At 65.8% G+C, this 103,466-nt stretch carries 107 protein-coding genes (1 of these 107 only partly in view); 58 read left to right on the top strand and 49 right to left on the bottom strand.

From position 1 onward, the window contains the following. Nucleotides 1–276: 276 nt before the first annotated feature. Entirely contained in the window at nucleotides 277–2,313 is a 2,037-nt protein-coding gene (locus ACSQ3P_RS27565) for a M23 family metallopeptidase (protein WP_436168633.1), read from the top strand. A gap of 111 nt (nucleotides 2,314–2,424) precedes the next feature. Continuing rightward, nucleotides 2,425–3,342 carry an AEC family transporter gene (locus tag ACSQ3P_RS27560; RefSeq protein WP_436168632.1) on the top strand — a complete coding sequence of 306 codons (918 nt, stop codon included), beginning with the start codon at nucleotides 2,425–2,427 and terminating at the stop codon, nucleotides 3,340–3,342. Between the two features lie 49 nt (nucleotides 3,343–3,391). Here ACSQ3P_RS27560 and gluQRS read toward each other — a convergent pair whose 3' ends face one another. Next, nucleotides 3,392–4,273 carry a tRNA glutamyl-Q(34) synthetase GluQRS gene (gene gluQRS / locus ACSQ3P_RS27555; RefSeq protein WP_436168631.1) on the bottom strand — a complete coding sequence of 294 codons (882 nt, stop codon included), beginning with the start codon at nucleotides 4,271–4,273 and terminating at the stop codon, nucleotides 3,392–3,394. A 205-nt stretch (nucleotides 4,274–4,478) separates the two neighbouring features. Here gluQRS and ACSQ3P_RS27550 point away from each other — a divergent pair, with 205 nt between their 5' ends. After that, nucleotides 4,479–5,120, top strand: a complete 642-nt coding sequence (locus ACSQ3P_RS27550; protein WP_436168630.1) for a DNA-3-methyladenine glycosylase family protein — start codon at nucleotides 4,479–4,481, stop codon at nucleotides 5,118–5,120. A 65-nt stretch (nucleotides 5,121–5,185) separates the two neighbouring features. On the opposite strand, the gene ACSQ3P_RS27545 is transcribed toward ACSQ3P_RS27550, so the two are convergent. Continuing rightward, on the bottom strand, nucleotides 5,186–5,965 hold the full coding sequence (locus tag ACSQ3P_RS27545) for an HpcH/HpaI aldolase family protein (protein WP_069689007.1): 780 nt from the start codon (nucleotides 5,963–5,965) through the stop codon (nucleotides 5,186–5,188). 319 nt (nucleotides 5,966–6,284) lie between these two features. Next, complete coding sequence (locus ACSQ3P_RS27540) at nucleotides 6,285–6,608, bottom strand: DUF1476 domain-containing protein (protein ID WP_103721301.1); 324 nt, start codon at nucleotides 6,606–6,608, stop codon at nucleotides 6,285–6,287. 358 nt (nucleotides 6,609–6,966) lie between these two features. On the opposite strand from ACSQ3P_RS27540, the gene purC reads away from it, so the two are divergent. The 5 genes from purC to purQ all read left to right on the top strand — a co-directional run bounded on the left by purC (nucleotide 6,967) and on the right by purQ (nucleotide 9,967). Next, on the top strand, nucleotides 6,967–7,761 hold the full coding sequence (purC, locus tag ACSQ3P_RS27535; protein WP_069689009.1) for a phosphoribosylaminoimidazolesuccinocarboxamide synthase: 795 nt from the start codon (nucleotides 6,967–6,969) through the stop codon (nucleotides 7,759–7,761). A 17-nt stretch (nucleotides 7,762–7,778) separates the two neighbouring features. Next, nucleotides 7,779–8,399 (top strand): hypothetical protein, encoded by a 621-nt coding sequence (locus ACSQ3P_RS27530; protein ID WP_436168629.1) that lies wholly within the window; start codon nucleotides 7,779–7,781, stop codon nucleotides 8,397–8,399. 81 nt (nucleotides 8,400–8,480) lie between these two features. Further along, a complete protein-coding gene (gene purS / locus ACSQ3P_RS27525; protein ID WP_436168628.1) occupies nucleotides 8,481–8,723 on the top strand; it encodes a phosphoribosylformylglycinamidine synthase subunit PurS in 243 nt (80 codons plus the stop codon). Between the two features lie 18 nt (nucleotides 8,724–8,741). Next, nucleotides 8,742–9,275: a GNAT family N-acetyltransferase gene (locus tag ACSQ3P_RS27520; RefSeq protein WP_436168627.1), complete on the top strand. Its 534-nt coding sequence runs from the start codon at nucleotides 8,742–8,744 to the stop codon at nucleotides 9,273–9,275. Further along, nucleotides 9,272–9,967 (top strand): phosphoribosylformylglycinamidine synthase subunit PurQ, encoded by a 696-nt coding sequence (gene purQ / locus ACSQ3P_RS27515; protein ID WP_436168626.1) that lies wholly within the window; start codon nucleotides 9,272–9,274, stop codon nucleotides 9,965–9,967. Before ACSQ3P_RS27520 ends, purQ begins: the two co-directional genes overlap by 4 nt. Before the next feature lie 117 nt (nucleotides 9,968–10,084). Here the strand turns inward: purQ and ACSQ3P_RS27510 are convergent, their stop codons facing one another. From ACSQ3P_RS27510 to ACSQ3P_RS27495, 4 genes are all read right to left on the bottom strand, one after another. Then, entirely contained in the window at nucleotides 10,085–10,678 is a 594-nt protein-coding gene (locus tag ACSQ3P_RS27510) for a DsbE family thiol:disulfide interchange protein (RefSeq protein ID WP_436168625.1), read from the bottom strand. Next, a complete protein-coding gene (ccmD, locus tag ACSQ3P_RS27505; RefSeq protein ID WP_436168624.1) occupies nucleotides 10,675–10,848 on the bottom strand; it encodes a heme exporter protein CcmD in 174 nt (57 codons plus the stop codon). The genes ACSQ3P_RS27510 and ccmD overlap by 4 nt, the downstream gene beginning before the upstream one ends. 13 nt (nucleotides 10,849–10,861) lie before the next feature. Beyond that, nucleotides 10,862–11,623 carry a heme ABC transporter permease gene (locus tag ACSQ3P_RS27500; RefSeq protein WP_436168623.1) on the bottom strand — a complete coding sequence of 254 codons (762 nt, stop codon included), beginning with the start codon at nucleotides 11,621–11,623 and terminating at the stop codon, nucleotides 10,862–10,864. Nucleotides 11,624–11,741: 118 nt separating this feature from the next. Beyond that, nucleotides 11,742–11,984: a hypothetical protein gene (locus ACSQ3P_RS27495; protein ID WP_436168622.1), complete on the bottom strand. Its 243-nt coding sequence runs from the start codon at nucleotides 11,982–11,984 to the stop codon at nucleotides 11,742–11,744. A 298-nt stretch (nucleotides 11,985–12,282) separates the two neighbouring features. On the opposite strand from ACSQ3P_RS27495, the gene ACSQ3P_RS27490 reads away from it, so the two are divergent. Continuing rightward, complete coding sequence (locus tag ACSQ3P_RS27490) at nucleotides 12,283–12,531, top strand: hypothetical protein (protein WP_436168621.1); 249 nt, start codon at nucleotides 12,283–12,285, stop codon at nucleotides 12,529–12,531. On the opposite strand, the gene ccmB is transcribed toward ACSQ3P_RS27490, so the two are convergent. Together ccmB and ccmA are read right to left on the bottom strand one after the other, a co-directional pair. Continuing rightward, nucleotides 12,528–13,196: a heme exporter protein CcmB gene (ccmB, locus tag ACSQ3P_RS27485; protein ID WP_436168620.1), complete on the bottom strand. Its 669-nt coding sequence runs from the start codon at nucleotides 13,194–13,196 to the stop codon at nucleotides 12,528–12,530. The genes ACSQ3P_RS27490 and ccmB overlap by 4 nt on opposite strands. Beyond that, nucleotides 13,193–13,789: a heme ABC exporter ATP-binding protein CcmA gene (ccmA, locus tag ACSQ3P_RS27480; protein ID WP_436168644.1), complete on the bottom strand. Its 597-nt coding sequence runs from the start codon at nucleotides 13,787–13,789 to the stop codon at nucleotides 13,193–13,195. Before ccmA ends, ccmB begins: the two co-directional genes overlap by 4 nt. Nucleotides 13,790–14,042: 253 nt before the next feature. On the opposite strand from ccmA, the gene acnA reads away from it, so the two are divergent. The 11 genes from acnA to ACSQ3P_RS27425 all read left to right on the top strand — a co-directional run bounded on the left by acnA (nucleotide 14,043) and on the right by ACSQ3P_RS27425 (nucleotide 24,806). Continuing rightward, the gene (gene acnA / locus ACSQ3P_RS27475) at nucleotides 14,043–16,754 is read left to right on the top strand and encodes an aconitate hydratase AcnA (protein WP_436168619.1); all 2,712 of its coding nucleotides are present in this window, start codon (nucleotides 14,043–14,045) and stop codon (nucleotides 16,752–16,754) included. A 248-nt stretch (nucleotides 16,755–17,002) separates the two neighbouring features. Further along, nucleotides 17,003–17,284, top strand: coding sequence for an acyl carrier protein (locus ACSQ3P_RS27470; protein WP_092178340.1), 282 nt, complete (start codon nucleotides 17,003–17,005; stop codon nucleotides 17,282–17,284). Nucleotides 17,285–17,464: 180 nt separating this feature from the next. After that, complete coding sequence (locus ACSQ3P_RS27465; RefSeq protein WP_436168618.1) at nucleotides 17,465–17,935, top strand: 3-hydroxyacyl-ACP dehydratase FabZ family protein; 471 nt, start codon at nucleotides 17,465–17,467, stop codon at nucleotides 17,933–17,935. Next, nucleotides 17,932–19,062 (top strand): beta-ketoacyl-ACP synthase, encoded by a 1,131-nt coding sequence (locus ACSQ3P_RS27460; RefSeq protein ID WP_436168617.1) that lies wholly within the window; start codon nucleotides 17,932–17,934, stop codon nucleotides 19,060–19,062. The genes ACSQ3P_RS27465 and ACSQ3P_RS27460 overlap by 4 nt, the downstream gene beginning before the upstream one ends. A gap of 10 nt (nucleotides 19,063–19,072) precedes the next feature. Next, entirely contained in the window at nucleotides 19,073–20,401 is a 1,329-nt protein-coding gene (locus ACSQ3P_RS27455) for a beta-ketoacyl-ACP synthase (RefSeq protein ID WP_436168616.1), read from the top strand. Beyond that, nucleotides 20,398–21,144, top strand: a complete 747-nt coding sequence (locus tag ACSQ3P_RS27450) for an SDR family oxidoreductase (protein ID WP_436168615.1) — start codon at nucleotides 20,398–20,400, stop codon at nucleotides 21,142–21,144. The genes ACSQ3P_RS27455 and ACSQ3P_RS27450 overlap by 4 nt, the downstream gene beginning before the upstream one ends. Nucleotides 21,145–21,243: 99 nt before the next feature. Beyond that, nucleotides 21,244–22,266: a zinc-binding dehydrogenase gene (locus tag ACSQ3P_RS27445; protein WP_436168614.1), complete on the top strand. Its 1,023-nt coding sequence runs from the start codon at nucleotides 21,244–21,246 to the stop codon at nucleotides 22,264–22,266. A gap of 152 nt (nucleotides 22,267–22,418) precedes the next feature. Further along, entirely contained in the window at nucleotides 22,419–23,351 is a 933-nt protein-coding gene (locus ACSQ3P_RS27440) for a lipid A biosynthesis lauroyl acyltransferase (protein ID WP_436168643.1), read from the top strand. A gap of 67 nt (nucleotides 23,352–23,418) precedes the next feature. Further along, complete coding sequence (locus tag ACSQ3P_RS27435) at nucleotides 23,419–24,177, top strand: DUF1223 domain-containing protein (RefSeq protein WP_436168613.1); 759 nt, start codon at nucleotides 23,419–23,421, stop codon at nucleotides 24,175–24,177. A gap of 227 nt (nucleotides 24,178–24,404) precedes the next feature. Further along, nucleotides 24,405–24,623: a YbaN family protein gene (locus tag ACSQ3P_RS27430; RefSeq protein WP_436168612.1), complete on the top strand. Its 219-nt coding sequence runs from the start codon at nucleotides 24,405–24,407 to the stop codon at nucleotides 24,621–24,623. Between the two features lie 51 nt (nucleotides 24,624–24,674). Continuing rightward, nucleotides 24,675–24,806, top strand: coding sequence for a hypothetical protein (locus tag ACSQ3P_RS27425; protein WP_436168611.1), 132 nt, complete (start codon nucleotides 24,675–24,677; stop codon nucleotides 24,804–24,806). Between the two features lie 68 nt (nucleotides 24,807–24,874). Here the strand turns inward: ACSQ3P_RS27425 and ACSQ3P_RS27420 are convergent, their stop codons facing one another. The 3 genes from ACSQ3P_RS27420 to ACSQ3P_RS27410 are packed head-to-tail and all read right to left on the bottom strand — an operon-like array spanning nucleotide 24,875 to nucleotide 26,926. After that, nucleotides 24,875–25,480 (bottom strand): TPM domain-containing protein, encoded by a 606-nt coding sequence (locus ACSQ3P_RS27420; RefSeq protein ID WP_436168610.1) that lies wholly within the window; start codon nucleotides 25,478–25,480, stop codon nucleotides 24,875–24,877. After that, nucleotides 25,480–26,292, bottom strand: a complete 813-nt coding sequence (locus ACSQ3P_RS27415) for a TPM domain-containing protein (protein WP_436168609.1) — start codon at nucleotides 26,290–26,292, stop codon at nucleotides 25,480–25,482. Before ACSQ3P_RS27415 ends, ACSQ3P_RS27420 begins: the two co-directional genes overlap by 1 nt. A gap of 25 nt (nucleotides 26,293–26,317) precedes the next feature. Beyond that, nucleotides 26,318–26,926, bottom strand: a complete 609-nt coding sequence (locus ACSQ3P_RS27410) for a LemA family protein (protein ID WP_069689032.1) — start codon at nucleotides 26,924–26,926, stop codon at nucleotides 26,318–26,320. Nucleotides 26,927–27,087: 161 nt separating this feature from the next. On the opposite strand from ACSQ3P_RS27410, the gene ggt reads away from it, so the two are divergent. The 3 genes from ggt (at nucleotide 27,088) to ACSQ3P_RS27395 (ending at nucleotide 30,008) form a co-directional block, all read left to right on the top strand. Then, the gene (gene ggt, locus ACSQ3P_RS27405; protein ID WP_436168608.1) at nucleotides 27,088–28,842 is read left to right on the top strand and encodes a gamma-glutamyltransferase; all 1,755 of its coding nucleotides are present in this window, start codon (nucleotides 27,088–27,090) and stop codon (nucleotides 28,840–28,842) included. Between the two features lie 73 nt (nucleotides 28,843–28,915). Next, entirely contained in the window at nucleotides 28,916–29,209 is a 294-nt protein-coding gene (locus tag ACSQ3P_RS27400; RefSeq protein ID WP_436168607.1) for a ribbon-helix-helix domain-containing protein, read from the top strand. Between the two features lie 106 nt (nucleotides 29,210–29,315). Continuing rightward, nucleotides 29,316–30,008, top strand: a complete 693-nt coding sequence (locus tag ACSQ3P_RS27395; protein ID WP_436168606.1) for an acid phosphatase — start codon at nucleotides 29,316–29,318, stop codon at nucleotides 30,006–30,008. A 9-nt stretch (nucleotides 30,009–30,017) separates the two neighbouring features. On the opposite strand, the gene ACSQ3P_RS27390 is transcribed toward ACSQ3P_RS27395, so the two are convergent. The 3 genes from ACSQ3P_RS27390 to ACSQ3P_RS27380 form a co-directional block, all read right to left on the bottom strand. Then, on the bottom strand, nucleotides 30,018–30,512 hold the full coding sequence (locus ACSQ3P_RS27390; RefSeq protein ID WP_436168605.1) for a hypothetical protein: 495 nt from the start codon (nucleotides 30,510–30,512) through the stop codon (nucleotides 30,018–30,020). A gap of 5 nt (nucleotides 30,513–30,517) precedes the next feature. After that, nucleotides 30,518–31,750, bottom strand: a complete 1,233-nt coding sequence (gene rlmN / locus ACSQ3P_RS27385; RefSeq protein ID WP_436168604.1) for a 23S rRNA (adenine(2503)-C(2))-methyltransferase RlmN — start codon at nucleotides 31,748–31,750, stop codon at nucleotides 30,518–30,520. Nucleotides 31,751–32,002: 252 nt separating this feature from the next. Then, complete coding sequence (locus ACSQ3P_RS27380; RefSeq protein WP_069689037.1) at nucleotides 32,003–32,602, bottom strand: hypothetical protein; 600 nt, start codon at nucleotides 32,600–32,602, stop codon at nucleotides 32,003–32,005. 199 nt (nucleotides 32,603–32,801) lie between these two features. On the opposite strand from ACSQ3P_RS27380, the gene ACSQ3P_RS27375 reads away from it, so the two are divergent. Continuing rightward, complete coding sequence (locus ACSQ3P_RS27375; protein WP_436168603.1) at nucleotides 32,802–33,776, top strand: NADPH:quinone oxidoreductase family protein; 975 nt, start codon at nucleotides 32,802–32,804, stop codon at nucleotides 33,774–33,776. 59 nt (nucleotides 33,777–33,835) lie between these two features. On the opposite strand, the gene ACSQ3P_RS27370 is transcribed toward ACSQ3P_RS27375, so the two are convergent. After that, the gene (locus tag ACSQ3P_RS27370; RefSeq protein WP_436168602.1) at nucleotides 33,836–34,210 is read right to left on the bottom strand and encodes a YkvA family protein; all 375 of its coding nucleotides are present in this window, start codon (nucleotides 34,208–34,210) and stop codon (nucleotides 33,836–33,838) included. Between the two features lie 180 nt (nucleotides 34,211–34,390). Between ACSQ3P_RS27370 and ACSQ3P_RS27365 the strand changes: the two genes are divergently transcribed. Continuing rightward, nucleotides 34,391–35,176 (top strand): SDR family NAD(P)-dependent oxidoreductase, encoded by a 786-nt coding sequence (locus ACSQ3P_RS27365; RefSeq protein WP_436168601.1) that lies wholly within the window; start codon nucleotides 34,391–34,393, stop codon nucleotides 35,174–35,176. 9 nt (nucleotides 35,177–35,185) lie between these two features. Then, the gene (locus ACSQ3P_RS27360; protein WP_436168600.1) at nucleotides 35,186–35,659 is read left to right on the top strand and encodes an NUDIX domain-containing protein; all 474 of its coding nucleotides are present in this window, start codon (nucleotides 35,186–35,188) and stop codon (nucleotides 35,657–35,659) included. 27 nt (nucleotides 35,660–35,686) lie between these two features. On the opposite strand, the gene ACSQ3P_RS27355 is transcribed toward ACSQ3P_RS27360, so the two are convergent. From ACSQ3P_RS27355 to ftsY, 5 genes are all read right to left on the bottom strand, one after another. Next, the gene (locus ACSQ3P_RS27355) at nucleotides 35,687–36,415 is read right to left on the bottom strand and encodes an RES family NAD+ phosphorylase (RefSeq protein WP_436168642.1); all 729 of its coding nucleotides are present in this window, start codon (nucleotides 36,413–36,415) and stop codon (nucleotides 35,687–35,689) included. Beyond that, entirely contained in the window at nucleotides 36,409–36,822 is a 414-nt protein-coding gene (locus ACSQ3P_RS27350) for an MbcA/ParS/Xre antitoxin family protein (RefSeq protein ID WP_069689042.1), read from the bottom strand. Before ACSQ3P_RS27350 ends, ACSQ3P_RS27355 begins: the two co-directional genes overlap by 7 nt. A 161-nt stretch (nucleotides 36,823–36,983) precedes the next feature. Further along, on the bottom strand, nucleotides 36,984–38,105 hold the full coding sequence (locus tag ACSQ3P_RS27345) for an alpha/beta hydrolase (RefSeq protein WP_436168599.1): 1,122 nt from the start codon (nucleotides 38,103–38,105) through the stop codon (nucleotides 36,984–36,986). Nucleotides 38,106–38,312: 207 nt separating this feature from the next. Beyond that, on the bottom strand, nucleotides 38,313–38,936 hold the full coding sequence (locus ACSQ3P_RS27340) for a septation protein A (RefSeq protein ID WP_436168598.1): 624 nt from the start codon (nucleotides 38,934–38,936) through the stop codon (nucleotides 38,313–38,315). Beyond that, a complete protein-coding gene (ftsY, locus tag ACSQ3P_RS27335; RefSeq protein ID WP_436168597.1) occupies nucleotides 38,933–40,132 on the bottom strand; it encodes a signal recognition particle-docking protein FtsY in 1,200 nt (399 codons plus the stop codon). The genes ACSQ3P_RS27340 and ftsY overlap by 4 nt, the downstream gene beginning before the upstream one ends. 69 nt (nucleotides 40,133–40,201) lie before the next feature. On the opposite strand from ftsY, the gene ACSQ3P_RS27330 reads away from it, so the two are divergent. From ACSQ3P_RS27330 to ACSQ3P_RS27320, 3 genes are all read left to right on the top strand, one after another. Further along, nucleotides 40,202–40,957: an RluA family pseudouridine synthase gene (locus tag ACSQ3P_RS27330; protein ID WP_436168596.1), complete on the top strand. Its 756-nt coding sequence runs from the start codon at nucleotides 40,202–40,204 to the stop codon at nucleotides 40,955–40,957. Between the two features lie 89 nt (nucleotides 40,958–41,046). Further along, complete coding sequence (locus ACSQ3P_RS27325; protein WP_436168595.1) at nucleotides 41,047–41,712, top strand: DUF6875 domain-containing protein; 666 nt, start codon at nucleotides 41,047–41,049, stop codon at nucleotides 41,710–41,712. Next, nucleotides 41,712–42,926, top strand: coding sequence for a GNAT family N-acetyltransferase (locus ACSQ3P_RS27320; RefSeq protein ID WP_436168594.1), 1,215 nt, complete (start codon nucleotides 41,712–41,714; stop codon nucleotides 42,924–42,926). Before ACSQ3P_RS27325 ends, ACSQ3P_RS27320 begins: the two co-directional genes overlap by 1 nt. A gap of 117 nt (nucleotides 42,927–43,043) precedes the next feature. Here ACSQ3P_RS27320 and ACSQ3P_RS27315 read toward each other — a convergent pair whose 3' ends face one another. The 4 genes from ACSQ3P_RS27315 to ACSQ3P_RS27300 form a co-directional block, all read right to left on the bottom strand. Then, entirely contained in the window at nucleotides 43,044–43,334 is a 291-nt protein-coding gene (locus ACSQ3P_RS27315) for a 4a-hydroxytetrahydrobiopterin dehydratase (protein ID WP_436168593.1), read from the bottom strand. 2 nt (nucleotides 43,335–43,336) lie between these two features. Beyond that, the gene (thpR, locus tag ACSQ3P_RS27310) at nucleotides 43,337–43,915 is read right to left on the bottom strand and encodes an RNA 2',3'-cyclic phosphodiesterase (RefSeq protein ID WP_436168592.1); all 579 of its coding nucleotides are present in this window, start codon (nucleotides 43,913–43,915) and stop codon (nucleotides 43,337–43,339) included. Between the two features lie 225 nt (nucleotides 43,916–44,140). Then, nucleotides 44,141–45,196 carry an aldo/keto reductase gene (locus ACSQ3P_RS27305; protein WP_436168591.1) on the bottom strand — a complete coding sequence of 352 codons (1,056 nt, stop codon included), beginning with the start codon at nucleotides 45,194–45,196 and terminating at the stop codon, nucleotides 44,141–44,143. A gap of 117 nt (nucleotides 45,197–45,313) precedes the next feature. After that, a complete protein-coding gene (locus ACSQ3P_RS27300) occupies nucleotides 45,314–45,919 on the bottom strand; it encodes an arylesterase (protein WP_436168590.1) in 606 nt (201 codons plus the stop codon). A 153-nt stretch (nucleotides 45,920–46,072) separates the two neighbouring features. Between ACSQ3P_RS27300 and ACSQ3P_RS27295 the strand changes: the two genes are divergently transcribed. From ACSQ3P_RS27295 to ACSQ3P_RS27280, 4 genes are all read left to right on the top strand, one after another. Further along, nucleotides 46,073–46,774: an ABC transporter ATP-binding protein gene (locus ACSQ3P_RS27295; RefSeq protein ID WP_436168589.1), complete on the top strand. Its 702-nt coding sequence runs from the start codon at nucleotides 46,073–46,075 to the stop codon at nucleotides 46,772–46,774. A 2-nt stretch (nucleotides 46,775–46,776) separates the two neighbouring features. Further along, entirely contained in the window at nucleotides 46,777–49,362 is a 2,586-nt protein-coding gene (locus ACSQ3P_RS27290) for an ABC transporter permease (RefSeq protein ID WP_436168588.1), read from the top strand. 217 nt (nucleotides 49,363–49,579) lie between these two features. Further along, on the top strand, nucleotides 49,580–50,356 hold the full coding sequence (locus ACSQ3P_RS27285; RefSeq protein WP_436168587.1) for a Bax inhibitor-1/YccA family protein: 777 nt from the start codon (nucleotides 49,580–49,582) through the stop codon (nucleotides 50,354–50,356). Nucleotides 50,357–50,444: 88 nt separating this feature from the next. Next, a complete protein-coding gene (locus ACSQ3P_RS27280; RefSeq protein WP_436168586.1) occupies nucleotides 50,445–50,981 on the top strand; it encodes an N-acetyltransferase family protein in 537 nt (178 codons plus the stop codon). A 3-nt stretch (nucleotides 50,982–50,984) separates the two neighbouring features. Here the strand turns inward: ACSQ3P_RS27280 and ACSQ3P_RS27275 are convergent, their stop codons facing one another. Together ACSQ3P_RS27275 and ACSQ3P_RS27270 are read right to left on the bottom strand one after the other, a co-directional pair. Next, nucleotides 50,985–51,353 (bottom strand): DUF2794 domain-containing protein, encoded by a 369-nt coding sequence (locus tag ACSQ3P_RS27275; RefSeq protein WP_436168585.1) that lies wholly within the window; start codon nucleotides 51,351–51,353, stop codon nucleotides 50,985–50,987. 512 nt (nucleotides 51,354–51,865) lie between these two features. Beyond that, nucleotides 51,866–52,414, bottom strand: a complete 549-nt coding sequence (locus ACSQ3P_RS27270; RefSeq protein ID WP_436168641.1) for a peroxidase-related enzyme — start codon at nucleotides 52,412–52,414, stop codon at nucleotides 51,866–51,868. A 219-nt stretch (nucleotides 52,415–52,633) separates the two neighbouring features. Here ACSQ3P_RS27270 and ACSQ3P_RS27265 point away from each other — a divergent pair, with 219 nt between their 5' ends. Then, nucleotides 52,634–57,481, top strand: a complete 4,848-nt coding sequence (locus ACSQ3P_RS27265; protein WP_436168584.1) for an NAD-glutamate dehydrogenase — start codon at nucleotides 52,634–52,636, stop codon at nucleotides 57,479–57,481. 12 nt (nucleotides 57,482–57,493) lie between these two features. Further along, entirely contained in the window at nucleotides 57,494–57,697 is a 204-nt protein-coding gene (locus ACSQ3P_RS27260; RefSeq protein WP_310160099.1) for a Trm112 family protein, read from the top strand. Nucleotides 57,698–57,862: 165 nt separating this feature from the next. Here ACSQ3P_RS27260 and ACSQ3P_RS27255 read toward each other — a convergent pair whose 3' ends face one another. Together ACSQ3P_RS27255 and ACSQ3P_RS27250 are read right to left on the bottom strand one after the other, a co-directional pair. Beyond that, entirely contained in the window at nucleotides 57,863–58,411 is a 549-nt protein-coding gene (locus ACSQ3P_RS27255; protein ID WP_436168583.1) for a peroxiredoxin, read from the bottom strand. Between the two features lie 92 nt (nucleotides 58,412–58,503). Next, nucleotides 58,504–59,754, bottom strand: a complete 1,251-nt coding sequence (locus ACSQ3P_RS27250; protein ID WP_436168582.1) for a ubiquinone biosynthesis hydroxylase — start codon at nucleotides 59,752–59,754, stop codon at nucleotides 58,504–58,506. Nucleotides 59,755–59,872: 118 nt separating this feature from the next. Here ACSQ3P_RS27250 and tesB point away from each other — a divergent pair, with 118 nt between their 5' ends. The 6 genes from tesB to xth all read left to right on the top strand — a co-directional run bounded on the left by tesB (nucleotide 59,873) and on the right by xth (nucleotide 67,725). Then, nucleotides 59,873–60,739 carry an acyl-CoA thioesterase II gene (tesB, locus tag ACSQ3P_RS27245; RefSeq protein ID WP_436168581.1) on the top strand — a complete coding sequence of 289 codons (867 nt, stop codon included), beginning with the start codon at nucleotides 59,873–59,875 and terminating at the stop codon, nucleotides 60,737–60,739. Nucleotides 60,740–60,978: 239 nt separating this feature from the next. Next, nucleotides 60,979–61,317, top strand: coding sequence for a P-II family nitrogen regulator (locus ACSQ3P_RS27240; RefSeq protein ID WP_069689062.1), 339 nt, complete (start codon nucleotides 60,979–60,981; stop codon nucleotides 61,315–61,317). A gap of 28 nt (nucleotides 61,318–61,345) precedes the next feature. Beyond that, complete coding sequence (locus ACSQ3P_RS27235) at nucleotides 61,346–62,824, top strand: ammonium transporter (RefSeq protein ID WP_436168580.1); 1,479 nt, start codon at nucleotides 61,346–61,348, stop codon at nucleotides 62,822–62,824. A 192-nt stretch (nucleotides 62,825–63,016) separates the two neighbouring features. Further along, nucleotides 63,017–65,581 carry a DNA translocase FtsK gene (locus tag ACSQ3P_RS27230; RefSeq protein WP_436168579.1) on the top strand — a complete coding sequence of 855 codons (2,565 nt, stop codon included), beginning with the start codon at nucleotides 63,017–63,019 and terminating at the stop codon, nucleotides 65,579–65,581. A 247-nt stretch (nucleotides 65,582–65,828) separates the two neighbouring features. Beyond that, nucleotides 65,829–66,653 carry a LolA family protein gene (locus tag ACSQ3P_RS27225; protein ID WP_436168578.1) on the top strand — a complete coding sequence of 275 codons (825 nt, stop codon included), beginning with the start codon at nucleotides 65,829–65,831 and terminating at the stop codon, nucleotides 66,651–66,653. 256 nt (nucleotides 66,654–66,909) lie between these two features. Then, nucleotides 66,910–67,725 carry an exodeoxyribonuclease III gene (xth, locus tag ACSQ3P_RS27220; RefSeq protein WP_436168577.1) on the top strand — a complete coding sequence of 272 codons (816 nt, stop codon included), beginning with the start codon at nucleotides 66,910–66,912 and terminating at the stop codon, nucleotides 67,723–67,725. Between the two features lie 193 nt (nucleotides 67,726–67,918). Here xth and ACSQ3P_RS27215 read toward each other — a convergent pair whose 3' ends face one another. Together ACSQ3P_RS27215 and ACSQ3P_RS27210 are read right to left on the bottom strand one after the other, a co-directional pair. Then, entirely contained in the window at nucleotides 67,919–68,383 is a 465-nt protein-coding gene (locus tag ACSQ3P_RS27215) for a cyclic nucleotide-binding domain-containing protein (RefSeq protein ID WP_436168576.1), read from the bottom strand. A gap of 6 nt (nucleotides 68,384–68,389) precedes the next feature. Next, a complete protein-coding gene (locus tag ACSQ3P_RS27210) occupies nucleotides 68,390–69,076 on the bottom strand; it encodes a response regulator transcription factor (protein WP_069689069.1) in 687 nt (228 codons plus the stop codon). Between the two features lie 81 nt (nucleotides 69,077–69,157). On the opposite strand from ACSQ3P_RS27210, the gene ACSQ3P_RS27205 reads away from it, so the two are divergent. Next, nucleotides 69,158–69,727 (top strand): L,D-transpeptidase family protein, encoded by a 570-nt coding sequence (locus tag ACSQ3P_RS27205; RefSeq protein ID WP_436168575.1) that lies wholly within the window; start codon nucleotides 69,158–69,160, stop codon nucleotides 69,725–69,727. A gap of 81 nt (nucleotides 69,728–69,808) precedes the next feature. Here the strand turns inward: ACSQ3P_RS27205 and ACSQ3P_RS27200 are convergent, their stop codons facing one another. After that, nucleotides 69,809–70,474, bottom strand: a complete 666-nt coding sequence (locus tag ACSQ3P_RS27200) for a YggS family pyridoxal phosphate-dependent enzyme (RefSeq protein ID WP_436168574.1) — start codon at nucleotides 70,472–70,474, stop codon at nucleotides 69,809–69,811. Between the two features lie 95 nt (nucleotides 70,475–70,569). Here ACSQ3P_RS27200 and leuS point away from each other — a divergent pair, with 95 nt between their 5' ends. The 3 genes from leuS to holA are packed head-to-tail and all read left to right on the top strand — an operon-like array spanning nucleotide 70,570 to nucleotide 74,792. Continuing rightward, complete coding sequence (leuS, locus tag ACSQ3P_RS27195; protein ID WP_436168573.1) at nucleotides 70,570–73,194, top strand: leucine--tRNA ligase; 2,625 nt, start codon at nucleotides 70,570–70,572, stop codon at nucleotides 73,192–73,194. Beyond that, nucleotides 73,181–73,744 (top strand): LPS assembly lipoprotein LptE, encoded by a 564-nt coding sequence (lptE, locus tag ACSQ3P_RS27190; RefSeq protein WP_436168572.1) that lies wholly within the window; start codon nucleotides 73,181–73,183, stop codon nucleotides 73,742–73,744. Before leuS ends, lptE begins: the two co-directional genes overlap by 14 nt. Before the next feature lie 16 nt (nucleotides 73,745–73,760). Beyond that, nucleotides 73,761–74,792, top strand: coding sequence for a DNA polymerase III subunit delta (gene holA, locus ACSQ3P_RS27185; protein WP_436168571.1), 1,032 nt, complete (start codon nucleotides 73,761–73,763; stop codon nucleotides 74,790–74,792). A 102-nt stretch (nucleotides 74,793–74,894) separates the two neighbouring features. On the opposite strand, the gene ACSQ3P_RS27180 is transcribed toward holA, so the two are convergent. The 5 genes from ACSQ3P_RS27180 to mnmE all read right to left on the bottom strand — a co-directional run bounded on the left by ACSQ3P_RS27180 (nucleotide 74,895) and on the right by mnmE (nucleotide 80,625). Further along, nucleotides 74,895–75,773 (bottom strand): ParB/RepB/Spo0J family partition protein, encoded by an 879-nt coding sequence (locus ACSQ3P_RS27180; protein WP_436168570.1) that lies wholly within the window; start codon nucleotides 75,771–75,773, stop codon nucleotides 74,895–74,897. A gap of 38 nt (nucleotides 75,774–75,811) precedes the next feature. Next, a complete protein-coding gene (locus ACSQ3P_RS27175) occupies nucleotides 75,812–76,642 on the bottom strand; it encodes a ParA family protein (RefSeq protein WP_436168569.1) in 831 nt (276 codons plus the stop codon). Then, a complete protein-coding gene (gene rsmG, locus ACSQ3P_RS27170; RefSeq protein WP_436168568.1) occupies nucleotides 76,639–77,286 on the bottom strand; it encodes a 16S rRNA (guanine(527)-N(7))-methyltransferase RsmG in 648 nt (215 codons plus the stop codon). Before rsmG ends, ACSQ3P_RS27175 begins: the two co-directional genes overlap by 4 nt. Before the next feature lie 15 nt (nucleotides 77,287–77,301). After that, nucleotides 77,302–79,194 (bottom strand): tRNA uridine-5-carboxymethylaminomethyl(34) synthesis enzyme MnmG, encoded by a 1,893-nt coding sequence (gene mnmG / locus ACSQ3P_RS27165; RefSeq protein ID WP_436168567.1) that lies wholly within the window; start codon nucleotides 79,192–79,194, stop codon nucleotides 77,302–77,304. A gap of 105 nt (nucleotides 79,195–79,299) precedes the next feature. Further along, the gene (gene mnmE, locus ACSQ3P_RS27160) at nucleotides 79,300–80,625 is read right to left on the bottom strand and encodes a tRNA uridine-5-carboxymethylaminomethyl(34) synthesis GTPase MnmE (protein WP_436168566.1); all 1,326 of its coding nucleotides are present in this window, start codon (nucleotides 80,623–80,625) and stop codon (nucleotides 79,300–79,302) included. A gap of 65 nt (nucleotides 80,626–80,690) precedes the next feature. Between mnmE and ACSQ3P_RS27155 the strand changes: the two genes are divergently transcribed. Further along, nucleotides 80,691–82,691, top strand: coding sequence for a thioredoxin domain-containing protein (locus ACSQ3P_RS27155; protein WP_436168565.1), 2,001 nt, complete (start codon nucleotides 80,691–80,693; stop codon nucleotides 82,689–82,691). A 279-nt stretch (nucleotides 82,692–82,970) separates the two neighbouring features. Here the strand turns inward: ACSQ3P_RS27155 and rho are convergent, their stop codons facing one another. From rho to hemE, 3 genes are all read right to left on the bottom strand, one after another. Beyond that, a complete protein-coding gene (rho, locus tag ACSQ3P_RS27150) occupies nucleotides 82,971–84,236 on the bottom strand; it encodes a transcription termination factor Rho (protein WP_069689081.1) in 1,266 nt (421 codons plus the stop codon). 324 nt (nucleotides 84,237–84,560) lie between these two features. Next, complete coding sequence (hemJ, locus tag ACSQ3P_RS27145; protein WP_436168640.1) at nucleotides 84,561–84,989, bottom strand: protoporphyrinogen oxidase HemJ; 429 nt, start codon at nucleotides 84,987–84,989, stop codon at nucleotides 84,561–84,563. 9 nt (nucleotides 84,990–84,998) lie between these two features. Continuing rightward, nucleotides 84,999–86,033, bottom strand: coding sequence for a uroporphyrinogen decarboxylase (hemE, locus tag ACSQ3P_RS27140; protein ID WP_436168564.1), 1,035 nt, complete (start codon nucleotides 86,031–86,033; stop codon nucleotides 84,999–85,001). Nucleotides 86,034–86,601: 568 nt separating this feature from the next. On the opposite strand from hemE, the gene ACSQ3P_RS27135 reads away from it, so the two are divergent. From ACSQ3P_RS27135 to dnaQ, 5 genes are read left to right on the top strand one after another with little or no spacing between them, the layout of a single operon-like run. Continuing rightward, a complete protein-coding gene (locus ACSQ3P_RS27135; RefSeq protein ID WP_069693372.1) occupies nucleotides 86,602–87,432 on the top strand; it encodes a pyruvate, water dikinase regulatory protein in 831 nt (276 codons plus the stop codon). Then, entirely contained in the window at nucleotides 87,429–88,055 is a 627-nt protein-coding gene (locus ACSQ3P_RS27130; protein ID WP_436168563.1) for a Maf family protein, read from the top strand. The genes ACSQ3P_RS27135 and ACSQ3P_RS27130 overlap by 4 nt, the downstream gene beginning before the upstream one ends. Before the next feature lie 21 nt (nucleotides 88,056–88,076). Further along, a complete protein-coding gene (locus ACSQ3P_RS27125) occupies nucleotides 88,077–88,910 on the top strand; it encodes a shikimate dehydrogenase (protein ID WP_436168562.1) in 834 nt (277 codons plus the stop codon). A 39-nt stretch (nucleotides 88,911–88,949) separates the two neighbouring features. Continuing rightward, nucleotides 88,950–89,576 (top strand): dephospho-CoA kinase, encoded by a 627-nt coding sequence (gene coaE, locus ACSQ3P_RS27120; RefSeq protein ID WP_436168561.1) that lies wholly within the window; start codon nucleotides 88,950–88,952, stop codon nucleotides 89,574–89,576. After that, the gene (dnaQ, locus tag ACSQ3P_RS27115; protein ID WP_436168560.1) at nucleotides 89,569–90,276 is read left to right on the top strand and encodes a DNA polymerase III subunit epsilon; all 708 of its coding nucleotides are present in this window, start codon (nucleotides 89,569–89,571) and stop codon (nucleotides 90,274–90,276) included. Before coaE ends, dnaQ begins: the two co-directional genes overlap by 8 nt. A 7-nt stretch (nucleotides 90,277–90,283) precedes the next feature. On the opposite strand, the gene ACSQ3P_RS27110 is transcribed toward dnaQ, so the two are convergent. Both ACSQ3P_RS27110 and secB read right to left on the bottom strand, forming a co-directional pair. Beyond that, on the bottom strand, nucleotides 90,284–91,018 hold the full coding sequence (locus ACSQ3P_RS27110; RefSeq protein ID WP_436168559.1) for a TerC family protein: 735 nt from the start codon (nucleotides 91,016–91,018) through the stop codon (nucleotides 90,284–90,286). Nucleotides 91,019–91,203: 185 nt separating this feature from the next. Next, nucleotides 91,204–91,695 (bottom strand): protein-export chaperone SecB, encoded by a 492-nt coding sequence (secB, locus tag ACSQ3P_RS27105; protein WP_069689089.1) that lies wholly within the window; start codon nucleotides 91,693–91,695, stop codon nucleotides 91,204–91,206. A gap of 251 nt (nucleotides 91,696–91,946) precedes the next feature. On the opposite strand from secB, the gene ACSQ3P_RS27100 reads away from it, so the two are divergent. The 5 genes from ACSQ3P_RS27100 to ACSQ3P_RS27080 all read left to right on the top strand — a co-directional run bounded on the left by ACSQ3P_RS27100 (nucleotide 91,947) and on the right by ACSQ3P_RS27080 (nucleotide 95,876). Beyond that, the gene (locus ACSQ3P_RS27100) at nucleotides 91,947–92,678 is read left to right on the top strand and encodes a Tim44/TimA family putative adaptor protein (RefSeq protein WP_436168558.1); all 732 of its coding nucleotides are present in this window, start codon (nucleotides 91,947–91,949) and stop codon (nucleotides 92,676–92,678) included. After that, nucleotides 92,675–93,856 carry a murein transglycosylase A gene (gene mltA / locus ACSQ3P_RS27095; protein WP_436168557.1) on the top strand — a complete coding sequence of 394 codons (1,182 nt, stop codon included), beginning with the start codon at nucleotides 92,675–92,677 and terminating at the stop codon, nucleotides 93,854–93,856. The genes ACSQ3P_RS27100 and mltA overlap by 4 nt, the downstream gene beginning before the upstream one ends. A 2-nt stretch (nucleotides 93,857–93,858) precedes the next feature. After that, complete coding sequence (locus tag ACSQ3P_RS27090; RefSeq protein ID WP_436168556.1) at nucleotides 93,859–94,419, top strand: Smr/MutS family protein; 561 nt, start codon at nucleotides 93,859–93,861, stop codon at nucleotides 94,417–94,419. Then, complete coding sequence (locus ACSQ3P_RS27085) at nucleotides 94,416–94,796, top strand: helix-turn-helix domain-containing protein (protein ID WP_069689092.1); 381 nt, start codon at nucleotides 94,416–94,418, stop codon at nucleotides 94,794–94,796. Before ACSQ3P_RS27090 ends, ACSQ3P_RS27085 begins: the two co-directional genes overlap by 4 nt. Before the next feature lie 81 nt (nucleotides 94,797–94,877). After that, nucleotides 94,878–95,876 carry an adenosine kinase gene (locus ACSQ3P_RS27080; protein ID WP_436168555.1) on the top strand — a complete coding sequence of 333 codons (999 nt, stop codon included), beginning with the start codon at nucleotides 94,878–94,880 and terminating at the stop codon, nucleotides 95,874–95,876. Between the two features lie 159 nt (nucleotides 95,877–96,035). Here ACSQ3P_RS27080 and ACSQ3P_RS27075 read toward each other — a convergent pair whose 3' ends face one another. From ACSQ3P_RS27075 to ACSQ3P_RS27055, 5 genes are all read right to left on the bottom strand, one after another. Beyond that, the gene (locus ACSQ3P_RS27075) at nucleotides 96,036–96,671 is read right to left on the bottom strand and encodes a pyridoxamine 5'-phosphate oxidase family protein (protein ID WP_436168554.1); all 636 of its coding nucleotides are present in this window, start codon (nucleotides 96,669–96,671) and stop codon (nucleotides 96,036–96,038) included. Nucleotides 96,672–96,753: 82 nt separating this feature from the next. Then, nucleotides 96,754–97,518 (bottom strand): alpha/beta fold hydrolase, encoded by a 765-nt coding sequence (locus tag ACSQ3P_RS27070; protein WP_436168553.1) that lies wholly within the window; start codon nucleotides 97,516–97,518, stop codon nucleotides 96,754–96,756. Nucleotides 97,519–97,719: 201 nt separating this feature from the next. Further along, complete coding sequence (gene pnp, locus ACSQ3P_RS27065; protein ID WP_092178472.1) at nucleotides 97,720–99,888, bottom strand: polyribonucleotide nucleotidyltransferase; 2,169 nt, start codon at nucleotides 99,886–99,888, stop codon at nucleotides 97,720–97,722. Between the two features lie 261 nt (nucleotides 99,889–100,149). Beyond that, nucleotides 100,150–100,419 (bottom strand): 30S ribosomal protein S15, encoded by a 270-nt coding sequence (rpsO, locus tag ACSQ3P_RS27060; RefSeq protein ID WP_069689097.1) that lies wholly within the window; start codon nucleotides 100,417–100,419, stop codon nucleotides 100,150–100,152. Nucleotides 100,420–100,571: 152 nt separating this feature from the next. Beyond that, a complete protein-coding gene (locus ACSQ3P_RS27055) occupies nucleotides 100,572–100,964 on the bottom strand; it encodes a winged helix-turn-helix transcriptional regulator (protein ID WP_436168552.1) in 393 nt (130 codons plus the stop codon). Nucleotides 100,965–101,088: 124 nt separating this feature from the next. On the opposite strand from ACSQ3P_RS27055, the gene ACSQ3P_RS27050 reads away from it, so the two are divergent. Next, nucleotides 101,089–101,700: an NAD(P)-dependent oxidoreductase gene (locus ACSQ3P_RS27050; protein ID WP_436168551.1), complete on the top strand. Its 612-nt coding sequence runs from the start codon at nucleotides 101,089–101,091 to the stop codon at nucleotides 101,698–101,700. A gap of 36 nt (nucleotides 101,701–101,736) precedes the next feature. Here ACSQ3P_RS27050 and ACSQ3P_RS27045 read toward each other — a convergent pair whose 3' ends face one another. Further along, complete coding sequence (locus ACSQ3P_RS27045) at nucleotides 101,737–102,102, bottom strand: Atu4866 domain-containing protein (protein WP_436168550.1); 366 nt, start codon at nucleotides 102,100–102,102, stop codon at nucleotides 101,737–101,739. A gap of 216 nt (nucleotides 102,103–102,318) precedes the next feature. Here ACSQ3P_RS27045 and ACSQ3P_RS27040 point away from each other — a divergent pair, with 216 nt between their 5' ends. Then, the gene (locus tag ACSQ3P_RS27040) at nucleotides 102,319–103,239 is read left to right on the top strand and encodes an AraC family transcriptional regulator N-terminal domain-containing protein (protein WP_436168549.1); all 921 of its coding nucleotides are present in this window, start codon (nucleotides 102,319–102,321) and stop codon (nucleotides 103,237–103,239) included. 24 nt (nucleotides 103,240–103,263) lie between these two features. Here the strand turns inward: ACSQ3P_RS27040 and ACSQ3P_RS27035 are convergent, their stop codons facing one another. Further along, a protein-coding gene (locus tag ACSQ3P_RS27035) for a methyl-accepting chemotaxis protein (protein WP_436168548.1) crosses the window boundary here: on the bottom strand, nucleotides 103,264–103,466 show its 3' end. It continues 2,320 nt past the right edge of the window; the window shows 203 of its 2,523 coding nt (coding positions 2,321–2,523); the start codon falls outside the window, past its right edge; its stop codon occupies nucleotides 103,264–103,266.

The following is a 103,466-nucleotide window of genomic DNA, read 5'->3' as shown; positions in this document are numbered from 1 at the left end:
GGCCATTTTTTTGGGCGGCGGCCGCCTTCGCTGTGGGCAGCGACTTCTTTGTACGCGCGCGCACGCAAGCGCTCGCGAGGGCGCCCATGACACGCCCGTAAACAGCCGCAATCCAAGGCCATGAGAGCGCCTCCCGCTCGTTGCGCGATTGATTCCGCGCCGCCACGCGGGCATGGTCTCCCAGCCTGAGCGGGCGAGGCTCCCGCGCTCGGCGGCAGGTTTGTCCGCATGGCTAGGCTTGCAGGTGCGGATAAAGACGGATCAAGACGCCAGACGATGAACGCCCATCCCGAGTTCAACGCCCCAGCAGAACCGCTCGCCCCCGAGGCCGCGGCGCTGCTGATCGATCTCGGGATCGAGCCACCGATCCGGCCGGACGGCTCCGCGCATCAATTGCAGGACCGGCGCGGCATCTCGGTGCGCTGGCTCTTCGCCTGCATGCTCGTCGGCTCCTGCGGCGCGGCCCTGCTCGGGGCCGCCATCCTGATCGCGATGCGCGGCGACACCAGCTTTCCCGAACAGCCCGAGACCGTGACGGCGCGTGCCTCCTCGGGCGCCGGCGCCGGCGGCGGGGCCCGCAAGGCCGACAAGCTCGTAGCCGAGCAACCCGTGATCGGCGCACGCCAGGCCGTGCGGGCGCCGATGTCGCAGAAGCTCGGGGATCGCGAGGTCATCCGCGTCCGGCCCTTCATCCGGCTCGCATCCAACCTGTCGATGACGACCGGCGTCTACGCGACCAATATTCCCCCCTTCAACCCGTTGCGGCTCTTCGCCGAGGGCGGCCAGCCGAGCGAGCGTTACGCCGAGCCGGTACAGGATCTCCCCGACGCCGACGTGACCATCGTGAAGCGCGACCTGACCGATATCCAGGTCCCCGACGGCAAAGCCCAGCTCGGTGACGCCGAGGTCATCGCCCAGATGGAGGAAGAGCGCGCCAATGCCGCAGCCGCGGGGCGGCAGCGCAGCCTGCCGATCCCGCCGCAATTGATGCTGAGCCGCACGCTCACCGGCGCGGCCCCGACCGGGGGCGACCTCTTGGCCTATGCGCCGAGCGACACGCGCTTTTCCGGCATCGAGGTCCGCGTCGTTCCCGAGAACGTCACCAACGCGCGCAAGACGCCGATCCCCGCCTCGCGCGAGCCGCTGGTCGAGGAGAAGCTGGTGATCGCCAAGCGCGGCGAGAATTTCGAGCAGACCATGCGTGCTGCCGGCGCGAACCAGGACCAGATCCGTGGCATGATGCAGGCTTTTGGCGGCAAGGTCCGCGTCTCGGCCCTTCCCGACGGCCAGGTCCTGCAGGTTCTCTTCGCGCCGGGTCCGCGCCCCGGCGATGTCAGACAGATCGTGCGCGTCTCCTTCCTGACCGCGGGCCAGCCGGACGGAACGGTCGCGATCAACGACGCCGGCGCCTTCGTCTCCGTCACGTTGCCCCGCCAGGACCTGGTCGGCCCGCAGCGCCCGCAGCGCAAGACCGGCGACGCGCAGGATGATGAGGAGGACGAGGATGGCGGCGGCAGCACCGGCGCCAGGCTCTATGACAGCCTCTACGAGACCGGTCTGCGCCACGAGATGCCGCGCCCGCTTGTCGACGAGCTCGTCCGCATCTTCTCCTATGACGTCGATTTCCAGCAGCGCGTGCGCGGCGGCGACAATCTCGAGGTCATCTTCACCGAGGAGGAGGAAGGCGAGCGCGCCGAGATCCTGTCGGCGGCCTTGACCATCAACGGCGAGACGCGCCGCGTCTTCCGGTACCAGGCGCCCGAGGACGGATTGATCGAGTATTTCGACGAGGACGGCCGCTCGCTGAAGAAATTCCTGCTGCGCAAGCCGATCGCCGAAGGCGAGATGCGCTCCGGCTTCGGCATGCGCTACCACCCGATCATGCGTTATTCGAAGATGCATACCGGCGTGGACTGGGCCAACCGCATCGGCACGCCGATCCTGGCGGCGGGCAACGGCACGATCATCAGCGCCGGCTGGTCGTCGGGCTATGGCAAGCACACCGAGATCCAGCACGCCAATGGCTACGTCACGACCTATTCGCACCAGTCCAACTTCGCCAACGGCATCGTGCCCGGCGCAAGGGTCCGGCAGGGCCAGATTATCGGCTATCTCGGCTCGACCGGCCTCTCGACCGGCCCGCACCTGCATTACGAGGTCAAGGTCAACGATAATTTCGTGAACCCGATGAAGATCCGCGTGCCGCGCGGCCGCGAACTCCAGGGCGGCGCGCTGGCAGAGTTCAAGCGCCAGCGCGACGAGATCCAGGGCCTGATCGTGAAGGCCGGCGGCACGGTCGCACAGTTGCGCTGAGCGCATGACGCGGCCGTTGGAGCGGCACTGCATCGCATCCGGCGCTTGACTTAGCACCAGCGAGAGCACACCGGGAAAGCCTGTTCCGCTCCTGCCCCGCGAATTAGGCCGATGCTCGCCGCCCTCATCGTCGTCCTGCCCGTTTTCGGCCTGATCAGCCTCGGCTACCTCGCGCGCTGGGCCAAGATCGTGCGGGAGACCACCGGCGAGGGCCTCTCCGACTTCGTCTTCGTCCTGGCCCTGCCCTGCCTGCTCTTCCGCACGCTCGCCAAGGCGGATATTCCGGCCACCCAGCCCTGGGGCTACTGGATCGCCTATTTCGCCGGCCTCGCCATCGTCTGGGCGCTCGCCATGCTGATCGCGAGCCGCATTTTTGCCCGCAAGGGTCCCGAGCTGGTCGTCTCGGGCTTCGCCGCCGCGCAATCCAACACCGTCTTCGTCGGCGTGCCGATGATCCTGAAGGCCTATGGCGACGCCGGCGCCGTGCCGCTCGGTCTGCTGCTGGCGATCCATCTACCGGTCACGATGACGATCGCCACCTTGCTCGCCGAAGGCCGCGCGGCCTCGATCACGATGATGATCAAGCGGCTGTTCACTCACCCGATCATCATCGGCATCCTGCTTGGCTCGGCGGCGCGCCCGATCATCGGCCTGATCCCCGAGCCGCTCTGGACGATCATCGACCTCCTGGCCGGCGCCGCCGTGCCCTGCGCGCTCATCAGCCTGGGCATCGCCATGCGGCGTTACGGCCTGACATCGGGCCTCGCTTTGCCCGCCATCCTGAGCGGGCTCAAGCTCGGGCTGCATCCGCTGATCGTCTATGTGCTGGCGACCATGGTCTTCCAGATGCCGGCGCATTGGTCGGGCGTCGCCGTGCTCTTCGCCGCCTGCCCCTGCGGCATCAACGCCTATCTCTTCGCCGAGCGCTACAAGCAGGGTGTCGCCGACGCTTCCAGCGCGATCGCGCTCTCGACCATGCTCTCGCTCTTCACCACCACGGCCTGGCTGACCTGGCTCGGGGTGAGCTGACGACGCAAACCGTCATTGCCAAGCCGTCATTGCGACGACGGGAGGCCGCTCAGCCGAAGCCTAGCTGCGCCCTGATCTCGCCGGCCGTGGCACCACGCGCCCTGAGATCGGCGAGGCTTTCCGAAAGCCGGCTCTTCGCCAGCTTCTGCCCGGTCTCGTCGCTCAGCAGAGGATGGAAATGATAGCGCGGCGTCGGCAGGCCGAGCAGCCGCTGCAGCACGACATGGATATCGGTCGCAGCTTCGAGATCGCGCCCGCGCACGACATGGGTCACGCCTTGCAGCGCATCGTCGAGCACGACCGAGAGGTGATAGCTCGTCGGCGCCTCCTTGCGTGCCAGCACGACATCGCCCCAGCGGACCGGCTGCGCGGCGACGAGCCGTTCATGCCCTGCCTCGTCGAAAGCCACATAATCGGCTGCCCCGCCTATCTCCTCGATCGCGCGGTCCATCGCCAATCGCAGCAGATGCGGCTCGCCGGCCGCGATGCGTGTCGCGGCCTCGGCTGGACCGCACGCGCGACAGGTTCCGGGATAAAGCGGCGCTCCGTCGGGGTCGACCGGCCAAGCCTTGTGCAGGCCGACCGCGCGTTTGATCACCTGGCGCGAACAGAAGCAGGGATAGACCAGCCCCCGCGCCTGCAGAGCCCTCACCGCCTCGGCATAGCTCTCGAAATGCTCGGATTGCCGCCGAACCACACCGTCGAAGCGTAGGCCAAGCCAGGCAAGGTCCTCCCTGATCCCCGCCTCGAATTCCGGCTTGCAGCGGGTGACGTCGATATCCTCGATCCGCAGCAGCAGCCGGCCGCACAGCTTGCGCGCCAGCCGCTCATTCGTCAGCACCGACAGCGCGTGGCCAAGATGCAGCCGCCCGTTCGGGCTCGGCGCGAAGCGGAAGACCGGCTCCGCGAAATCGAGTGAGGACGCTGCCATCCGCCTTGTCTAGAGCAATTTCCGATTCAGTTGGACCGGAAATTGCTCTACCTCCTTGTTTTAATGCGTTTTCTTCGCGCGACCCGATATCCACTTCGCTCCAAAACGCTCTATGGTCTCGCGGGCAAGCAGCCGAGACCGCGACGCTGCTGACAATCCCCGTCTCGACCATACCGTTCCATCAGCCCGCCATGAACCTGATCACATGAACCTGATCACCTGCGACGCCGATCTCGAGGAAGGCATGGCGGCGCTACGCGCGCTGCAGCCGCATTGGGCTGGGATCATCGACAAGGTCGGTCTGCCGCCGCTGCGCCGCCGCCCTGGCGGGTTCGCGGGGCTAGCAGCCATCATCGTCTCGCAGCAATTATCGGTGGCGAGCGCCCGCGCCGTCTGGACCCGCGTCGAGAGCGTGCTCGCGCCCCTGACGCCGGAGCGCGTCCTGGCGGCCAGCGACGAGGAGATGCGATTATCGGGCCTCTCGCGGCCCAAGCAGCGCACCTTGCGTGCGGTCGCCGCCGCGCTGGTCGAGGGCAGCTTGCGCTTCGAGGCGCTGGAGGCCGCCACGCCCGAGGCCGTGCATGAGCACATGACCGCCGTCTCCGGGATTGGCCCCTGGACGGCGGACATCTACCTCTTGTTCTGCCTCGGCCATCGCGACGGCTTCGCCGCCGGCGACCTCGCGATCCAGGAGGCGGCGCGGCAGGCCTTCGACCTGCCCGCCCGTCCGAAAGCAGCCGAACTCGCGGCGCTGGCCGAGGCCTGGCGGCCATGGCGCGGCGTCGCGGCGCGATTGCTCTGGGCCTATTACGCCGCCTTGAAGAAGCGCGAAGGCATCAACGCTTAGGAGCCTTGCGCGAAAAAGTGGGAACCGGTTTTTCGCAGAAGCAATGCCCTGACTTCTAGAATCGATCAGCCCCTGATCGTCTTGATCGCCGCCTGGGCGCCGGCACGCATCAGCCCGGTATCGCTCATCAGCGTCACCATCCTGGCGCCGAGCGCGAAGAAATCCTTCGCCCGCTCCGCCGACTGGGCATAGATCGCCACCGGCTTGTTGACGGCGGATGCGCGCGCAACGATGTGGCGGATCGCCTCATCGACCTCGGGAATCGTCGCATCGACCAGCGCGCCGCCCGACAGCGCGATCGAAAGATCGGAAGGGCCGACGAAGACGGCGTCGATGCCCGGCAGCGCCAGGATGTCGTCGAGAATGGCGATCGCCTCGCGCGTCTCGATCATCGCGAAGGAGAGCGAGAAGCCGTTGGCCGCCTTGAAATAGCTGTTCGCATCGAGCCCGGAGGTGCCGAGCGCGCCGTAGCTGCCCCAGCTGCGCTCGCCCATTGGCGGGTATTTGGAATAGGCGGCGAAGCGGCGCGCATCCTCCATCGTGTTGATCATCGGCGCGATCACGCCGGAAACGCCGGCATCGAGCAACTTCGAAACGTTCTGGAACTCGCCGACCGGAAGACGTGCCAGCGCCGGCTTGCCCGCCGCGTTGATCAGCGGAATCGCGCGGATGACCTCGCCCAGCGTGATCGGTCCGTGCTGCATGTCGAGCGTGACGGCGTCGAAGGCCTCCTGAGCAAGAATGCCGCTGACGCTGGGCTCAGGAATGCTCGACCAGGCCGAGAGGATCTTGTCGCCCTTGGCGAGACGGTCGGCGAGCGAGGAGAGCACTGTGGGCTTCGACATGGGCGTTCATCCGGTTCTGGGGCCCGCTCTTGGGGGATGGCGGGTCGCTCAAATTGGACCGGGGCGACGCTCAAAAGCAAACGGGCGCCCATGCGCCCGTCTCACATGCGTCCTGCGTTTGCCGGCATCCTGCGTTTGCCGGGCGGCGCGCCCTAGTGGTTTGATTCCGACATTTGCTCCCCATTCTATATCGAGCTCGGAGCAAATGTCGGAATCATCAAAACCACTAGCAACTCTTTGGTTTTCTAGTGGAACTTATGAATTTGACATTTGCTATCCGCCCGATATCGGGCGCGAGGCAAATGTCAAATTCGTTCCACTAGCGACCGGCCTGGATCTCTTCAGCCGCCTTGACCAGGAGCTCCGCCATGATCTGGCGAATCTCGGCATCGCCGACCGTCACCGCCCCGGCCGCGAAATCGGCCTTGACCTTGCGCACGACGTCTTCGTCGCCGGCCTCCTCGAAATCGGCCACCACGACGGCCTTCGCATAGACGTCCGCCTCCGCGCCGCTCTTGCCCAGCTTCTCGGCCGCCCAGAGACCGAGCAGCTTGTTGCGCCGCGCCGTCGCCTTGAAGCGCAGCTCCTCGTCGTGAGCGAATTTGTTCTCGAAGGCGTCCTTGCGCTGATCGAATGTCGACATCTTTTTAAGTCCTCTCGCGGGGCGCGCGCTGGAAAAGGGCTCGGGAAGGCTTGGTTCTGAGCCATATAGGACGGCGGGCCGCCCAGAGCCAGAGCGGAATGCTCCCGTGCCCGATCGCGAGCGGGCTCATTATCCCTGCGTCAAGGCTTCCAGAGCGGATTTGTTGCGTTTGCAGTGCAGAAGTCCCATATAGCGGGCGCGAAGACGGCCTTGGCGGCTGCCTTCGCATTGAGCCGGCCGGCCATGCGGTCTAGGCTGATCCCGCCTAAGAATCGGAATCAGCGCAGATCGCGCAGGACCGGCTGATCAGGGGCCCCGATCCCGCCGCGGGCGACCGCGACCAGAGAAAGGCCGACCTATGGATTTCCTCAAGCCACGGTACATCCCAATGAATCGCCGCCGTCGCATCTACGAAGGCAAGGCGAAGGTCCTCTATGAAGGACCCGAGCCTGGTACGCTGATCCAGCATTTCAAGGACGATGCGACTGCCTTCAATGCCAAAAAGCATGAAGTGATCGACGGCAAAGGCGTGCTGAACAACCGGATTTCGGAGCACATCTTCTCCAATCTCAACGATATCGGCGTGCCCACGCATTTCATCCGCCGGTTGAACATGCGCGAGCAGCTCATCCGCGAGGTCGAGATCATTCCGCTCGAAGTCGTGGTGCGCAACGTTGCTGCCGGCTCGCTCTCCACCCGTCTCGGGCTGGAGGAAGGCACGCAGCTGCCGCGCTCGATCATCGAGTTCTATTACAAGAACGATGCGCTGAACGACCCGATGGTCTCCGAAGAGCACATCACCGCCTTCGGCTGGGCGACGCCCCAGGAGATCGACGACATCATGGCGCTGGCCATCCGCGTCAACGACTTCCTGTCCGGCCTGTTCCTCGGTGCCGGCATCCGCCTCGTCGACTTCAAGATGGAGTGCGGCCGGCTTTGGGAAGGCGAGATGATGCGCATCGTCGTCGCCGACGAGATCAGCCCCGATTCCTGCCGGCTCTGGGACATCAAGTCGAAGGACAAGATGGACAAGGACCGCTTCCGCCGCGACATGGGCGGGCTGATCGAGGCCTATACCGAAGTCGCTCGCCGCCTGGGCATCCTGGGCGAGAACGAGAAGGTCGGACCGGCAGGCCCCCGGCTGGTGCAGTAATCGCCGCGCCTGGTGCCGTGAGCCTTCGTCGCGAACAGATCACAAGACTGAAACGGGAGCCTTCGCGCTCCCGTTTTCATGTCGCCCTGACGCTGGCGGGCGCGCTGCTGCTCGCCGGCTGCAGCAACCATTACGGCTTCGGCATCACCGAACTCCCGGCCGAGCGTGGCTGGCAACCCTTGCCGATCGAATCCTGGGTCCTGAATGACGGGCTCTCGGCGAAGGCGATGTCGTTTTGCCCGCGCGCAACCTGCACCAGACAGGGTTTCGCCGCGCTGATCACGCTGGAAGGCCGCGAGGCCGACGCAATGGAGAAGACGCTGGCGACGGACCCGGCCCGGCTCGCGCGCGATTTCGCCAAGTCGACGAGCAAGAAGCCGGCGAGCAAGGAAGCGAACAAGAAGGCCAAGACAGCAGAATCGACCGCTCCCAAGAGCACGACGACCGTCTCCCGCTTCAGCGAGGATGGCGCCCAGGGCCTGCTCGTCGAGATCCGCGCCCGCGACGCAAGCGGCAAGCGCGCCGTCACCGCGATCCTGTCGGGCCGCGACGGCGCCCGCCTGAACCTGGCGCTGGGCGTGAGCCCGGACCCCGACGCCGCCCGCAACCAGGCGCGCGCGGCCTGGCGCGATCGCTGATTCACGTGAAACCGCGCGGGAGAGGTTGAGCCGGCACCGATTCGCCGCTAAGCCACGCGCAACAAACGTCCGGAGAACCTCATGAAAGCCCGCGTCACCGTCACCCTCAAGACCGGCGTGCTCGATCCGCAGGGCAAGGCGATCGAGGGCGCGCTGAAATCGCTCGGCATCGCCGGCGTCGATTCGGTCCGCCAGGGCAAGGTCTTCGACATCGAGCTCGCCGGCCAGGATGCCATTGCCGCCGAAGCCGCGCTGAAGACGGCTTGCGAAAAGCTGCTCGCCAACACCGTGATCGAGAACTACCGCGTCGAGGTCGGCGTCTGACCGGCAGTCTCGCGCGCCATGACGGGAATCGCGCCCCAACCGGCAGCGACCGCGACCATAGCGCTTCGCCCCGCGACCCATGACGACGTCGATGCGATCATGGCTTGCGAACGCCAGCCCGGCTACGACGACACCGTCGGGCGCTGGAGTCGTGAGGAGCACCTCGCGGCGCTGGTCGAGCCGAGCCATCGCTATATCGTCGCGCTCGATTCCCACGGTACCGTCATAGGCTTCGTGATCCTGCAAGAGATCGCGCCCGCCGCCAGCGCCGTATTGGTGCGCCGGATCGCGGCCCTGAGCCAGGGACGCGGCCATGGCCGCGCCCTGCTCGACCATGCGCTCGCGCTGATCTTCGACGAATTGGGCGCCGCGAAGGCCTGGTTGCGTGTCTGGCCGCACAATGCGCGCGGCATGGCCCTTTACACCAAGCTCGGCATGAGAGAGGACGGGCTGAGCGAGGTGCAACGCAATGGCACGCCCGCCGTCATGACGATCATGTCGATCGATGCCGCGCGCTATCGCGACTGCAAGCCGAGGAGTGAGACCCCGTGAAAGCCGCCGTCATCACCTTTCCAGGCTCCAATCGCGAAGGCGATGTCGCCAAGGCGCTGAAGCAGGCCGGCGCAACGGTCGCCCATGTCTGGCACGCCGACACGGCCCTGCCGGCGGGCACCGATCTCGTGGTGCTGCCCGGCGGCTTCTCCTATGGCGACTATCTGCGGACGGGCGCCATCGCTGGGCGCGCCAATATCATGGACGCGACCCGCGCCCATGCCGAGCGCGGCGGCTATGTGCTGGGTATCTGCAACGGCTTCCAGATCGTCTGCGAGGCCGGGCTCCTGCCCGGCATCCTGATGCGCAACGCCGACCTCAAATTCGTCTGCAAGCGCCAGCATCTGACGGTCGAGCGTACCGACACGCCCTACGCCAACGCCTATGCCAAGGGCCAGGTCATCGATGTCTGCATCGCCCATGGCGAAGGCAACTACATCGCCGACGCCGAGACCCTGGCGCGCCTCGAAGGCGAAGGCCTCGTCGCCTTCCGCTATGCCGACGAGCAAGGCCGGATCACCGCCGCCGCCAATCCGAACGGCTCGCAGAACAACATCGCCGGCATCTATTCGCCCAAGCTCAACGTGCTCGGCCTGATGCCGCACCCCGAGAACCTGATCGATTCGCTGACCGGCGGCATCGACGGGCGCGGCATGTTCGCAAGCCTGATGAGCGGCAAGCGAGCCGCGTAGGCAAGCGCGCTACGTAAGATCGTCATTCCCGGGCGACGTGAAACGCAGACCCGGGAAGCTCCATCGGAAGGAAGCTCTCTTGCGAGAGCGGCTCGGGGCTCAGGCCCGAGCATGACGTCACTTCCCAGCCGCCGCCCGCGTCAGCAGGCGCCCGGCGGTTTGCGCATCGAGCGGCCCGACATGCTTTTCCAGGATCCGCCCGTCCGGGCCGATCAGGAAGGTCTCGGGCACGCCATAGACGCCCCACTCGATCGCCGCGCGCCCGCTCCGGTCGACGCCAACAGCCGAATAGGGATTGCCGAGCGCGCCCAGGAAGCGCCGGGCGTTCTCCGCCTCATCCTTGTAGTTCATGCCCACCACCGCGACCTTGCCGGCCTTCACCGCAGGCGATTCGGCCATGGCCACCAGGAAGGGATGCTCGACCCGGCAGGGCGCGCACCAGCTGGCGAAGACATTGACGAGGGTGGCGCGCCCCTTCGCCAGATCCGCCATCGCGAAAGCCGGCACGGGCTGCCCGTCCCGCTGCAACCCGTCGAGCTGCGACAGCGTGATTGCCGGAGCAGGCTTTCCGATCAGGGCGGAGGGCACCTTGCTGGCGTCGCCCGAGAACAGGCCGACCGCGAAGACCAGCGCCAGCACGCCGAACAGGATCAGGGGGATCAGGAAAACCAGCGGCGAGCGGCGGCGGGGTTGAACCTCGATCTCGCTCATGACGACGCCCTGTCCGAACGGCGGCCTGCGCCGCGCTGCTCCAGCGCCGCGAGCGCGCGCTTCTGCGCTCTGTGATCCAAGAGAATCGCCGCAACCAAGCCGCCCAGGATCAGGACGACCGCGCCATAGGAGGCGAGGATGAAACCGGCATGCGGGCCAAGACTATTCATGATTCAAGCCCGTTCATGCCGGCACCGCCTGCGCCGCCAGCCGGTCGAGCCGCTCGGCCTCCAATATCGTCAGCGTGCGCACCCGCCGGCGCATGATCTCAGCCCGCATCGCCACCAGATGCAGTCCCAGGCCCAGCAAGGTGAAACCCAGCGCCAGGATCAGCAGCGGCCACAGCATGGAGGGGTGGATCGTCGGCCCGCCAGCGCGGAACACCGAGGCCGGCTGGTGGAGTGTGTTCCACCAGTCGACCGAGAATTTGATGATCGGCACATTGACGAAGCCGACCAGCGTCAGGATCGCCACCGCCCGCCCGGCCCGGGCGGAATCGTCGAGTGCGCGCCAGAGCGCGATGATGCCGAGATAGATCAGGAAGAGCACGAGCACCGAGGTCAACCGTGCGTCCCAGACCCAATAGGTGCCCCACATCGGCTTGCCCCAGAAGGCGCCGGTGAGCAGGCAGATCAACGCGAAGCACGCCCCGATCGGCGCCGCCGCCTTCTGAGCGACATCCGCCAGGGGGTGCCGCCAGACCAGCGTGCCGAGGCCGGAGATCGCCATCATCGTGTAGAACATCAGCGCGAGCCAAGCGGCCGGGACATGCACGAACATGATCCGGATGGTCTCGCCCTGCTGGTAATCGGCCGGAGCGACGAACCAGGCGAGATAGAAGCCGAGCGCCAGCAGAATCACGGCCATGCCCATGACCCAGGGCAGCAGCACGACCGAGAGGCGCATGAAGCGCGTCGGATTCGCGAAATCGATCAGGCTGGCCATGTCATCGCGATCGGCTTGTCCTCATCCGGCGGAAGCCGGAGCTCGAACCTGATCTAGCAATGACGGCGCGTCTCAACAATCCACGACGCGCGCGGCAAATTGCGTCGTGGCGGCCGGGTCAGTCCTCGTTTTGCGAGGACGACGCCTCGGATCCGTTACTGCTGACGACGCCAAAATCGCGTGATCGGACGCCTTCCGCAGCGAGACTGAAGCCCTCCGACTCCAGCCCGCGCCGCAGCAATTCGCGAACCGCGGCGGCGCGGCTCGGCATCCGCTTCTCAAAGCGGAAGTCCTCGACTGCGCGCAGTTCGTCCTGGTTCAGCATGATCTGAAGCCTGTCGGCACGTTCCAGCTCAGCCATCGCCCGTCTCCCCATGAGCTAAATGAGTAAGTGAATTTATAAGAGCATTATCAGGCAAATCAACAAGCTGCTAAAAAAGCGATAGTTCAGCCGTCGACGCCGACACCCAACGGGCCGGCTCTTGCTCAGGAAAGGCGGGTGGCCGCGTTGCAGCCATTGCCGTCGACACCGTCAAAGGCTTTCCTGTCATCATTGGCGTATGTTACTAACTAATTGAAATACATACTAATTTTTTGATTTCTGTGTTGTGTCGAAGCGCCGCCGGCCCTATGTTCGACTATGAACAGGAGGGCCAGCCATGCTGATCCAGCTATCCACCAGCATCCAGGACGACATCAAGGAAACCGTCAGGTTCAGCGCCAGTCAGTCGCTGGTTCTGGATGTTTTTGCGACGGCCGACAGCATCCGCCGCAAGCACGAAGATCAGAACGTCGCGCTCGAAGACATCGCGAACATGGTGGCGCGAGCTGCGGCGCAATATGGCTGCGCCCTGGAGTTTGGCGATCGCGCGGCGCGCCCCGTCGAGCAGCCGCCAGCCTTGTCCTAATCCGCTTGGCGCAGCGCCGCAGCCGCCGCGACCGTGCCGATCACGAGCGAGCCCAGCGACAGCGCGCACAGGATCAGGAACGGCGTCAGGAACGGAATCGTGCCGCCCAGCGCGCTGTTGGCGGCCGATACGCCGAAGATCAGCACCGGAATCGTCAGGGGCGCGACCAGGATGGGCAGGATCAGACCGCCCCGCCGCAAACCGGCCGTCAGCGCCGCCGCTGCCGCGCCGATGAAGCTCAGCGCCGGGGTTCCGACCAGCAAGGTCGCCGCGACCGGCAGCATCGCGTCCACGGGAAGCGCGACCAGCAGGCCGAGCAACGGCGCGGCCAGCGCCAATGGCAGGCCGGTCGTCAGCCAATGCGCCAGCCCCTTGGCCAGAACGCTGAGTTCGAGCGGCAGCGCCGAGGCGCGGATCAGATCGAGCGAACCGTCCTCCTCATCGCTCTGGAACAAACGGTCGAGCCCGATCAGCGTCGAGAGCAGCGCACCCAACCAGAGGATGGCCGGACCGATCCGCGACAGCAGGTTGAGATCGGGCCCGAGCGCGAACGGCACCAGCACGACCAGCGTCAGGAAGAAGACGAGCGCCAGCTCCCCGCCCCCGCCGGCGCGCGAGGCGAGCATGAGGTCGCGCTTCAGGATGGCGAGGAAGGCGCGGATCACGGTCCGATCCTCAATTCGCGTGCGGTTTCGAGGCCCAACGGCCCATGCGTTGCCGCCAAGATCGCACCGCCCTGCGCGAGATGATCGCGCATCAGCCCGGCCAGCATCGCTTGCGCGGCGACGTCCAGCGCCGCCATCGGCTCGTCGAGCAGCCAGAATGGCCGCCGCGACACCAGGAGCCGCGCCAGGGCGACGCGACGGCGCTGCCCCGCCGAGAGATAGCCCACCGGCAGGCTAGCGACATGCGGCAGGCCGACAGCCGAGAGCGCATCCTGCGGCGCCACGCCGGGCTCGCCGAGCAGAGCTTGCGCGAAGACGAGGTTCTCCTGCGCCGTCAGCGTGACCTTCAGCCCGTCGCGGTGACCGACGAGATGGCTGAGTTCGGCCAGCGGCGCATCCTCAGCCCCCTCGATTCGCATATCCCCTGCGTCGGGCCGCAGCCGGCCGCACAGCATCGCGATCAGGCTCGATTTGCCGGCGCCGTTGCGTCCGGTCAGCGCAATCGCCTCGCTATTGCCAAGCCGGAAGCTCAACTCCTCGAAAATTAAGCGCCCGCCGCGCCGGCAGCTGAGATTCTCGGCGTTCAGGACCAGCTTGGGGAATGAAAATCGCGGCAAGGCTAAAGCGTCTTCCCAAGCGTCAAAGTCATCGCCGAGCTCATACGGTACATGTAGCGGGCTTCTTGGAATTGCTCTATAGAACCCGTGGCTACGCCGCACGCCGATCCGGCGCGGGGCTCGGGCACTCCCGAGGCGGCGCGCGCGTCATGCGCATTAGGCCTTCGATCCGGCAAAGCCGCAAGGCTCACCGGCTCGCGACCGCAACCCCTTGATCAGGATAGCCCGCATGGCTTCGCTCGATTCCTTCAAATGCCGCAAGACCTTGACCGTCGGCACCAAGAAATACGTCTACTACTCCCTCAAGATCGCCGAGAAGAACGGCCTGCCCGGCATCTCGAAGCTGCCCTTCTCGATGAAGGTGCTGCTTGAGAACCTGCTGCGCTTCGAGGATGGCCGCTCGGTCACCAAGACCGATATCGAGGCTTTCGTCGGCTGGCTCGACGACAAGGGCAAGGCCGGCAAGGAGATCGGCTTCCGCCCCGCCCGCGTGCTGATGCAGGACTTCACCGGCGTTCCCGCCGTGGTCGACCTCGCCGCGATGCGTGACGGCGTCAAGGCGCTCGGCGGCGACCCCAAGAAGATCAACCCGCTGGTCCCGGTCGATCTCGTCATCGACCATTCCGTCATCGTCGACGAATTCGGCTCGCCCAAGGCGCTGAAAGCCAATGTCGACCTCGAATATCAGCGCAATGGCGAGCGCTACCGCTTCCTGAAATGGGGCCAGCTCGCCTTCGACAATTTCCGCGTCGTCCCGCCCGGCACCGGCATCTGCCACCAGGTCAATCTCGAATACCTCGCCCAGACCGTCTGGACGGGCAAGGAGAAGGTGAAGAAGGGCAAGAAGACCGAGACCGTCGAGGTCGCCTATCCCGATACCGTGGTCGGCACCGATTCGCACACCACCATGGTCAACGGCCTGGCCGTGCTCGGCTGGGGCGTCGGCGGCATCGAGGCCGAGGCCGCCATGCTCGGCCAGCCGCAGTCGATGCTGCTGCCCGAGGTCATCGGCTTCAAGCTCACCGGCAAGCTCAAGGAAGGCATCACCGCGACCGACCTCGTGCTGACCGTCACCCAGATGCTGCGCAAGAAGGGCGTCGTCGGCAAATTCGTCGAGTTCTTCGGACCCGGCCTCTATGCACTGACGCTCGCCGACCGCGCGACCATCGCCAATATGGGCCCTGAATACGGCGCGACCTGCGGCTTCTTCCCGGTGGACGCCGAGACCCTGAACTATCTCGACACCACCAGCCGCAAGCCGGCCCGCGTCGCCCTCGTCGAGAAATATTCGAAGGCGCAAGGGTTGTTCGCCACCCGCGCCACGCCCGACCCGGTCTTCACCGACACGCTCGAGCTCGACCTGACCACGGTCAAGGCCTCGATGGCCGGCCCCAAGCGCCCCGAAGGCCGCGCCGATCTCGGCGCCATCAAATCCGGCTTCGCCGCCGCGATGGACACCGAATACAAGAAGGGCGTCGAGCTCTCGCGCCGGGTCAAGGTCGAGGGCAAGAACTTCGACCTCGGCCATGGTGACGTCGTCATCGCCGCGATCACCTCCTGCACCAACACCTCCAACCCCTCGGTGCTGATGGCGGCGGGCCTGCTCGCCCGCAACGCGGTCGCCAAGGGCCTGAAGGTCAAGCCCTGGGTCAAGACCTCGCTCGCCCCCGGCTCGCAGGTCGTGGCGGAATATCTCGCCAAGGCCGGCCTGCAGAAGGACCTCGACAAGCTCGGCTTCAACCTGGTCGGCTTCGGCTGCACCACCTGCATCGGCAATTCCGGGCCGCTGCCGACGGAGATCTCCAAGACCATCAACGAGCAGGGCCTGATCGCGGCCGCCGTCATCTCCGGCAACCGCAATTTCGAGGGCCGCGTCTCGCCCGACGTGCAGGCGAACTACCTCGCCTCGCCGCCGCTGGTCGTCGCCTACGCTCTGGCGGGCACGGTGCAGCTCGATCTGACCACCGAGCCGCTCGGCATGGACAAGACCGGCAAGCCGGTCTTCCTGAAGGACATCTGGCCGACCAACAAGGAAATCCAGGCCTTCATCGCCAAGAACGTCACCAAGGCGATCTTCAAGGCGAAATATGCCGACGTCTTCAAGGGCGACGCCAACTGGCAGAAGGTCAAGACGCCCCAGAGCCAGACCTATGCCTGGGAAGACGCCTCGACCTATGTGCAGAACCCGCCCTATTTCGAAGGCATCAGCAAGACGCCCAAGCCCGTCACCGAGATCGTCGGCGCCCGCATCCTGGGCCTGTTCGGCGACAAGATCACCACCGACCACATCTCGCCGGCCGGCTCGATCAAGGCGGCCTCGCCCGCGGGCAAGTATCTGATGGAGCACGGCGTCGAAGTCGCCGACTTCAACCAGTACGGCACGCGGCGCGGCAACCATGAGGTGATGATGCGCGGCACCTTCGCCAATATCCGCATCCGCAACCACATGATGGGCCCCAACGGGCGCGAAGGTGGCTACACCATCCACTATCCCAGCAAGGAAGAGCTGCCGATCTATGACGCGGCGATGCGCTACCAGCAGGAGAAAGTGCCGCTGGTCGTCTTCGCCGGTGTCGAATACGGCAACGGTTCCTCGCGCGACTGGGCGGCGAAAGGCACCAACCTGCTCGGCGTCAAGGCCGTGATCGCCCAGAGCTTCGAGCGCATCCACCGCTCGAACCTGGTCGGCATGGGCGTGGTGCCGTTCACCCTGGCCGAGGGCACGAGCTGGGCTACGCTCGATCTCAAGGGCGACGAGAGCGTGACCATCAAGGGCCTCGCCACCGTGAAGCCGCGCCAGGTGCTGGAGGCCGAGATCACCTCGGCTGACGGCAAGGTCAAGAAGGTGCCGATCCTCTGCCGCATCGATACGCTGGACGAGATCGACTACTTCAAGAACGCCGGCATCCTGCAATATGTGCTGCGCGGCATCGCAGCCTGATCCCGGCGCGTCATTCTCGGGCCGCGCGATGCGCGGACCCGGGAACCTCTTTCCGCAAGAGGCTCTTCAGCAAGAGATGGCCGGGTCAAGCCCGGCCATGACGCGCTTCTCAGCGCGCGAGGTTGTTCTCTTTCCGCCCTCGGTGTAAGGGGGCGTCACAGTCATCCTCGGCGGGGGGCTTGGGGCAGGCGCGGGATCCCCGCGCCCGGATGTCGCCCGCCATCATCATTCAAGACGGGAGCACCCGCATGTCCGCCACGTTCGAGACGGTCGCCGGCATTATTTCCGAGACCTGCGACATTCCGCGCGAAAAGATTACGCCCCAGAGCCACGCCATCGAAGACCTCGGCATCGACTCGCTCGCCTTCCTCGACATCGCCTTCGCGATCGACAAGGCCTTCGGCATCAAGCTGCCGCTCGAGCAGTGGACCCAGGAAGTCAACGAGGGCAAGGCGCCGGCCGAGCAGTATTTCGTGCTCGAGAACCTGTGCAAGCGCATCGACGAGCTCGTGGCTGCCAAGAAGGCCTAAGGTCGCAAGAAGGCCTAAGGTCGGCGACGGGCCCAGCGCCTGAAGCCTGCTTGATCTGTGCTCGGCCTTGAGCCGGGCACACTCTCTCGATAGAGCATATGCAAGCCCGCGCGCGGAGACTTCGGTCCGCGGCGCGGGCGCGCGCCGTTTCCGGTCGCGCCCGACAAGGCCAAGGATCGCATGCGCCTCGAATATTTCGACATGATCGACACCGTCGTCGCATTCGAACCTTCGGAAAAGCGCATCGTCACGCGCTCGACCGTGCCGTCCGCAACTGCGAGCCCGGTCTTCGAAGGCCATTTCCCAGGCCACCCGCTCGTGCCCGGCGTCCTGCTGACCGAAACGATGGCGCAGGCCTCCGGCTATCTTCTGCTGGGCCTGAACGGGCTGACCCAGATGCCCTTCCTGATGACAGTCGACAAGGCGCGCTTCCGCACCTTCGTCGAGCCCGACGCCGTTCTCGACGTCTCCGCCCAATTGGTGATCGAGGGGTCGGGCTATGCCGCCACCAAGGCGAAGATCACCATCGCCGGCAAGCCGATCTGCGACGCTGAATTGCGGTTCCGACTGATGCCCTTCCCCGCCGACATGCGCGCGCTGATGGAAGGCCGCATCAAAACCATCGGCCTCAAGCCGGAGCCTGCACGATGAACCCGCACGACGTCGTCATCACCGGGATTGGACTGGCGTCCAGTCTCGGCGAGGGGCTGGAGACCCATGCGCAGGCGCTAGCAGTCGGCGCTGCGCCGAATACCGACGCTACGAGCTTCGCACCCTATCCAGTGCACCCGCTGAAGCCGCTCGAACTCGACCGCCAGATCCCGAAGAAATCGGATCAGCGCCAGATGGAGCCTTGGCAGCGGCTCGGCGTCTACGCCGCCGGTCTGGCTCTCGATGATGCGGGACTGAAGCAGGACGCCGAGGCCAAGAGCGCGCTGCAGGTCATCGTCGCCGCCGGTGGCGGCGAGCGCGACCACGCCGTCGACGGCGCTATCCTTACCGGCCTGCGCGGCGCCAACGAGCCGGGAGCCTTTCTGAACGAGCGCCTGATGGGCGATCTGCGCCCCACGCTCTTCCTCGCCCAGCTCTCGAACCTGCTTGCCGGCAATATCGCCATCGTCCACGGCGTCACCGGCGCCTCGCGCACCTTCATGGGCGAGGAGCAGGCCGGCGTCGACGCTATCCGCACGGCGCATGCCCGCATCGCGGCCGGCCAGGCCGAGGTCATGCTGGTTGGCGGCGCTTATAATGCCGAGCGGCGCGACATGCTGCTGCTGTTTGAACTCGGCGGCTATCTGCGCAAGGGCGAATTTGCGCCGGTTTTCGCGCGTGAGGATGCACCGGGCCTCATCACCGGCAGCGCCGGAGCCTTCCTGGTGCTCGAATCGGCCGCGCGCGCCGCCGCGCGCGGCGCCAAGGTCCATGCTCGGCTGAGCCATGTTGCTGCGGCGCGCTCGAAGCGCCAGCCCGGCACGGTCGAGGCGGCCTTGAGCGGACTACTCTCGGGCTTCGGCGCGATCGCGCCCGGCGCCTTGGCGATCTCGGCCGCAACCGGCACCGCCGGAGTCACGGCGGAAGAGGCTTCGGTCATCGCTGCGCTGCCGCAAGCCAGGCGCGTCGCGACCGGCGATCTCGTCGGCCATGCCGTGGAGGCCGCATTCCCGGTTTCCGTCGCCTTGGCCGCGGCCGCCATCTCGGCGGGGCAGGCCAAGGAGGCGATCGTCACCGGCGCCGGCCATTGGCGCGGCGAGGGCGCCGCGCGCCTGGTGAAAGCGTGAGGATCAATCGATGAGCGCCAAGAACCAGACTGCAGTGAACCAGACTGCGGCGGGCCAGACTGCAGCCCATCGCGACACCAAGGGCCGCCGGGTCGTCGCCGTTACCGGCCTCGGCATCGTCACCTCGCTCGGCCAGGGCAAGGAGGCCAATTGGCAAGCGCTGACCGCAGGTAAATCCGGCATCCACCGGATCGAGCGCTTCCCGACCGAGGGCCTGCGCACGACCATCGCCGGCACGGTCGATTTTCTCTTCGACGGCTCCTTCACGGCCCCGCAGCTCTCGGAGAAGCTCGCGACGCTCGCAGCCGACGAGGCGGTTAGCCAGAGCGGCCTTGGTCAGCCCGGCGATTTTCCCGGCGAACTCTTCATGGCGGTGCCGCCGGTCGAGATGGAATGGCCGCAAAAGCAGGAGCTGGCCCAAACTCTTGAAGGCGACGTGGATTATGACGGGCTGCTGCGCGCCGCCGCCTCGCAGAAATTCAAACCCATGCACGAACTCTTCCTGTTCGGTGCGGTCGCGGATCATATCGCCGACAGATTCGGCACCAAGGGCTCGCCGATCTCGCTCTCCACAGCTTGCTCCTCCGGCGCGACCGCGATCCAGATGGGCGTCGAGGCAATCCGCCGCGGCGATACGGAGGCTGCGCTCTGCATCGGCACCGACGGCTCCGTCCATGCCGAGGCGCTGATCCGCTTCTCCCTGCTCTCGGCGCTCTCGACTCAGAACGATCCGCCGGAAGCCGCCGCGAAGCCCTTCTCGAAGAACCGCGACGGCTTCGTCATGGGCGAAGGCGCCGGCGCGCTGGTGCTGGAGGATTACGACCATGCGCTCGCGCGCGGCGCGACCATCCTGGGCATCGTCGCGGGCTGCGGCGAGCGCGGCGACGGCTTCCACCGCACCCGCTCGAGCCCCGACGGCAAGCCCGCGATCCTGGCCATGCAGGATGCGCTCGACGATGCCGGGCTTACGCCCGACGATGTCGACTACATCAACGCGCACGGCACCTCGACGCCCGAGAACGACAAGATGGAGGCGATGAGCTGCGCCGCCGTCTTCGGCGAGCGCATGGCGAGCCTGCCGATCTCCTCCAACAAGTCGATGATCGGCCACACGCTGACCGCGGCCGGTGCGGTCGAGGCCGTGATCTCCTTCATGACCATCGCCAATGGCCGCATCCCGCCGACGATCAACTACGCCAATCCCGACCCGGCGATAGCGCTCGACGTCGTGCCCAACACGGCGCGCGACGCGACGGTGCGCACCATCATCTCGAACTCCTTCGGCTTCGGCGGCCAGAACACCTGCCTCGTGCTGACTGTGGAACCTACCCACGCATGACCCGCATCCTCGTCACAGGCGGCGCCAAGGGCGTCGGCGCCGCGATCGTCCGTGCGCTGGCCGCGGCCGGTCATGATGTCGATTTCACCTATCGCTCATCGCCCGACCAGGCGCAGGCGCTCGTCGCAGAGATCAATGCGGCCCACCCCGATCGTCTGCTCGCCGCCCTCCCGCTCGATCTCTCCGACAAGGCCGCGCTCGACGGCTTCTGCGAGGGGCGCGAGGCGGAAAGCTATTTCGGCTTCATCCACAATGCCGGCCAGCCCTATGATTCGCTCGCCGCGATGATGGCGCAGGACAAGGCCGAAGCGGCGATGCAGGTGAATTTCTGGGCCTTCACCCGCCTCGCCAAGAGCCTGATGCGCAACATGATCCGCGCCCGCGCCGGGCGAATCGTCGCGATCGGCTCCGTCGCGGCCTTGCGCGGCAACCCGGGCAATGCCGCCTACGCCGCCTCCAAGGGTGCGCTGATCTCCTATGCCAAGACGCTCGCGGTCGAGACCGGCAAGCGCGGCGTCACTGTCAACGTGATCGCGCCGGGCTTCGTCGACACCGACATGATGGCGCCCTATGCGGCCTATCGCGACAAGATGCAGGCCCAGATCCCGGCCGGCCGCTTCGCCAAGCCCGAGGAGGTCGCGGGGCTCGCCGCCTTCCTGATGAGCGAGCCGGCGGCTTACATCACCGGCACCGTGCTGCCGATCGACGGCGGGGTGACGGCACAACTCGGCGTGCACCGCTGACATAGGTCAGTCACGAGGTTCAATGGCGCGTCGAAATCCTGGCTGCCCTGCATGCCTCGTGGCAATGGCCGGACCAGTTCTGAAAGGCTAGAAGTCCCCATGCGTTCCCTCCAGCTTCATGGCGACCGCGACCTCCGTCTCGAGGAGATCGAGCCGCCGCCGCCGCCCGCCGTCGGCGAGGTGCAGATCCGCATCCGCGCGGTCGCGCTGAACTATCTCGACGTCTGGGGCTTTCGCGGCATGGCCTTCGCCAAGCGCAAGATGCCTCAGGCTGCCGGCGTCGAGGCCGCAGGCGAGATCGTCTGCGTCGGCGAGGGCGTCACCAATCTCAAGGTCGGCGACACCGTCACCGCCTATGGCGCCGAGACCTGCGGCCACTGCAAGGCCTGCAGGGAGGGTCGCGACAATCTCTGCGAGAACGTCGCTGGCATCATGGGCTTCCATATCGACGGCTTCGCGCGCGAACTGCTGAACAAATCCGCGCGCCTCGTCATCAAGGCGCCCGAGGGCGTCTCCTTCGAGGATGCCGCCTGCGCGCCGATCGGCTTCGGCACGGTCCAGCACATGCTGTTCGACAACGCCAAGCTCGAACCCGGCGAATCCATTCTGGTCCATGCCGGCGGCTCGGGCATCGGCACGGCTGCCATCCTGATGGCCAAGGCTATCGGCTGCACGGTCTATACGACCGTCGGCGATGACGAGAAGGGCCGCAAGGCCAAGGCGCTCGGGGCTGATTTCGTCATCAACTACAAGACCGAGCGCTTCGAGGGCGAGGTTCGCCAGCTCACCAAGCGCAAGGGCGTCGATGTCGTCTTCGAACATGTCGGCGCCGACACCTGGAACGGCTCGCTACTCTGCCTCAAGCGCGGCGGCCGGCTCGTCACTTGCGGCGCGACGTCGGGCGCATCGACCACGATGAACCTGATGCAGCTCTTTCAGCAGCAATACCGCATCACCGGTTCCTTCGGCTGCCGCATCGAAAACATCGCGCAATCCCTGGAAAAGATGGCCGGCGGCATGAAACCCGTGATCGATTCGGTGTTTCCGCTCGCCGATTTCGAAAAAGGCCTGGCCCGGCTCGAAGGCCGGCAGGTCTTCGGCAAGGTCATCGTCGCCTTCTGACGCGGCCATCCGCACCCGGAAGGCTTGACGCAAGCGGCCTTCCTGCCGCAAGTCCCCGTTCCTGCCCGATAAGCTCAATGCACGGGCGAGATGGGACCGGGCTGACCTTGAGACGACTGAAAGCTCTCGCCGTGCGCGCCGGCGCCGTGGTGATGATCGGCCTGATCCGGGCGCTGTTCGGCTTCCTGCGCTGGCTCGGGCCCGAGCGCGCGAGCGATCTCGGCGGCTGGCTGCTGCGCAGCGTCAGCCCCGTGATCCCGGTCAACCGCGTCGCGCTCGCGAATATCCGCGCGGCTTTCCCGGACATGACGGAGGACGAGGTTCGGCGGATCGCCCGCGGAGCCTGGGAAAATCTCGGCCGCACCGCCGCCGAATACGCCCATCTGAACACCCTGTTCGACTATGACGACGACAACCGGGACGCGCCCTCGCGCGTCGAGGTCGACGGCATCGAGCAATTCATCGCGCTCAAGGATGATGGCAAGCCGGGCCTGATCTTCTCCTCCCATCTCGCCAATTGGGAGCTGCCTGCGATCTGCGCCGCCGCCTACAAGCTCGACACCACCGCCGTGTTCCGCGCACCCAACGACCCGGCCATCGCTGCGATCGTGCATGAGATCCGTTCCGGCGCGATGGGCGGGCTCGCTGCCGCCAAACAGGGCGCAGCCTTCGCCATGCAGGGCGTGCTGGAGAAGGGCGGCCATCTCGGCATGCTGATCGACCAGCATTTCACCCGCGGCGTGGTGGTGCCCTTCATGGGCCGGCCGGCGCTGACCAACCCGATCCTCGGCAAATTCGCCCGGCGCTTCGAATGCCCAGTCCATGGCGTGCGCGTCATCCGGTTGCCGCATCATCGCTTCCGGCTGGAGTTGACGCCGCCGCTCGACCTGCCGCGCGATGCCAATGGCGAGATCGACGTTCAAGGCGCGATGGCGATGATGACCGCCGTCGTCGAGGGATGGGTGCGCGAGCATCCCGAGCAATGGCTCTGGATGCATCGGCGCTGGCGGCCTAATCTGATCGCCGCGGCGAAGGGCGGCGACGCGCCCATTATGACGATTCAACCGGTTTTCAAGGCAACGTGATTTCCAAGTGAGAGCTGTTGGGCGCTTTGGTAATACCTCACAGCTATAATGGTCGCCGAGTTCAGCCATGACCCTTCGCGCCCGCCTCCTTCCTGTATCCATCGCCGCGCTCCTCCTGGGCGGCGCGGCGGCGCATGCGCAGGCTCCGGCGGTGCAGCCGAAGGCGGTCGTCGAGCTCTTCACCAGCCAGGGCTGCTCGTCCTGCCCGCCCGCGGACGCACTGCTGCGCGAGATTGCCAAGGACCCTGCCGTCATCGCGCTGACGCTGCCGGTGACCTATTGGGACTATCTCGGCTGGAAGGACACGCTCGGCCAGGACGTCTTCACCAAGCGCCAGAAATTCTATGCCAAGGCCCGCGGCGACGGCCAGGTCTACACGCCCCAGGCCGTGATCAACGGCGCCTCCCACATCGTCGGCTCCGACAAGACCGAGATCGAGCGCATGCTGCGCGAGCAGCCGCCCGGCGCCCTGCCTGTAAAGCTCTCGCTCCAGGAGGACGGTACGACGCTGCGGATCAAGATCGCAGCCTCCACCAGCCTCAGTGACAAGCCCGCCGGTGTCTGGATTCTTCCGGTCGCGAAGCTGGTCACCGTTCCGATCACGCGCGGCGAGAATGAAGGCCGCACCATCACCTACGCCAATGTCGTGCGTGGCATGGTGCGCGTCGGCGAATGGGATGGCGGGGAGACGACCTTGACGGCTCCCCTCACGACGACGCGCGCCGCCGATTCCGACAGCTATGTCGTCGTCGTGCAAGCCGAAACGCTCGGCAAATACGGCATGATGCCCGCCGCGATGCTGGGCGCGGCCCGCAGCGCGCGCTGATCCGGGATCGCGACCCCGGCTTGTATCGACCGCCGAGAGCCGGATGATTTCAGCTGGGTTCACGAAGTGATCCCAGCTGAAATCTGAATCCGTCTCTCATCGAAAAGTGAGAGCAGGATCAATGCGAAAAACCGGCTCCCACTTTTTCGCATCCTGCTCTAAATGCCAGTGACCTGCAGCCGGCTCATGGCCATGGCGCGACGCGACTCCTGCGGCAAGGATCTTGAGTGGAACCCAATGCTTCCCTGAAGCCGCGCTGGCAGCGCCCGGTCTATTTCGCGCTCGGCTGCCTGAGTGTGGCGATCGGCGTCGTCGCGCTGGTCGTGCCCCTGATTCCCGGCATCGTCTTCCTGGTGTTGGCGACGGCCTGCTTCTCCCGATCCTCGCCGAGGATGGAAACCTGGCTGACGACCCATCCGCGCTTCGGCAAGCTGATCGCGAACTAGAATACGTCGCGCGCCATACCGCGCAGTGCGAAATGGCTGATCACGATCAGCATGATCGCGAGCTTTTCGCTGATCTTCCTGGAAACCGATTCGCGCCTGCTTCAGGCCGTTGTGGCCGCGATCATGCTCGGCGTGCTCGTCTATGTCTGGCGGCGACCGGAACCGCCAGCATCGGCGACCTGATCGCAGTGACCCCGGGCTGATCGTTCAAAGCCCGTCGGCATTTCGCCTCCTCGAAGCGCACAACCGGCTCACAGCAGGATCACCTTGTTCGGCAGTTCGTCGATATCGTCGTCGACCGGCGGCGCATGCTGCGCCAGGACGCGCCCGAGCGCTCCGACCGCATCGATCAGCCCCTCGCGCAAACGCTCCTGCCGCGCGGCGTCGAGCAGGGCCGCGACGATGTTCCGCCATGTCTCCGGATCGACCTTGTCGTCGATGCCGATATCCGTGACGACCTCGGCATAGCGCTCCTGCAAGGCGACATAGAGCAACACGCCGGTGCGCCCGCGCGTCTGTGTCAGCCCGCGCGCGGTGAACTCACGCAGCGCCACGTCATGCGCGCGGCCGCGCTTGACGAAGCCGGGCACGAAGCGACCGCCGCGCCCATACCAGAGCAGCGCGGCCATCAGCAGGGCCGCGCAGATCAACTGGATTAGGAAGATGCGCGGCGCGCTGGTCATCGTCAGCGCCAGGAGCGGCCAGGGCACGAACAGCGACAGTACCAGGGCCAGCACCATCGGCACCGAACGGTAGCTGCTCGCGGCACGGTCGATCACCACCACGATCTCGCCGCTGGTCAGGCGCTCGGCCTGGGCGACGGCCGCGGCGATCGCGTCCCTGTCGTCTGAATCCATCACCAATCCCCCGAAGCCCCGCCGCCACCCGATGAGCCGCCTCCACCGGAGAAGCCGCCTCCGCCACCGGAACTCCAGCCGCCACCACCTCCCCAGCTCGAGCCTGAGCCTGAGCCCGAACCCCAGCTCGAATTCTGCGGCAGCGTGATCCAGCGCCCGTCACGCAGGCGATGTCGCCCGGCTCCACCGCCCTGGCTCAGGCCGCGCATGAAGGAGACCACCAGGATGAAGATGAACACCATCACCAGGATGACGGCGAGGGTCTCGACCGGCGAGCTCTCATCATTCCGCACCAGGGCGCGGCGCTGCCATTCCTCGGCATCGCCGGAGAGGATCGTCAGGATCGCGTCGACGCCGCCTTCGATGCCGCCCGCGAAATCGCCGGTCTTGAACTTCGGCGCCACCGCCGTGGTGATGATGATCTTGGAGAGCGCATCGGTCAGCGCCCCTTCCAGCCCGTAGCCGACCTCGATGCGGACCTTGCGCTCATTCGGCGCGACGATGAACAGCACGCCGTTGTTGCGCGGCTTCTCGCCGAGTTTCCAGAACCGGAACAGGCCATTGGCGAAGTCCTCGATGCCGATGCCTTGCAGCGAGGGCACCGTCGCGACCACGAGCTGGTCGCCGGCCTTGTCCTCATGCGCCTTGATCTTCGCCTCGATGCGCTGGCGCGCCTCGGGCGCGATAAGCTTGGCGCCATCGACGATACGGCCGGTGAGGGCGGGATAGGAGGGGTCCGCCGCCCAGGCACCCGCGCCCGCAAATACGAGCGCAGCGAGCAGGATCAGCGACCGAAGGCGGCTGCGCGCCATCACGCGCCTCGCGACTGCCGCGGCCTCAGAACTTCACCGTCGGTGGCCGCTCCGCCCCGGCCGTCGCGGCAAAGGTCTCCATCGGCTTGGAACCCCAGAACAGTTTTGCCCAGATCACGCCCGGAAAAGTGCGGATCTCGGTGTTGAAGGCCTGCACCGCCTGGATGTAGTCGCGCCGCGCCACCGTGACCCGGTTCTCGGTGCCTTCGAGCTGCGATTGCAAGGCGAGGAAGTTCTGGTTCGATTTGAGGTCGGGGTAGCGCTCCACCGTGACCAGCAACCGGCCGAGCGCGCCGGTGAGCTGGTTCTGCGCGTCTTGATATTCCTTGAACTTCGCCGGATCGGTGATGGTCGAGGCATCGACCTTGACCTGGCTCGCCTTGGCGCGCGCCTCGACGACCTGCGTCAGCACCTCGCGCTCCTGCGCGGCATACCCCTTCACCGTCTCGACCAGATTCGGGATCAGATCGGCGCGGCGCTGATACTGATTCTGCACCTCGGACCAGGACGCCTTGGCCTTTTCCTCCAGCGTCGGGACGTTGTTGTAACCGCAACCCGCGAGCGCGAAACCGAGGAAAGCAAGCACTGCCGCCGTCAAACTGCGGCGAAAGGCGATGGAAACTGGGAACGACATGCCGGGCCCCTTTTGCTGACGTATCGACAGGCAGGACCGCGACCTTAGCCGTCCCGGGCTCCGCCTCCAAGGCGGATACGAAGCTCAGCCGCCGAGACCATGGCGCGCCAGCGCGATCTGGCGCTAGTCTGGCAGTACGGCGCAACGGTGAGGAGCATGAGATGACGACCCTGTCAGTATCGAGGAGCGCCCTCCTCGCGATCGCCCTGTCCGCGGCCGTCGTGAGCTCTGCAGCTGCCCAGAGCCTCGCTCCGGCGCCCGAAGCCGCGACGGGGCGCATCGCCAAGACCTCCGGCCATGCCCGGCTTTATATGGTCGCCGCCGCCAATCCCCTGGCCACCAATGCCGGCCGCGAGATCCTGCGCGCCGGCGGCAGCGCGGTCGATGCGGCGATCGCGATCCAGCTCGTGCTCAACCTCGTCGAGCCGCAGAGCTCGGGTATCGGCGGCGGCGCCTTCATGGTGCATTGGGACGAGGCTGGCCGGAAGCTCTCGACGCTGGACGGGCGCGAGACCGCGCCGGCGGCGGCAAAGCCGAACCGCTTCATCGGCGCAGACGGCAAGCCGATGAAATTCATGGAGGCCGTCATCGGCGGCCGCTCGGTCGGCGTGCCAGGCACGCTGAAGCTGCTCGAAGGCGCGCATCAGCGCTGGGGCAAGCTGCCCTGGCCGCAGGTCATCGCGCCGGCGATCAAGCTCGCCGAGGACGGCTTTGCGATTTCGCCGCGCCTCAACGGCCTCCTGGCCGGCGAGAAGAGCCTGAGCGCCGACCCTCTCGCCGCCGCCTATTTCTACGAGCCCGACGGCAAGGCCAAGGCTGTCGGCACGATCCTGAAGAACCCGGCCTTCGCCGCGACCTTGCGCGCCATCGCCGAGAACGGCTCGGCCGCCTTCTATGCCGGGCCGATCGCCGAGGACATCGTCGCCAAGGTCACCGGCCACAACAGCAATCCAGGCGACATCTCGCTTGCCGACCTCGCCGCCTACAAAATCGAGGAGCGCGAGGCTGTCTGCGGGCTCTACCGCGTCTACCGGATCTGCGGCATGGGTCCGCCAAGCTCCGGCGCCATCGCTGTGCAGCAGATGCTCGGCATCCTCGAGAGCAAAGATCTGGCGCGCATGGGCCCCGGGCCAGAAGCGGTGCATTGGTTCAGCGAGGCCGGCCGCCTCGCCTTCGCCGATCGCGCGCTCTATCTCGCCGACCCTGCCTTCCTCAGCGTCCCGGTCACGGGATTGATCGACCGCGACTATATCCGCTCGCGCGCGGGCCTCGTCAGCCCCGAGAAATCCATGGGCCGCGCCACGCCCGGCGACCCGCCGCATAAGCGCGCCCAATTGCTCGCGCCCTCGGACGGCATCGAGCACGGCACCAGCCATATCTCGGTGATCGACGCCAATGGCGACGCCGTCGCGATGACCACGACGATCGAGGACGGGTTCGGCTCGCGGCTGATGAGCAAGGGCGGCTTCCTGCTCAACAACGAATTGACCGATTTCTCTTTCGCGCCGGAAGAAGACGGCAAGCCCGTCGCCAACCGTGTCGAAGCCGGCAAGCGTCCGCGCTCCTCGATGGCGCCGACCCTGGTCTTCGACGCCTTCGGCAGGCTCTATGCCGTGGTCGGCTCGCCCGGCGGCAGCCAGATCATCGGCTTCGTCGCCAAGACGCTGGTCGCGCTGCTCGACTGGAAGATGGATCCGCAGAATGCCGTCGACCTCGCCAATTTCGGTAGCCGCAACGGCCCGACCGAATTGGAAAAGGGCACCGAAGCCGAGCCCTGGAAGGCTGCGCTGGAGGCGAAGGGCCATGAGGTCCGCCTGCTGGAGATGACCTCCGGCATCCAGGCGATCGTCAAGACGCCGGAAGGCTTCGTCGGCGGCGCCGATGGCCGGCGCGAGGGTGTGGCGATCGGCGATTGAGCGGTTCCCGACGTTTTACCCCCGGGTATGACTGAGTAGCATTATCGCTAGCCTCAACGGGGGGAGCTGCTGGATGCCGACCATAGAAAAGATCTGCATCGCCTTGACGAGCGAGCAGTTGAGCGCGGTTCGTGCGGCCGTCGATGGCGGAGACTATGCGACGACCAGCGAAGTCGTCCGTGACGCCCTTCGCGACTGGCAGATCAAGAGGGATATGCGGCGCAGCGAAATCGAACGCCTTAGGCAGCTCTGGGATGAGGGCTCGCAAAGCGGCCAAGCCGGAGCGATCGACATGACTGCGTTGCGCGAAGAGGCGCGCGATCGTCTTGCCAAGGCCGGAAAGGCGGTTGCCGGTGGCCGCAGCTGAGGTTCTCTGGTCACAGATCCATTTGAAGGCGCGCAGCGCCTCCGCCTGGCTTCATCGCCCTGTCATGTTTTGGGCGCGTCGGTTTCTCCCCATCAGGAAAACCGCCATGCGCACCCTTTTCCTCGCCGCCCTGACGACGGCCGTGCTCGCCCTTTCCCCGGTTCATGCAGGGGAAGCGAAACCCTTCGCCACGGCCAAGACCATCGACCTCCTGACCTTGCTGAAACCGCCACCAGCCAATGATTCGGCCCAGACCCGCGCCGAACTCGCCGAGGTGCTGAGCATCCAGGTCACGCGCACGCCGGAGATGGAGGCGCAGGCCCAGGCTGATGTCGTCGAGAATGTCTGGCGCTTCGCCAATGTCATGGGACCCAACTTCAAGACCGAAGCGCTGCCGGCCTTCTCGGCCTTCTTCGACCGCATCGTCGCAACCGAAGGCGAGGTCGTCGACCCGGCCAAGGACAGCTGGAAGCGCCCGCGCCCGCATCAGTACAGCCCGCTGGTCAAGCCCGCGGTGAAGCTCTCCAACTCCGGCGCCTATCCTTCGGGCCACACCACCGTCGGCACGCTGATGGGCGTCGTCCTGTCGAACATGGTTCCGGAGAAGCGCAACGAGATCATGGCGCGCGCCTGGGCCTATGGCGAGAACCGGATCATCGGCGGCATCCATTTCCGCGCCGATGTCGAGGCCGGCCGCATCGCCGGCACGGTGATCGCCGCCAGGATCATGGAGCAGCCTGAATTCCAGACCGAATATGCCGTCGCAAGAGCCGAGCTGCGCAAGGTCCTCGGCCTCTGACCGTAAGCCTTATCGGGGCGGCGTGCCGGCCGGAACGGTCCGGGCGGCGCCCGCCCCACGCCCCGCGATCAGCCAATAGACGAACCCCGTCGCGGCCCCGATCAGGAACAAGGCGCCGATCACCCGCATCTCGGCCTCGCTCGGCGCGCGCGAGAGGCGCAGCATCGCCAGCGGCAACACGGTCGCCAGCAGGCCGGTGAGCCCGCTCTGGATCAGCCCGCTGCGCAAACGGAAGAGCTCGCTGAAGACCGCGACCAGCACGACCGGCGCGACGATGATCGCCATGCCAAGCCGCCCAAGCAGGCTGAAGGCGGCTTGCGCCACCGGTGTGGGATCGATGTCGCTTTCGGCCAGGCCAAACAGCGCCTCCGTCAAACGCTGGAAACCGCCGCCGATCAGAAGCGCGATCTCGGGCGAGACCACGCTGGCGACGAGCATGGCAAACAGCCCCGCCCCCATGGCGACGAGCAAGGCGAACGGGATCAGCAGCAGCCAGCGCAGCAAGGTGATTATTCCGCAGCGACGGCAGCGGCAGCCGCCGCCTCGTCCTGGTCCAACATCAACCTTGCGCGGGCCGAGAGCTTCTCGGTCTCGCTCTTGAGCTGGCCGCAGGCGGCGAGGATGTCCCGCCCGCGCGGAGTGCGCACCGGCGAGGCATAGCCCGCCCGGAAGACGATCTCGGAGAAGCGCTCGATCCGGTCCCAGTCCGAACACTCATATTTGGTGCCGGGCCAGGGGTTGAAGGGGATCAGGTTGATCTTGGCCGGAATGCCCTTGAGCAGGCGCACCAGGTCGCGCGCATCGGCATCGCTGTCGTTGACGCCCTTGAGCATGACATATTCGAAGGTGATCCGCTTCGCGTTCGAGACGCCGGGATAGGTCCGGCAGGCCTCGAGCAGTTCGGCGATCGGATACTTCTTGTTCAGCGGCACGAGCTCGTTGCGCAGTTCGTCGCGCACCGCATGCAGCGAGATCGCCAGCATCGTACCCATCTCATGCCCGAGCGGGCCGATCTGCGGCACGACGCCGGAGGTCGAGACCGTGATGCGGCGGCGGCCGAGCGACAAGCCCTCATTGTCCGAGATCACGTCGATGGCATCGCGCACGCCGTCGAAATTATAGAGCGGCTCGCCCATGCCCATGAAGACGATGTTGGAGACGAAGCGCCCGCCATCATTGGGCACGAAGGCGCCGTCGGGCTTGCTCCGGTTCGGGAAATCACCGAGCCGGTCGCGCGCCACCATCAATTGCGCCACGATCTCCTCACAGGTGAGGTTGCGCACGAGGCGCTGCGTGCCGGTGTGGCAGAAGGTGCAGGTCAGCGTGCAGCCGACCTGGCTGGAGACGCAAAGCGTGCCGCGGTCGACCTCGGGAATATAGACGCATTCGATCTCGGCGCCGCGATCGCGCGGGCCGGTCGGCGCCATGCGGATCAGCCATTTGCGCGTGCCGTCGGTCGAGACCTGCTCGGCCGTCACTTCCGGCAGGTCGAGCGTGAAGCGCTCATCGAGCGCGGCGCGCAAACCCTTGCCGATCGTGGTCATCGCGGAGAAATCGCGGACGCCGTAATGGTAGATCCAGTTCCAGAGCTGGCCGACGCGCATGCGCCGTTCCTTCTCGGGAACGCCGATCTCGGCCAGCGCGTCGCCAAGCCCGGCGCGCGTGCGCCCGACCAGCGAGACGCGGCTCGTAACAACGGGTTCGGCCGCTGGCGCGGCGGGCTCAAGCACGGACAAGGTCATCGGAACTCTGGCTCGGACGGGCGATCATCGGCCCGAATATCCGCGGCTCATAGCACGAGAACGCCCAGCCGCGAAATCGCAGGACAAATACCCTTACAAATCGGCCTGGCGCAGGGCGGCGGCTGGAATTTGCCGGCGTGAGTCGGCTGGCGCGGATTTCGAGAACCGAAGCGCAGCGGACTTCATGTCCGTGAGCACCGGAAGCGCAGAAAGCCGCGTCAGACGGCCGCGCTCGCGGATTCCGGCACCGCCCTACTTGCAGGCGTCTTCGGCGCGCTTCACCGCCTGGTTCATGCCGGCGAGCGAGTATTTGTCGCTGGTCGGATTGCCGCGCTTCGAGGTGCCCTTGACCTCGAGCCCCGACCCCTTGCGCAGCGCGTCTAACATGCGCGGCTCCTCGGCCGGGTTCTTGAGCCACATGTTCTGGCCCTTCGCGACCAGCGCAAAGCGCTCGGACCCGATGATCGCCTGATGCTCGACATCTTCCTTCAGGTCGAAATTCAGCACGAAGCTGATCTCGTTGCGCACGCCCTCGGTCGGGCGGCTGGAGACGAAGAGCAGTCCCTCGATATCCTTGAGGTTGGCCGGCAGGCGCGCCTCCGCCTTGGAGAGCGCGTAGCAGACCTTCGAGCGGCCCTGCTGCGAGGAAAAGGCCTGCCATTTGCCGGCCGTCTCCAGGAGCATCGCCTGGGCCTGGCCAGCGCTTGCCGATGCGACCGGCGCAGGCTTCGCCTGGGGCTTCGGCTTGGGTTGAGCGGAGGCCGGCACGGCGATCACGCTCGCGGCGAACAGCGATGCGACGATCAGGAGCCGTGAGGCGGCGAAATCGGTGCGGAGCAAACAGAGATTCATAAGCCGCCATCAATCAGCAGAAATCTTAACAGCGTCTCTATTCCCGGGGCATTTGACCCGAGAGTTCAAGATCGCGGAAACGATAGGATGTCACGATCCGGGCGAAAATGCGAATGCCGTACACCCCCGCCCATGGTTCCGTTCGTCATCTGAGCATGCCACATTCGCGTGCAACGCCATCGCAGCGGTCGGGGAAACGATGAAGGCACTGCTCTGCGAGGCCCATGGGCCGGCCGAGACGCTCGTTATCCGCGACATCGCCGAGCCCAGCCCCGGGCCGGGTGAGGTCGTCATCGCGGTCAAGGCGGCCGCGCTCAACTTCTTCGACACGTTGATCATCGAGGGGCGCTACCAGACCAAGCCGGCGCTACCCTTCTCGCCCTCAGCCGAATGCGCCGGCACGATCGCCAGCATCGGCGAAGGCGTCACCGGCTGGCGAGTCGGCGAGCGCGTCGCCGCCTGGCTCGGCCATGGCGCGGCGCGCGAGAGCGTCGTCGTCCCCGCCCAGCAGATCGTGCGCGTGCCCGATGCGCTCGACGATGCCCAGGCGGCGGGGCTGTTCGTCACCTATGGCACGGCGATGCACGGGCTGATCCAGCGCGCCGGCCTCAAGGGCGGCGAGACCCTGGCCGTGCTCGGAGCTGCCGGCGGCGCGGGGCTGGCGGCGGTCGAAGTCGGCGCGCTGCTCGGCGCCCATGTCATCGCCTGCGCCTCCTCGGCCGATAAGCTCGCCCTCGCTCAGAGACATGGCGCCCAAGAAGAGCTCGACTACAGCAGCGAGGATCTGAAGGCCGGCCTGCGCCGCCTAACCGAAGGGCGCGGCGTCGATGTGCTCTACGACACCGTCGGCGGCGATCTGGCCGAGCCGGCTTTGCGCGCCATGGCCTGGGAAGGGCGCTATCTCGTGGTCGGCTTCGCCGGCGGCGCGATTCCGAAGATTGCGCTCAACCTGCTGCTGCTGAAGGGCTGCGACCTGCGCGGTGTGTTCTGGGGCGAGTTCGTCCGGCGCGAGCCCGCCGCGCATCGCCGCAATATGGAGCGCCTGCTGGATTGGGCCGCGAACGGGCATATCCGCGCCCATGTCCACGCCGCCCTGCCATTGGAGCGCTGGGCCGAGGGCTTCGCTTTGATCGGCGACCGCAAGGCCAAGGGCAAGATCGTCCTGACGCTGTGATCTCGCCGTCATTCCGGGGCGACCCGGAATGACATCTTTCGACGAGCGGGCAGTTCTGCCTAGAGCTCCGCCAACGTCCGCTTCGCCTTCTCGCGATGCTCAGGCGTGATCGAGCCCGCGACCGCGGCGATGGCAGCGGCGATCACCGCCGCATCGTCGGTGAAGCCGATGAAGGGCAGGATGTCGGGAATGGCATCGAGTGGCAGCACGAAATAACCGAGCGCCGCCAGAAGCGTCAGCCGCACGCGCCGCGGTGTCGCTGGATCGCGCGTGCAGATCCAGGCCGCCAGCAGATCCTCGGCGAAGGGCACCCGCTTCGCCACGCGCTTGAGCCGACCCAGAAACTCCGAACCGAAGCGCGCCTCGTCGCGCAGGCTCCGGCGGATCTCCGCCATCTCCTCGGGCGAAAAGCGCGAATGGAACGTGTCGCTCATGCCAGCCCCTCCTTGCGGGCTTTCGATCCCAACGGCATCGGGATGATGCCCGGCCGGGACCGTCGGAAAATGTGGCCCCAGGCCCAAGGCTGCACAAGAGGCTCGCCAAGAATCTCGCTTGGAGCCGGGCCGCAGGGCCTCTAAACGCGTTACAAACGCCATTGCGAACAGGAAACGCCCATGAAACTGGATTCCTCGCTCTCCGCCATCGTCACCGGCGGCGCCTCGGGCCTCGGCGAAGGCACCGCGCGCATGCTCGCAGACTTCGGCGTCAAGGTCGCGCTCCTGGACCTGAACGCCGAGCGCGGCGAAGCGGTCGCGGCCGAGATCGGCGGGGTCTTTTGCCATTGCGACGTCACCAATGACGCCTCCGTCGACGCGGCGCTCGCAAAGGCGCGGGCCGCCCAGGGCGTCGCCCGCATCATCGTCAACTGCGCCGGCATCGCGCCCGGCCGCCGCGTCATCTCCAGGAAGCGTGAGACCGGCGAGCTCATCGCCCATGACATGGCAACCTTCGAGAAAGGTCTCGCCATCAACCTGACCGGCACGTTTCGCGTGATCGCGAAATCGGCCGTGGCGCTGGCCGCGCTCGACCCGGTCACAGAGGATGGCGGGCGTGGCGTGATCGTCAACACGGCCTCCGTTGCCGCCGAGGACGGCCAGATCGGCCAGGCCTCCTACTCCGCCTCCAAGGCCGGCGTCGTCGGCATGACGCTGCCGATCGCGCGCGAACTCGCCGCCTACGGCATCCGCGTGATGACGATCATGCCCGGCCTGTTCGAGACGCCGATGTTCGACGGTCTGCCGGAGGACTCGCGCGCCTCGCTGGGCGCCTCGATCCCCTTCCCGTCGCGGCTCGGCAAGGCCTGCGAATACGCGGCCCTGGTCAGGAGCATCATCGAGAACGACATGCTCAACGGCACCGCAATCCGGCTCGACGGCGCGATCCGGCTCGCGGCGAAGTAGAACAATGTGGTGGACTCCGGTTCGTTGCCGTCAGTCGCGGCCGAGGCCAGCCTTCGGGATCAGCACCCGGAGGTTCGAACGTATGGCATCGTCAACGCCCTGTTGCTGAGAGACGATGCCGTCCTCCTAGCCAGGCGCAGTCCGCATCGAAAGGCTTATCCTGGCCTGTGGAGTTTTCCCGGAGGCCATGTTCAGCCCGGAGAAACGCTGGAACAGGCGCTCATCCGCGAAATTCACGAAGAGATGGGTATCGCGATCCTGGCTTACGATGCTCTTGGCCGAATCGCCGCTCCGCCTGCATCGGCCGAGCCAGTTGCCTTCCATATCTACACCGTGAGGAAATGGCAGGGCGAGCCGCGCATCATGGATGATGAGCACACCGCGTTCGGCTGGTTTCGCTTGGAGGAAGCCCTGGCGCTTCCTGATCTTGCCCTCGAGGAGTACCGGCCTTTTCTCGAGTCGCTACGTTCGGCCGGTGCTTGAGCAACGAACGAGCCTCGATCATTATCCTCAACCGCGACCCTGAACGATCCGGTAGACCTCGCCGCGGCTGAGATCGCGGTAGAGGTCCACCCGCTCGCCATTCCAGTGATAGTCGAGATGGCGGCCCTGAACCGGCTTCGAGGCGCTGTCTGGATAGAACAGGCCGACGCAGGCACCGCCAGCACGGCGAACGCTCGGATAGACCACGCCTTCCGAGCCGGCAGCGCGAAGCGCGCTGCCGAGCACCTGGCTTTGTGCATAGTCGCTGGGGTCGAGCACCGCGCTGACGACCGACCCGGGCGCGCGCAGATCATGCAGCCGCGCCTCGACATCGAGCAGGATTTCACGAAATTGCGAGGTCCAGCCCGGCGGCTGCTTCGTCGCGGCCATGAAGCGGCCATGGTGGTGCACCGTCTCGAACAACGCGACCTCGAAGCTGTCGCCGGCATAGAGCACGCCGAACCCGCCAGCGCTGAAGCGGCTCGGCCGATCCGGGCTGACATGGGTGAAGGGCGCCATCAGCCAGCTCGCGCCCGGGCCCGAGACGCGCCTCTCCGGCGGCACGAGAGCGAGATTGCCGACGCTCTCCATCAAGCGTGGATTGGTCTTCTGCTCGGCTGCCAGGATCAATGGCCAGTCGGCGGGATCGGCGATGTCCTCGAACAGGTCGATCGGCGGAAACAGGCTGCGGATGATCCGGACCGCGCCCCGCCACACCACATCGGTGGCGGGGACGGCGCTGACATCGATCACCAGCCGCCCCGCTCATCGTCGAGATAGCGCCTGACCCGCATCAGATCCGTCAATTCGCCACCCAGCATGACCGCCAGCGCCGTATGGCCGGAGAAGGCGGCATTGGGCGCCTGGATCCAGTCATAGCCGCGCTGCGGCTCGCGAAAGATCAGGCGCAGCGCCTTATGGATGCCCATCAGATTGGAGAGCCTCGCCTTGCCGTCGCGCGAGATGCGGCCGATCTCACCAGCCTTCCAGCGCCGATAGCTGCGCAAGGGCAGGTCGAGCAGCGTCGCCGCCTGCTCGTCGGTGACGCGCCAGAGCCGGAAGAGATTGATCGCGGCGCGAAACATCGCGCCGGCTTCGTCATCCGAAATCGGATCCGGGACAAAGTCACGCTGGGTCGTCTCGATGCGCTGCAGGGCGGTCATGACGCAATCTCCATTTGGCATCAAATAATACATAAAATGCCAAATGGCAAGATCAGACCCAGGATCAGGCCAATGATTGCGCTCGGGAGCACAGCGTCATCCCGGGCGTAGGAAGCGGAGGCCCGGAATAATGGTGTGGTTCGGAACCGGGACAGCGGGCTCTATCGCCCGAGATGGCGGTCGAAGAATTTGGCGATATCGGTGAAGGCCTCTTTCGTCTCGGGGGCGTTCACATCCCCGCCATACTGCCCATGGCTCTGGCCCTCATAGACGTTGAGGTCGGCAACGACGCCGGCGCGGCGCAGCTTGCGATGGGTCCGGACCGTGTTCGACAGGAACAGGTCGCGCGTGCCCGAGGTCAGGATCGTCGGCGGGAAACCGTGGAAATCGCCATAGATCGGCGAGAGCTGCGGATCCTTCAGGTCGTGGCCATTGGCGTAGAGCAAGGCTGCGCGCCCGAGCCAGCCATCCCAGCTCACCAGGACATTGTCGACCCATTCATTGCTGGCGTAGCTGTCGCCGATCTTGGCGATGTCCGACCAGGGCGTACCCGGCGCGATCGCCGCCGGCAGCGGCAGCTTCTCCGCCTTGGCGCGCAGGACCATGGCGAGCGTCATCGCGCCGCCGGTGGAGGTGCCGAAGATCGCCATGTTGCGGGGGTTGGCCATCTTGGTCGCCGCCTTCCAGACCGCCATGGCGTCGTCCATCGCAGCAGGATAGGGCGCATCGGGCGGCATGCGGTAATCGACAGAGATCACCTTGTAGCCGCCGAAGCCGGCGAGCAGGATCGCTTCTGGCAGCGCCGCCTCGCCCGGCCCGAAGACATAACCGCCGCCATGGACATGAACGAGCAGCCGGTCCCGGTTGGCGCGCGGGATCGTCCTGGGCATGACGATGAAGGCCTTCACGCCGCCGATCACGGCTGGCTGGACATCGACCTTCAGCTTCTCCTTCAGCGCCGGAAGGGCGGCGATGGCGAGCTTGGCACGCCGGTCGACCAATTCCTTCCACTCGGCCGCGCTCTTGGGCGCAGCGTCCATATGCGGCGGGAACGGCAGGGCGATCAGCTTGCGCATCTCCGGGCTGACCTCCTCGGTCGGCACCGGAAAACTGCGCGGCGGCGTCCTGCGCGGACCATCCGCGGCGTTCGCGGCCTTTTGCTCGGCAGCGAAACTGTCCGCCGGCGCAGCGGCTTGCGGAGCGGGAACGGCCTGGGCCCAGGCGGTTACGGAACCACTGATGGCGAAGATGAGAGCAAGCGACGAAAAACGAAGCGACGGCATGGGCGCTACCTCCGTCTCAGGTCTTGGTTGTCGACAGGCCTTCGTTGTCGACAGGCCTTGGTTGTCGAACTGCCTGAGTGAGGTCAGCAGAGCCCCGATATCCGCCGGTCGCAACCTGCGACCCCGCCTTGCAGGGCAGTTCCGCGATGCGCCCATGGCATGACGCGAGCCCAGTTTACGGGAGTAACCAGCTTGCGAGGCCGCTTGCTACTCCTCGGTCTTCGCCGGCTTCAGCTCATGCTTCAGGATCAGCGGCGTCTGCGCGAGCGCAAAAGCCATGGTCAGCGGCATCACGCCCCAGACCTTGAAGGCGACCCAGAAATCCTGCGTCTGCGTGCGCCAGACCACCTCGTTCAGGGCCGCCAGCACAAAGAAGAATAGACCCCAGCGGAAGGTCAGCTTGCGCCAGCCTTCTTCGTCGAGCTGGAGCACCGTCTCCAGCACCAGCGCCAGCAGCGAGCGGCCAAAGAACAGGCCGCCCAGCAGCACGCAGCCGAACAGCGCGTTCACGATGGTCGGCTTGACCTTGATGAAGAAGGCGTCGTCGAGCGCGATCGTCAGCCCGCCGAATACACTGACCACCACGGCGTTGACGATCGCCATGCGCGGCAGATAGCCCAGCACGATCCGCGACAGCGCCAATGCGACCAGCGAGGCGACGATGAAGATGCCGGTCGCGACGAAGATGCGCCGATCCTGCGCGACGCCAAAGAGCCGGTCGCCATAGGAGTTGGCGAAGAAGAAGATCGCCAGCGGCCCGAATTCGAGCGCAAGCTTGAGCAGCGGATTGACGCTTTTGCCTGGCTTCGCCTCGACCACATTCTCGCTCACGCTGCTTCTCCCAATCCCGCGACCGCGCGGGCGAATTCCTGCGCCGAGAACGGCTCCAGATCATCGACGCTCTCGCCGACGCCGATGAAATGCACCGGCAGACCGAATTTCGCCGCCAGCGCCACCAGGATGCCGCCGCGCGCCGTGCCGTCGAGCTTGGTCATCACCAGCCCTGTCACTCCGGCCGTATCCTGGAACGCCTCGACCTGGCTGATCGCATTCTGCCCCACCGTCGCGTCGAGCACGAGCAGCGCCGCATGCGGGGCTTCCGGATCCATCTTGCGAATGACGCGGACCACCTTGGCGAGTTCGTCCATCAATCCCGTCTTGTTCTGCAGCCGCCCGGCGGTATCGACCAGCAGCACGTCGGCCCCTGTGGCCTTGGCCTTCTGCAAGGCCTCGAAGGCCAGGCCCGACGCATCCGCGCCCTGCTGGCCGGAGATGACCTCGGCCCCGGTGCGCTCGCCCCAGACCTTGAGCTGCTCGATCGCGGCGGCGCGGAAGGTGTCGCCGGCAGCGAGCATCACGGATTTGCCCTCAGCCCTGAACTTGGCCGCGAGCTTGCCGATCGTTGTCGTCTTGCCCGAACCGTTGACGCCGACCATCAGGATCACGAACGGCTTTTTCGTGGCGTCGATCACCAACGGCAGGGCCACGGGGGTGAGGATCGCCTCGACCTCGCGCGCCAGGATCGCCTTCACCTCGGCCGGATCGATCTGCTTGTCGTAGCGCCCCTCGCCGACCGCCTTGGCGATGCGAGCCGAGGTCGCCAGGCCCAGATCGGCCTGGATCAGGATGTCCTCGAGGTCTTCGAGCGTGCCGGCGTCGAGCTTGCGCTTGGTGAAGAGGTCTGTGATCCCGGTGGTGAGCGCCGAGGAGGTCCGTGACAGCCCCTCGGTCAGCCTGCGCCACCAGCTCCGCTTCGGCTCCGGCGCGGCGATCACCGGCGGGGGGGCCATAACTGGAGGCGCCATGACCGGAGGAGCTTGCACCGGCGCGGGCTCCGGCATCGCGATCGGCAAAGGCGCGGCTTCGCCCATCAGCAGGTCTGGCGCGATCAGCGCGTCCGGTTCCGGCTCCGGCGGCGCCTGCGTCGCGGGCGCGCTGGGCTGCTCCGCCGGCTTCGCCTGCTCGTCCTCGCTGCCGAAAAGCCTGGAAAAGAAACCGCGTTTCTTCGGTTGCGTCTCGCTCATCATTCGTCCTGTCGTCCGACCGCGCCGCGCCTCGAGGTTGCGTCGTCCGGCCGCTTTCGCTAGCGCAATGCCATGACCGCGCCCGATCAACCAGAAATTTCGCAAGGGACGGCGGATTCCGAGCTGCCCGTTCCCTTGCTCTATCGCGACGCCATGATGCTGGTCATCGACAAGCCGGCGGGCCTGCCCTCGCATCGCGGTCCCCAGGCCAAGCGCCGCGTCATCCCGGTCCTCACCGATCACCTCGACGCGCTGCGCTTCGGCCTGCCGCGCCGGCCCGAGGCCGCGCATCGGCTCGACAAGGATACCTCCGGCTGCCTCGTGCTCGGCCGCCATCCCCGCGCCATGGCCGAACTCAACCAGATGTTCCGTGAGGGCCGCATCGACAAGACCTATTGGGCGGTCGTGCAGGGAGATCCCGCTCGCGACGAAGGCCTGATCGACTTGGCCCTCGGCAAGCGCGCGCCCGATCGCGGCTGGTGGATGAAGGTCGATCCCGAAGGCCTGCCCTCGCAAACACGTTTCCGTGTGCTCGGGCGTGGCGCCGACGCGGCCGGGCCACTCGCCTGGCTCGCTTTGGAGCCCTTGACCGGTCGCACCCATCAATTGCGCGTGCATTGCGCGGCGTCCGGCTGGCCGATGCTCGGCGACGAAATCTACGGCACGGCGCCGCGCGAGGGCGGGCCGGGGCTGCAATTGCATGCCCGCAGCATCACCATCCCGCTCTACCGCAAGCGCGCGCCGATCCATGTCGAGGCCCCGCCGCCAGAGCATATGCAGACGGCGCTTTCGCTCTGCGGCTGGACGAAATCTTTTACAAAATCCTAACGCCGCTCATCGGCTACCGGAGGTTGCGGGAAACCCTTCCCTAACGTGTACCCATTAGAACTCGCCCGACATCAAAGCCGGGCGGGGCCATGCATCAGACAATCAGCGCAGCCGACACTCCAATGTCGGTCGTTCCAACTGCGCGTCCTCTTCTGACATTGCCCGAAGCGCGCTCCCGCTGCGCAGGCCAAACCGGAACAGCGCTGTCGATCCTGCTCGGCTGGGTCGAGAGCTATCTGATGAGCGCTCACGCCGATCTCGGTCGCACCGGCGCGGTCTGCCCCTTCACCCGTCAAGCCGCCAAGCTCGACACGGTGCGTCTCAGCATCAGCGATGCCGGCCCCGGAGACGAAGAGGCGGTCTTCATGCTGCTTCGCGATGGCTTCAAGGCGCTGAACGCGATTCCCGCCAAGCCCGCCATGGCGCATTTCCGCACCGTGATCATCGGCTTCCCCGCCTGTGCCGCGCCGGACGGTATCGCGATGCTCAAGCGCATCCAGAAGCGCCACAGATTCTATTCGCTCGCCCGCAACCGCATGATCGGGCTGATGTATGCCGATTCCGACGCGCCGGGACTGTGGAACCCCGCATTCCGGCCGCTGCGCGCGCCTTTGCCGGTGCTCGCCATCCGCCACATGGTCGAGCAGGACGCCCCCTTCGCGGCGCGCCATCCGCTCCTGCTGGTGCCTTATCTCGCGCGCTTTCCGCTGGTGGGCGTGAAACGATTGATCTCGCATGTCCGGACCGGCGCCTGATGGCCGCCCTCGCCGCGCTTCGTACCAAATGCATCGAGCTCTCCGCACCGAGCACGGCTGCCCCGACCACGCGCGACGGTGCGCCCACCATCGACATCGTCAGCGGGCATGACGGCTTCCTGGCGCTGCAGCCCGAATGGGACGCGCTCTTCGCCCGTGCCGCTTTGCCGCAGCAGGTCTTCCAGAGCCATGTCTTCCTGCGCCATTGGGCGCGGCACTACCTCGAAGCCGGCAGCAGCCTCCGCATCGTCACGGCCAGACGCGGAGGCCGGCTCGTCATGGTCTGGCCGCTGATCGCCCAACGCCGCTTCGGTATGACCATCCTGCGCTTCATGGGCGTGCCGGTCGCGCAGTTCGGCGATGTGCTCGTCGAGCGTACCGGTCACGAGGTCGAGCTGTTGCAGGCCGGCTGGGCGGCGGTCCGCGCGCTGCGCGCCGACCTGTTCGAATTGCGCAAGCTGCGGACCGATGCCGCCCTTGCCCCCGCCGGAATGCCGGCCGATGCGATCCTGCTCGAGCAGCGCGAGGCGCCTTACGCCGATCTCGACCTGCGCGTCGGCCGGGAGGGCCCCAGCGCCGTCTACGCCGCGCGCGAGCGCTCGAACCATCGCAGGCGCCTGCGCCGCTTGAGCGAGCGCGGCGACATCTCCTTTGCGACGCTGGACCCGGGCCCGGAGGCCGCAGGGCTCGCCGCCGAGGCGATCGCGATGAAGCAGATGGCGCTGACCCGGCACGGCATCGTCGCCCCGACCGTCGCCGATCCGCGCTTTGCCGCCTTTTTCCACGATCTCGCCGGCGACGCCGAGGGCGGCTCGCCGCTCCGGATTGCCGTGATTCGCTGCGATGACCAGGCGATCGGCATCGACCTCGCGCTCGACTGCAAACAGGTGAGCTTCGGCCATGTCATCGCGACCCATCCCGACCATGAGCGAGGCGGCGTCGGCGGCATCCTGGCGCATCGCAGCTTCGCTGCCGCCAAGGCGCGCGGCAACACGCTGTTCGATCTGCTGGCCCCCGCCGACGCCTATAAGCTGGAGCATGCCGACGGGCTGACCATGGTGAGCGATGCGATGCTGCCGCTGTCCTGGCGGGGCCGCCTGATCTGCCGGCTCGGGCTGCGCCATCTGCGCCCGGCGCTGCGGGCCGCCGTCCGGAACCTGCCGGAGCCGGTGACCCGCCGCCTCGCCGCCTGGTCGAACACCGGCAAGAGTTGAGAATGGAGCCTTTGCGTTAGAGCGTTTTCGAGCGAAGTGGGTACCGGTTCGCGTGAGGAAAACGCGTCAAAACAAAGATCTAGAGCAATTCCCGATCCAATCGGATCGGGAATTGCTCTAGCCCGCCAGCGCGTCCATGGCGCGGGCGAGCTTGACGTCGAGCTCGGTCAGGCCCCCGGCATCATGCGTCGCCAGCGTGACCTCAACGGTCTTGTAGACATTCGACCACTCCGGATGGTGGTCCATCTTCTCCGCCAGCAGCGCGACGCGCGTCATCCAGCCGAAGGCCTCGTTGAAATCGCGGAAGATGAAGCGCTTCGTGATCGCCTCGCGCCCCTCGACGAGCCGCCAGCCGGTCAGCGTCACCAGCGCCTCGTTGCGGGCCTCGGCGCTCAATCGCTTCGGCATGATCATCTCCGCTGGAAACCGGTCTGAGACAGCCGGTTGGGGTAGGCAGGTCCAAGCGGATAGGCCGCTTCCAGCACATAGGGGCCGCCGCCCACCGAATCGCGCGACGACATCAGCGCCAGCCGCCGGGTCGTGAAGCTGATCGGCCGGACGATCGGGTGCTGGCTGAGATAATGCGCGACATCAATCGGGGAGGCGTCCCGCAGCCGCGCCAGGGTGACGTGCGGCACAAATTTGCGCGCCTCCGGCGGCAGGCCGAGCCGGCGCATCAACCGCTCGATATCGGCCTGGAGTTCGCTCAGCTTCTGGCTCGGCTGGACCCTGGCGAAGACCGCGCGCGGCTTGTCGCCGCCAAAACTGCCGAGCGAATCGAGCGTCACCTGGAAGGGATAGGATTGCAGATCGGCCAGAAAGCTATCGACGTCATTGGCCATGCGGCGATCGATATCGCCGAGGAAGCGCAAGGTGATGTGATAATCGGCCGGCTCGATCCAGCGCGCGCCAACCAGCCCGCCTCGATGCAGCGTCAACACCGAGGCAACCTCGGAGGGTATTTCCAGAGCTGTGAACAGCCTCGGCATGACGAATCAGTGCCAGTTTTTTGTGACTCTGGCGAGACGAAAAGCCGAGCAAGCACCGGCTTCGTCCACAAGGCAGCGTTGCTCACCCGTCATGCCCGCCCTTGTGGCGAGCACCCACGCCTTGAAACAGCTCGCGACGAAGGGCGCCGTCATGGTCGGAACAAGTGTTTAAACCAGGGACATGCCCGACCATGACGGCAAAACTGCGAGGGTCGACGACCCTCCTCAGGGGCAGGGATTGCCGACGAGCTGGTGGATCGCGTCGATCTTCGCCTCAAGCTCAGGCGAGAGCGTCACGCCAATCGAGCCGATGTCGGTCTTCAACTGATCCATCTTGGTGGCACCGATGATGTTAGCCGTCACGAAAGAGCGCGAATTGACGAAGGCCAGCGCCATCTGTGCCGGATCGAGCCCTGCCTCGCGGGCAAGCGCGACATAGCGCTTGATCGCATCCTCCGCGCCTGCCGTCTCATAGCGCTGTGCCCGATTGAACAGGGTGGTGCGGGCCCCGGCCGGTCGCGCACCGTCGAGATATTTGCCGGTGAGGAAACCCTGAGCCAGCGGCGAATAAGCGAGCAAACCGACATCCTCGCGGATGGCGACCTCGGCCAGCGCCGTCTCGAAGGTGCGATTCAGTAGGCTGTAAGCGTTCTGGATCGACTGCACGCGCGGGGCGCCGCGCGTTTCCGAATCGCGCACGAAACTCATCGTGCCCCAGGCGCTCTCATTGGAAAGGCCGAGATGGCGGATCTTGCCGGCCTTGATGACCTCGGCGAAAGCATCGAGCTGCTCGGCGATCGGCGTTTCGTCGGCCAGCTTTTCGAAGGCCGCCGTGCTGAAACGCGTCGGGTTCGAACCCCAGGGCATCGGCCGCTCGGGAAAATGGATCTGGTAGAGGTCGATATAGTCGGTCTGCAGCCGCGCCAGGCTCTTGTCGACAGCCTCGAAGATCTGCTTGCGGGTGACCCGCGTCGGGCCCTTGTCGTCGCGCAACCAGTCGCTGGTGCTGCGCCCCAGAACCTTGGAGGCGAGGATCACCTTGTCGCGATTGCCCCTGGCTTTGAACCAGCTGCCTATGATCCGCTCGGTCGAGCCTTGCGTCTCCGCCTTGGGCGGGATCGAGTACATCTCGGCCGTGTCGAAGAAGTTCACGCCCTGGTCGAGGGCATAGTCCATCTGCTCATGGCCCTCGGCTTCGGTGTTCTGCTCACCCCAGGTCATGGTTCCAAGGCAGATCACCGAGACCTTGAGATCGGTGCGCCCGAGACGACGATATTCCATGGCGATGCAACTCCGAGAAAAGACCGGCGAGCAGACGCGCGCCGCGAGGAAGGCAAAACGGAAAAGGCGGGCAAGACGAAAAAGGAGGGGAAGCGATTTTCGGGCCGAGAACCGCGTTCAGGATTTGGCGGGCAGCGTCGCCAGGAAGCGCTCGACCGTTGGCAGGATGCGCTGGACGATGACGCGGACGCCCTCTGGGGTGGGATGAAGCAGATCGGCCTGGTTCAGCGCGCGGTCGCCCGCGATGCCGTCCAGGAAAAACGGGTAAAGCACCAGTCCATGCGCCTGCGCAAGCCGCGGGAACATGGCGTCGAAACGGCTGGTGTAGTCCGTGCCGAGATTGCGCGGCGCATACATGCCCGCCAGCAGCACGGGAATGTTGCGCGCCTTCAACCGCGCGACGATCGCATCCAGCGCCTTTTCGGTGATCGCCGGATCGATGCCGCGCAGCGCGTCATTGGCGCCGAGCTCGAGGATGACACCATCGGTCCCGTCGGGAACCGACCAGTCCAGTCGCTCCAGCCCGCCCGAGGCGGTATCGCCGGAGACGCCTGCATTGCTGATCTCGACCTGAACGCCCTTCTGGCGCAGGGCTTGCTCCAGCACGGCGGGAAAGGCGGCGCTGCCGGGCAGGCCGTAGCCGGCCGACAGGCTGTCCCCAAACGCGACGAGCTTGAGCGGGCGTGGCGGTGTCTGGGCCATGGTCGCGACCGGAAGCAGCATGAGACAGAACAGAAAAACCGCGGCGAGCGATTGGACAAGCGCATGCGCACGCCCATATCGCCCCGGAACGGGGTGCGCTGCGGTACCGCCCCACTCGCTCCATGATGCGGTGCGAGAGGGTCTGATGGAACGCGAAGTCAGGATCATGTCACGATGAGCGAAAAGCCCGCCCCGGCGATCGAATTGCAGGATGTCCACCTTAGTCTGGGGCGTGCCGCTGCCCGCGTCCATATCCTGAAGGGTGTTTCTTTGTCGCTGCCCTCGGGCGAGGCGACAGGGCTCGTCGGCCCCTCCGGCTCGGGCAAGTCCACGCTCCTCATGACCATGGCTGGACTGGAGCGCCCCGATTCCGGCATCGTCAAGGTCGCGGGCCAGGATCTCGGCAGCCTGAACGAGGACGGCCTCGCTCTGTTCCGCGGCAAGCGCATTGGCATCGTCTTCCAGTCTTTCCATCTCGTCCCGACCATGACGGCGCGTGAAAATGTCGCGCTGCCGCTGGAACTGGCCGGCGCGACCGACGCCTTCGCCCGCGCCGAGGCGGAACTGCGCAATGTCGGCCTCGGCGATCGCATGGACCATTACCCCGCCCAGCTCTCGGGCGGCGAGCAGCAGCGCGTCGCGATTGCGCGCGCGGTCGCGCCCGATCCGGCGATCCTCGTCGCCGACGAGCCGACCGGCAATCTCGACGAAAACACCGGCCGTTCGATCGTCGATCTGATCTTCGCGCTCCGGCGCGAGCGCGGCGCGACGCTCGTCCTGGTCACGCATGACCTGTCGCTCGCAGCCCTTTGCGACAGGACGATCCGCCTGCGTGCCGGGTGCATCGAGGCCGATGCCGATCTGGCGGTCGCCTGATCATGCACGCAATCGTGAAGCCGCAAGCCCAGCCCCCCTCCCGCGCCGCCGGCGTTGCCCTGGCGTTGCGGCTCGCCTGGCGCGATCTGCGTGGCGGCCTGCGCGGCTTCGGCGTCTTCATCGCCTGCCTTGCGCTCGGCGTGATGGCGATCGCAGCGGTGGCCTCGGCTTCGCGCGGCCTGACCGAGGGCCTCTCCCGGGAAGGACGGCGCATCCTCGGCGGCGACGCCGCCTTCAGCCTGATCCACCGCGAAGCCAGCCCGCAGGAACTGGCCTTCCTCAGCTCCCATGGCGCCGTCTCCACCATCGCCACCATGCGCGGCATGGCCAATGCCGGCGAGAAGGGCGCGGCTCTGGTCGAGATCAAGGCGGTCGATGCGGGCTATCCCAGCATCGGCGCAGTCACGACCGAACCGGCAGCGCCGCTCCCGGATCTCCTGACTGAGCGCGACGGCGTCTTCGGTGCCGTCGCCGATCCGGTCCTGCTCGGGCGTCTCGACCTGAAGCCGGGCGACATCATCTCGGTTGGTGCCGCAAAGCTTCAGCTGCGCGCCAATCTCGTCTCGGAGCCCGACAAGATCGCGGCCGGCGTCGGCTTCGGCCCGCGCCTGCTGACGACGCAGGCCGCCCTGCGCGCCACCGGCCTGCTCCAGCCCGGCAGCCTGGTGCGCTGGACCTATCGCGTCATCCTGCCCGCCGCCGCCTCTGATGAAGCTTCGCTCGACGCGCTTATCGCAGCCGCCGGCACGCAGCAGCGCGAGGCGGGTTGGGAGATCCGCTCGCGCTCCAACGCCAATCCGGGCTTCCAGCGCAATCTCGAGCGCTTCACTCAGTTCCTGACGCTGGTCGGCCTGACCGCCCTGCTCGTCGGCGGCGTCGGCGTGGCCAATGCGGTGCGCCGCTTCGTCGAGGCCAAGAAGCTCGATTTCGCCACGATGAAGGCGATCGGGGCGACCGGCGGACGCGTCGTCGCGATCCATCTGACCGAGGTCATGCTGGTCGCCGCCCTGGGCACCGCAATCGGCCTCGCGCTCGGCGCAGCCGCGCCTTTCGCATTGGGCTATGCGCTTCAGGACATCCTGCCGCTGCCCTTCGAGCCGACCCTGGCGCCAGGCGAACTCGGCGTCGCAGCGCTTTACGGCATGCTGACGGCGCTGGTTTTCGCGATTCTGCCGCTCGGCCGCGCCCATGACGTGCCAGTCTCGGCGCTGTTTCGCGATCAGATCGAGCCGGATGCCCGCCGCCCGCGCCCGGTCTACATGGCGATCTTCGGCCTGGCGCTGGCCGGGCTCGTCGGCGTCGCGCTCGTCTTCGCCTATGACCAGCGCATCGCGCTGATCTACCTCGCCGTGATGGCCGGCATCTTCCTGCTGCTGCGCGCGGTTTCATGGGGTCTGATGGCGCTGGCGCGAGCCCTGCCGCGACCGCGCAATCCGAGCCTGCGCATGGCGCTCGCCAACAGCCACCGCCCCGGCGCATTGACGCCTTCGCTCGTGCTTTCGCTGGGGCTGGGCGTCGCCCTGCTTTCAGCCCTGGCCTTCATCAATGTCAGCCTGACGCGCCAGCTCACCCAGGCGCTGCCGGAGAAAGCCCCGAGCTTCTTCTTCCTCGACATCCCCAATGCCGAATCGGCGCGCTTCGACGCCTTCCTCGCCGAACAGCGGCCGGGCGCGGTGACCGAGCGCGTGCCGATGATGCGCGGACGCATCGTCAGCGTGAACGGGGTCAGGGCCGAGGACGTCAAGGCGACCGAGCAGTCCGCCTGGGTGCTCGACGGCGACCGCGGCATCACCTACGCCGCCGCCCTACCGGAAGGCTCGAAGCTCAGCGCCGGCGAGTGGTGGCCGGAGAACTACAAGGGCGAGCCGCTCGTCTCCTTCGACGCGCCGATCGCGGCGGGAATCGGCCTCGCGGTCGGCGACACGCTCACCGTCAACGTGCTCGGCCGCAACATCACCGCCCGCGTCGCCAATCTGCGCGCGGTCGAATGGCGCTCGCTCGGCATCAATTTCGTGATGCTGTTCTCGCCCAACACCTTCGCCGGCGCGCCCCACACCAACCTCGCCACGATCACGCCCGCCACCAATGCAAGCAGCGCCGACGATGCGAGCCTGCTGCGCAAGCTTGCCGTCGCGTTTCCCTCGGTGACCGCCGTGCGGGTGAAGGACGCGCTGGAGGCAGTCAGCACCATCGTCGGCCAGCTCGCCACCGCGATCCGGGGCGCATCGGGCCTCGCCATCGCCGCAAGCCTGCTCGTCCTGGGCGGCGCGCTCGCGGCCGGACAGCACGCGCGGCTCTATGACGCAATGATCCTGAAGACACTCGGCGCGACGAGGCGCTTTATACTTTCGTCGTACGCCCTTGAGTACGCTACGATCGGCCTCGTTTCGGCATTGTTCGGCGTTCTCGCGGGCGCACTGGCGGGCTGGGGTGTCGTCACGCAAGTGATGAAGATTGCATTCGTCAGTGATCCGACCGGCGCTCTACTGGCTGCGACTGCGGCAGTCGGCGTTACCGTCCTGTTCGGGCTTGTCGGCACGCTGCAGATACTATCGAAAGCGCCGGCTTCTCACCTGCGGAATTTGTGATGACTATCTGCCCCGGCTAACGATAGACATGAAACGGCCGCTGCATTGCATCATTCGCGCGCCGCGTTTCTATGCGGGCACCCGTCTTAACCATGACGCCCCCTTGTAAGCGCGGCCGATCCCCCTCATATTCGCGACATCGCCACGATTGTCGGCGATGATGGGTTTCGCGGAGGCGATATCCGTCTCCGGAATCAACGTCAGGGGAACTCGCTCGATGAGCAACTTCGACCGCAATGCTCCAGTCTGGGGTGCCGGCCGCGCACAGCAGACCAGCGCCGTCGAGATGGATCAGGGCCTGCGCTCGTTCATGCTCGGCGTCTACAACAACATGTCGATCGGTCTGGCCATCACCGGCCTCGCCGCGATCGGTATTTCCATGCTGGCGATCGCCGGCGTCTCGCCGACCGGCAAGGTTACGGCGCTGACGGCGTTCGGCCAGGCGCTTTATCTCAGCCCGCTGAAATGGGTCGTGATGCTGGCGCCGCTCGCTTTCATCATGTTCTTCTCGTTCAAGGCCGAAAGCATGAGCGCCGCGACGGCGCGCACCATGTTCTTCGCCTTTGCGGCGGTGATGGGCATCTCGATGTCCTCGATCTTCGTCGTCTTCACCGGCGAGTCGATCACCAAGGTGTTCTTCATCACGGCTGCGGCCTTCGGGGCGCTGAGCCTCGCCGGCTACACCACGAAGAAGTCGCTCTCGGGCATGGGTTCGTTCCTGATCATGGGCCTGATCGGCCTGATGATCGCCTCGGTGGTGAACATCTTCCTGGCCTCAAGCGGGCTGTCCTTCGCCATCTCGGCGATCGGCGTGCTGGTCTTCGCCGGCCTGACCGCCTGGGATACGCAGCGCCTGAAGGAGATGTATCTCTACTCCGACCTGGACACGGAATCGGCTGCGAAGCTCTCGGTGAACGGCGCTCTGTCGCTCTATCTGAACTTCATCAACATGTTCCAGATGCTGCTCTCGCTCTTCGGCAACCGCAGCGAATGATCTGATCGCCCCGATATGCGGGCGCATCGAGCCCCGGCCGCAAGGCCGGGGCTTTTCTTTTGGGCAGCCACACGGTCATCATCGGCGGATGACGACGCTTTCGATCCGACCGGCCCGCCCCGCCGATATTCCCGCCATTACGGCAATCTACGCTCAAGCCGTTCTGCACGGCACCGCCTCCTGGGAGATCGAGCCCCCCGACGAGGCCGAGATGCTGCGCCGCCAGGAGGCGATCCTGGCCGGAGGCTACCCTTATCTTGTCGCGGAGCGCGACGGGGCACTGCTCGGCTATGCCTATGCCGGAGCTTACCGCCCGCGCCCCGCCTATCGCGCGACCGTCGAGAATTCGATCTATATCGCCCCTGCCGCGCAAAGCTCGGGCGTCGGCGGTGCGCTGCTGGCGGCGCTGATCGAAGCCTGCGCCACGCGCGGCTTCCGGCAGATGATCGCGGTCATCGGCGACGGCACGGGCGCCTCCATCGGCTCGCGCCGCCTGCATGAGCGCGCCGGCTTCCGGCTCATCGGCGTGGCCGAGAAGGTCGGCTACAAACACGGCCGCTGGCTCGACCAGATGCTCATGCAGAAGGAGCTGGGCGAAGCCGACAGGGTGCCACCCTCGCTGTGAACCTCAGCTCACCACGCTCAGACGCTTGTCGACCACCCGCAGCACGCGGCCCAGATCGGGGCCGCGCTTGAGCACGAGCCCGGTCGCCGCCACGACGGAATAGGCGCCCTGCCGCTTGGCCAGTGCCGGGTCCTTGACGAAGCGATAAAGTGGTACCTCGGAAGAGCGGCGATAGACTGAGAACTGCGCCTTGTCCTTCAGGAAATCGATCGCATAGTCGCGCCATTCACCCAGTGCGACCATTCGGCCGTAGAGGTTCAGCAATTCCGCGAGTTCGCGTCGATCGAAGGTGACGGTGGGGGTTTTGGCCGGGCTGGGGAAGGCAATGACCCCGCCGGCCTGCTGCGATTGCGGCGTTTCGCTTTCGCTCATTGCGCCTCCCGATCGGCGACCGCCAGGTCGCCACGCTGTATGGCAGCCGATGATGCGCTTGCGATGCTGCGCTGGCAAGGTTCCCCAACGGCAAAGCATCGAAGGCCATCACAGCTTCGTCAGCTTTGCCGCATTTTCGCCCGAAACGGGACAAGCGACGGCCAAACTAGGCGGTTCAACTGAGCATGTTGCCTCGACGGCCCGGCCTGCTGATCTTCGGATTTGTCAGCCCCCCAGCCCCCCGGAGTTCGGATGGGCCGGGCCAATCGGTTCGAGGCTACCTCACGGCCGGCGGTATCCGCTGGCCGTTTTCTTTTGCCGTTTGTTTCTACGATTTACTGCATCGGCTCGTCCCGAAAACCGGCTCCCACTTTTCGGGCCGATGCTCTCGAGCAGGATGCGAAAAAGTGGGCACCGGTTTTTCGCATTGATCCTGCTCTCACTCTTAGATGAGAGACGGATTCAGATGTCTGAAGGGCTCACTATGTGATCCCATCAGACATCATCCGGCTCTAGCGCGCCTGGCCGTGATATTCGGCGTTGGGCCGCATATCGACCGCGGACGCCATGCGATTCGACATGTTGAAGAAGGCCGCGACCGCGCCGACATCCCAGATGTCGCGCTCGCCAAAGCCTGCCTTGCGCAGGCCTTCGCGATCGGCCTCGCCGATCAAATGCGGCGTCTCCGTCAGCTTGACCGCGAAATCGAGCATGGTGCGATGCCGTACCGAGAGTTCGGCCGCTCGGTAGTTCATCACCATCAGTTCGCCGAGCACCGGATCACCCGAAAGCTGGCGCACCGCCGCACCATGCGCAGTGAGGCAGTAATAGCAGCGGTTCACGCTGGAGACGGCAACCGCGATCATCTCCCGCTCCAGCTTCGACAGACCCGACGGCGCCAGCATCAGGTCGTTGTAGAACGTCGCAAAAGCGCTCAGCTTGGCGTCGTCATGGGCATAGGACACAAGCACATTGGGCACGAAGCCGAGCTTCTCCAGGCATTTGTCGAAATAGGCCTGATTCTCGGCCGAAAGCGTGCCAGGCGGCAGCGGCAGCGCCATCACCGCGGGTGGCGAATCCTGCTGCGCCGGAGCCTCGCCTACCTTCGGTTTGTCATGCTTGGTCGCCATGGTTCCTCCTGTCACGTCGTTTTGCCCGGACTTCGACAGGATCGGTCGAGTCAGGATCCGATTTGGCCTTGTCGCGACCTTAGTCACGGCGAAAGTTGAAAGGCCGCGCAGCCTATGTCATCGCTGCGGCAAAAGAACAGGGGGAGAAGCATGGCTAAGCGGGTAATGAATGCGACGGCTGCAGCCATCGCGGCGATCGAGGCTGCCGCCTCCCAGAGCGGTGGCGCTCTTCCCGCGGAGTTCGTGCGGCTGCTCTTCGGCCGCGTCGTCGCCGAGGATCTCGACGCCCTGCCACCGGCCATGCTCGCCCGCACCGCCATCGCCGCCTACGACCATCTGACAGCAGCCCGCGCGCCTGGGGCCATCAATCTGCGCTTCTACGACGAGAGTTTCGACAGCGAGGGCCGCGAGCGCCAGCTGACGATCCTCGAGGTCGTCAACGACAACAAGCCCTTCCTGCTCGATTCGACCCTGGCGGAACTCACCGACCAGGGTTTCGAGCCGCTCCTCGTCGCCCACCCCATCCTGGCGGTCGCTCGCGATGCGGAAGGCCGGTTCCTCGAGCTTGCCGGCGAAGCGGCAGGCCGCGCGCCGGAGGGCACTCGCCGCGAAAGCCTGATCCATATCCATCTCGACCGGATCGACACGCCCGAGGCGCGCGAGCGCCTGCGCAGCGCGCTCGACCGTGTCTATGCCGACGTCGGACTGGCTGTCGACGATTGGGCCGCGATGCGCGGGCGAATCACCGAAGTGATCCAGGCCTATCGCTCCAACCCGCCGCCCCTGCCGGAGGATGAGGTCAGCGAGGCGCTGCAATTCCTCGAATGGATCACCGGCGATAATTTCACCCTGCTCGGCATCCGCGCCTATCGCTTCCCGGGCGGCGATGCCGCCGCAGACCCGATCGAGGGCTCGGGCCTGGGGATTCTGCGTGACCCCTCTGTCCGGGTCTTGCGCAAGAACCGCGAAATGGTCGTGACCACGCCCGAAATCCGCGCCTTCCTGGCCAAGCCCCAGGCGCTGATCATCACCAAGGCCAACGTCAAGAGCCGGGTGCACCGGCGCGTCCATCTCGACTATGTCGGGGTCAAGCTCTTCACCTCCGACGGCCGGCTCGACGGCGAATTGCGCATCGTCGGCCTGCTCACCTCCAATGCTTATACCGGCAGCGCCCGCGCGATTCCCTATCTGCGCCTCAAGGTCGCGCGCGTCGCTCGCAATATCGGCTTCGATCCGGCGAGCTATTCCGGCCGGGCACTGATGAACGTGCTTGACGCCTTCCCGCGCGACGAGCTGTTCCAGATCGACTCCGTGACACTGGAAAGCTTCGCACTCGACATCCTGCAGCTGACCGAACGGCCGCGCATCCGGGCGCTGGCCCGTGCCGACGAGTTCGATCGCTTCGTCTCGATTCTCGTCTTCATCCCCAAGGATCGTTACGACACCACAGTGCGCCGCCGTGTCGGTGAATTCCTCGCCCGCATCTATGAAGGCCGCATCTCGGCGGCCTATCCGGCCTATCCTGAAGGTCCGCTCGCCCGCACGCATTACATCATCGGCCGCGACGAGGGCAGAACCCCCAAGATCGATCGCGCCACGCTCGAACGTGGCATCAGCGCGATCGTGCGAACCTGGGGCGACGGCCTCAAGGACGTGCTCGACCGGCAGAAGGCAGGGCCCGCCGCCCGTGCACTCGTCGAGCGTTATGCCGAAGCATTCGGCGCCGCCTATCGCGAGCGCTTCGAGGCGCAGGATGCGCTCGCCGACATCGACATCCTCCAGAAGCTGACCCCGGACCGGGGCCGCGCGGTCAGTCTCTACCGCCGCGAGGGCGACCCGACGACCCGCGCCAATCTCAAGGTGTTCTCGCGCGGCGCGGCGATCTCGCTCTCGGCCCGCGTGCCGGTGTTGGAGAATATGGGCTTCCGCGTCGTCAACGAGCGCACCTACAACATCCTGCCGCAGCCGGCTGCGAGCGAAGGCTCGGAAACCGCCGCTGTCTGGCTGCACGATATGACGCTGGAGCGCGCCGATGACGGCGCGATCGACGTCGAACGGCTCGACCCGACCATCGAGGCGGCGCTGATGGCGCAGTTCCGGGGCCTGGCCGAATCCGATCGCTTCGACCAGCTCGTCCTGGCTGCGGGGCTGGCCTGGCGTGAGGCAGCGCTGCTGCGTTCGCTCGGGCGCTATCTGCGCCAGGTCGGCGCACCCTATGCGCAGGACTACATCGCCGATGCGCTGACCCGCCATGCCGGCATCGCCTCGGGCCTCGTCGCGCTTTTCCTCGCCAAATTCGACCCGCGCATCGATGCGAAACAACGCGAGGCCCGTGTCGCCGCCGAGCGCGAACGCATCGAGACCGCGCTGAACGACGTCACCAGCCTCGACGAGGACCGCATCCTGCGCCGCCTCGTCAATCTGATCGATGCCGGCCTGCGTACGAATTTCTTCCAGATCGGCCCGGACGGACACCCGCGCAGCACGATCTCGATCAAATACGAATGCGCCAAGCTCGATTCGCTACCGCTGCCGCGCCCGCTCTACGAGATCTTCGTCTATTCGCCGCGTGTCGAAGGCGTGCATCTGCGCTTCGGCAAGGTCGCGCGCGGCGGCCTGCGCTGGTCCGACCGGCCGCAGGATTTCCGTACCGAGGTGCTCGGCCTGGTCAAGGCGCAGCAGGTCAAGAACGCCGTCATCGTGCCTGTCGGCGCCAAGGGCGGCTTCGTGCCCAAGCAGCTTCCCGCTCCCTCGGACAGGCAGGCCTGGCTGGCGGAAGGCACCGAGAGCTACCGCATCTTCGTACGCACCCTGCTCGAGCTGACGGATAATCTCGACGGCGAGACCGTGATCCCGCCCGCCGACACCGTGCGCCATGACGGCGACGACCCCTATCTCGTCGTCGCTGCCGACAAGGGCACGGCGACCTTCTCCGACACCGCCAATGCGCTTTCGCTGGAGAAGCACCACTGGCTCGGCGACGCCTTCGCCTCGGGCGGCAGCCAGGGCTACGACCACAAGAAGATGGGCATCACGGCGCGCGGCGCCTGGGAAGCGGTGAAACGCCATTTCCGCGAGATCGACATCGACATCCAGACCACGCCCTTCACCGTGGCGGGCGTCGGCGACATGTCGGGCGACGTCTTCGGCAACGGCATGCTGCTCTCACCCGCAATCAAACTGGTCGCCGCTTTCGACCACCGCGACATCTTCCTCGATCCCGATCCGGACCCGGCAAGGACCCTGGCCGAGCGTCAGCGCCTGTTCGATCTGCCGCGCTCCTCCTGGTCTGACTACGACAAATCGCTGATCTCTCCCGGCGGAGGCGTGTTCTCGCGGCAGGCCAAGAGCATTCCGCTCTCGCCGGCGATGCAGGCGCTGCTCGATCTGCCCAAGGCCGAGGTCACGCCGCCCGAATTGATGACCGCGATCCTGAAGGCGCGGGTCGACCTGCTCTGGTTCGGTGGCATCGGCACCTATATCCGCGCCACCGACGAAAGCGATGCGCAGGTCGGCGACCGCGCCAATGACGCGATCCGCATCGCCGGCGGCGATGTCAGGGCGAGGGCCATCGGCGAGGGCGCCAATCTCGGCGCGACCCAGCGCGGGCGCATCGAGGCAGCGCGCAAGGGCGTCAAGCTCAACACCGACGCGATCGACAACTCGGCCGGCGTCAACACCTCCGACGTCGAGGTCAACATCAAGATCGCGCTCGCCGGACCGGTCAAGGATGGCCGCCTCGCCGAGGATGACCGCAACGCGCTCCTGGCCGAGATGACCGACGAGGTCGGCCTGCTGGTGCTGCGCAACAACTATCTGCAGACATTGGCGCTCTCCCTCACCGAAGCGCAGGGGCAGGCGGCGACACCGGGCCTGCGACGTCTGATGCAGGCGCTGGAGGCCGAAGGGCGTCTCGACCGCAGCGTCGAATATCTGCCGAGCGACGCAACCATCGCCGAGCGCGAGAAACGCGGCGAAGGCCTGACGCGGCCGGAGCTTTCGGTGCTGCTCGCTTATGCCAAGCTTGCTCTGCACGACGCGCTTCTGGCCTCTCCGGTGCCCGACGACCTCTATCTGAACAGCGAACTGGTCCGTTATTTCCCGAAAGCGCTGCGCGACGGCTACGCGCCCGAGATCGCCGGCCACAAGCTGCGCCGCGAGATCGTCGCGACGCAGCTCGCCAACGCCATCGTCAATCGCGGCGGCCCGGCGATCGTGACGACGCTCGCCGATCAGACCCGCGCCGAGGCTCCCGCCATCGCCGCCGCCTATGCGATCGCGCGTGATTCCTTCGATCTGATCGCACTCAACGCTTCGATCGACGCGCTCGACGCGAAAGTACCGGGCAAGACCCAGCTCGGGCTCTACGCCGCCGCTCAGGAGCTGGTGAGCGACCGGATGAGCTGGTTCCTGCGCCGGGGCGTGGCCAAGCCAGGCGCGATCGAGCAGACGGTGGCGCGCTATGCCAAGGGCGTGAGCGCGCTCGCGGCCGAGCTCGAGACCCTGCTGCCAGAGGCCGCCGCCCAGGCTCGAATCGCCCGGATCGCGGTGCTGACGTCGGAAGGCGTGCCCGAGGTACTCGCGGCCCGGATCGCCAGCCTGCCGGCGCTCGCCCAGGCGACCGACATCGTCGATATCGCGGAGCGCACCGGACGCGACATCACCGAGGTGGCGCGGATTCATTTCGGAGTCGATTCGGTCTTCGGCCTGTCGAATCTGGAGAGCGCCGCCACCGCCGTGCCCGCCACCGACGATTACGAACGCCTCGCCCGCGAGCGCGCCGTCGAGACCCTGGTCGATGCCCATGCCGGCCTGACCCAGGAGATCGCAGGCGCGGCCAACGGCGCCGGCACCCTCGACGCCTGGCTCGACACGCGCGGCGCGGACGCCGAACGCACCCGCAACACGGTCTCGGCCATTGCCATGTCGGGCCTCTCCCTGCCAAAGCTGATGGTCGCGGCCGGCATGCTTGCCGATCTGCCCAACAAGCACAGTTGAACGAGACCCCGCATGACCGAGACCGGACCGGAACCGACCGCGACCCGCATCGACCCGAAGCTGCTTGAAATCCTGGTTTGCCCGGTGACCAAGACGACGCTCGAATATGACGCGGCCAGGCAGGAGCTGATCAGCCGCGCCGCCAAGCTCGCCTACCCGATCCGCGACGGCATCCCGATCATGCTGCCGGAAGAGGCGAGGCAATTGGAGGGGTAGAGCGTTTTCGAGCGAAGCGGATACCGGTTCCCCCGCGACAAACGCGAAGCGTTTGCGCGGAGAGAACGCGTTAGAACGAGGATTTGGAGCAATTGAACGATCCAATCAGATCGGAAATTGCTCTGGAAGCTGGCAATCCCGGAGCGGCGGCAGGCGCAAGATCCCTTACAGGGGGTTGGCCTCCAGCCACTCGATCACCTGCGCCGCGCTCTGCTCGGGCTGGCTGACGGGGTAGAACACGGTTTCGATCGCTCCGTCCCGCAAGACCAGCGTCAGGCGCTGGATCAGCCGCATGCCCGCGGCTTCGAAGGTCGGCAGGCCCAACGCCTCGGTCAGCGCGAATTGCGCATCGCTCAGCACGGCGAAAGGCAAATGCAGCCGCGCGGCCATGTCCTGCTGATAGGCCGTCGGCTGCGTGCTCAGCCCGAACACCGCCGCCCCGAGCGCAGCGAGTTCCGCATGATGATCGCGGAAGGTGCAGGCCTGAGGCGTGCAGCCCTTCGCGCCGGGGATCACATCCCATCCAGCCAGGGAGGGCTGCCCCGGCTCGCTGGTGCGGGGATAGCAGTAGATAACCGTGCGCGGGGACGGCAAAGCCGAAAGATCGACGCCGCCGCCTTGCGTCGAGGCCAGGCGAACCGGCGGCAGGGCAAGCCCCTTCAGGCGGTGGCACAGGGTGTCGTCCAGAACAGGCGTAACGGCAGCTTGATTCATCGAGTGGTCTCTCTGGAACAGGATGATGTGAGACGAGGCACCGCGTCGGGCCCGGCTCGAAGCCGCGGGTCGCGAATGACGCCATGCGCCCTTTACAGCGCCTCGCCCCGCAACAGCCGCGGTGTCGCGCCGGCGAGCCCTGCCGCCTCGCGAATGAAGAAGCGCTTCAGCCCCGGCAATCGATCGACCAGGCCCAGGCCCAGATCGCGCGCGAGCCTCACCGGCGTGACGTCGTTCGAGAACAATCGGTTCAGCCCATCCGTGACCGCTCCCATCGCCACCGTGTCGAAGCGGCGCGCACGCTCATAGCCTTCGAGCACCTCGGCGGCTCCGGGATCGAGCCCGAGCCGGGCCGCGTCGACGATCGCTTCGGCCAGGGCCGCGACGTCCTTCAGCCCGAGATTGAGCCCTTGTCCGGCAATCGGGTGGATGACATGGGCGGCGTCACCGAGCAGGGCCAGCCGCTCCCCGACGAAGCGTCGCGCCACGCCGAAGCCGAGCGGATGCGCGCTGATAGTGCTCTCCAGCGCAATCTCGCCGAGTTCCAGCCCAAAACGCCGCTCGATCTCGGCCAAGAGATCGTCCGCGTCGAGCGAGAGCAGCGCCGGCACATTCTCCGCGCCTTCGGTCCAGACGATTGAGGAGCGATGGCCGAGCCTGCCTCCATCGGTGAGCGGAAGGATGGCGAAGGGGCCCGACGGCAGGAAATGCTCGACGGCGCGGCCGTGATGCGGGCGCTCGTGACCCAGCGTCGCCACCAGCCCGGTTTGCCGATAGGACCAGCCGACCCAGCCGATGCCAGCCTGCTCGCGCAGCTTCGAGCGCGCTCCGTCGGCCGCGACGAGCAAAGCCGCCTGGAGCCGCTCGCCGCCCGCAAATCGGAGTTCGACCTCGTCATCCCTGCTCTCGAAGCGGCGCACGCCCTCGGGGCGCAGCACCACGCCCACTGCGCGGCAGGCGTCGAGAAGCGCGCTCAGCAGCGCCGCATTCTCGACCATATGAGCGAAGGGCTGGCCGGGTTCGACCTCGCCATCGAAAGTCAAGAAGACCGGGCGCACCACATCGGGGTTGCGGCTGTCGGTGACGACCATCTCGGTCATCGGCTGGGCGGTCGCCGCGACCTTCTGCCAGATTCCGAGCGCCGCCAGCATGTTCTGCGCCGCTGCGGCGACCGCATAGGCGCGGCTGTCGGCGCGCGGGGCCAGGCGCAATGACGGATCGGCCAGCACGATCTCGAAGCCTGCGCCGAGCGCCTGCTTCAGCGCCAGCGCCAGCGACAATCCGGCGATCCCGCCGCCCGCGATCACGATCCGGTTGCGGGCCAGGCCCAGTCCAGACGCCATTGGAATCCACTCCTCGCCCGACGGCCCTGCAGAAGGCGCGCCGGCTTGACGACGCGCGATGCGTCGGTGCTGATGCAGCATAGACTGCGATCGCGCCCGCCCGAAGAGCCTTCAGACCATGTCACAGATCAGCGACTCCCTGCTGTCGATCCTCGACCTCGAGCCGCTCGAACGCAATCTGTTCCGGGGTCGCAGCCCCAAGGTCGGCTGGGCGCGCGTCTTCGGTGGGCAGGTGATCGGCCAGGCGCTCTACGCCGCCTGCAAGACGGTGGAGGATCGCCAGCCGCACTCGCTGCACGCCTATTTCCTGCTGCCGGGCGATCCCGAGATCCCGATCATCTACGAGGTCGACCGGCTGCGCGACGGCCGCTCCTTCACCACACGACGCGTGCTGGCGATCCAGAAGGGCGAGGCGATCTTCGCCATGTCGGCCTCCTTCCACGTCGCGGAAGAGGGTTTCGAGCACCAGATGCCGATGCCCGACGTGCCGATGCCGGAGGAACTGCCCGACCGCGAGACCATGAAGCGCAGCGTGCTGCCGCATATGCCCGACGCCGTGCGCGCCTATTACCAGCGCGAAAGGCCGATCGAGATCAGGCCGGTCGAACTCGCCCGCTATGCCAGCGGCGGCAAGATGGAGCCGAAATTCAACGTCTGGATCAAGGCGATGCAGCCCTTGCCCGACGAACCGTCGATCCACCAGAGCGTGCTCGCCTATGCCTCGGACCTGATGCTGCTCGATTCGAGCCTGATCGCGCACGGCAAGAACGTTTTCGACAAGCAGATCCAGGGCGCCAGCCTCGACCATGCGCTCTGGTTCCACCGGCCCTTCCGCGCCGACGAATGGCTGCTCTACGCCCAGGACAGCCCTTCGACCTCCGGTGCGCGCGGCTTTTCACGCGGCCTCATCTTCAACCGGGACGGTAAGCTCGTCGCCTCGGTCGCGCAGGAAGGGCTGATCCGGCCGAGGCCGGACATGGCCTGAGCGCTTTCTAAGCATCAGCCTAATAAATCATCATTTGCATATTTCTTGATCAGCGCTGGCAGCCTCATCACCGGCGTATTCGCTGATTCGCGAATTCAACCCCCGGTGTGACCACAGGGCAGTTGGCACGCGCCTTGAATTGCCGATCCCCGACGTGCGCCGAAACTCTCGAAGGTGCGCGAGGCGCAACAAGATCGCCGGGGCTGACTTCCGGGCGGCGTAAACGGGGAAACCCTGCAATGAAGATCGTGATGGCTATCATCAAGCCGTTCAAGCTGGAGGAGGTGCGCGACGGGCTCACCGCCATCGGCGTGCACGGCCTGACCGTGACCGAGGTGAAGGGCTATGGCCGCCAGAAGGGCCACACGGAAATCTACCGTGGTGCCGAATACGCGGTGAGCTTCCTGCCGAAGATCAAGATCGAGGTCGCCGTGTCCGACGAGCTCGTCAGCAAGGTGATCGACGCGATCACCGCCGCCGCCCGCACCGGCCAGATCGGTGACGGCAAGATCTTCGTTTCGTCGATCGAGAAAGCCGTGCGCATCCGCACCGGCGAAACCGACGGCGACGCCCTCTGAGCCAGCGATCCTTCAGGAGTTTCCAACGATGAATTTCAAGACCCTCAGCCGGGCCGGACTTGTCGGGCTGGCGCTCGCGGCGGCCGCCGGCACCGCGCTTGCGCAGGCTCCAGCCACCCCTCCCGCGCCCGTTCCCAACAAGGGCGACGTCGCCTTCATGATGAGCTCGACGATCCTCGTCCTGCTCATGACCATTCCCGGCCTCGCGCTGTTCTATGGCGGTCTCGTCCGCAGCAAGAATATGCTCTCCGTGCTGACGCAGGTCTTCGCCATCGTCTGCATTGTCTGCCTGCTCTGGGTCTTCTACGGCTACTCGCTCGCCTTCACCAATGGCGGCAGCCTGAACGACTATGTCGGCGGCTTCTCCAAGGCCTTCCTGAAGGGCATCGATCCGAACTCGACGGCCGCGACCTTCTCCAACGGCGTCGTCATTCCGGAATATGTCTATATCTGCTTCCAGATGACCTTTGCCTGCATCACGCCGGCCCTCATCGTCGGCGCCTTCGCCGAGCGCATGAAGTTCTCGGCGCTGCTGCTCTTCAGCGTGCTCTGGGCCACCTTCATCTATTTCCCGATGGCCCATATGGTCTGGTACTGGGGCGGCCCCGACGTTGTCGGCACCGCCGCCAAGGCGCTGGCTGACGCTGGGGCGGACGGCAAGGTTGCGGCCCAGGCCGCGCTCGATGCCGTCAACGCCGATGCCGGCATGCTCTTCAAATGGGGCGCGCTCGACTTCGCCGGCGGCACTGTCGTGCACATCAATGCCGGCATCGCGGGCTTGGTCGGCTGTCTGCTGCTCGGCAAGCGCATCGGCTACGGCAAGGAGCTGATGGCTCCCCACTCGCTCACCATGACGCTGATCGGCGGCGCTCTGCTCTGGGTCGGCTGGTTCGGCTTCAACGCCGGCTCCAACCTGGAAGCCAACGGCACCGCCGCGCTCGCCATGATCAACACCTTCGTCGCCACGGCGGCGGCGGCAGTCGGCTGGCTCTTCGTGGAATGGGCCGTCAAGGGCAAGCCCTCGATGCTCGGCATGGTCTCGGGCGCAGTCGCGGGCCTCGTCGCGGTCACCCCCGCCGCCGGCTTTGCCGGTCCGATGGGTTCGATCATTCTGGGCCTTGTCGCCGGCGTTGTCTGCTTCGTCTTCTGCTCCACCGTCAAGAATGCGCTGGGCTATGACGACTCGCTCGACGTCTTCGGCATCCACTGCATCGGCGGCATCATCGGCGCCCTGGCGACCGGCATCCTGGTGAATGTCGATCTCGGCGGCGTCGGTATCCCGGACTATTCCTCGAAGCCCGGTGAACTTGCCGTCGGCGCCTATGTGCTGGGCGATGCCTTCCTGGCGCAGGCCAAGGCCGTGCTGTTCACGCTGGCGTTCAGCGGTATCGGCTCGCTGATCCTCTACAAGATCGTCGACGTCATCGTCGGCCTGCGCGTCGCCCCCGATCAGGAGCGCGAAGGTCTCGACATCGCCGAGCATGGCGAGCGCGCCTACCACGACTGAGCCGCTCTCGCCTCAGCGTCTCACGTGAAACAACCCCGGCGGGAAACCGCCGGGGTTTTTCGTTGCCGACAGCGCATTTCCCCAGCCCTGGACCTCCGTCCGTGCAAGGTTAAGCGGGTCTTAACCTCACCTTCCTAACGTGACCGGACAGGCCCGACTCTGGCGGCCGGAAGCCCGAAGCACGACACCAGCATGCGCACGATCCGACGTTCCTCTTCGCTGATGGACCGCCTGCCCGATCCGGTGCGGGAGTTCCTGTCGCGGCGCGCGGCGGAGCTCACCGGGCTCGGCCTGCTGGCCCTGACATCGGCGATCGCGATCGCGCTCGCGACCTGGTCGGTCGACGATCCCAGCATCAACAACGCCACCAGCGGCGCCGTCAGGAACTGGCTCGGCCGTCCCGGTGCGATGGTCGCCGATCTGCTGATGCAATTGATCGGGCTCGGCGTCATCGCCCTGCTGTTCCCGCCGGTGATCTGGGCGCTGCGGCTGGTGCGTTTCCATCTGTTCGATCGCGGCGCGCTCAAGCTCGGCCTCTGGGTCGTCGGCATCGTCGCCACCGGCGCGGTCGCCAGCGCGCTACCCGCCACGCCGCGCTGGCCGCTGCCGACCGGCATGGGCGGCGTCATCGGCGACGGCCTGTTGTTCGGCACCCGCAACCTCGTTGGCATCGCCGGCAATGCGCTGAGCGGCCTCGTCGGTTTCCTCTATGCCGGCATCTCGATCCTTGCGATCACGGCCGCGGCCGGCTTCGGCTTCGTCACCGACGAGGATCCGATCGCCGAGAACGAGGATGAGGACGAATCCTGGAGCGAGAGCGAGGATCGTCGCGACGACGAACCCGGCATCGCCGTCATCCTGATCGGCTGGCTCGCCCATGGCGCGATGTCGCTCAGGGGCATGATCCTGCGCCGGCTGCCGCAGCCGCCCGAGCCGCTGGTCAATGCAGGCCCGGCCGCCTCGGCCCCCGTGCCCGGCCGCGTCCGCCGCGAGCCGCAATTCGGCGAGCCCGCACCGCGCGGCGCGAACCAGCCTTTCGCGCCCGAGCCTTTGCCCGTTTCGCGCCCGCCCCGGCCCGCCGCGGTCGACCTGCCCGAGGACGACGACGAGCCGCAGGATCTGCGCGATCTCAACGCGCCGCGCGTCACTGCCCCCGCAATCGCGCCCAAGCCGGGAAAGCGCATGCAGCGCGAGGCTCAGCCATCGCTGCTCGACCGCGACCAGTTCGAACTGCCGCCGCTGACCTATCTGTCGGAGCCCAAGAAGCTGCCCGCCAACGCGATCTCGACCGACGCTCTCGAGCAGAATGCTACCTTGCTCGAAGGTGTGCTCGAGGATTTCGGCGTACGCGGCGAGATCACCCAGGTTCGCCCCGGCCCGGTGGTGACGCTCTATGAGCTTGAGCCAGCGCCGGGCACGAAGTCGTCGCGGGTGATCTCGCTGGCCGACGACATCGCCCGCTCGATGAGCGCGATCGCGGCCCGCGTCGCCGTGATTCCGGGTAAGAACGCCATCGGCATCGAACTGCCCAACGCCAAGCGCGAGACCGTCTTCCTGCGCGAATTGCTGGCCAGCCAGGATTTCGAGAGCTCCAAGCACAAGCTCGCTTTGGGGCTGGGCAAGACCATCGGCGGCGAGCCGGTGATCGTCGATCTCGCCCGCATGCCGCATCTGCTCGTCGCCGGCACCACCGGCTCGGGCAAATCGGTGGCGATCAACACCATGATCCTGTCGCTGCTCTACCGGCTCAAGCCGGAGGAGTGCCGCCTGATCATGGTCGATCCCAAGATGCTCGAACTCTCCGTCTATGACGGCATTCCCCATCTGCTCACGCCTGTGGTCACCGACCCGAAGAAGGCGGTCGTGGCGCTGAAATGGGCGGTGCGCGAGATGGAGGAGCGCTACAAGAAGATGTCGAAGGTCTCGGTGCGCAACATCGACGGCTTCAACGCCCGCGTCGGTGAGGCGAAGGCGGCCGGCGAGGTCATCACCCGCACCGTGCAGACCGGCTTCGACAAGCATTCCGGCGAGGCGATCTATGAGGAGGAGGTCATGGACCTCGAGCCTCTGCCCTATATCGTCGTCATCGTCGACGAGATGGCCGATCTGATGATGGTCGCCGGCAAGGAGATCGAGGGCACGATCCAGAGGCTGGCCCAGATGGCGCGTGCGGCCGGCATCCATGTCGTGCTGGCGACGCAGCGCCCCTCCGTCGACGTCATCACCGGCACGATCAAGGCGAACTTCCCGACCCGGATCTCCTTCCAGGTCACCTCCAAGATCGACTCGCGCACCATCCTGGGCGAGCAGGGCGCCGAGCAGCTGCTCGGCCAGGGCGACATGCTCTACATGGCCGGCGGCGGGCGCATCACCCGCGTCCACGGCCCCTTCGTTTCCGACGCCGAGGTCGAGAAGGTCGTCGCCCACCTGAAGACGCAAGGGCGGCCGCAATATCTCGAAGCCGTCACCTCCGAGGAGGAGGAGGGCGCAGCTGAGGGCGAGGATGGCGCCGTCTTCGACAAGAGCGCGATGGGGCAGGCCGAGAGCGACGACCCTTACGACCAGGCGGTGGCGGTGGTGCTGCGCGACAAGAAGGCCTCGACCTCCTATATCCAGCGCCGCCTCCAGATCGGCTACAACCGCGCCGCCTCGATCATGGAGCGGATGGAGAACGAAGGCATCGTCGGCCCCGCCAACCACGCCGGCAAGCGCGAGATCCTGGTCGAAACCGGCCGGGCCCGCGAGGACGAGGATTGAAACACCGCCATCCCGTCCTCAAATTGCCATGACGGTACTGCAACCTTCAGCCATCGCGATGCGTTGACTGGAGCGGGCTGGTAAAGAGTGGGAACCGGTTTTTCGAATGAATCCCGCGCCAAGGTTTGACCGGGCAAGATTTGACCGGAGCGGTGGGTTCGCTTCCATGACCCGTTTGTTGCAGCGTGCCGGCAAAGGCACGGTGATCCCGGCCTCCGGGCCGATTTTGAGTGGAGCTTGCATGCTCATGACACGCCGCCTCCGTATGCGGGCCTCGATCAGCGCGCTTGCCGTGCTCGGCTTCGCAGCCGCGCTCGGCGGGGCCAGCGCCCAGCCGCTGAATCTGCAGCCCTCCAAGCAGGCGATCACCACCGCCAAGCCGCCGCGCAGCGGCACGCGCCTGCCCCCCGTGCGGCCCGAGGGCCTCGGATTGCCGCGCATGGCGACGGCGGCGACGCCTGTGCAAACCGCTTCCGCCGAGGCGCCCCAGCGCATTGCAGCCACGCCGGCGAAAGCATCGGGCAAGTCCTCCGCCCCGCAGACGCAGGACGAGGCCGTCGAGCGGTTGAACGCCTATTTCAACGGCTTCGCCACTCTGCAGGCCGATTTCATCCAGTTTTCTCCCGATGGACGCCGTCTTGAGGGCAAGCTCTACATTCAGCGCCCGGGCAAGATGCGCTTCGAGTATCGCGCTCCGGTGACGACGGAGGTCATCGCCGACGGCACCTCCGTCGCGATCCGCGACAAGAAACTGGCGACGCAGGATATCTATTCGATCGGCCAGACTCCGCTGAAATTCCTGGTCAAGGAGCGTATGGATCTGGCGCGCGATTCGGTCGTGATGGGCGCCGGCACCAAGGGTGACATTCTGTCAGTCAGGATCGAGGACCGCTCGACGCTGGGCGGCACCTCCAAGATCACGCTGAATTACGACATCACCGCCAATGAGTTACGCGGCTGGGTGGTGATCGATCCGCAAGGCTATGAGACCACGGTTTCGGTCTACAATCTCGACACCCAGCGCCGCCCCGATCCGAAGAATTTCACGATCAACTACGAGCGCATGCTCTGAGGCCCAACGCCACATAGCTTGATTTCAACCAAGCTCCATCATTCCGGGCGCAGCCCTCGGGTCCGATCTTCGATCGGCCCAAGGATATACTCCGCGCAGGCCCGGAATCCATCATAGGGCACACCATGGCTCCGATGGATTCCGGCTCGACGCCGCTGATTGGCTTGTCCGGAATGACGGCGGATTGCCTTCGCGGAGCTTGCTTTTCTGCGCGCTACAAACCAGTTTCCGGCAGCCCTCCGCCCGGAACATTCGCGTGCAACTCACCGTCACCAGCTGGAATATCAATTCGGTCCGCCTGCGCATCGGCATGGTCTGCGACTTCCTGACCACGCATGCGCCCGATGTGCTGTGCCTGCAGGAGACCAAGACACCCGACGAGCAGTTCCCGGCCAAGGCCTTCGAGAAGATCGGCTATGTCCATCAGGCCTTCATCGGCCAGAAGGGCTATAACGGCGTCGCCATCGTCTCAAAGCTACCCTTCAGCGAGAAGGACGCCATGGCGATGTGCGGCAAGAACGACGCTCGCCACATGACCGTCGTGCTCGACAAGGCCGCGGGTGCCGCTGCCGGCGTCGCGATCCATAATTTCTACATTCCAGCGGGCGGTGACATTCCCGACCCGGCCAGGAACGACAAATTCGCCCATAAGCTCGCCTTCCTCGACGAGATCGGCGCCTGGGGCATCGCCAAGAAGCCGACCGACCGGCCCGCCATCCTGCTCGGCGACCTCAACATTGCGCCTTATGAGCACGATGTCTGGAGCCACAAGCAATTGCTCGATGTGGTCAGCCATACGCCGATCGAGACCACGACGCTGGAGAAACTGCGCAGCGAGCTCGGCTGGACCGACGCTGCGCGCACGCTCAGGCCCGAACCCGAAAAGCTTTATAGCTGGTGGAGCTACCGCGCCGCCGACTGGGAAGCCTCCAATCGCGGCCGCCGCCTCGACCATATCTGGCTCTCGGATGCGCTGAAGCCGGCTCTGCGCGACCTCACCTTCCTGCGCGAGGCGCGCGGCTGGGAGCGCCCCTCGGACCATGTGCCGGTGACGGTAACGCTGGAGCTTTGAAGCGCCAGCATTTGCTGCGCTTGCTCGGAAACACCGCGTCATCCTGAATAAACGGCCCTCGGATCCGGCCTTTGGCCAGACCAAGGACGGTAGCTCCGGGATCCGTCGTAAGGCCCTGGTGCTCCAGGAGGGATCCGGATCGCCCCGCGGGCGCCCGGAGTGACAGTCGCGTGTTATAAGGCGGAAGTCCCGCTCAGCCGCGATCGATCGCGTCCAGCGCGGCCTGGACCTGGCCCAATTCGCCGACGAACTCACGTAAACGATCGCCGATCGCTTCAGCGATCGCCTCGGCCGACTTCGGAAACTCGGCGAGGACACGGCGCATCACGCTGCGCGACAGCTTCATCACCTGCGTCGGCTCGCGCGCGATCGCCGTCACCGGCCGGTGCGCCGAGGTGAACAGGGCGATCTCTCCGAGCAAGGCGCCGGCGCCGACGATCTCGTCGGCGGGCTGGCCGTCATCCTGGTGCAGCAGGGCAACCGCGCCCGAGATGATCAGCACGGCGCCGTCCGACAAATCACCCCCACGGAACAGGACATCACCGGCGCGCAGGATGCGGCTTTCCGCCGCGAACGCCACCAGCCTCAGCGCATCGCGCTCCATCAGACTCAGCAGCGGCTGCTGGGCCAGCAGGGCAATGTCGTTGTCGAGAGCCATATCGACTTAAGGGTTGAGGCGGTAACCGCCCGCATCCGTCACGAGCAAACGCGCATTGCCCGGATCCGGTTCGATCTTCTGGCGCAACCGGTAGATATGCGTCTCGAGCGTATGGGTCGTGACCTGACTGTTATAGCCCCAGACCTCCTGCAGCAGGATCTCGCGGGCGATCGGCTTGCGGCCGGCGCGATAGAGAAAACGCAGGATCGCGGTTTCCTTCTCGGTCAGCTTGGTCTTGGAGCCCTTCTCGCTGACGAGCAGCTTCGAGCCGGGATGGAAGGTATAAGGCCCGACCTGAAAGACCGCGTCCTCGCTCGCCTCGTACTGGCGCAAATGCGCCCGGATACGGGCCAGCAGCACGGCGAATTTGAACGGCTTGACGACATAATCATTGGCGCCGGCTTCCAGTCCCAGCACCGTGTCCGAATCGGAGCCCTGGCCGGTCAGCATGATCACCGGGCTCTTAAAGCCGTTCTTGCGCATCATCTTGACGGCTTCGCGCCCGTCCATGTCGGGCAGGCCGACATCCATCACGGCAAGATCGATCCGCTCGGCCTGCACGGCCTTGACCGCCGAGGTCGCGGTGCCGGCAGTCGAGATCTTGAACTCGTCATAAAGCGCCAGCTGTTCGGCCAGCGCGTCGCGCAATGTCTCGTCATCATCGACGAGAAGGATATGATGGACGGCGGACATGAACAATCATTGTAACGGTTGCGCAGCGGGCACCATGAGCCCGCTGATTCGTGTCTGCAAGTCACGCAGGATGGAATTTCAGTGAGAAAACGTGAGAGCCCGATCACATCCTGGTCGGTTGACAGGCCACGCGGCCTCACCCGGCTGCGGGTCTTCGCCTCGGTCCGGGACCCCAGCAAGGGCTTCCTGGTCGCAGGTGGGGCGGTATTCCCCTGTGCGCTTGGCCGCTCCGGTATCGTCGTACTCAAGCGCGAGGGCGATGGCGGCACCCCGCGCGCCGCCCTGCCGTTGCGCAGCGTGCTCTACCGCAAGGCGCGGCTGCCGAGGCCGAAAACCCTGCTTCCGCTGCGCACCATCACCGCCCGCGACGCCTGGTGCGACGATGCCAGCGACCGCCGCTACAACCGGCTGATCGCCCGCCCGCCCGGCGTCGCCGAGGAGCGGCTGCAGCGCGAGGACCATCTCTACGACGTCATCGTCGAGCTCGGCTGGAACGACGCGCCGGTGATTCGCGGCCGCGGCAGCGCGATCTTCTGGCATCTCGCGCGGGCCGGCTTCACGCCGACGGCCGGCTGCGTCGCGGTCGAGGGCCATGTCTTCGCCAAGGTGCTGCCGCGCCTGGCGCGGCATTGCGTGATGGTGGTGCAATAAGCCGGGCCTGGGCGTCCTGCTCGGGTCTGCGCTTCGCCTCGCCCGAGCGTGGCGCAACCGCCCCACGCCCTCAGCCTGTCTTCACGCTCGCGCCCCGAAAATCGCGCTGCCTACGCGCACATAGGTCGCGCCCATCTGGATGGCGGCCTCGTAATCGGCACTCATGCCCATCGAGAGACCGTGCAGGCCGTGGCGCGCCGCGATCTTGGCGAGCAGGGCGAAATGTGGCGAAGGCGGCTCATCGGCCGGCGGAATGCACATCAACCCCGTGATCACGAGGCCGTGACGCACGCGGCAGTTTTCCAGGAAGGCATCGATCCCGGCCGGGCTGACGCCGCCTTTTTGCGGCTCGTCGCCGGTGTTGACCTGGACGAACAGGGTCGGGGTCTTGCCGGTGCGGGCGATCTCGCGCGCCAGCTCCTTGGCCAGGCTCTCGCGATCGAGCGAATGGATCGCGTCGAACAATTCGACCGCCTCGCGGGCCTTGTTGGATTGCAGCGGCCCGATCATGTGGAGCTGGGCATCGGGAAAAAGCTGCTTCAGCTCCGGCCATTTGGCCTTGGCCTCCTGGACATAGTTTTCGCCGAAGATGCGCTGCCCGGCTTCCAGCGCCGGCAGGATCGCCTCTGCCGGCATGGTCTTCGAGACCGCGATCAGCGCAACCGAATCGGGCTCGCGCTCGAAATCGCGCGCCGCGCGCGCAATCGCGGCCCGTGTGGCGGCCAAACGCGTAACCGTATCGCTCATCGGTAGTCCCTTCATGCCCTGTGCGGCGTTGACCGCGTGGCTGCAATGGTGTCCTAGTCCGGGCTCATCCGATCACGCAAGAATTGCCCGTTATCATGGCCGTCGAACGCTACAATCCCAAGGAATCAGAGCCGAAATGGCGCCGTGTCTGGGAGGAGCGCAAGCTCTTCGAGACCCGCAACGACGATCCGCGCCCGAGCTACTATGTGCTCGAGATGTTTCCCTACCCCTCGGGCCGCATTCATATGGGCCATGTCCGCAATTACGCGATGGGTGACGTCGTCGCGCGCTATAAGCGCGCCAAGGGCTTCGCCGTGCTCCACCCGATGGGCTGGGACGCCTTCGGCCTGCCGGCCGAGAACGCCGCCAAGGCCAACAAGGTGCATCCCCGCGAATGGACCTACGCCAATATCGCGACGATGCGGACGCAATTGCAGTCCATGGGCCTGTCGCTCGACTGGAGCCGCGAGCTCGCGACCTGCGACCCGAGCTATTACAAGCACCAGCAGAAGCTGTTCCTGGACTTCCTCAAGGCCGGCCTGGTCGATCGCAAGACCGCGAGGGTCAACTGGGATCCGGTCGACGAGACCGTGCTCGCCAATGAGCAGGTCATCGACGGGCGCGGCTGGCGCTCCGGTGCGCCCGTGGAAATCCGCGAGCTGACGCAGTGGTTCTTCAAGATCACCGACTACGCCCAGGAGCTGCATGACGCGCTGGAAGGCCTGACGCGCTGGCCCGACAAGGTCCGGTTGATGCAGAAGAACTGGATCGGCCGCTCGGAAGGGCTGCTGATTCGTTTCGCTCTCGAATCGAATCCTTATGGCCGCAACGAGCTGGAGATCTACACGACCCGGCCCGACACGCTGTTCGGCGCCAAGTTCATGGCGATCGCGCCCGACCACCCGCTGGCCAAGGCGGCGGCCGAGAACAACCCGGCCCTGCAGGCCTTCATTGAGGACTGCAAGCGCACCGGCACGGCCCAGGAGAACATCGACAAGGCCGAGAAGCTCGGCTTCGACACCGGCATCCGCGCCGTCCATCCCTTTGATAAATCATGGACCTTGCCGGTCTATGTCGCCAATTTCATCCTGATGGAATACGGCACGGGCGCGATCTTCGGTTGCCCGGCCCATGACCAGCGCGACCTCGACTTCGTCAATAAATACGGGCTCGGCGTCACGCCCGTCGTAGCGCCCGAGGGCCAGGATCCGGCAAGCTTCATCATCACCGACACCGCCTATGGCGATGATGGCCGCATGATCAATTCGCGCTTCCTCGACGGCATGACCATTCCGGAGGCGAAAGAAGAAGTCGCCCGCCGGCTGGAAGCCGAGACGCGCGGCAACAGCCCCGTCGCCACGCGCAAGGTCAATTTCCGCCTGCGCGACTGGGGCGTTTCGCGCCAGCGCTACTGGGGTTGCCCGATTCCGGTGATCCATTGCCCCGATTGCGGCACGCTGCCGGTGCCCGACGCCGACCTGCCGGTCAAACTGCCCGACGACGTCTCCTTCGACCGGCCCGGCAACCCACTCGACCATCACCCGACATGGAAGCATGTCGCCTGCCCGCAATGCGGCAAGCCGGCCCGGCGCGAAACCGACACGATGGACACCTTCGTCGATTCGTCCTGGTATTTCGCCCGCTTCACCGATCCCTGGCGCATCGACAGCCCAACCGACCGGCCGGTCGTCGACCGCTTCCTGCCGGTCGACCAGTATATCGGCGGCGTCGAGCACGCGATCCTGCACCTGCTCTATTCGCGCTTCTTCACCCGCGCCATGAAAGCGACAGGCCATGCCGGGCTGGACGAGCCTTTCGACGGCATGTTCACGCAAGGCATGGTCGTCCACGAGACCTATCGGGCCAAGGACGGCAGCTGGGTCGAGCCGGGCGATGTCCGCATCGAGGTGAACGGCGCCGAGCGCCGCGGCTTCCATGTCGATACCGGCGCGCCGATCGAGATCGGCGCCATCGAGAAGATGTCGAAGTCCAAGAAGAATGTCGTCGATCCCGACGACATCATCGCCTCCTACGGCGCCGACACCGCGCGCTGGTTCATGCTCTCCGATTCGCCGCCGGACCGGGACGTGATCTGGACCGATGAGGGCGTCCAGGGCGCCGCCCGCTTCGTCCAGCGCCTCTGGAGGCTCGTCGGCGAGATCGCCGAGCGCACCGGCAACAGCGCCACCCTGCCCAGCTCCCTGAGCGAGCAGGCCCTGACGCTGCGCCGCGCCAGCCATCGCGCCTTGCATGCGGTCGGCCTCGATATCGAGCGCCTCGGCTTCAACCGCTGCATCGCCCATATCTATTCGCTGACCAACGCCATCGGCAAAGCGCTCGACGCCGCTGCCGAAAACGCCGAGATCGCACCTGATATCGCTTTCGCACTGCATGAATCCGCCATCATCGCCACGCAGCTTGTCGCGCCGATGATGCCGCATCTCGCCGAGGAGTGCTGGCAGGCGCTGGGGCAGCCAGGGCTTATCGGCGAGGCTGCATGGCCTGTCGCCGACGAGACCCTGCTGAAGAACGACAGCATCGTGCTGCCGGTGCAGATCAATGGCAAGAAGCGCGCGGAGGTGACCGTCCCCGCCGATGCGAATACCGTGGCCGTGGAGGCGCTCGCGCGTGCCTCCGAGGCCGTCATCAAGGCGCTTGACGGCCGGGAGATCCGGAAGATCATCGTCGTGCCCGGGAGAATCGTGAATGTCGTCGCCTGAAGTCCAGAACCGGCCCCTGTCGCAGCCGGTTCCGACCCGCCGCATGATGCTGGCCGCCACATTGCTGGCGACCGCCTTCGCCGGGGGCTGCCTGCAGCCGCTCTATTCCGAGAATACCACGAGCACTGTCGGTGGCAGCGTCAGATCCGCGCTGAAGAGCGTCGAAATCCCTCAGATTCAGGGGCTGACTGGCCATTATCTGCGCAACGAGCTTGCTTTCGAGCTCGATGGCGGCGGCGAGCCTGACGTTCAGAAGCGCCTGCGTTTCGAGACTAAGATCTCCGAATCGATCGAGGTCGTCACGGTCGATTACAACACCGGCCGCGCCGATTCGGCGGTCCTGATCGCCACCGCGACCTGGACGGTGAAGCGCATAGGAGGCGCGGGCGAGACTGTCTCCTCGGGCACCAATGTCGTGCGTGCGCCCTATGAGCGCTCCTCGCAGCGCTTCGCTACGGTGCGCGCCGCGCGCGACGCCCAGATCCGCGCGGCCAAGAGCCTGGCCCAGCTGATCAAGGGGCAACTCGCCGCGGATCTGGTCTCCGGCTGAAGCGAGAATCTCTGCCATGGCCGCCGTCAAGGCGCATGAGGCCGAACGCACGCTGGCCAAGCCCGATCCGGCCTGGCGGCTGTTTCTGATCTACGGCCCCGATACGGGCCTGGTTTCGGAGCGCGCCGCCGCGCTGGCGCGCGCCAATGTCGACGACGCCAACGACGCTTTCCAGCTCGTGCGCATGAGCGGCGACGACATCGCCTCCGACCCGCTCAAGCTCGTCGACGAGGCCAACACCATCGGCCTGTTCGGCGGCCGGCGCGCCATCCGTGTCTCCGCTACGGGCAAGCTGCTGACGGCCGCCGTCGAGCCCTTGCTGGCGACGCCATCGCGAGACGCCATCGTCATCATCGAGGCCGGCGATCTCCAGCGCAGCAATCCGCTGCGAGTCGCCTGCGAGAAGGCGCGATCTGCGCTGGCCGTTCCCTGCTACAGCGACGGCGCCCGTGATCTCGGCAGCCTGATCGACGAGATGCTGCGCGCGGCAGGCAAGACCATCGACCGCCTCAATCGCGACCATCTCGCCGGATTGCTCGGCGGCGACCGGCAGACATCGCGCCGCGAAATCGAGAAGCTCCTGCTTTATGTCGGGGCCGATCCCGCTGTTCTAAGCGAGCATATCGAGGCGGTCGTCGGCGACACCGCCCAGCGCGAGCAGGCGGCTCTGGTCGACGCCGTCTTCGCCGGGCGCCTGCCGGCGCTGGATCTGGCCTATGCCAAATTGAGCGGGGAGGGCCTCGATCCCGGCGTCATGCTCGGTGCGGTGCTGAGACAGGCGCTGACACTGCTCAAATCCCGGCAAAGCGTCGATGCCGGCCGCGGCGTCAAGGACGTCGTTGCGACCATGCGGCTGCCTTTTCCGCGCATTCCAGCGATGGAGGCGGCGCTTTCGGCCTGGACGACCCCGAAACTGACGGAGGCCATCTCGCTTCTGGGGGCCGCGACGCTTGCCGTCAGGCGGGATGGCGATATCGCCCGGCCTGCCGCGGTGCGCACACTCTGGACCCTGGCGCGCCTCGGTCGCTCCGGAGCGCGCGGGGACTGAAGCGTTCTCGAGCGAATGGATACCAATTCGCGTGAAGAAACCGCGTCGTAACAAAGTGCTAGAGCAGTCGAACGATTCAGTTGGATCGAAAATTGCCCTGTTTCAGGCCTTCAGCCTGCGGCAAAGCGCTTCGAGCTGCTCGAGCGTCTTGTAGCTGATCTTCATCTCGCCGCCGCCATTGGCCCGGTGCTGGATCGAAACCGACAGTCCCAGCGCTTCCTCGAGAGCCTTCTCGACCGCGCGGGTATCGGGATCCTTGTCGATCTTGGGCTTGCCTGGAACGCTTTTGCTTTCGCCGCGCGATTCGTCCTGGACGATCCGTTCGATGTCACGGACGCTGAGCCCTTCGTCGATGATCTTGCGAGCCATCAGTTCCGGCTCCGAAACAGACAGCAAGGCACGGGCATGGCCGGCCGAAACCGCGCCTTCGCTGACCATCTTCCGCACCGATTCCGGCAATTTGGACAGCCGCAAGGTGTTGGCGACATGGCTGCGGCTCTTGCCGATGACCCGCGCAAGGTCGTTTTGCGTATAGCTGAACTCCGCGATCAGCCGCTCATAACCGGCGGCCTCCTCGATCGCGTTCAGATCGGTGCGTTGGACGTTCTCGACGATGGCGATTTCGAGCGCTTCGCGATCATCCGCCTCGACCAGGATGACCGGCACATCGTGCAAGCCTGCTCGCTGGGCAGCGCGCCAGCGCCGTTCACCCGCAATGATCTCGTAGGCATCGAGCATGGCTGGAATCGAGCGCACGATGATCGGCTGCAGGATGCCGCGCTCGCGGACCGAAGCCGTGAGCTCTTCGAGATCGTCCTCGCCGAAGCTGCGACGTGGATTGCGCGCGCTTGGACGCAGGAACTCGACAGGCACGCGCCTCTGGCCGCGCGCCCGGTCGATCGCCCCGATTTCCTCGCCGACATCGCCGATCAGCGCCGCCAGGCCTCGGCCGAGCCGTGAGCGCCCCTGTTCTTCGGCCATCGCCATCCTCTTGTACTCTCTCGTCTTTTCGTCGTGGTTCAGGCTGCTGCGCGCAGAACGCGCTCGCGCTTGATCACCTCGGAGGCCAGCTTCAGATAGGCCTGCGAACCCGAACAGCGCAGATCATAAAGCAGCGCCGGCTTGCCATAGGACGGTGCCTCCGAGACCCGGACATTGCGCGGGATCACGGTCTCATAGACCTTGTCGCCGAGGAATTCGCGGACATCCGCCATCACCTGGCCCGACAGGTTGTTGCGCGGATCGTACATCGTCAAAACCACGCCCTGGATGATCAGGCGCGGGTTGAGGCCGTTGCGGACCTGCTCGACGGTCTTCAGCAGCTGGCTCAAGCCTTCCAAGGCAAAGAACTCGCATTGCAGCGGCACCAGCACCGCATCCGCAGCCGTCATCGCATTGATGGTGATCAGGCTCAGCGAGGGCGGGCAATCGATCAGCACATATGTCAGGTCGGAGCAGCGCTGATCATAGACCAACTCGTCGATCGCGTTCTTCAGGCGATGGGCGCGATCCTTGGAGGAGGCGATCTCAAGCTCGACGCCAAGCAGATCCAGCGTCGACGGCGCCAGGAACAAGCCCGGGACGGCCGTCTCCTGCATCGCTTGCCCAAGACCGACATCGCCGCACAGAACATCATAGGTCGAGGATTTGCGGCTTCTGCGATCGATGCCGAGTCCCGTCGACGCATTGCCTTGCGGGTCGAGGTCGACGATCAGCACCTTTTCGCCGATCGCCGCCAGCGCCGTGCCGAGATTGATCGCGGTCGTCGTCTTGCCGACGCCGCCCTTCTGATTCGCGAGCGCCAGCACGCGCGGACTGCGCGGCAGGACAATAGGGGTAAGATCGGTCATGAATCGGCCCGCTTCTCGACCGCACGAACCATCAGGATGCGCGCGGCGCTGTCTGTCACGGAAGAAACCGTTGAGGCCTGAATCTTCCAATATTTAGACGCGTCGGTCAATTCGGCATCTAGATGTTGTCCCTTGGGAAAGAGCCCCAGGGCCCCTGTTCTCAACAGGTCTTTGCACCAGTCCAGCAGCAGCGGCAACGGCGCCAGAGCTCGCGCACAAACCACGTCGATCTTGCCCGCAAAATCGCCGACGGCATCCTCGATCCGCGCATTGTGAACCCTGACCGGTGCCCCCGTCAAACGCGCTGCATGGCGCAGGAAGGCGCATTTGCGGCTGTTGCTCTCGACAAGATGGATCTCGCCGGCTCCCCGCTCCGCCAGGCAAATGCCGATCACCAATCCGGGAAAACCGCCGCCGGAGCCGAGGTCGAGCCAGCGCTGCGAGTCTCGCGCCAGATCGAAGAGTTGCAGCGAATCGGCGATATGGCGCGTCCAGACATCCTTCAATGTGCCCGAAGACACCAGATTCTTTGCCGCCTGCCAGCGCTCGAGCTCGGCAACGAGAATCGCCAGGCGCTCCTCTGTTTCACGTGAAACAGGCGTCAAGCGCAAAGCATGCGCCCTGTCGCTTTTATCAACAGCCATGAAACATAATAGTCATCACGCGATCGGTTCAGGAGTGCGCTGGCGACGTCCGCGCCGCGCATGCGCTGCCAACAGCGTCAGCGCGGCAGGCGTCATGCCTTCGATCCGCGCCGCTTGGGCGAGATCGGCCGGCCGCTCCGCGTTCAGCTTCAGCTTGATCTCGTTGGACAAGCCCGAGATGCCGTCGAGATCGAGATCTTCCGGCACCTTCAACGCCTGATCGCGCTTATAGGCCTGGATCTCTGCGGATTGGCGGTCGAGATAGACCGAATAGACCGCATCCGCTGTCACACGTGAAACAACCGACGGATCAAAATCGGCGAGATCCGGCCAGATCGTCGCAAGGCTCTCATACCCAATATCGGGATAGGAGAGCAGCTGGTAGGCGCTTCGCCGCAGACCATCGCGATTGAGATGAAGCCCAACTGCCTCCGCCTGCTGCGGCGTCACCCAGACATCCTTCAATCGGGCCTGCAATTGCGCGATAGCGGCCCGCCGGGCCTCGAAATGGTCGCCACGCAGCGAGCTCACCAGGCCAAGCTCCAGGCCAAGCGGCGTCAAGCGCTCATCGGCGTTGTCGACGCGCAATGACAGCCGAAACTCCGCCCGCGACGTAAACATTCGGTACGGCTCCGTAACGCCGCGCGTGACCAGATCGTCGACCAGAACCCCGATATAGGAGGTGGTGCGCTCGAACGCGGTCGGCTCGGCCCCGCCGGCCCGGCGCGCAGCGTTCAAACCGGCGAACAGCCCTTGCGCGCCGGCCTCCTCATAACCCGTCGTGCCGTTGATCTGGCCCGCCAGGAACAGGCCACGGACCGCACGCGTCTCCAGCGTGTTCTTTAGGGCGCGTGGATCGACGAAGTCATACTCGATCGCATAGCCGGGGCGCAGCATCGTCGCGCGCTCCAGGCCTGGAATCGTCTTGAGCACGCCGAGCTGCACATCCTCCGGCAAGGAGGTCGAAATCCCATTTGGATAGACCGTGTCATCGTCAAGCCCCTCGGGCTCGAGGAAGATCTGATGGCCGTCGCGATCGCCGAAGCGCCCGACCTTGTCCTCGATCGAGGGACAGTAGCGTGGCCCGCGGCCTTCGATCTGGCCGGAAAACATCGGAGCGCGATGTAAATTGGCGCGGATCAGGTCATGAGTCGCCAAAGTCGTACGCGTGATCCCGCAGGAAATCTGCGGCGTGGTGATCGCCGTGGTCAACGCCGAGAACGGCTCAGGTGGATCATCGCCCGCCTGCATTTCGAGCGCCGCCCAATCAATCGTGCGCCCATCCAGGCGCGGTGGGGTGCCCGTCTTGAGGCGGCCAAGCGGGAAGCCATAACGCTCCAGGGTCGCGGACAACCCCAGCGAAGGCGCCTCATCGACACGCCCAGCCGGAATCTTGGCCTCGCCGATATGGATCAAGCCGCGCAGGAATGTTCCGGTCGTCAACACGGCCGTTCCGGTAGCGAATCGACGTCCATCCGCCAAAATCACGGCCTCGACCTGGCCGTTCCCGATCGCGATATCGAACACCTCGCCGGCGACAATCTCGAGATTGCCCTGTTCGGCTAACAAATCCTGAACAGCCAGGCGATAAAGCTTGCGATCCGCCTGGGCCCTCGGACCGCGCACGGCCGGGCCTTTGCGGCGGTTCAGCATGCGGAACTGAATGCCGGCCCGGTCGGCTGCCCGCGCCATCACGCCATCAAGCGCATCGATCTCGCGGACAAGATGACCCTTGCCGAGGCCGCCTATCGCGGGATTGCAGGACATCACGCCGATCGTCTCCGGCCGGTGCGTGATCAATGCCGTGCGCGCACCAAGCCGTGCGGCTGCGCTCGCCGCCTCGGCGCCGGCATGGCCGCCACCGACCACGATCACGTCGTAGCACGTTTCGACAACAGGAAGAGACATGCGGATTCGCTAGCGAAGCCCGGGCCGGGGGTCAATGATTATAAGGCGATGACCCGTCGTTTCACGTGAAACGGCCCGAATTATGGAGGCGATGCCGTCCGCTTGCTATTTTCCGATGCAGAAGCCGGAAAAGAGCTGGTCGAGAACATCCTCGACATCGATACGCCCGACCAGGCGCTCCAGCGCCGTCACGGCCAGGCGAACCTCTTCGGCCAGCAACTCGACCTGGCCATGCCGGGCATCGATCGCGCGCTCCAGCGCAAGCACGGCATCGGACACCGCGACCCGGTGCCGCTCACGCGTCAGCAATGCCGGCTCAGGCTGCGAGAGCGACCCGAGTTCGGCGACAATGCTCGCCAGCAGGTCATCCAGACCGGCGCCCGTCTGAGACGAAACCGCGATCTCGCCGGGCAAAGCCTGACTTGCCGGATCGCTTGCCAGATCGGCCTTCGTGGCGATGCAGAGCGTCTTTTGAATCGAGACGAAACGATCCGGAGGCGAATCGATTGCTCGAAGCTTGAGAACAAGATCCGCTCGCGCGACCAGCTCCAAGGCCCGCCTGACGCCCTCGGCTTCGATTGCCTCAGTGCTTTCGCGCAAACCCGCTGTATCGACCAGCGTGACCGGCAAACCCGCCAGATCGAGCCGCACCTCGATCGCATCGCGCGTCGTGCCCGCCATGGCCGAGACGATGGCGACATCGCGGCGGGCGAGCGCGTTGAGCAGGCTCGACTTGCCGGCATTGGGCGGGCCGGCGAGGACCACGACGAAACCCTCGCGGACGCGCTCGCCCATGGCAAAGCTGCCTAGAGCCTCGCGCAGTTCCGCGACGATGCCTGCTGCGATCGCCAGCGCCTCATCAACCAGCGGCCCCGAGACATCGCCCTCATCGGAGAAGTCGATATCCGCAGCAAGCAGCGCCATCGCCTCGATCAACCGGCTCCGCCACGCCGCTGCTTGCTTGCCGAGTGTGCCGGTCATCTGGCGCAACGCCTGCCGACGCTGCCATTCCGTTTCCGAATCGATCAGGTCCGCCAGACCTTCGACGGCGGCGAGATCGAGCTTCCCAGCTTCAAAGGCCCGCCGGGTGAATTCACCCGGCTCCGCCAATCTCACCCCGGGCAGATGCGTCAGGACGTTCAGCAGACGGGCAATCACGGCCCTTGCGCCGTGAACCTGGAACTCGGCGATATCCTCGCCCGAAAAGCTCGCCGGCGCGGGAAAATACAGCACAAGCCCGGTATCGATGACTTCGCCGGCCTCGTCGCGCAGTTGCCGCAAGACGGCATGGCGTGGCGCAGGGATTCTGCCCGCGATCGTTTCGAGCACGAATCGAACCCGCGAGCCGGATATCCGGATGACGGCGACACCCGCCCGGCCGCTGCCGGAGGACAGGGCGACGATCGTCGGATAGGCTGCTGCGTCGCTCATCTCTCGAACACCATGCTGCGCCCGGCCCCAACCTCGCCTTGGCGCCCGGCCGGAAAGCCACGCCGATGAACCGTCTCGCGGATGCCGCCAGCCCCTATCTCCTGCAGCATAAGGACAATCCGGTTCACTGGTGGGAATGGAGCGAGGCCGCCTTCGCCGAGGCCAAGCGCAGCGGCCGGCCGGTTCTGCTCTCGGTCGGTTACGCCGCCTGCCATTGGTGTCATGTCATGGCGCATGAAAGTTTCGAGGACCCCGCAACCGCGGCGGTGATGAACGAGCTCTTCGTGAACATCAAGGTCGACCGCGAGGAAAGACCCGATATCGACCATGTCTATATGAGCGCGCTGCACAGCCTGGGCGAGCAGGGCGGTTGGCCGCTGACCATGTTCCTGACCGCCGATGGCGACCCGTTCTGGGGCGGCACCTATTTCCCACCGGAAGCGCGCTATGGCCGGCCCTCCTTCACCGGCGTGCTGAAACAGCTCGCGGCAATCCACCGGCAGGATCCCGACCGCATCGCCCGCAACGCCGCCGCCATTCGAGCCGCCCTTACGCAAGCCGATGCTTTTGCCACGACCGGGGCAGGTGAGCCCGATCTCGATGCGCTGGCGGGCCAGATCGCCGGCGCCTTCGACCCGCATCATGGCGGCCTGCGCGGCGCGCCGAAATTCCCTAATCCCGGCCTGATCGAGGCGCTCTGGCGCCATGGCGCGCGAACCGGCTCTACTGCAACGTTGGAGCCTGCCCGTAAGACATTGGAGCAGATGGCGCGCGGAGGCATCCATGACCATCTCGGCGGCGGCTTCGCCCGCTATTCCGTCGATGAGCGCTGGCTCGCCCCGCATTTCGAAAAGATGCTCTATGACAACGCCCAATTGCTCAACCTCTACGCTTTGGAGGCGGCCCGCAGCGGCGATCCGCTGATGGGGATGGCGACTGAGGGCATCGTCGCCTGGCTCGCACGCGACATGCTGTTGGCGGAGGGTGCTTTCGCCGCCAGCCTCGATGCCGATTCCGAGGGCGTCGAGGGCAAGTTCTATGTCTGGACCGCGCACGAGCTCGAAACGCATCTCTCGGAGGAAGAGGCCCGCCTGCTCGCGCTCCATTACGACGTGACCGCGCACGGCAATTGGGAAGAGGTCACCATCCTCAATCGCCTGGAAACCCCGGATCCCGATTCGGAGACGGCAACCGTCCTGGCCGATATCCGTGAGCGATTGCTGGCGATCCGGGCCAAGCGGATTCCGCCCGCCCGCGACGACAAGATCCTGACCGACTGGAACGGCATGATGATCGCGGCGCTGACGCGGGCATCCGGCCTGCTCGGCCATAAGGACTGGCTCGCCCTTGCCCGGCGCGCCTACCATTTCGTCGCCGAATCCATGGCCGATGGCGACGGGCTCGCCCATTCCTATCGCAAAGGTCGCCTGATCAAGCCCGGCTTCGCGCTCGACCACGCCGCCATGGCGGACGCCGCACTGGCGCTGCACGACGCGACATTCGAGCAGCACTACCTCGACGATGCCCGGCGCTGGAGCGCCCATCTGCAGCGGCACTACCTCAGCAGCACCACGGATCTACTCGGTATGACTCTTATGGAAAACAAGGGCTTGCCGGTCATACCGCGCCCGACCCATGACGACGCCGTGCCCAACGCCAACGGGATTCACGCCAGCAATCTGCTGCGCCTGGCGATCAAGAGCAGTGATGTGGAGGATCGCGATCGCGCCGAGGCATTCCTTGGCGTAGCACTGGCCGCAGCCGAACGCGCGCCCATGGCGCATGGCTCGATCCTGAACGCCTATGATCTGGCGCGGCATGGTGTGGAGATCGTGCTGGCAGGGTCGCAGCGGGCGGCGCTGCACCAGGCGGCACTCGCCCTGCCCTATACGGCGACGACCCTGGTCGACTGCCCGGATGCCTCGAACCTGCCGGCCGAGCATCCAGCTGCCGCAATGGCGCGGCAAGCGGGCACAGGAGCGGCCTTCATCTGCTTTGCCGGCCGCTGCCTGCCGCCCGTCACGGAGCCGAATCGATTGGCGCAGGCCGTCGCTGAGGGCCGCTGAAACCGCACGACCTTTCCTAGAGCATTTCCGCGTTTCTCTGAATCGCGGAAATGCTCTAGCTCCTTGTTTTAACGCGTTTTCTTCACGCGAACCGGTATCCACTTCGCTCGAAAATGCTCTGAAAGTCGACGTATCGCAAATCACCTCAGCACGATCGCCTGACTTTAAAGCCTTGCCCTTGGCCCGCTAAGCCACGCCACTCCAAAAAGAAAAGGGCCGCTTGCACGGCCCTTCCCACATCCACCAGCTGAGCGGATACCTTCTCCTCCGAGAGGAAAATCAGGTGTTCATCGAGTCGAAGAAGTCGGCGTTCTGTTTGGTCTGGCGCAGCTTGTCCATCAGGAACTCGATCGCGTCCTGCGGGCCCATCGGGTTCAGGATACGGCGCAGCACATAGGTCTTGGCCAGCACATCCTTGGGCGTGATGAGCTCTTCCTTACGGGTGCCGGATTTGAGGATGTCGATCGCCGGGAAGATGCGCTTGTCGGCGACCTTGCGGTCGAGGATCACCTCGGAGTTGCCGGTGCCCTTGAACTCTTCGAAGATGACTTCATCCATGCGGCTGCCGGTATCGATCAGCGCGGTCGCGACGATGGTCAGCGAGCCGCCCTCTTCGATATTACGCGCCGCGCCGAAGAAGCGCTTTGGCCGCTGCAGGGCGTTGGCGTCGACACCACCGGTCAGCACCTTGCCGGAGGAGGGCACCACGGTGTTGTAGGCACGGCCCAGACGCGTGATCGAATCGAGCAGGATGACGACGTCGCGGCCATGCTCGACCAGGCGCTTGGCCTTCTCGATGACCATCTCGGCGACCTGGACGTGACGCGAGGCCGGCTCGTCGAAGGTCGAGGAGACGACCTCGCCCTTCACCGAGCGCTGCATGTCGGTGACTTCCTCGGGCCGCTCGTCGATCAGCAGCACGATCAGATAGCATTCCGGATGGTTGGTCGTGATCGACTGCGCGATGTTCTGCAGCAGCACGGTCTTGCCGGTGCGCGGCGGCGCCACGATCAGGGCGCGCTGGCCCTTGCCGATCGGCGAAACGATGTCGATGACGCGGGCCGAGAAATCCTTCTTCGTCGCGTCCGGCACTTCCATGCGCAGGCGCTCATCGGGATAGAGTGGCGTCAGATTGTCGAAATTGATCTTGTGCTTGATCCGCTCGGGATCCTCGAAATTGATCGTATTGACCTTGAGCAGCGCGAAATAGCGTTCGCCATCCTTGGGGCCGCGGATCGGGCCTTCGACCGTATCGCCGGTGCGCAAGCCGAATTTGCGGATCTGCGTCGGCGAGACATAGATGTCGTCGGGACCGGGCAGATAGTTCGAATCCGACGAGCGCAGGAAGCCGAAACCGTCAGGCAGGACCTCGACCACACCCTCGCCGAGGATCTCGGTGTCCTTCGCCGCAAGCTGCTTCAGGATCGCGAACATCAGCTCCTGCTTGCGCATCGTGCTGGCGTTCTCGACCTCGAGCCCCTCGGAGAAGGTCAGAAGTTCGGTCGGAGATTTGACCTTGAGGTCTTGGAGCTTGATTTCCCGCATGGGGCACCCGGATCGTGAAAGCCCCTGCGAAACGAACAGGGGTCAGGAGGTAACGGAGAAGAACGTCAGGTCCAGGACGGACCAGCGTTGCGGTTGCGCGCCATGAGCGTCTGCGCAGGCAGCGGGCTCACGAACCATCGGCAACAGGGAATACGCCAAACGAGCGCAGGGGCTTGATAGCGGGATTCTCACCTGGGCTCAAGCGGGAAACGACACGGCGCCGTCCCCCTTAGAGCAGGATGCGAAAAAGTGGGAACCGGTTTTTCGCAATCGATCCTGCTCTCACTCTTCAACTCTAGAAAACCGATCAAGCCGACGTGAAATTCAGAACGGTTTGACGATGACGAGGATCACGATCAGCGCCATCAAGACGGCCGGAACCTCGTTGATGATACGATAGAACCGCGCGCTCTTGAGGTTGCGATCCTCGGCGAAGGCGCGAACCCGTCCCGCCAGATAGCCATGAATGCCCGACAGGATGAAGACCAGCAGGATCTTGCCGTGCAACCAGCCGCCCTTGAAGCCGAAGGCCGACCAGGCGAGGTAAAGGCCCAGGATCCAGGTCACGATCATCGAGGGCGTCATGATGCCCTTGAGCAGCCGCCGCTCCATGATCTTGAAGGTCTCGGACTGGATCGACCCGGTCTGCGCTTCCGCATGATAGACCATCAGGCGCGGCAGATAGAGCATGCTCGCCATCCAGGCGATCACCGCCATGACGTGAAAGGCCTTGATCCATTCATACATTGCGATGGTCCTCCCTCAGGCCCTGACGGCGGCAATCAGCCGCTCGACATGCGCGATCGGGGTGTCGGGCAAAATGCCGTGACCCAGATTGAAAACGAAAGGCCTGGCGCCGAAAGCCGATCTGATCGCGGCAACCTCGCGTTCCAGCTCCGGTCCGCCTGCGCGCAGGATCAACGGATCGAGATGGCCCTGGACAGGCACCAGTGACTGGATCGCGTCACGCGCGAAATCACGGTCGATATCGGTTTCGAGTCCAGCGACGTCGACGCCCGTTGCCGTGACATAACCCGGAATGAGCGCGCCGGCTCCGCGCGGAAACCCGATGATGCGGGTCTGGGGATGACGCGCCCGCACACCCTCGACGATCCGCTTCGTCGGCGCAATGCACCAGCGCTCGAACTCGGCCGGCCCCAGCGATCCGGCCCAGCTGTCGAAGATCTGGACGGCATCGACGCCGGCTTCGATCTGGGCGTTGAGATAGTCGATCGACGAGACGACGATCCGGTCGATCAGGCGCTGGAAGAGATCCGGGTCGCGCATGAACAGCTCTTTCGCCGGCCCCTGATCCGGAGTGCCTCGACCGGCCACCATATAGGTCGCCACGGTCCAGGGCGCGCCACAGAAGCCGATGAGCGCGGTCTCCCTGGGCAGAGCCGCTCTCACCCGGCGCACGGTCTCGATGATCGGCGCAAGCTTGTCTTGGTCAGCTTGCCCATCAATGGCGCGGAGGCGCTCCTCATCCGCTACCGGCTCGAGGCGCGGACCTTCGCCTTCGGCGAACCAGAGGGCCTGCCCGAGCGCTTGCGGAACGACGAGAATGTCCGAGAACAGGATCGCTGCATCGAAACCGAAACGCCGGATCGGCTGCAAGGTGACCTCGGCAGCCATTTCGGGATTGTAGCAAAGCGCGAGGAAGCTTCCGGCCTTGGCGCGAAGCTCGCGATACTCCGGCAGATATCGGCCAGCCTGACGCATCAGCCAGAGCGGAGGAGTGACCAGTGTCTCTCCATCGAGTGCCCGCAGGAAAACCGGTTTGCTATGCGTCGACATTCTCGGGTCCAGACCATCGCTCTCGATCTCTTCTAAATATGATTCTTGAGAGAGAATCTTCTTTTTTGACTCTTGGGGGCAGGCACAGGCTTAGCCGCAAAGCCATCCACAGCTGGTCCACAGCTCTTGGACCCTCATGGCCGGAATGTGGCAATGGCGATCGAGGTCGTTAAGGCTTTCTTAACCAATTGGATTTGGGGTCGGGCTTCCGGCCTCGAAAATGATTCACGTGAAACATCGTTCAACCTGACCACAGCCCTTTGCCTGTTGATCGAAATGGCGGGTTATACACGCCGCGTCCCGGAGGCCTCCGGGACGCTCGGTTGTCCACACTCATCCCCCGCCCCGCGAATCCGCCCGCCCTGCCGACGGCCTTCCGGTCCAATTTGCTTTGTCCGCTCAGCGCGTCAGAGCAGGATGCGAAAAAGTGGGCACCGGTTTTTCGCATTGATCCTGCTCTAACTCTTTGATGAGAGACGGATTCAGATCTCAGATGGGATCACTTTGTGATTCCATCTAAGATCATCCGGCTCTAGAGGTGGCTCTGTTCGTTAATCCGGGAGCCAACGTGGCCCGCAATTATTTTCACCTTCACCTCGTCTCGGACGCGACCGGCGAAACGCTGATCGCGGTCAGCCGCGCGGCCGCCGCGCAATACGAGACTGTTTCGGCGATCGAGCATGTCTATCCGCTCGTCCGCTCCGAGGCGCAGCTCGCCCGCGTGCTGGCAGAGATCGAGGCCTCGCCCGGCGTCGTGCTCTACACCCTGGTCGAACCGGAATGGTCGGCGCGGCTCGAGGCGTTTTGTCGCGATCTCGGCTGCCCCTGCCTATCGGTGCTCAACCCGGTGCTCTCGCTGTTCCAGTCCTATCTCGGTCAGGCCTCGGCGCCGAAGCCAGGCGCCCAGCACGTCCTCAACGCCGAATATTTCCGCCGCATCGACGCGATGAACTACACGCTGCTGCATGATGACGGGCAGCTCGGCGGCGATCTCGAAAGCGCCGATATCATCCTGGTCGGCATCAGCCGAACCTCGAAGACGCCGACCTCGATCTATCTCGCCAATCGCGGCATCAAGACCGCCAACATCCCGCTCGTGCCGAATGTGCCATTGCCGCCAGAGCTCGAAGCTCTGAAGAAGCCGCTGGTCGTCGGCCTCGTCGCCAGCGCCGACCGCATCGTCCAGATCCGGCAGAACCGCCTGCTCTCGCTCAAGGCCGATGACGAGACGCCCTATGTCGATCCCGCCATGGTAGCCGACGAGGTCGCGCAATCGCGTCGGCTTTGCGCCCGCAAGGGCTGGCCGGTGATCGACGTCACTCGCCGCTCGATCGAGGAGACGGCGGCTGCGATCCTTGATCTCCTGCGCGACCACCGCATGAAGTTCATCGCAACATGAATGGTGCCGCTGCGCTCTGGCTCGGCTCGGTTCCGCTCGTCCTGGCCTCGGGCAGCACGACGCGGCGCGACATGCTGCGCGCGGCTGGAATTCCGGTCGAGGTGATCAAGCCCGAGATCGACGAACGCGCCGTCGAGGCCTCCCTGCTGCAACGAGGCCTGCCGGCTGAAGATGCCGCTGTCGAGCTCGCGCGCGCCAAGACCTTGGCGGTCTCAAAGGCTCATGCCCGGCGCATCGTGCTCGGCGCCGATCAGACATTGATCTGTGAGGGCGTCAGTCATCACAAGCCCGCTGACGCCGCCGCCGCCCGGGCCCAGATCGCCGTGCTGTCGGGCCGGACACACCAGTTGCGCTCGGCCTTCGTCCTGGCGCAGGCCGGCGAGGTGATTGCGCAGGGCGTCCAGACTGCCGGCCTGACCATGCGCGCTTTGAGCCCGGATTTCATCGCGAGCTATGTCGATGCGATGGGCCCGTCCGCTTTCGCCAGCGTCGGCGGCTACCAGATCGAAGGGCTCGGCGCCCAGCTCTTCGACACGGTCGAAGGCGACCATTTCACCATTCTCGGCCTGCCGCTCCTTGCCGTTCTCGCTGCCTTGCGCGGTCACGGCCTGCTCGCGCACTGATCCCTCGGACCGCTATCCACCATGACTCTTCGCTGCTTCGTCATCGGCCATCCGATCGCCCATTCGAGATCGCCGCTGATTCATGGAACCTGGCTCGAGCAGCACGGGCTCGACGGTTCCTATGAGCGCATCGATGTCGCGCCCTCCGATCTGCCGGGCTTCGTCGCGCGCATCCGGGCCGGCGAGTTCGCTGGCGGCAATGTCACGGTCCCGCATAAGGAAGCGGTGCTGCCCTTGCTCGACGAGGTCAGCGTGGCGGCGCGCGCCATTGGCGCGGTCAATACGATCTGGCGCGAGAACGGGCGGCTTTACGGCGACAACACCGATGCTGCCGGTTTCCTCGGTCATCTCGATGCGATTGTGCCGGGCTGGCAGGATAGGGTTCGCACGGCGTTGCTGATCGGGGCGGGAGGTGCGGCGCGCGCCATCGCCTACGGCCTGAAGAGCCGTGGCATGGCGCGCATCATCCTGGCCAATCGCGGCCGGGAGCGCGCCACTGAGCTTGCCCGGGTTCTCGGCGCGCAACTGCAAGCGCGCGACTGGGACGAGCGCGACGCATTGGTCGGGGAGGCGGATCTCATCGTCAACACGACCTCGCTCGGCATGAACGGCCAGCCATCGCTTTCTCTCGACCTAGTGCGCTTGCGCCCCGGCACGATCGTCGACGACATCGTCTATGTGCCGCTGAAGACGGCGCTGCTGACGCAGGCTGAACAGCGCGGCGGCGTCATCGTCGACGGCCTCGGCATGCTGCTGCACCAGGCCGTGCCCGGGTTCACGCGCTGGTTCGGCGTGACGCCGGCGGTGACGCCGGCCCTGCGCGCAAGGCTCGAAAGGGATATCCTGGGGGCCTGATTCGGCAGGACCCCATGGCCACCCCATGACCTTCATCCCATGACCTTCACCCTGGGACTCACCGGCTCGATCGGGATGGGGAAATCGACGACCGCGGCCTTCTTCCGCGCGCGCGGCGTGCCGGTGCATGATGCCGATGCCTGTGTCCATGCGCTCTATCGCGGCCGCGCCGCGCCATTGATCGGCGCGGCCTTTCCCGGTGTCGTCCGCGACGGCGTGGTCGATCGCGCGCGCCTCTCGGCGGCGGTGGTCGGACAGGCGGAGGCGCTGAAGCGGCTGGAGGGCATCATCCATCCGCTCGTTCGCGAGGAGGAGGAGGCCTTCCTCGGGAATAGCCGCAAGGCAGGTGCAGGGCTTGTCGTGCTCGATATTCCGCTGCTGCTTGAGACCGGCGGGCAGGGGCGTTGCGACGCCGTGCTCGTCGTCACAGCCCCGGCCGAGATCCAGCGCGCACGCGTCCTGGCGCGCCCGGAGATGACGGAGGAGAAGTTCGCCGCCATCCTCGCCCGCCAGATGCCGGATGCGCAGAAGCGCCGCCACGCCCATTTCCTTGTGGACACGGGCGGCGGTCTGCTGGCCGCGCAGCGGCAGGTGGGTTCTATCCTGAGCGTCCTTGCCGGCCGGCCCGGCCGCAGGCTTCCAGTGGAGAGCGCCACTCATGCGTGAAATCGTCCTCGATACCGAGACGACCGGCGTTGAAGCCAATGGCGGCGATCGCATCGTCGAAATCGGTTGCGTCGAGCTGGTCAATCACTGCCCGAGCGGACGCAATTTTCACGTCTACATCAATCCCGGGCGCTCGATGCCGGACGGCGCCTTCCGAGTCCACGGCCTCTCCGAAGCCTTCCTTTCCGACAAGCCGCTCTTTGCGGCGATCGCCGATGGCTTCATCGAGTTCATCGGCGATGCGCGGCTCGTGATCCACAATGCTGCCTTCGATATCGGCTTCCTCAATATGGAGCTGAAGCGGCTCAGCTACGGGCCGATCGAACAGCACCGCGTCGTCGACACCCTGGCCATGGCGCGTCGAAAGCATCCCGGTGCCTCCAACAGCCTGGACGCGCTCTGCTCGCGCTACGGCATCGACAACACCAGGCGCACCAAGCACGGCGCGCTGCTCGACTCCGAAATCCTGGCCGAGGTCTATATCGAGCTGATCGGCGGCAAGCAGACCTCGCTTGGCCTGGGCGTCGCGATGGCGGGTGACGGTGGCGGACTCGGCGGCGCGGCGATCGAGCGTCCGCAACGCCAGCGGCCTCTCGCCTCCCGCCTCGACGACGCAACCATCGCCGCCCACGAGACCTTCATCCGCACGCTCAAGACGCCGCTCTGGAGCGGCTATCTCGGCCTGACCGACGAGGCCTGAAGAGCCGCTAGCTCTTCGTCCTGCGCCGCGACAGCATGTTCAGCCCCTCGATCGCAGCCGAGAAGGCCATGGCGGCGTAGATGTAGCCCTTGGGCACATGCGCGCCAAAACCCTCGCCGATCAGCGTGCCGCCGATCATCAGCAGGAAGCCGAGCGCCAGCATCACGATGGTCGGGTTGCGCTCGATGAAGCTCGCCAGCGGGTCGGCCGCGAGCAGCATTACCAGAACCGCGAAGACGACGGCGATCACCATCACCGGGATATGATCGGTCATGCCGACGGCGGTAATGATGCTGTCGATGGAGAAGACGAGGTCGAGCAGCAGGATCTGGACGATGACGCCACCGAAGGTGACGGCCGCCGCCTTGCCGCCGTCGAAGACGTCGGGCCCGTGATCGGCGTCGACCTTGTGATGGATTTCCTTCGTCGCCTTCCAGACCAGGAAGAGGCCGCCGGCGATCAGGATGATGTCGCGCCAGGAGAAGGCCTTGCCGAGCACCGAGAAGACCGGGGCGGTCAACTGCACGATGATGGCGACGGTCGAGAGCAGGCCGAGTCGCAGGATCAGCGCCAGCCCGATGCCGATCTTGCGGCCGCGCGCGCGCTGCGCCTCCGGCAGCTTGTTGGTCAGGATCGAGATGAAGATCAGGTTGTCGATGCCCAGGACGACTTCCATGGCGATCAATGCCCCGAGCGCAGCCCACACCGTGGGGTCGGCGGCAAGCGTCATCAGATAGTCCATCCCGGCTCCTTCATGTCGCGAAACGGCGGGCGCCCGAATGAGCGTCCGCCGTCGACTGCTCCGCGAGATGGAAATTCCCCTGGCCTGCCGCAAGGGGGGAGCGAGCTATATCGTCAACGAAAAAGGGCCCGTGAGGGCCCTTTCCGTGACAATTCATGCTGCCGGCAAGTCTTGCTGCCCGAGGCTCAGGCGTTCGGCGCGCCCTGGGCCTGGAGCTCCTGCACGCGCTGCTGGAACAAGGCCGCGAAATCGATCGACGGCACATAGAAGGGCGGGAAACCGCCGTTCTGGACCGCCTCGGCGATGATCTGCCGGGCGAAGGGGAAGAGCAGGCGGGCGCAGTCGATCACCAGCACAGGGTGGATGTGCTCCTGCGGTACGTTCTGGATGCGGAACACGCCGCCATAGCTGAGATCGAAGGCGAACAGCGTCTCGCCGCCGAGCTCGGCCTTGCCCTCGAGCTGCAGCACGGTCTCGTAATCGTCCTCGCCGAGCGGAGCGGTCGAGACGTTGACCTGCAGCGACATCTGCGGTCCCTGCTGCGTCTGCTGGCTGAGCGAGCGCGGCGCCTTGGGATTCTCGAAGGAGAAATCCTTGGTGTACTGGATCAGGGCGCTCATGCTCGGAGCCGTCTCGGGGGCTTGCGCGCCGTTGCCGTTGGGAATGTCGTTGGCCATCGGTCCCATCATGATCTGAAGGCTGACTTAAGGAAATCCCGGGCCGGATTAAGACGTTCGGGACTGCGCGCCGTCCTGCGGTGCAATGCGGGCGTCGGCTATCATGGACGCCACCCTGGCACAAGAAGCCGCCTTCACAAGTTCAGGGGTGGATGTTACGAGCCTTGATCACCATATCACGCTTCACGGCCGAAAACCTTTAGGGGACAGGCCGATGCAAGGTGGCCACTGGAGCTTCGGATCAGGTTTCGATGCAAAATTCCTTCGACATGACGACGATTATTTTCCTGGCTCTGGCCGTTTTCGTCGCCTGGAAGCTGCGCTCGGTGCTGGGTCAGAAGACCGGTCAGGAACAGCCGCCGACCGATCCCTTCGCGCGTCGCGAGGGAGCGCCGCTGCGGCCAGACCAGGCTCCCCCGGCCGACAGCAAGCGCGACAACGTCATCCGCCTGCCCGGCGCGGCCAATGATCCCGCGGTGAGCCCGGCTCCCGCCACTGACCGCTGGAAGGATATCGCGCCCGCGGATTCAGCCATCGTTGCCGGCATCGAGGCGATCATCCGGCAGGAGCCGGGCTTCGACCCGCGCGCCTTCATCGGCGGTGCCAAGGCGGCCTATGAGACCATCGTCACCGCCTTCGCCCGGGGCGACCGCAAGGTGCTGAAGGGCCTCCTCGCCAAGGAGGTCTATGAGGGCTTCGAGCAGGCGATCACGGATCGTGAGAAGCGTGGCGAAAAGGCGGAATCCTCCTTCGTCTCGATCGACAAGGCGGAGATCACCGCCGTCGACGTCAAGGGCAAGAACGGCCAGGTCACGCTCGCCTTCGTCTCGCAATTGATCAGCGTCACGCGCGATGCTCAGGGCGCGGTTGTCGACGGCAGCGCCGAAGCGGTCTCCGAGGTCAACGACATCTGGACTTTCGCGCGCCAGCTCGGCAGCCGCGACCCCAACTGGCTCCTGGTTGCCACCGAATCCGCCGCGTGATCCGTGGCGCCGTTGCTGCGCTGGCGCTTGGCCTCGTGGCGTGCGGTGCGACCATGAGCGCAGCGCTCGCCCAAGCCCCGCCGCTGCCGCCCGGCGCGCGAGCCGAGGCGGTGCTCGTCGCCGGCATTCCGGGATGGGCCAAGGACGATCATCGTATTGCCCTGGACATCTTTGCACGCGGGTGCATGACGGAGCCGCCGCTGCGGGCGTCTGTACCGACCCCCGAAGTGCTGGACTTCATCTGCGCCCGCGCCCGTCTTCTGACGGGGAAGGCCCGACCCGATCGCGAGACGGCGCGCCGGTTTTTCGAGCAGAATTTCTCGTTCTGGCGAATCCGCCCCGCGGCCGCTGAGACCGGCTTCATGACCGGCTATTTCGAGCCCGAATTCGAGGGCTCGCTCACGCGCTCCGCAGCTTTCCCGACGCCGCTCTATGGCCGCCCGGCCGATCTGGTGACCCGCCAGCCCGGCGATGACTGGCCGGGCATCGAGGCAGGGCTTTCGGCCGCGCGCCGTACGGCGCGGGGGCTCGTGCCCTTCCCCGATCGCGCCGCGATCGAGGCCGGCGCGCTCGATGGCGAGAGGCTCGAAATCCTCTGGATGCGCGATCCGGTCGATCGCTTCGTGCTGCAGGTCCAGGGCTCCGGCCGGATCCGTCTGCCCGATGGCCGGGTGACGCGACTGGTCTATTCCGGCCGCAACGGCCACGCCTATACCTCGCTCGGCCGGGCACTGAGCGAGCGCGAGAACATCCCGCCTGCAGAGATGACGATGGACCGATTGATCGCGCGATTGAAAGCCGATGCCGGCTTCGCCCGCGATCTGATCGCGCTCAACCGTTCCTTCGTCTTCTTCGCGCGCCGGGACGATCTGCCGCCGGACTCCGGACCGATCGGCGGAGCCGGCTTGCCATTGACGCCTTTGCGCAGCATCGCGATCGACCGCACGGTCTGGCCCTATGGGGTGCCCGCCTGGATCGACGCCACGATCCCCGATGGCCTAGGCGGCAGCGAACGGCTTTTGAGGCTGATGATCGCGCAGGATACCGGCTCGGCGATCCTCGGGCCGGCGCGGGTCGACCTCTTCGTCGGTTCGGGCGCGGCGGCGGGACATCGGGCGGGGCTGATCCGCCACAACTTCGATTTCACCGTGCTCTGGCCGCGCGATCCGAGGCCCTGACGATGCGGTCGCGGCGAGGCAAGACATTATCGCCGGCCGATATCGCGCTCTGGCGCGAAGTCGCGCGTTCGGTGACTCCGCTTCCCGGCCGCAAGCCGGTCGAGCCCGAGCCGCCGGAGCGGGTTGCGTCCACCCCTGTCATGGCCGAGGCCGCCATTTTCGTGGTGGCTGCGAAGCCGGCCCAATCCAAACCTGCGCCACCGCCATTGGCGCCGCTCGAACGCCGCCTGCGCACCCAATTGCGGCGCGGCCAGCAGGGCGTCGAGGCGGTGATCGATCTGCACGGCATGCGCCAGGACGAAGCCCATCTGGCATTGCGCGCCTTTCTGCGGCGCGAGCAGGCGCGCGGCTGCAAGCTCGCGCTGGTCGTCACCGGCAAGGGCGCGGCGGGAGACAGCCTGTTCGGCGAGGAGCGCGGGGTGCTGCGCCGCATGGTGCCGCATTGGCTGCGCCTGCCCGATCTGCGTCCGCTGGTCGTCGGCTTCGAGGAGGCCGAGCAGCGTCATGGCGGAGCCGGCGCGCTCTATATACGCCTGCGCCGCCAGCGCGAGATCGGGCCATGACCCCCTTCGGCCAGAGGGTGAGGGCCCTGCGCGCGGCCCGTGGCGTCACCTTGGCGCAAATGGCGGGCTCGCTCGGCGTCACGCCGGCCTATCTCTCGGCGCTGGAACATGGCAAGCGCGGTCGGCCGACCTTCGTACTGATCCAGGGCGTCATCCACGTGCTGGGCGTGATCTGGGACGAGGCGGATGAATTGGTGCGCCTCGCTGATCTCTCGCATCCACGTGTCACCGTCGATACGGCCGGCCTCGATGCCGAGGCGACGCTGCTCGCCAACCGCCTCGCCCGCGAGATCGCGGTCCTGGAGCCAGACGAACTCAAACGTCTTGCGGATATCCTCGACGAAGCCGCGATTCGCCGCGCTGCCGCGCCGGATTGAGCCCGGCTTGCTTGACCCGAAGCCCGGCGGATGCAACACGCGCCGCCAACCCTTCCTTAAGATCAGCATCCGGACCTGTTCATGAGCAATTCGCGCACCGACGTCCTCGCCCTCGGCAACGCCATCGTCGACGTCATCGCTTCCGCCGAGGAGGACTTCCTGGCCAAGCACGACCTCGCCAAGGGCGCGATGATGCTGATCGACGAGGCTCGTGCCGAGGCGCTCTACGCCGCCATGGGCCCGGGCAAGGTCATTTCCGGCGGCTCGGCCGCCAACACCATCGCCGGCCTCGCCTCCTTCGGCGGCAAGGGCGCCTTCATCGGCAAGGTCAAGGCCGACGAGCTCGGCAAGCTCTACCGGCATGACCTGACCTCGCTCGGCGTGTCCTTCGACACGGCCTTCGCGACGGAAGGTCCCGCGACCGCGCGCTCCTTCATCATCGTCACGCCCGATGGCGAGCGCACGATGAACACCTATCTCGGCGCTTGCCAGGGGCTCACTGTCGGCGATGTCGATGCCAAGGCGGTCGAGAGCGCCGACATCATCTATCTCGAAGGCTATCTCTGGGACCCGCCGGCCGCCAAGGAGGCCTTCCGCAAGGCTTCCGAGATCGCGCACAAGGCGGGCGGGCGCGTCGCCATCACCTTGTCGGATTCCTTCTGCGTCGATCGCTATCGCGACGAGTTCCTCGGCCTGATCCGCAATCGCATGGTCGACATCGTCTTCGCCAATGAGCACGAGCTGAAGAGCCTCTACCAGACCGCTGATTTCGAGACGGCGCTGGCGGCGTTGCGGGCCGAGAACATCCTCGCCGCCGTGACCCGCTCGGAAAAGGGCGCTCTGGCCGTGACGCCGGACGGCATCGTCGTCGAGCCGGTCTTCCCCGTCGAGCGCATCGTCGACAGCACCGGCGCGGGCGATCTCTTCGCTGCCGGCTTCCTCTTCGGCCTGACCTCGGGCCGCGAGGTGCGCGACGCACTGCGCCTGGGCGCGCTCGCCGCCGCCGAGATCATCAGCCATGTCGGCGCAAGGCCGGATGTGAACCTGAAGGTGCTGGCAGGGAACGAAGGGCTGCTGTGAGCCGCAGCCCGCCTGTCATTCCGGGGCGGCCCTCTGGGCCGAACCCGGAACCCATGACTGGGTGAGAGATTGCGATTGGAGCGTCCACCCAGTCGTGGGTTCCGGGTTCTTCGCTGTGCGAAGCCCCGGAATGACAAGGTTGCCGCTCGTTCAACCTCTTCAATACAGCGTCGCCTTCACCCGCTCCGGCAGCGCCTTGTCATAGGCTTCGCCGTCGAAGGTCTCGACCTTGTCGTTCTTCTCCGTGATCCCGCGCAGGATCTGTCCGGCGCTCGGCAGGCTGCGCTTGTCGAGCTGTGCTGCCGGGTTCCAGAGGTCGGCGCGGACCACTGCGCGCGAGCACTGGAAGTAGACACTCTCCACCGCGACCACGATCACGCAGGCCGGCAGCTTTCCGGCCATCGCGAAGCCCGCGCAGAGCTCGGGATCGGTCGAAAGCGTCGCCGTGCCGTTCACGCGTAGCGTTTCGCCGTAACCGGGGATCAAAAAGAGCATTCCGATTCGATTGTCGAACAGGATATTCTTCAACGAATCCAAACGGTTATTGCCTCTTCTGTCCGGAATCAGGAGCGTTTTCGCGTCCCGGAGTCGCACGAAGCCCGGCATATCCCCACGCGGCGAGCAATCCAGGCCGTCCGGACCATTGGTCGCGAGCACGAAAAATGGCGAGGCGGCGATCAGCGCCCCGTAATTCGCATCGACGTGATCGATCTCCTTGGCGACCGAGGCCGGGGCGATGGGGTTGGGATAAAGTGCCGCAAGGTCATCGAGCGAGGTGAGGGTGTGGTCGGGCATGCCAATCTCCATGGTCATAATAGTCTAGACCATTGAGAATGAGCCGTCACCCCGGCTTTACGCCGGCCGGACCCATGCCACCTCAGGACAAGGCACGCGCGATTGCCCGGGCCAGGCCGGTCGGATTCTCCCAGGCCATGGCATGCCCGGCCGCCGGTATGATGGCGACGTTGACGCCGAGCCGGGGAAGTCCCTCCGCATCGTTGTTTGGAAGCGTAGCCTCTCCGAACAGGACGCAGCGCGGCTGCGCCAGCTCTGCGAGCATCTCACGCCAGCTCGGGATGCTGCCCGCGACCAATGAGCAGGCCGCGCGATGCGCCGCATAGGGGGCGCTGATGGCGAGCGACGCGGCCCAGATATCGTTGCCTTCGGAGCGACTGGCCTGGACGAGCGCGTCATGGCCGCGCTCGATATAGTCGCGCTCGGTCATGGCGGCGATACGCCGGCTGAAAAAGCCCCCGCCGGGCTCCAGATTGGGCTCGCCGAGGACGAGCCGCCTGAGGCGCCCACCCAGCATCCGTGCCGCCGTGATGGCCACCGCCCCGCCCATGCTGTGGCCGAACAGATCGAGCTCGGTCAGTCGCAGATGCTCGGTCAATGCCACGATGCTGCGGGCATGGTCCTCGATGGTGTAGCCGAACCCGGTCGGCCGATCGCTGAAACCGGAGCCCAGCAGGTCGACCAGGAGCATGCGCTGCCCCCACAAGGCGGCGTTCGCCGCGACGCTCGGATAGTCGCAGGACGAGGCACAACCCAGCCCATGAATGAAGAGAAGCGCGGGGCCCTCGCCTGCGATGTCGTGATAGCGCAGCTCTGCATCGGCGGCTGGGACGGTGAAAGACTTCATGGATCGACCCTGGTTTGCCGCGGAAGGCTGTGGCGGCTCGCATCATGGATCTGTCAGCATCGCCTAAGAGCAGGATGCGAAAAAGTGGGAGCCGGTTTTTCGCATCGATCCTGCTCTCCCTCTTTGATGAGAGACGAACAATAAAAAACGCCCCGCATCCTGCGATGCGGGGCGTCTCGTTTCACGTGAATCGCGCGCTGCTTACTCGGCGGCGCCGCGCTCGCGGCTCTTCTCGGCGTCGCGAGCGGCCTTGAGCTTCTCGGTCAGATCCTCGCCGGTCTCCTGGTCGACGACCTTCATCGAGAGGCGGATCTTGCCGCGCTCGTCCTGGCCGAGGAACTTGACCTTGACCTTGTCGCCTTCCTTGACGACGTCCGAGACCTTCTGGACGCGAGCAGCAGCCAGCTCCGAGATATGGACCAGGCCGTCCTTGGCGCCGAAGAAGTTCACGAAGGCGCCGAACTCCATGATCTTCACGACGGTGCCGTCATAGATCATGCCGACTTCGGCTTCGGAGACGATCGACTTGATCCACTTGATCGCGGCTTCGATCGACTTGCCGTCGGCCGAGGCGATCTTGATGGTGCCGTCGTCCTCGATGTTGACCTTCGCGCCGGTCTTCTCGACGATTTCGCGGATGACCTTGCCGCCGGAGCCGATGACTTCACGGATCTTGTCGACCGGGATCTTCATCGTCTCGATACGCGGGGCGTACTCGCCGAGCTGGCCGCGCGAGACCGAAAGCGCCTTGTTCATCTCGCCGAGGATGTGGTCGCGACCGCCCTTGGCCTGGTCGAGGGCGACCTTCATGATCTCCTCGGTGATGCCGGCGATCTTGATGTCCATCTGCAGCGAGGTGATGCCCTCGGCCGTGCCGGCGACCTTGAAGTCCATGTCGCCGAGATGGTCCTCGTCACCCAGGATGTCGGAGAGCACCGCGAAGCGCTCGCCTTCCAGGATCAGGCCCATCGCGATGCCCGCAACCGGCGCCTTCAGCGGCACGCCGGCGTCCATCAGGGCAAGCGAGGTGCCGCAGACGGTGGCCATCGAGGAAGAGCCGTTCGACTCGGTGATCTCCGAGACGACGCGGATGGTGTAGGGGAACTCCGACTTCGCCGGCAGCATCGGGCGGATGGCGCGCCAGGCGAGCTTGCCATGGCCGATTTCGCGGCGGCCGGGCGAGCCCATGCGGCCAGCTTCACCAACCGAATAGGGAGGGAAGTTGTAGTGCAGCAGGAAGGTCTCTTTGTAGGTGCCTTCCAGCGAGTCGATGAACTGCTCGTCGTCGCCGGTGCCCAGCGTGGTCACGACCAGCGCCTGCGTCTCGCCGCGGGTGAACAGCGCCGAGCCATGGGTGCGCGGCAGGATGCCGGCTTCCGCGACGATCTTGCGCACGGTCTTGAGATCGCGCCCATCGATGCGAACGCCATCGTCGAGGATGGTCCAGCGCACGACCTTGGCCTGGGCTTCCTTGAACTGGCCGCCGACCTGCTCCTTGGTGAAGGTGGTCTTGCCGTCCGGGGTCTCCGAGATCAGCGAAGCGACCTTGGCCTTGGCGGCGTCAAGCGCCTTGTAGCGCTCGGCCTTGGTCCTGATCTGGTAGGCGGCGCGGATATCCGCATCGACCAGCTTGAGGACGGCGTCGAGAACGACGGAGTTGTCGGCCGGAACGTAATCGCGCGGCTCCTTGGCGGCCTTCTCGGCCAGGCGGATGATCGCGTCGATCACCGGCTGGAAGTGCTTGTGGCCGAACATCACGGCGCCGAGCATGATCTCCTCGGAGAGCTGCTTGGCCTCCGATTCAACCATCAGAACGGCGTCGGGCGTGCCGGCGACGACGAGGTCGAGCTGCGATTCCTTGATCTCGTCGACCAGCGGGTTGAGCTTGTAGGCGCCGTCGAAATAGCCGACGCGGGCAGCGCCGACCGGGCCCGTGAAGGGCACGCCAGACAGCGTCAGCGCGGCGGAGGCGGCGACCATCGCGACGATGTCGGGGTCGTTCTCGAGGTCATGCTGCAGCACGGTGCAGACGACCTGCGTCTCGTTGCGGTAACCCTCGACGAAGAGCGGGCGGATCGGCCGGTCGATCAGGCGCGAGACCAGCGTCTCCTTCTCGGTCGGGCGGCCTTCGCGCTTGAAATAACCGCCGGGAATGCGGCCGGCGGCGAAGGTCTTTTCCTGATAGTTCACGGTCAGCGGGAAGAAGTCGATCCCGGCCTTGGGCGACTTGGCGGAGACGACGGTGGCGAGCACCACGGTCTCGCCATAGGTCGCGAGCACGGCCGCATCGGCCTGGCGGGCGATCTTGCCGGTTTCCAGCACGAGCTTGCGCCCGCCCCAGATCAGTTCTTCGGTCTGTACATCGAACATGGATTTGTCTTTCGGATCGGATGCGACCCGGCCGGTGTCTCCGGCCCATGAGCAAGACGGCGGAAAGCTCGGGTTTTTGTGAAGATATGCGCCCGAGCGCTCGGCGATCCTGCCATGGACATCGAGGACGCCCGGCGGGTCATGCGGGAAGGCCGCCCCTTGCGGCTCCCGCGATGAAATCAGGACGCCGCCCCATTGCGGCAGATCCTGGAAAACCGCCCGGAGCGATGTCGCACCGGGCGTGAAGCAGTCAGCGCTCGATCAGCGGCGGATGCCGAGCTTCTCGATCAGGCTCTTATAGCGCGGCTCGCTCTTGCTCTTGAGATAGTCGAGCAGCGAACGGCGCTGCGAAACCATCTTGAGCAGGCCGCGACGCGAATGGTTGTCTTTGACATGCGACTTGAAGTGGCCGGTCAGGTTGTTGATGCGTTCCGTCAGGATCGCGACCTGGACTTCCGGTGAGCCGGTGTCGTTCGGCTTGGTGGCGTGTTCCTTCATGAGCGCAGTCTTGCGCTCGGCAGTGATCGACATCGTGAGATCCTCATATTGGGGTTGATCTGGCGGGCCAGGCCGGGATGTCGTCCAGCAAGGTCCGAAGCCCGCAATCGCTCTCATCGAGGAGAGGATGCGCAGCCGGCTTTCACGCCGGTTGGCTGGGCATATACACGAAACGGCGGGAAAGGCTAGCGCGATGCGGTTTCAGCCAAATCCGGCCCGACCCCGCGATCATAGCGCCGCTGCGCCTCTTCGACCGTGCCGATATGGGTTTCCGCCCAGATCCTCAGGCTGTCCACGGTCACGGCCAGCGTCCGGCCGAGCTCGGTCAGCGAATATTCGACCGTGACTGGCACGGTCGGGAAGGCCTCGCGGCGGATAAGGCCGTCGCGCTCGAGGCTCTTCAGCGTCTGCGACAGCATCTTCTGGGAGATCGCCTCGATACGCCGGCGCAGTTCGTTGAAGCGCAGCGTCTCATGCTCGAGCAGGATCAGGATCAGCACCGCCCATTTGTCGCCGATGCGGTCGAGCACCCGTCGCGTCGGGCATTGCGCGTCGAAGGGGTTGGGGCGCTGCAGCATACAGGTTTCCTGGCGGTGACCATGTCTCGCGGAAGTGCCTTCTTTACGGAAGGGAACGACCGGGCCATCTAGGTTCCATTGGAGTGGTAGTATCCATCAGATACTGGAAAAACAGGACCGTGTCATGACAATCGCACTCATCGGCGCCACCGGCTTCATCGGTTCGCGCATTCTGTCGGAGCTGGTCTCCCGCGGCCATAAGGTCACGGCCATCGTCCGCAATCCGGAGAAGGTTCCGGCGCTGGCGGGCGTTACCGCCGTCAAGGGCGATATCTTCGACAAGGACAGCCTCGCCAGGCTGCTTGCCGGCCATGAGGCCGTGATCAGCTCCGTCCATTATCTGGCGAGCGATGCGGACGCGCTGCTCGGGGCCGTGAAGCAGTCCGGCATCAAGCGCTACCTCGTTGTCGGCGGCGCGGGCAGCCTGGAGGTCGCTCCCGGCGTGAAGTTGTTCGATACGCCCGATTTCCCGGCGGCCTACCATGCCGAGGCCAAAAAGGGTGGCGCCTATCTCGAGCTTCTGCGGCAGGAGACGGCGCTGGACTGGAGCTTCCTGTCGCCTTCGGCCGTGATCGCTCCTGGCGAGCGGACCGGCAAGTTCCGTCTTGGCGGTGATCAGTTGCTGGTCGATGGCGGCGGCAACAGCGCGATCTCCGCTGAGGATTTCGCGGTGGCGCTGGTCGACGAGCTGGAGAAGCCGGCCCATAGCCGCAGGCGCTTCACCGTCGGTTACTGAAAAAGCGAGAGCCGGCGCTACCGCGCCGGCCCTTTTTCATGCGGCGCTGCGTGCGCCCGGCCTGATGAAGCGATGGTCGCCCAGCGTGAGAATGCCGCGGCGGGTCTCGCCGATCGCCGTGCGGCCGGTATCGCCCTCGAAATAGAGGCGCGACCCGTCGACCTCGTAGCGGCCGCGATAGATGTCGCGACCCGCACGGAGCGTCTTGCCATAGCGGCCGTTCGGCAGGAGCGAGAGCCGGGTTGCTCCATCATCGGCGACCCAGACACCGATCATGGCGCGCTCGGCGGCGTTGGGCTGCATCAGGGCTTCGAGGTCGATCTCGAGCGGGCCGGTTGCGTTGGCGGCGCGGATGGATCCGGTGAGCGCGCTGAATGCGGTGAGAACGCGATTGAACTGCATGGCTTGCTCCTGTGTTTCGAGCGGCCACCTAATTGGGCCAGTGCGAGGAGATGAATGCCGCATGCAGGCTCGCGGGCGATAGACCGAAGCGCCGCAAGGATTGCCTGATCCTCCGTGAGTCCTGGCACAGGGTCGAAGGAACCGCCAATTCATTGTATGAAAATCCAGACGCTGGCGTCCGCTTGACTGGCGCCGGCCTTATGATGGAGCGGTTGGATGCGGCAGGCAGATGAACTGGTGGCGTTGCTCGGCCGCCTCGTGACCTTGGATGGCGTGCATCAGACAGCGATCCCGCGGCTCGCTTTGATCCGCTCCAGCCAGCCGACCGAGCCGATGCATGGGCTGCATCTGCCGGCGCTCTGCGTCATCGTGCAGGGCCGCAAGCAGGTCATGCTGGGCGAGCAGATCTATCTCTACGATCGGACGCATTACCTGGTCGTCTCGGTCGATCTGCCGATCATCGGCCAGGTCGTGGAGGCCAGCGCCGAGGAGCCCTATTTCTCTGTCCGGCTCGATCTCGATCCCGTCCAGCTCAGTGCGCTGATGCTGGAGAGCAAGCCCAGCGCGACCAAGTCCTGCGAGGGTGGTCATACCGGCGCCGGACCGGGCCTTGCCGTGAATCCGGCTGCGCCAGAACTGCTCGATGCCATGCTGCGGCTGGTCAGGCTGGTGGAGACGCCGCATGACATCGCGGTTCTGGCGCCGCTGGCCGAGCGCGAGATCCTCTATCGCCTGATGAATGGCGAACAGGCGGCCCGCTTGCGCCAGATCGCGACGGCGGAAAGCAAGTTGCAGCAGGTGAACAAGGCCATAGGCTGGATCAAGCGCAACTACGACAAGACCTTCAGCATCGAGGTGCTGGCGTCCGAGGCGAGCATGAGCCCATCGGCGCTGCATCAGCACTTCAAGGCGGTCACCGCGATGAGCCCGCTGCAATACCAGAAGCAATTGCGCCTGCAGGAGGCGCGGCGGCTCATCCTGGGTGCGGCGCTGGATGCCGCCTCCGCCGGTTTCAGGGTCGGCTATGAAAGCCCGTCGCAGTTCAGCCGAGAATATCGCCGGCTCTTCGGCGCGCCGCCGCTGCGGGATGTTACAAGGCTGCGCGGCGCTTCAGCCTTGGAGATGGTTGGAGCCTGAGGCTGCGCTCAGGCCTTCCCTGCCTCAAAACTCTTCCCATCCAGCGTCATTGGCGCGGCCGTTGACGGCGCGCTTGGCCGGTGCGGAGGCGGGTCTCTCCGGCGCCGGTGCCCTGGTCTGGCCGAAGGCGGCCTCGGCGAGCTTGCGCAGGCGCGCCGGCTCCGAGCCATGACCGGCTGGGGCCGCCCTGACTGGCGCCGGGGCGTAGCTGGCCGATGAGGTAGCTG

This window comes from Allobosea sp. LjRoot9, from assembly GCF_964252745.1.
In the GTDB taxonomy this organism is placed as follows: Bacteria; Pseudomonadota; Alphaproteobacteria; order Rhizobiales; family Beijerinckiaceae; genus Allobosea.
The sequence above is the reverse complement of the archived record's forward strand: the minus strand, read 5'-3'. Positions and strand labels throughout refer to the sequence as shown.

Bases quoted from the DNA above. Each gene is read 5' to 3' on its own strand.
- ACSQ3P_RS27085 (WP_069689092.1), top strand. From the start codon at position 94,416: ATGACCCCCTTCGGCCAGAGGGTGAGGGCCCTGCGCGCGGCCCGTGGC.
- hemE (WP_436168564.1), bottom strand. From the start codon at position 86,033: ATGTCGACGCATAGCAAACCGGTTTTCCTGCGGGCACTCGATGGAGAG.
- ACSQ3P_RS27250 (WP_436168582.1), bottom strand. From the start codon at position 59,754: ATGGCGTCTGGACTGGGCCTGGCCCGCAACCGGATCGTGATCGCGGGC.
- ACSQ3P_RS27450 (WP_436168615.1), top strand. From the start codon at position 20,398: ATGACCCGCATCCTCGTCACAGGCGGCGCCAAGGGCGTCGGCGCCGCG.
- ACSQ3P_RS27240 (WP_069689062.1), top strand. From the start codon at position 60,979: ATGAAGATCGTGATGGCTATCATCAAGCCGTTCAAGCTGGAGGAGGTG.
- ACSQ3P_RS27520 (WP_436168627.1), top strand. From the start codon at position 8,742: ATGACGGGAATCGCGCCCCAACCGGCAGCGACCGCGACCATAGCGCTT.
- ACSQ3P_RS27320 (WP_436168594.1), top strand. From the start codon at position 41,712: ATGGCCGCCCTCGCCGCGCTTCGTACCAAATGCATCGAGCTCTCCGCA.
- tesB (WP_436168581.1), top strand. From the start codon at position 59,873: ATGTCACAGATCAGCGACTCCCTGCTGTCGATCCTCGACCTCGAGCCG.
- ACSQ3P_RS27565 (WP_436168633.1), top strand. From the start codon at position 277: ATGAACGCCCATCCCGAGTTCAACGCCCCAGCAGAACCGCTCGCCCCC.
- mnmE (WP_436168566.1), bottom strand. From the start codon at position 80,625: ATGAGCGACGCAGCAGCCTATCCGACGATCGTCGCCCTGTCCTCCGGC.
- ACSQ3P_RS27455 (WP_436168616.1), top strand. From the start codon at position 19,073: ATGAGCGCCAAGAACCAGACTGCAGTGAACCAGACTGCGGCGGGCCAG.
- lptE (WP_436168572.1), top strand. From the start codon at position 73,181: ATGTCGTCGCCTGAAGTCCAGAACCGGCCCCTGTCGCAGCCGGTTCCG.
- ACSQ3P_RS27200 (WP_436168574.1), bottom strand. From the start codon at position 70,474: ATGAGCGATACGGTTACGCGTTTGGCCGCCACACGGGCCGCGATTGCG.
- ACSQ3P_RS27400 (WP_436168607.1), top strand. From the start codon at position 28,916: ATGCCGACCATAGAAAAGATCTGCATCGCCTTGACGAGCGAGCAGTTG.
- ACSQ3P_RS27540 (WP_103721301.1), bottom strand. From the start codon at position 6,608: ATGTCGACATTCGATCAGCGCAAGGACGCCTTCGAGAACAAATTCGCT.
- ACSQ3P_RS27285 (WP_436168587.1), top strand. From the start codon at position 49,580: ATGAGCAACTTCGACCGCAATGCTCCAGTCTGGGGTGCCGGCCGCGCA.
- ACSQ3P_RS27280 (WP_436168586.1), top strand. From the start codon at position 50,445: ATGACGACGCTTTCGATCCGACCGGCCCGCCCCGCCGATATTCCCGCC.
- ACSQ3P_RS27295 (WP_436168589.1), top strand. From the start codon at position 46,073: ATGAGCGAAAAGCCCGCCCCGGCGATCGAATTGCAGGATGTCCACCTT.
- ACSQ3P_RS27175 (WP_436168569.1), bottom strand. From the start codon at position 76,642: ATGACCGATCTTACCCCTATTGTCCTGCCGCGCAGTCCGCGCGTGCTG.
- ACSQ3P_RS27260 (WP_310160099.1), top strand. From the start codon at position 57,494: ATGACCGAGACCGGACCGGAACCGACCGCGACCCGCATCGACCCGAAG.
- ACSQ3P_RS27270 (WP_436168641.1), bottom strand. From the start codon at position 52,414: ATGGCGCTGCCGCTGCCGCCTGGCACGCTTTCGGCCGAGAATCAGGCC.
- ACSQ3P_RS27290 (WP_436168588.1), top strand. From the start codon at position 46,777: ATGCACGCAATCGTGAAGCCGCAAGCCCAGCCCCCCTCCCGCGCCGCC.
- rho (WP_069689081.1), bottom strand. From the start codon at position 84,236: ATGCGGGAAATCAAGCTCCAAGACCTCAAGGTCAAATCTCCGACCGAA.
- ACSQ3P_RS27470 (WP_092178340.1), top strand. From the start codon at position 17,003: ATGTCCGCCACGTTCGAGACGGTCGCCGGCATTATTTCCGAGACCTGC.
- ACSQ3P_RS27050 (WP_436168551.1), top strand. From the start codon at position 101,089: ATGACAATCGCACTCATCGGCGCCACCGGCTTCATCGGTTCGCGCATT.
- ACSQ3P_RS27435 (WP_436168613.1), top strand. From the start codon at position 23,419: ATGACCCTTCGCGCCCGCCTCCTTCCTGTATCCATCGCCGCGCTCCTC.
- ggt (WP_436168608.1), top strand. From the start codon at position 27,088: ATGACGACCCTGTCAGTATCGAGGAGCGCCCTCCTCGCGATCGCCCTG.
- ACSQ3P_RS27330 (WP_436168596.1), top strand. From the start codon at position 40,202: ATGACCGCGCCCGATCAACCAGAAATTTCGCAAGGGACGGCGGATTCC.
- ACSQ3P_RS27425 (WP_436168611.1), top strand. From the start codon at position 24,675: ATGATCGCGAGCTTTTCGCTGATCTTCCTGGAAACCGATTCGCGCCTG.
- ACSQ3P_RS27350 (WP_069689042.1), bottom strand. From the start codon at position 36,822: ATGACCGCCCTGCAGCGCATCGAGACGACCCAGCGTGACTTTGTCCCG.
- ACSQ3P_RS27130 (WP_436168563.1), top strand. From the start codon at position 87,429: ATGAATGGTGCCGCTGCGCTCTGGCTCGGCTCGGTTCCGCTCGTCCTG.
- holA (WP_436168571.1), top strand. From the start codon at position 73,761: ATGGCCGCCGTCAAGGCGCATGAGGCCGAACGCACGCTGGCCAAGCCC.
- ACSQ3P_RS27300 (WP_436168590.1), bottom strand. From the start codon at position 45,919: ATGCTGCTTCCGGTCGCGACCATGGCCCAGACACCGCCACGCCCGCTC.
- acnA (WP_436168619.1), top strand. From the start codon at position 14,043: ATGGCTTCGCTCGATTCCTTCAAATGCCGCAAGACCTTGACCGTCGGC.
- ACSQ3P_RS27180 (WP_436168570.1), bottom strand. From the start codon at position 75,773: ATGGCCGAAGAACAGGGGCGCTCACGGCTCGGCCGAGGCCTGGCGGCG.
- ACSQ3P_RS27415 (WP_436168609.1), bottom strand. From the start codon at position 26,292: ATGGCGCGCAGCCGCCTTCGGTCGCTGATCCTGCTCGCTGCGCTCGTA.
- ACSQ3P_RS27375 (WP_436168603.1), top strand. From the start codon at position 32,802: ATGAAGGCACTGCTCTGCGAGGCCCATGGGCCGGCCGAGACGCTCGTT.
- ACSQ3P_RS27510 (WP_436168625.1), bottom strand. From the start codon at position 10,678: ATGAGCGAGATCGAGGTTCAACCCCGCCGCCGCTCGCCGCTGGTTTTC.
- ACSQ3P_RS27345 (WP_436168599.1), bottom strand. From the start codon at position 38,105: ATGCCGTCGCTTCGTTTTTCGTCGCTTGCTCTCATCTTCGCCATCAGT.
- ACSQ3P_RS27315 (WP_436168593.1), bottom strand. From the start codon at position 43,334: ATGCCGAAGCGATTGAGCGCCGAGGCCCGCAACGAGGCGCTGGTGACG.
- ACSQ3P_RS27075 (WP_436168554.1), bottom strand. From the start codon at position 96,671: ATGCCCGACCACACCCTCACCTCGCTCGATGACCTTGCGGCACTTTAT.
- rlmN (WP_436168604.1), bottom strand. From the start codon at position 31,750: ATGACCTTGTCCGTGCTTGAGCCCGCCGCGCCAGCGGCCGAACCCGTT.
- ACSQ3P_RS27070 (WP_436168553.1), bottom strand. From the start codon at position 97,518: ATGAAGTCTTTCACCGTCCCAGCCGCCGATGCAGAGCTGCGCTATCAC.
- ACSQ3P_RS27055 (WP_436168552.1), bottom strand. From the start codon at position 100,964: ATGCTGCAGCGCCCCAACCCCTTCGACGCGCAATGCCCGACGCGACGG.
- ACSQ3P_RS27465 (WP_436168618.1), top strand. From the start codon at position 17,465: ATGCGCCTCGAATATTTCGACATGATCGACACCGTCGTCGCATTCGAA.
- ftsY (WP_436168597.1), bottom strand. From the start codon at position 40,132: ATGATGAGCGAGACGCAACCGAAGAAACGCGGTTTCTTTTCCAGGCTT.
- ACSQ3P_RS27275 (WP_436168585.1), bottom strand. From the start codon at position 51,353: ATGAGCGAAAGCGAAACGCCGCAATCGCAGCAGGCCGGCGGGGTCATT.
- ACSQ3P_RS27410 (WP_069689032.1), bottom strand. From the start codon at position 26,926: ATGTCGTTCCCAGTTTCCATCGCCTTTCGCCGCAGTTTGACGGCGGCA.
- secB (WP_069689089.1), bottom strand. From the start codon at position 91,695: ATGGCCAACGACATTCCCAACGGCAACGGCGCGCAAGCCCCCGAGACG.
- ACSQ3P_RS27440 (WP_436168643.1), top strand. From the start codon at position 22,419: ATGATCGGCCTGATCCGGGCGCTGTTCGGCTTCCTGCGCTGGCTCGGG.
- ACSQ3P_RS27225 (WP_436168578.1), top strand. From the start codon at position 65,829: ATGACACGCCGCCTCCGTATGCGGGCCTCGATCAGCGCGCTTGCCGTG.
- ACSQ3P_RS27040 (WP_436168549.1), top strand. From the start codon at position 102,319: ATGCGGCAGGCAGATGAACTGGTGGCGTTGCTCGGCCGCCTCGTGACC.
- ACSQ3P_RS27365 (WP_436168601.1), top strand. From the start codon at position 34,391: ATGAAACTGGATTCCTCGCTCTCCGCCATCGTCACCGGCGGCGCCTCG.
- ACSQ3P_RS27490 (WP_436168621.1), top strand. From the start codon at position 12,283: ATGCTGATCCAGCTATCCACCAGCATCCAGGACGACATCAAGGAAACC.
- ACSQ3P_RS27495 (WP_436168622.1), bottom strand. From the start codon at position 11,984: ATGGCTGAGCTGGAACGTGCCGACAGGCTTCAGATCATGCTGAACCAG.
- ACSQ3P_RS27080 (WP_436168555.1), top strand. From the start codon at position 94,878: ATGAGCAATTCGCGCACCGACGTCCTCGCCCTCGGCAACGCCATCGTC.
- purC (WP_069689009.1), top strand. From the start codon at position 6,967: ATGGATTTCCTCAAGCCACGGTACATCCCAATGAATCGCCGCCGTCGC.
- ACSQ3P_RS27420 (WP_436168610.1), bottom strand. From the start codon at position 25,480: ATGGATTCAGACGACAGGGACGCGATCGCCGCGGCCGTCGCCCAGGCC.
- ACSQ3P_RS27125 (WP_436168562.1), top strand. From the start codon at position 88,077: ATGACTCTTCGCTGCTTCGTCATCGGCCATCCGATCGCCCATTCGAGA.
- ACSQ3P_RS27100 (WP_436168558.1), top strand. From the start codon at position 91,947: ATGCAAAATTCCTTCGACATGACGACGATTATTTTCCTGGCTCTGGCC.
- rpsO (WP_069689097.1), bottom strand. From the start codon at position 100,419: ATGTCGATCACTGCCGAGCGCAAGACTGCGCTCATGAAGGAACACGCC.
- ACSQ3P_RS27215 (WP_436168576.1), bottom strand. From the start codon at position 68,383: ATGGCTCTCGACAACGACATTGCCCTGCTGGCCCAGCAGCCGCTGCTG.
- coaE (WP_436168561.1), top strand. From the start codon at position 88,950: ATGACCTTCACCCTGGGACTCACCGGCTCGATCGGGATGGGGAAATCG.
- ccmD (WP_436168624.1), bottom strand. From the start codon at position 10,848: ATGAATAGTCTTGGCCCGCATGCCGGTTTCATCCTCGCCTCCTATGGC.
- gluQRS (WP_436168631.1), bottom strand. From the start codon at position 4,273: ATGGCAGCGTCCTCACTCGATTTCGCGGAGCCGGTCTTCCGCTTCGCG.
- dnaQ (WP_436168560.1), top strand. From the start codon at position 89,569: ATGCGTGAAATCGTCCTCGATACCGAGACGACCGGCGTTGAAGCCAAT.
- ACSQ3P_RS27500 (WP_436168623.1), bottom strand. From the start codon at position 11,623: ATGGCCAGCCTGATCGATTTCGCGAATCCGACGCGCTTCATGCGCCTC.
- ACSQ3P_RS27460 (WP_436168617.1), top strand. From the start codon at position 17,932: ATGAACCCGCACGACGTCGTCATCACCGGGATTGGACTGGCGTCCAGT.
- ACSQ3P_RS27395 (WP_436168606.1), top strand. From the start codon at position 29,316: ATGCGCACCCTTTTCCTCGCCGCCCTGACGACGGCCGTGCTCGCCCTT.
- ACSQ3P_RS27380 (WP_069689037.1), bottom strand. From the start codon at position 32,602: ATGAATCTCTGTTTGCTCCGCACCGATTTCGCCGCCTCACGGCTCCTG.
- ACSQ3P_RS27230 (WP_436168579.1), top strand. From the start codon at position 63,017: ATGCGCACGATCCGACGTTCCTCTTCGCTGATGGACCGCCTGCCCGAT.
- mnmG (WP_436168567.1), bottom strand. From the start codon at position 79,194: ATGTCTCTTCCTGTTGTCGAAACGTGCTACGACGTGATCGTGGTCGGT.
- ACSQ3P_RS27560 (WP_436168632.1), top strand. From the start codon at position 2,425: ATGCTCGCCGCCCTCATCGTCGTCCTGCCCGTTTTCGGCCTGATCAGC.
- ACSQ3P_RS27210 (WP_069689069.1), bottom strand. From the start codon at position 69,076: ATGTCCGCCGTCCATCATATCCTTCTCGTCGATGATGACGAGACATTG.
- ACSQ3P_RS27545 (WP_069689007.1), bottom strand. From the start codon at position 5,965: ATGTCGAAGCCCACAGTGCTCTCCTCGCTCGCCGACCGTCTCGCCAAG.
- ACSQ3P_RS27305 (WP_436168591.1), bottom strand. From the start codon at position 45,196: ATGGAATATCGTCGTCTCGGGCGCACCGATCTCAAGGTCTCGGTGATC.
- ACSQ3P_RS27110 (WP_436168559.1), bottom strand. From the start codon at position 91,018: ATGGACTATCTGATGACGCTTGCCGCCGACCCCACGGTGTGGGCTGCG.
- pnp (WP_092178472.1), bottom strand. From the start codon at position 99,888: ATGTTCGATGTACAGACCGAAGAACTGATCTGGGGCGGGCGCAAGCTC.
- ACSQ3P_RS27550 (WP_436168630.1), top strand. From the start codon at position 4,479: ATGAACCTGATCACCTGCGACGCCGATCTCGAGGAAGGCATGGCGGCG.
- thpR (WP_436168592.1), bottom strand. From the start codon at position 43,915: ATGCCGAGGCTGTTCACAGCTCTGGAAATACCCTCCGAGGTTGCCTCG.
- ACSQ3P_RS27370 (WP_436168602.1), bottom strand. From the start codon at position 34,210: ATGAGCGACACGTTCCATTCGCGCTTTTCGCCCGAGGAGATGGCGGAG.
- leuS (WP_436168573.1), top strand. From the start codon at position 70,570: ATGGCCGTCGAACGCTACAATCCCAAGGAATCAGAGCCGAAATGGCGC.
- ACSQ3P_RS27445 (WP_436168614.1), top strand. From the start codon at position 21,244: ATGCGTTCCCTCCAGCTTCATGGCGACCGCGACCTCCGTCTCGAGGAG.
- ACSQ3P_RS27255 (WP_436168583.1), bottom strand. From the start codon at position 58,411: ATGAATCAAGCTGCCGTTACGCCTGTTCTGGACGACACCCTGTGCCAC.
- rsmG (WP_436168568.1), bottom strand. From the start codon at position 77,286: ATGGCTGTTGATAAAAGCGACAGGGCGCATGCTTTGCGCTTGACGCCT.
- ACSQ3P_RS27265 (WP_436168584.1), top strand. From the start codon at position 52,634: ATGGCTAAGCGGGTAATGAATGCGACGGCTGCAGCCATCGCGGCGATC.
- ACSQ3P_RS27235 (WP_436168580.1), top strand. From the start codon at position 61,346: ATGAATTTCAAGACCCTCAGCCGGGCCGGACTTGTCGGGCTGGCGCTC.
- ACSQ3P_RS27325 (WP_436168595.1), top strand. From the start codon at position 41,047: ATGCATCAGACAATCAGCGCAGCCGACACTCCAATGTCGGTCGTTCCA.
- ACSQ3P_RS27090 (WP_436168556.1), top strand. From the start codon at position 93,859: ATGCGGTCGCGGCGAGGCAAGACATTATCGCCGGCCGATATCGCGCTC.
- ACSQ3P_RS27045 (WP_436168550.1), bottom strand. From the start codon at position 102,102: ATGCAGTTCAATCGCGTTCTCACCGCATTCAGCGCGCTCACCGGATCC.
- ACSQ3P_RS27155 (WP_436168565.1), top strand. From the start codon at position 80,691: ATGAACCGTCTCGCGGATGCCGCCAGCCCCTATCTCCTGCAGCATAAG.
- purS (WP_436168628.1), top strand. From the start codon at position 8,481: ATGAAAGCCCGCGTCACCGTCACCCTCAAGACCGGCGTGCTCGATCCG.